Source organism: Streptomyces sp. NBC_01244 (assembly GCF_035987325.1).
Lineage (GTDB): Bacteria > Actinomycetota > Actinomycetes > Streptomycetales > Streptomycetaceae > Streptomyces.
This window is the reverse complement of the sequence record NZ_CP108488.1, coordinates 3028658-3141487: the sequence shown is the minus strand read 5'-3', so window position 1 is coordinate 3141487 and position 112830 is coordinate 3028658. Positions and strand designations below refer to the sequence as shown.

Below are 112830 nucleotides of genomic sequence, written 5' to 3'. Positions count from 1 at the left end.
GGCTTCCGCGCGCTGCAGGGACTCGGCGGCGGCGGACTGATGGTGCTGTCGATGGCGATCGTCGGAGACATCGTCCCGCCGCGCGAACGCGGCAAGTACCAGGGGCTCTTCGGCGCGGTCTTCGGAGCCACCAGCGTCCTGGGGCCGCTGCTGGGCGGACTGTTCGTGGACCACCTGTCGTGGCGCTGGGTCTTCTACATCAACCTCCCCATCGGTCTCGTCGCCCTGGTCGTGATCGCCGCGAGCCTGAAGATCCCGGTGCGCACCGAGAAGCACACCATCGACTACCTCGGCACCTTCCTCATCGCCTCCGTCGCGACTTGCCTGGTGCTCGTCGCCTCGCTCGGGGGCACCTGGGGCTGGAGCTCCCCGGAGATCATCGGGCTCGCGGTACTGGGCCTCGTCCTGCTGGTCGCCTTCGTGATCGTCGAGCGGCGGGCCGTGGAGCCGGTGCTCCCGCTGAAGCTGTTCCGGATCCGGACCTTCACCCTCTGCTCGCTGATCAGCTTCATCGTCGGCTTCGCGATGTTCGGCGCGATGGTCTACCTGCCGACCTTCCTGCAGGTGGTCCAGGGCGTCTCCCCGACCATGTCGGGCGTCCACATGCTGCCGATGGTGCTCGGGCTGCTGATCACCTCCACCGTGTCCGGCCAGATCGTCAGCCGCACCGGGCGCTGGAAGGTCTTCCCGATCGCGGGCACGGCCCTGACCGCCGTCGGGCTGCTGCTCCTGCACCAGCTGGAGCGCACCAGCTCCACCTGGGAGATGAGCGTCTACTTCTTCGTCTTCGGCGCCGGCCTCGGACTGGTCATGCAGGTGCTCGTCCTCGTGGTGCAGAACTCGGTCAGCTACGCCGACCTCGGCGTCGCCACCTCGGGCGCCACCTTCTTCCGATCCATCGGCGCCTCCTTCGGCGTCGCCATCTTCGGCACGATCTTCACCAACCGGCTCGACGACAAACTGGCCGGTGCGCTCAAGGGGGTCCCGCTGCCCCCGGGGCTGGACGCGAGCAGGCTGGAGGCCGACCCGCGGGCCATCGGCGCCCTCCCCGCCGTGCTGCGACCGCGGGTGCTCGACGCCTACTCCACCTCCATCACCGACGTCTTCCTCTACGCGGCGCCCGTGGTGCTGGTGGCCTTCGTCGTGGCCTGGTTCCTCAAGGAGGACAAGCTGCGCGGTTCGGTGACGGCGCCCGATGTCACCGAAACCCTCGCCTCCAACCCCGTCCAGCGCTCCTCCCGCGAGGAGGTCGCCCGCGCCCTGACGGTGCTCGGGACCCTCCAGGGCCGCAAGCACGTCTACGAGAAGATCACCGCGAAGGCCGGCTACGACCTGCTGCCCGCCGCCAGCTGGCTGCTGCTGCGGATCAACAGGTACGGCAGCGCCGACCCGGCCGTGCTGGCCGAGAAGACGATGGTGCCGCTGCGGGCCATCACGGACGCGGGCCGCCAGATCGAGGAGCGGGGGCTGGCCGTCCGCGACGGGCTGCCACTGATCCTGACGGAGAAGGGGCGCGCGAGCGCGCTGAAGCTGTCCGCAGCCCGGGAGGAGTCGCTCGCCGAACTGCTCGGCGACTGGTGGACCGCCGACCGCCCGACCGACCTGTCCGAGCTGGTCGCGGAGATCAACTCGGAGCTCTGCGGCTCTGTCGCCGAGGAGCCCTACGAGGCCTTGCCCCGCCGGGACCACTCCGCCAGGTGAACCACCCCGCGGGGTGACAGGTCAGACCAGGCGCTTCTCGAACCAGTGCTCCGCGTACGGACCCGAGCTGTACGCGGGTATCTCCGCGTACCCCTGGCGCGCATACAACGCGCGGGCCTCCACCAGGTCGGACCTGGTGTCCAGCCGGACCCGCTCGGCGCCCAGCGCGCGGCCGGCGTCCTCCAAGACCCGGAGCAGGGCCGCCCCGCCACCCGTGCCGCGGGCGCGCGGGTCCACGTACACCCGGGTGAGCTCGGCGGTGACGGGGTCCAGGAGGCGTATCCCCCCGCAGGCGAGGGGACGGCCGTCGAGTCTGCCGACCACGAACCGGCCCGTCGGCGCCGTGAGCTCGTCGTCCGGGAAGTCCAGGAGGCCCTGGTCGATCTCCGCCTCGGTGACGGACCGCCGCCAGTACCGGCCGGCGACCTCCGCGTAGTACGCGCGGCGCAGCAGCGTGGCGTCCGGGGCGGTGAACGGCTCGGCGACAACCTGCCAAGTCCCGGCCGGAGGCAAGGGCAAGGGCGAAGGCGAGGGCGAAGGCAAGGGCGAGGGCGGAGTAGTGGACCCGGTAGCGGCAGCGGTTGTGGGGGAGGACGTGGGCGTGTTCGTGGTGAGCGTCTCTCTGCTGGTCATGACGTCATTGTGGAGCGGGTCCCGGCCGCCCGCGTTGGAATATCCACAGGACCGGGCCGATGATAGGAAAAAGGGCAAACCGTTCGCACGAAGGGCGTGACCGTCATGTCGGAGCATCCTGACTGTGCCTTGATCCGCCGCGGCTACGAGGCCTTCGGCCAGGGCGACATGGAGAAGCTGAGCACGATGATGACGGCCGACGTCATCCAGCACGTCCCCGGCAGCAGCCCCATCTCCGGGCACCACAAGGGTCGCGAAGCCGTCCTCGACCTCTACCGCCGGATGGGAGAGGAGACGCACGGCACAATGCGGCTCCACCTGGACAAACTGCTCGCGGACGGCCGCGGCCACGTCATGAGTTTCCACACAACGCGCGCCGATCGCGGCGACCGCGGGATGGAGATCCACGAGGGCATCTTCTTCACGATCGTCGGCGGGAAGATCAGCGACCTCGACGTCTGCATCGAGGACATCGACGAGATGAACGCCTTCTGGAGCTGAGCCGGCCGGAAGCGAAGGAGCCGGAAGCGAAGGAGAGAGGTCCCGGAGCCACGGCTCCGGGACCCTCTCCGTACGTCAGCCCTGCTTCGGCGCCGCCTGCTGCACGACCTCGAACGACCACACCGACGAGCCCGTGGCAGCGGGCTTCGGCCGCTCCGCGCCGCCCTCGCCGCCTTCCGCGCCCGCCGGACCGCCGCCCGGGCGCCCCGCGCCGCCACCCTGGTGGGCCGCCTTCATGGGCCCGTCCATCCACGCCTGGAAGTCCGCCTCGGAACGCCACCGCGTGTACACGAGATACTGGTCCGTGCCCTCGACGGGCCGCAGCAGCTCGAACCATTCGAAGCCGTCCGAGCTCTCCACGGAGCCCGCACGGGAGGCGAACCGCTGCTCCAGAACCTCCCGCTGTTCCTCGGGGACGGTGAGGGCGTTGATCTTCACGATGCTCATGCCCGCCATCCTAGGTATCGCGCGGGGGATATCGTCGTCCGGGTAAATGAAGCACGCGGTATGAAACGCGGTACGAAACGCGGCAGCCAGGCGAAGTCAGGGTTGCGGTCAACAGGGCGGGAGGCCGGCGAGGCGTGGCTAACGCGGCGGAGCACAGTGGTGCGAACGGACATGCCGGGGTCATAGGCGGTAGCGGCGGCAGGCTCGGGGCGGCGCGCCTCATGCTGTGGGCGCTGGCCATGCTGCTCGCCGTCAGGCAGGCCGCGGTCGTGCTGCGCGTGCCACCGGGCGAGTGGCTCAGCGGCTTCCACCTCCCGGGCAGCCTGCCGGGCTCGCTCTACACGAGCGGCCAGTTCACCGGGACGCCCTTCGCGGGGCTGGTCCTCAAGCCGCTCCTCGGCCTCGCCGCGCCCTCCCTGGAGGTGGCCTGGACCTGCGTGACGCTGCTGCTCGTGGCCGCCATCGGGCTGGTGGCCGCGCGCGCCCTGCCCGACCCCGTGCCGCGGCGCACCGCGCTGCTCGCCGCGCCCGTGCTGGTCGCGCTGATGATGGTCTCGCTGCCCGTCCGCGAAGCCGCCCTGCCCGGGCAGACCGCCGTACTGCCGGTGCTGCTGGTGCTCCTCGGCGTGTTCCGGGTCCCGAGCGAGCGCCCCTCCGGCTTCCTGATCGGCCTGGCCGCAGCCCTCCAGCCCGCGCTGCTGCTCTTCGCGCCCCTGCTGTGGCTGTCCGGCCGCAGGGCCACCGCGCGCTCCGCCGCCGTGACCTTCGCCGGTGCCACCGCCCTGTCCTGGGCGGCCCTGCCCAGCGACTCGTGGACGTACTGGGTCCAGCACCTGGCCGGCACCGGCCTCGGTGGCGCACCCGGCAGCATCGCCAACCAGTCCGTGCACGGCGCCCTGCTGCGCCTGGGCCTCTCCGGCCCCGGCGAGATCCTGCTCTACGCCGCCCTCGCGGCCCCGATCGTCTGGATCGGCCTACGCCGCGCCGCCCGCTACGCCCGTGACGGCCAGCTGCTGCTCGCCGTCGCGATCACCGGCTGCGTGGCCGTCGCCGTGTCCCCGACCGGCTGGCGCCACCAGATGCTGTGGGTGCTGCTCGCGGTCGCCGGCAAGGTCGGCAAGCGCGCCGCCGACCGGCCGGTGTGGCCGGTGGCCGTGGTCCTCGCCATGACCCTGCCGAGCGACGTGCTGCTGCCCAACCTGGTCGCGCTGGCCCCCGTACGGGACAACGTGCTGCTGCTCGCGGCCCTCGCGGCGGCCTGCGCCGTGCCGTTCCTGCCGCGCTCCTCCCCGTACTGGCGCGAGCCGGTCCCCACCGCCTACGGGCGGCCCGCGCCCGCGCGGTGGGCGCGGGTGCCGCTGCTGCCGTTCTGGCGGCGCGTGCTGTCGCGGCCGAACCTGCTGCTGGAACTGCTCCTGATACGGGTCGGGTACTCGCTCTACTCGCACATCCGTGCCGCCGCGCCCACCAGCCGCACCCTCGCCGAGGGCAACGGCAGCCAGATCCACGGGATCGAGAAGGCGCTCGGCATCGACATCGAGCACGCGGTGAACCACGCCGTCGTGAACACGCCCTGGCTGGAGGCGTTCTTCAACTTCTACTACACCTCCTTCCACTTCGTGGTTCCGCTGGCGATCCTGGCCGTCCTGTACTGGCGCCGCCCCAAGGACTACCGCTGGGCCCGGGCCTCGCTGGGACTGGCGACCGTGCTGGCGCTCATAGGCTTCTGGCTGTATCCGTTGGCGCCGCCGCGGCTGATGCCGGGACTGGGTTTCGTCGACACCGTGCACGGGGTGCAGGACCTGGCGAACCCGAGCTACGGGGCCATGACCGCGATCTCCAACCAGTACGCGGCGATGCCCTCGCTGCACTTCGGCTGGTCGCTGTGGTGCGGGATCGTGATCGTCATGATCGCGCCCAAGGGGTGGCAGAAGCTGCTGGGGGCACTGCACCCGACGATCACGGTGTGCGCGATCGTCGCGACCGCCAACCACTGGGTGCTCGACGCGGTGGGCGGGGCGCTCGTCGTCGTGGCCGGATTCGGGCTCGTCTACGTGCTGTCGGGCCCTCGGGGCGATGCGGTGCCGGCCGGGGTGGCCTTGCCTCGGCCTCGGCGGCCCGAGCGGGTCGGAGCGGGGTCCGTGGAACGGACTCGGGCGTAGCCCGACTGCCGACGAAGGGGTGCCGGGGCGGTGTAGCAGCCCGCCCCGGCACCCCTTCGCGATGGATCGCCGCGTTCTGCCAGGATCCGCCTGCGGGGTGGCTTCCGCCACTCGGGGCGGGGTCGCGCGGGGTCGCGCGGGGCGGCGACGCGTGCGGGCCCTGCGGGGCTGTCCCCTACCCGCCCTTCGCCCGTTCCCCGGGGCTGCGCCCCGGACCGCCTTGGGGCTGCGCCCCTGGCCCCCTCGGGGCTGCGCCCCGGACCGCCTTGGGGCTGCGCCCCTGGCCCCCTCGGGGCTGCGCCCCGGACCGCCTTGGGGCTGCGCCCCGGACCCGTTCGGGCTGCGCCCCGGACCGCCTTGGGGCTGCGCCCCTGGCCCCCTCGGGGCTGCGCCCCGGACCGCCTTGGGGCTGCGCCCCGGACCCGTTCGGGCTGCGCCCCGGACCGCCTTGGGGCTGCGCCCCTGGCCCCCTCGGGGCTGCGCCCCGGACCGCCTTGGGGCTGCGCCCCGGACCCGTTCGGGCTGCGCCCCGGGCCCCCTGGGGGCTGCACCCCAACGCCTCGGGGCTGCGCTCCGGGCCTGCTCGGGCTGCGCCCTAACCCCCTCGGGGCTGCGCCCTAACCCCCGGGGCTGCGCCTAAGCCCCGGACCCGCCTTGGGGCTGTGCCGCCCGACCCGCCGAGTGGCTTCGGGGTGGGGGCTATTGCTGCGGGAGGTGGGCGACTACCAGGGCTATTGCTGCGCGGGCCGTGTCCGCTTCGCCGAGGACGGTGGTTTGGCGGGGGCCGCGGACGCGGAAGCGGCCGTCGGGGAGGGGTTCCACGGCCGGGGCGGTCACGGCGAAGGGGTGGCCGGCGGAGGCGCTGAACCACAGGGTGAAGTGGCTGGTGTACGGGTACAGCCGGCGCAGTTCCGGCTCCTCGCGGGCGGCCTCGATGAGGGCCAGGACCCCCTGGCTCATGGGCTCGGAACCGCCGCCGAGATCGACCATCCGCTGCCACGTCGTGGGCAGCCGCTGCCACCGTCTCGCGCTCGGGTCATCGAGGTTCATCCGGGCAGTCTGGGTCCGGTTCGGCGCCAAGGCAATGATCTCGCAGGCGGCGAGACGGTAACGACCGGCGACCGGCCGGTAACAACCGAGGGGCGGAGCCGAGGGACGGCAGGGGCCGTGCGTGGGAGGTGGGGCCCCTGCCGTCCTGGATCACGGGTCAGCCGTGGCTGACCCGCAGTTCCTTGATGCCGTTCAGCCAGGCCGCGCGCAGCCGGCGCGGGCCCTCCCCGGCGAGGCGCAGGTCGGGCAGGGCGTCGGCCAGGGCGTTGAACATCAGGTCGATCTCCATGATGGCCAGCGACTTGCCGAGGCAGAAGTGCGGGCCGCCGCCGCCGAAGCCCAGGTGCGGGTTCGGGTCGCGGGTGATGTCGAAGACGTCGGGGTTCTCGAAGACCTCGGGGTCGTGGTTGGCGGAGGAGTAGAACATGCCGACGCGGTCGCCGGCCTTGATCTTCTGGCCGCCCAGTTCGGTGTCCTGGGTGGCGGTGCGCTGGAAGGACACCACGGGGGTGGCCCAGCGGACGATCTCCTCGGCGGCGGTGGAGGGCCGGGTGCGCTTGTAGAGCTCCCACTGGTCGGGGTGGGTCAGGAAGGCGTGCATGCCGTGGCTGATGGCGTTGCGGGTGGTCTCGTTGCCCGCCACCGCAAGGAGGAGGACGAAGAAGCCGAACTCGTCGGAGCCCAGGTTGCCCTGGCCCTCGGCGGCCACGAGCTGCGTGACGATGTCCTTGGCCGGACACTCCTTGCGCTCCGCGGCCAGGTTCATCGAGTAGCCGATGATCTCCGCCGCGGCGTTGCCGCCGACCTCGGCGGTGATCGCGTACTCGGGGTCGTCGTAGGCGATCATCTTGTTCGACCAGTCGAAGATCCGGGACCGGTCCTCCTGCGGTACGCCGATCAGCTCGGCGATGGCCTGCAGCGGGAGCTCGCACGCCACTTGGGTGACGAAGTCGAAGCTGCCGTCGGCCGAGGCTTCGAGGGCCTCCGCGACGATCTTGCGGGCCCGGTCGCGCAGGGCGTCCTCCAGCCCGCGGATGGCCCGCGGGGTGAAGCCGCGCTGCACGATCTGGCGTACGCGGGTGTGTTCCGGCGGATCCATGTTCAACATGATCAATCGCTGGGCATCTATCGCATCGCGCTGGATGTGTTCGTTGAAGCGGATGATCGCCGTGTTCGTCGTGGAGGAGAACAACTCCGGGTGCGTGGAGATGTACTTGACGTCCGCGTGCCGGGTGACGGCCCAGTACCCCTCGTCGTCGAAGCCGGTGATGCCCCGCGGCTGCGGGCACCACCACACGGGTGCGGTCTGCCGCAGTTGCGCGAACTCGGGGTAGGGCACCCGGTCTTGGAGTACGTCAGGGTCGGTGGCATCGAAGCCTTCGGGCAGTGCGGGGCAGGTCATCGGGCGGCTCCAAAGTCTGACGGCCCATCAGAAGTTGGCTTGAAGGTAGTAACGAGTTCTAGAAGTGACAAGGGGCCCCGCGCCAACTGTTGCGTGTGGAATCCGTGTAAGCCGCGTGCAAGACCCTTGCGTACCGGGTGTTCTGGTCATAAGACTGCGGGGAGAACTAGAACGCGTACTAGTTCGGGTGGGGCGCCGGGACGGCCCACCCGTCAGCTGAGGCGCGCTAGCCGATGCGCGCTGCGCGCTGTGCGCTACGCAGGAGCAGGAGAGGACGAGCTCATGGCCGCGGAACCCGTCATCGTCGAAGCCGTACGCACCCCCATCGGCAAGCGCGGGGGCGCGCTCGCCAACCTTCACCCCGCCTACCTTCTCGGCGAGACCTACCGCGAGCTCCTCGCCCGCACCGGCATCCAGCCCGACTGCGTGGAGCAGATCGTCGGCGGCACCGTCACCCACGCCGGCGAGCAGTCGATGAACCCGGCCCGCAACGCCTGGCTGGCCATGGGCCTCCCGTACGAGACCGCCGCGACCACCGTGGACTGTCAGTGCGGCAGCTCCCAGCAGGCCAACCACATGGTCGCCAACATGATCTCGGGCGGGGTCATGGACATCGGCATCGCCTGCGGGGTCGAGGCCATGAGCCGCGTGCCGCTGGGGTCGGGATCGAAGCACGGACCCGGCAAGCCCTTCCCGGACGAGTGGAACGTCGATCTCCCCAACCAGTTCGAGGCCGCCGAGCGCATCGCCCGCCACCGGGGCCTGACCCGCGAGGACGTGGACAAGCTGGGGGTCCTGTCCCAGCAGCGGGCCGCCGCCGCGTGGGCCGAGGAGCGGTTCAAGCGCGAGACCTTCGCCGTCCAGGTGCCCACCACGGAGGCCGAGCAGGCCGCGGGGCAGGGCATGTGGCGGCTGGTCGACCGGGACGAGGGCCTGCGCGACACCTCCATGGAGGCGCTCGCCCGACTCAAGCCGGTCATGCCGACGGCCGTGCACACCGCCGGGAACTCCTCGCAGATATCCGACGGCGCCGCCGCCGTGATGTGGGCCTCGCGCAAGATGGCCCGCGCGCTCAAGCTGCGGCCGCGCGCCCGGATCGTCGCCCAGACCCTGGTCGGCTCCGACCCGCACTTCCACCTGGACGGGCCGATCGACGCGACGCGGGCGGTGCTCGGCAAGGCCGGCATGTCCCTCAAGGACATCGACCTCGTCGAGATCAACGAGGCCTTCGCCTCCGTCGTCCTCAGCTGGGCCCAGGTCTTCGACCAGGACCTGGAGAAGGTCAACGTCAACGGCGGCGGCATCGCGCTCGGCCACCCCGTGGGCGCGACCGGGGCCCGCCTGATCACCACCGCGCTCCACGAGCTGGAGCGCCGGGACAAGGAGTTCGCGCTGATCACCATGTGTGCGGGTGGCGCGCTGGCGACCGGCACCATCATCCAGCGGCTGTAGCACCTGCTGCGCCGCCTTTGGACCCTGTGGGATGGGATCGCGAAGGCCCCGGAGGCCGGACCTGGGGAGGTCGGCCGCCGGGGCCTTCGCATGTGCTGCGCGGGTGGCGTGCAGTACCGCTCGGGTGCTGCCGAGGTACCGCTTCGTCTGCTGCCGCTGGTGGCTTAGTACCAGTGGTGGTTCTGCCAGAACGTCCAGGCGCCTGCGGGGCTGCCGTAGCGGGAGTTCATGTAGTCCAGGCCCCACTTGATCTGGGTGGCCGGGTTGGTCTTCCAGTCCGAGCCCGCCGAGGCCATCTTCGAGGCCGGCAGGGCCTGGACCAGGCCGTAGGCGCCCGAGGAGGAGTTCGTGGCGGTGTGGTTCCAGCCGCTCTCCCTCGAGACGATGTTGTTGAACGCCGCGAACTGCGCCGGGTCCTTGATCATCTGCTGGGCGATCGCCTTGGCGCTCATCGGGGCGGCCTGCGCGGGAACGGCGGCCAGCATGGAGCCGGCGACACCCAGGGCGAGGACGGAACCCACGAGGGTCTTCTTCGAAGCGGCGATGCGGCGGATGACTGCGTTGGACACGGACGGACCTTTCGACGGGGGCAAGGACGGTCGCAGACGTGCATGGGCCACTCACGTGAAAGAGAGGGGTTCATCGGCGGGAGCGGGAGAACCGGGGTGAACCCGGGGGATCTCCGTCCGCCCTGCGACTCATCCAGTTCTACGGGGGTAGAGCGCGCCTGGCAACGACCCCTCTTACTAGTGGCCCTCGCAGCCGGGGCGCAACGGCCCCTCTCGGGGCGGGTGGGCATCACCGCTGGTGGGGGGCCGTGTGCGGGGGTGGGCGCGGGCCATTCAAGGACTACTATCCCGGTTCGTATGTGACCTAGGTCCTGTGGGGCGGGTCACCGGCGGACGGTCCGGATCTTACGCTCCGTGGCTGCCCGTATGCCTTTCAGGGGAAGGTTTGGGGGGATTCGTGACCCGCGGATCGAAGGCCACGGGCGCGTCGAACGCCGCTTTCCGGGTCGCCCGCCGCAACGCCTTCAGCAGGGTCGCGCCGAGCGTGAGGGTGAGTACGACGGTCAGCGCGGCCCGGCCCAGGTCCCAGCCCATCGAGGTAGCCAGGCAGTACAAGAGGAAGCGCGCGAGGTTCGCCGGGACCGGCTCCCCGGGGTGGAAGGAGATGCCCTGGTCCATGCTCTGAATGATCACCCAGCCCTGAAGGTTCATGATCGTGCCGTACGCGAACGAGCCGAGGAACCCGTACAGCGCGAGCATCGCCAGCTCGGCCCGCCCGCGGATCCGGTCCGGCCCAGGCAGTAGCCCGGCGCCCAGCGAGAACCAGCCCATGGCCAGCATCTGGAACGGCATCCACGGCCCGACTCCGCCCGTGAGTAGGGCCGACGCGAACATCGTGACCGCGCCCAGGACGAAGCCGAAGCCCGGGCCGAGGACGCGGCCGCTCAGCACCATCAGGAAGAACATGGGCTCCAGCCCGGCCGTACCGGCGCCGAGGGGGCGCAGTGCGGCCCCGACCGCGGCCAGTACGCCGAGCATGGCGACGGCCTTGGCGTCCATTCCGTCGTCGGTGATGGTCGCGACGACCACCCCGACGAGGAGCGGGAGCAGGGCCGCGAAGAGCCAGGGGGCGTCCTGGGCGTGCGCGAAGCCGGACTGGCGGTCGGCGAGGAGCGGCCAGCCGAAGGCGGCGAGACCGATCAGGGTGACGAGGACCAGGGCGGCGGCGGCGCGGGGGCCGATGCGGAGGGGGCGGGAACGGGGGTGGGAGGCCTGGGCGGCCGGGGCGGACGGGGTGGGAGCCGGGGTGGGGGTGGCCGGGGTGGGGGTGGCCGGGGTCGGGGTGGCCGGGGTCGGGGTGGTCATGAGTCCGCCCGGGCGGAGAGGGCCGCCGCGACCTGGGAGACCGTGAGCCAGTGGCCCGGGGCCAGGATCTTGGCCACCTGCGGGGCGAAGGCGGGGGAGGAGACGACGACCTCGGCGGTCGGGCCGTCCGCGACGATCTCGCCGCCGGCCAGGATCACCACGCGGTGGGCCAGTTCTGCGGCGAGCTCCACGTCGTGGGTGGCCAGGATGATGGCGTGGCCCTCGGCGGCGAGCCCGCGCAGGATCTCCACGAGGCGGGCCTTGGCGGCGTAGTCCAGCCCGCGCGTCGGCTCGTCGAGGAGCAGCAGGGCCGGTCGGCCGGTCAGGACCAGCGCCAGGGCGAGGGCCAGGCGCTGGCCCTCGGAGAGGTCGCGCGGGTGGGTGTCGTCGGGGACGTCGGGCAGCAGCGCGGCGACGAGGGCACGGCAGGTGCCGGGCGCCTGGCCGGCGTCGTGGTCGGCGGCGGTGCACTCGGCCGCGACGGTGTCGGCGTAGAGGAGGTCGCGGGGCTCCTGGGGGACCAGGCCGACGCGGGTCACCATCTCGGGGGGCGGCGTGCGGTGGGGGGTGCGGCCGCTCACCGTCACCTGGCCGGTGGTGGGCTCCAGCGTGCCGATGAGGGTGGCGAGGAGGGTGGACTTTCCTGCGCCGTTGCGGCCCATCAGGGCGATGGTCTCGCCGTGCGACACGGTGAGGGTGATGTCGCGGAGGACTTCGGCGCGGCCGCGGCGGAGGGAGACGGCCGTGACCGTGGCCGGGGTGGCCCCCGGCGCCCTGCTCGCCCCGGTCGGGGCCGGCTGAGGGGTGCGGAGGCCGCGGTGGCGCAGCCGGGCGAGCAGGCCGGGGCGGCGTGCGGGGCCGGTGTCGGAGCGGGGGCCCTGCGGGCGGCCGTCCCCTACCCACCCTTCGCCCGTTCCCCGGGGCTGCGCCCCGGACCCCTTGCGGGGCTGCGCCCCGGACCCGGCCGGAGGCTGCGCCCCGGTACCGGTGAGGGGGCCTGCTCCGGGCGCGTCCTCGGGCTGCGCTCCGGCCTCAGCCGAAGGCTGCGCCCCGGACCCGGCCTGGGGCTGTGCACCAGACCCGGTACGGGGGCCCGTGCCGGGGGCCGCGTGGGACTGCGCCCCGGCCTCGGCCGGCGGGTGCGCCCCGGTCCAGACCACGGGCTCCGCCTCGGCACCGGCATGGGGCTCCGCCCCGGACCCCGTTCCGGGCGCGGCCGGGGGCTGCGCTCCGGTCTCAGCCGGAGGCTGCGCCCCGGACCCGGCCTGGGGCTGTGCCCCGGCCCAGACCACGGGCTCCGCACCGGCACCGGCATGGGGCTCCGCCCCGGGCCCCGTTCCGGGCGCGGCCTGGGGCTGCGCCCCGGCCTCAGCCGGCGGCTGCGCTCCGGCCCAGACCACGGGCTCCGCACCGGCACCGGCATGGGGCTCCGCACCGGACCCGTTGCGGGGGGCCGTTCCGGGCGCGGCCAAGGGCTCCGCCCTCGTGCCCGCCCCCGGCCCGGGCCCCGCCCCGGGGGATGTCCGGGGTGGGGTGGTGGTGGACAGGCGGGTGAGGAGGGGGGTGGCTTGGCGGCGGGCGTCGCGGATGGAGAGGGGGAGGGGGGACCAGTGTGCGAGGCGGCCCAGGGCTACCACCGGGGGGTGGACCGGGGAGATGGCCATGATGTCGGAGGGGGTGCCCAGGACGGGGGGTGCGCCCGGGTTGGGGAGGAGCAGGACGCGGTCGGCGTACTGGACGACCCGTTCCAGGCGGTGTTCCGCCATCAGGACGGTCGTGCCCAGGTCGTGGACCAGGCGTTGCAGGACGGCCAGGACCTCTTCCGCCGCCGCCGGGTCGAGGGCCGATGTCGGCTCGTCCAGGACCAGGACGCGGGGGTGCGGGGTCAGGACCGAACCGATGGCCACCCGCTGCTGCTGGCCTCCCGACAGGGTGGCGATGGGGCGGTCGCGGAGGTCGTTCAGGCCGAGGAGGTCGAGGGTCTCCTCGACGCGGCGGCGCATGACGGAGGGCGGCAGACCCAGGGACTCCATGCCGTAGGCGAGCTCGTCCTCGACGACGTCCGTCACGAAGTGGGCCAGCGGGTCCTGGCCGACCGTTCCCACCACGTCCGCGAGCTCCCGCGGCTTGTGCGTGCGCGTGTCGCGGCCCGCGACCGTGACCCGGCCCTTCAGGGTGCCCCCGGTGAAGTGCGGGACCAGGCCCGAGACCGCGCCGAGCAGGGTGGACTTGCCGACGCCGGAGGGGCCGACCAGGAGGGTCAGCTCGCCTTCCGGGAGCGTGAAATCGGCGTGCGCGAGGGAGGGGGCGGCCGCGCCCTCGTACGTCACCGATACGTCTTCGAAGTGGATCACGGGGGCCTATGCCTCCTTCGGTAGTGGGGCCACCAGCGCCGGGAGGAGGCCGATCAGGATCGCCGCGGCCGGCCAGAGCGGGAGGGTCGGGACGACGAGGGGGACGACGCCGGGGCGCAGGGCCTCCGGGTCCAGGGACGCGGCCCGGATCAGCAGCGCCGCCACCGCCGCGCCCGACCCGGCGACCAGCCAGGCCCGTACGCCCCACCGGTCCGGCCGGTACCGGGTCCGGATCGACCGGCGGCCGCCGAGCCGCAGCCCGGCCAGGGCCAGGAGGAGGGAGAAGAGGAGGAGGGTGAGGCCGTATCCGGCGCCCTCCGCCGCCAGCAGCCCGTACGTGCCGGCGCAGATGCCGAGCAGCCCGCCGAGGGTGAGCACGTTGGTGGTGTGCCGGACGGCGGCGGGAACGTGTGCGGTGCGACCGTAGCCGCGGGCGTCCATCGAGGCGGCGATGGCCACCGAGCGTTCCAGCGCGCCCTCCAGCACCGGCAGGCCGATCTGGAGGATCGCCTTGATCCCGCCGGTGGGGCGGCCGCGCAGGCGACGGGCCGTACGCAGGCGCACCACGTCCGCGACCATGTTCGGCGCGAAGGTCATCGCGACGACCACGGCGACGCCGACCTCGTACAGGGCCGCGGGCAGGGACTTCAGCAGCCGCGCCGGATTCGCGAGAGCATTGGCGGCGCCGACGCAGATCAGGAGCGTGGCCAGCTTCGCACCGTCGTAGAAGGCGAAGACGAGCTGCTCGGCGGTGACCCGGCCACCGAGCCGGATGCCCCGCGTCCAGTCCGGGAGCGGGACCTCCGGGAGGGTGAAGAGGGTGTGCACGCCGGGGATGGGGGAGCCGAGCAGCATGGAGAAGACGAGGCGCAGGCCGATGACGAAGAGCCCGAGCTTGACGAACGCCCCGTAGGAACGCGCCCAGGGGGCATCGGTACGGCGGGCCGCGACCACGTACCCGGCGACGCCGACGATCAGGCCGAGGAGGAGCGGGTTGGTGGTGCGGGAGGCGGCGGTGGCGAGCCCGAGGGCCCAGAGCCACCAGGCACCCGCGTGCAGGGCGTTGCCACGCGTGGCCTCGGGGGCCTGCCATTTCTTCTTGTACGTCGGCACGTGCTGGGTGCCGGTTGCCCTGTCGGGGGCGTCCGGGTGGGTCGGGGTGAGGACGTCGCCCGCCGCTCCGTGGGGCGTGCGCCCGGCCTGCGGCCGGGCGGGGTTCCCACCCGCACCACCCGTGCGGGTCGACGGGCGGGTGCGGGTGGCCCTGGTGGGTGGCAGATCGCCGTCGGCGCCCGCCCCGCCGTTCTCCTTGGGGCCGCCCGTCATCGGGTGCGGCGGCGGCGGGACTGCCAGAAGGCGGCTGCGCCCAGGGCGGCCACCGCCGCGAGGCCCGCGAGGAGGCCCGCCGACGGGCCCCCGCTGTCGGAGTCGGCGGCGGGCTCGTCCGCTGCGGGAGCGGCCGCGGTGTCCGCGATGGGTTCGCCGCAGCCCTGCTTCGGGTAGCCCGAGATGGCGCACAGCAGCGCCGCGCTGTTGTAGCGCAGCGGCTTGGCCACCTCGGCCAGTGCTTCGGCCGTCGTGGCGTCCGGGCCGACCTGCGCGCACGCCGTACGCGGAGCCTCCTGCGGCGGGGTCTCGCCCGCCTGGGCTTCGGCGGGCGTGCCGAAGTCGATGACCAGGGCGATCCGCTTCTTGCCCGCCACCGGGGCGGTGGCCGAGCAGATGGCCGCGAAGTCGGCGTCCGCGCGCGGCGGGGCGGCCTGATCGGCGGCGTCCTTGCTCACCACGAAGTGGAAGCCCTGCACGGAGCCGTCCGCCGGGCGCAGCGAGGAGGGGCCCTGGGTGGCGTACGCCCACGTGCCGCCCGCGCCGTCCCAGAACGACCAGTAGCGGTAGGTCGAGGCCAGGGCGGGGGAGGCGGCCAGCACCGTCAGGATGACACCGAGGACGAAGACCGGCAGAGCCGGACGGCTGCGGCGGCGCATCAGAGCTGGTTCCGCTTCCGGCGGCCGCTCAGCACGATGCCGATGCCCATGCCGGCCGCGGCGCCCGCGAGGATCATCCACCAGACGTTGCTGCCGGAGTCCTTCTCCTTCTTCTCGTCCTTCTTCTCCGCCGGCTGGTCGGACGCCTTCGCGGAGGCGCTCTGCGGCGCCGGGCCCGTCGCGTTCAGCGCCGCGACCAGGTCGGTGCCGCCGAAGGCCTTCGGGTCGGTGCCCGTCGCGTGCGCGGCAAGGACCAGGGTGCCCAGGGCGGCCGGGCTGCCCTTGGACCATTCGGCGGAGTTGGTCTTCAGCCACTCCAGGGCGCCCGCCGCGGACTGCTTGTGTCCGGCCGCGGCCAGGGCGATCACCGCGTCGGCGGTGTTGCCGGTGTCCGGGGTCGGCTGGTCGGCGCCCGGGGTGAGGGCCGTGAGGTGGCCGTCCTTCTTCAGGGCCTCGGCCAGGTATCCGGCCGCGCCCTGGGCCGCCGCCGCCGGGTCACCGGCGGTCGCCGGGCAGGCGAGCGCGGCCGCGGGGGTGTCCGTAGGAGAGGAGGAGGGGGAGAGGAGCGCGCCCTTGCCGAGGCCCGCCAGTACGGCGGCGGCCGTCGCGTCGGCGTTGGCGGGGAGCTTGCCGTCGGCCGTCGGCTGGTAGGCGAAGGCACCCCGGTCGGCGGCCGGCTCGGCCGAGCAGCCGAGCTGGAAGGCGAGCAGCCCCTCGTACGCGGACTTGCCGGTCTTGGACTTGACCTCGGCCGGCTTCTCGCCCGCCGCCGCCAGCGCGCTGATCACCACGGAGGTGGAGCTGGCCTCGCTCGGGGAGCCGGGGACGTAGGCCCAGCCGCCGTCCGCGTTCTGGACGGACTTCAGCCAGTCCACGCCCTTCTTCACCGCCGCGTCCTGGCCGCCGAGCGCCTTCAGCGCCTGCACGGCCACGGCGGTGGCGTTCGTGTCGAGCATCGTCTTCGCGTCGCACGCGGCTGCCGTGTCCGCGCGGAAGGAGGCGTAGCCGCCGTCGGCGCACTGCTGGCCGACGAGCCAGTCCACGGCCGCCTGTGCGGGCTTCACGCCGACCGTGTGCTGGGCGAGCAGCGCGAAGGACTGCCGCCACACCCCGTCGTACGTCGGGTCGTTCTTGCCGTAGAGCCCGGAGGGGATGACGGGCGCCGGGGACGGCGTGGCGACATCGGCGAGGGCCGCGGGGGCCGTGCCCACGCAGAGCACGGCGGAGACGGCGAGCGTGGCGGCGCTGCGGCGGACGTTCATGGCGGGGCGGGTGCCTCTCGTGCTGGGGACCCGGAGGCAGGCAGCACAGCGGCGGGGGCTGGCACCGGGCTCCGGCTCCGTTTACCTCGACGGTGCCGGCCGCCGGAGGACCCGGCGGCACGAGCCGCGCACCTCCGGCACGGGGCAATCCGGCTCCCCGCCCCGGTGCTGCCGGGGAGGGTCACGGTTGCGGGTCAGCGCCGGATTCGCACCGGCTTCCCCCCGTACGGAAGTGTGGACGACGCCCATACTCTACCGGCCCGTAGCTCCGGTACCGGGTGGCGCCGCCCACCGGCGCCCCTTACACGGCGCGGTACGTCACGGGGTCGGTGCCCGGTACCGCCTCCGCGCGGCCCTGCTTCACCAGGCGCCGCAGGTGGGCCTCCGCTTCGGAGACGGCGATGTTGCGGGAGCCGTACGGGATCTGCTCCCAGGGCCGGTTCCACTCCATCCGCTCCGCCAGCGCCCACGGGGTCAGCGGCTCGGCGGCGAGCAGTTCGCGCAGCCCGGTCAGCCGCTCCTCGTGGTGGTCCAGGAGTTCCCGTACGCGGGCCGGGGCGTCGGTGAACGCGTGCTGGTGGGCCGGGAGCACCTCGGCGGGCCGGAGGCGGCCGATGCGTTCGAGGGAGTCGAGGTAGTCGCCGAGGGGGTCGGTGATCCGCTCGGAGGAGGGGTCCTCGTAGAGGCCGATGTGCGGGGAGATCCCGGGCAGTAGGTGGTCCCCGGAGAAGAGGCGGCCGTTGCCGGGCAGGTTCGCCGGATGCTTCTCCTCCAGGTGCAGGCAGACGTGGCCGGGGGTGTGCCCCGGGGTCCAGATCGCCCGCAGCCGGCGGCCGGCCAGCGGCAGCAGCTCGGCGGGCACGATCTCCCGGTCGGGGACGGCGGCCCGCAGCCCCGGGAGGGTGCTCATGCGGCCGCTCGCGCGGGCGGCGCGCAGCGGGGCGATGTGCTCCTCGGGGGCTCCGGAGGTGGCCAGCTTCTCGCTCATGTAGTCGAACCAGACGCCGGGTTCGGAGGCCCGGGTCCGCACCACGATCTCGCTGTCGGCGGCGTGCATGGCGATCCAGGCGCCGGAAGCCTCGCGGACCTGGCCGGACAGGCCGTGGTGGTCGGGGTGGTGGTGGGTGATGACCACGCCGTGCACGTCGGCGACGGCGATGGAGAGGGCGGCGAGGCCGGCGACGAGGGTGTCCCAGGACGCGGGGTCGTCCCAGCCGGTGTCGATGAGGACCGGGCCGCGGTCGGTGTCGAGGACGTGGACGAGGGTGTGGCCGAGCGGATTGTCGGGGATGGGGACCTTGATGCCCCACACGCCGCCGCCGTGATCGGTGACGTGAGGTGCCACGTCCGGGGTGTCCTCTGCCATGAGGGGCTCCGCTCTTACGGGCTCTAACAGGAACGTGTTGCAATAGTCGCCCAAGTCGACCATTTTTGCGGGCTCCTGACTAGTCGTTGGATCTTCGGGGTGTCGGGTGAACCGATGCGCGGGCGGTTCGGTCAGCGCCGTGGACTCCTAGAACTAGAACTGGTATCAGTTCTGGAACGCCAAGCCGCAGGAGGCATCAGCCATGACCGAGCTCGTGGAACACGGAAAACTGTTCATCGGCGGTGAGTGGACGGATCCGCTGGGCTCCGACACGATCAAGGTCGTTTCGCCCCACACCGGGCAGGTCATCGGCAGCGTCCCGCACGCCTCGAAGGCGGACGTCGACCGGGCCGTCGCCGTGGCCCGCAAGGCCTTCGACGAGGGCCCCTGGCCGCGCACCACGCTCGAAGAGCGGATCGCCGTCGTCACCCGGATCAAGGACGCCATAGCCGTCCGCCACGAGGAGATCGCCCGCTCGATCAGCTCCCAGAACGGGTCCCCGTACTCCTGGAGCATCCTCGCCCAGGCCCTCGGCCCGATGATGGTCTACGACGCCGCGATCACCGTGGCCCGCGCCTACCCCTACGAGGAGTTCCGCCAGGGCGTCCTCGGCCCGATCCTCGTCCGGCGCGAGGCCGTCGGCGTGGTCGCCGCCGTCATCCCGTGGAACGTCCCGCAGTTCGTGGCCGCCGCCAAGCTGGCGCCCGCGCTGCTCACCGGCTGCACGGTGATCCTCAAGCCGTCCCCGGAGGCGGTCCTCGACTCCTACATCCTCGCCGACATCGCCCGCGAGGCCGGACTGCCCGAGGGCGTGCTGTCGATCCTGCCCGCCGACCGAGAGGTCAGCGAGTACCTCGTCGGCCACCCGGACGTGGACAAGGTCGCCTTTACCGGCTCCGTGCCCGCCGGCCGGCGGGTCATGGAGGTCGCCTCGAAGAACCTCACCCGCGTGACCCTCGAACTCGGCGGCAAGTCCGCGGCCGTCATCCTCCCGGACGCCGACCTCGACACCGCCATCGCCGGCATCGTCCCCGCGGCCTGGATGAACAACGGCCAGGCCTGCGTGGCCCAGACCCGCGTCCTCGCCCCGCGCAGCCGCTACGAGGAGATCGCCGAGGCGCTCGCCGCCGCGGCCTCGGCGCTGGTGGTCGGCGACCCGCTGGACCCCGCGACGCAGCTCGGCCCGCTGGTGGCAAGGCGGCAGCAGCAGCGCTCGCTCGACTTCATCCGGATCGGTCAGGAGGAGGGCGCCAAGGTGCTGTCCGGCGGCGGACGTCCGGCGGGACAGGGCCTGGACCAGGGCTGGTACGTGGAGCCGACCCTCTTCGGCGACGTCGACAACTCGATGCGGATCGCCCGTGAGGAGATCTTCGGCCCGGTCGTCTGCCTGATCCCGTACGGGGACGAGGCGGAGGCCCTGAGGGTCGCCAACGACTCGGAGTTCGGGCTCAGCGGCAGCGTCTGGACCGGTGACGTCGAGCACGGCATCGACTTCGCGCGGCAGGTGCGGACGGGCACCTTCAACGTGAACACCTTCAGCCTGGACATGCTCGGGCCGTTCGGCGGCTACAAGAACAGCGGCGTCGGGCGGGAGTTCGGCCCGGAGGGGCTGAGCGAGTACCTGGAGCACAAGATGATCCACCTCCCGGCAGGGTACGTACCCCCCGCGGCCGGTGCGTGATGGGTGACCGGTGGCACGTCGAGGTGGACCGGGGGGTCTGCATCGGCTCGGGGATGTGCGTGAACCACGCCCCGGAGGGCTTCGCCCTCGACTCGGCGCGGCAGTCGCATCCGCGGGTCGCGGACACGGACGCGAGCGAGCCGGTGCTCGCGGCGGCGGAGGGGTGTCCGGTCGAGGCGATCGCGATCACCCTGCTGGGCAGCGGCGAGGCGGTGTTCCCTCCGGAGGACTGAGGGGGTCGCCGGGGGGCCGGGGCCCGTGGAGCGGCCCCGACCCCCGCTCCACATCCGGCAGCGTGTGGACACTCCTGCGACCGCCGTCGGGCCGAACCTCGCCCGGCGGCTTCGCAAGGGGCGGGATGAGCATGAGCGAGAACAACGGGACGCCTGTGTCCGAAGTGTCCGAAGTATCCGAACCGGCCGAACCGACCGAACCGGACACAGGAGGCGTGCAGTCCGCCGGCTCCGGCAAGAGCAGCACGGCCAAGCGGCTCAAGGTGCTGGCCGTGGTGGCCGCCGGGGTGGGGGTCCTGGTCGCCGGAGGCATGCTGGCCCCGGAGAAATCCCGGGCGACCCTGCGGGCCAACTGGGTCGAGGTGCCCAGGTCAAGATGCCCGTCGGCAGGGCCTACTTCAGCTTGCTCGCGTTGAAGGAGAGTCCGGAGTGCGAGGAGCGGTTCGCAGAGTCGGACGGATAGCCGGAGTGCGCGCACCCGCTACAGCGGGATCAGGACTTTTTCGGGGGCGCCGAGGGCGCCGCAGGCGCCGCCGCCGGGGGCTGCGGGGCCGTGAGGTCGATCAGGCGGCAGACCGTTTCGATGTCTATCTTCACCTGGGCGATCGAGGCCCGGCCCGACAGCCAGGTGATCAGGGCCGAGTGCCAGGTGTGCTCGATCACTCGGACCGCCGACAGCTGTTCCGCCGTCGGCGGGGCGTCCAGGCCCATCGCGTCCAGGATGATCGCCGTCGTCAGCCGGGAGACCGTGTCGACCTCCGGGCTCACGCTGCGGTCCGCGAAGGTCAGGGCCCGGACCATCGCGTCCGCCAGGTGCGGCTCGCGCTGGAGCGCGCGGAAGGCCCGCATCAGGGTTTCCGCGACCCGGGCCGCCGGCTCGTCCCCGGCCGGCGGGCGCTTGCGCAGCGTTCCGTGCATGTGCTGGAGCTGGTCCTGCATGGTCGCGACGAGCAGGTGCACCTTGGAGGGGAAGTACCGGTAGAGGGTGCCGAGGGCCACGCTGGAGGACTCCGCGACCTCGCGCATCTGCACCGCGTCGAAGCCGCCGCGGCTCGCGAGCTGGGCGCTGGCGTGCAGGATCCTCCTGCGGCGTGCCTCCTGGCGCTCCGTCAGGGGCGGAGACGCCGGTGTGGTGACGGCTGGGGTCACGGCCTTCGCTTCCGCTGTCATCTGTCCCGTTCCGGTTCCAAGGCGTTCCAGTTCCAAGGCGTTCATGCGTGTGCGGGGGTGTCGCCGGGTGCTCGCGCGCCCAGCATGGCAGGCGCCCGAGCCGTGGCGCGAATCACCCGCCACCCCTCTTACGGTGTGGTTTCCGGCCGGTAGATTCAATGCTCTTCAACGGATCAAGTCTGAAACTTGTTCTACATTATCCGAGCGGTTACGCTCCGGCGAAAGTGCAGGGAGAAGGGGGCCGAGAGTGACCGCAGAGGCCATGGTGACGAGCCCTCTCACGGGTCCGGCCGCCGACGGAAGCCGCCCGTTGCGGATCGCACTCCTCACCTATAAGGGGAACCCGTTCTGCGGTGGCCAGGGCGTCTACGTCCGCCACCTCGCGCGCGAGCTCGTGAAGCTGGGCCACCGTGTCGAGGTCATCGGCGCGCAGCCCTACCCGGTGCTCGACACCGACGCCCTCACCGGCGCCGGCGCCACCCTCACCGAGCTGCCCAGCCTGGACCTCTACCGCAGCCCCGACCCGTTCCGCACGCCGGGGCGCGACGAGTACCGCGACTGGATCGACGCCGTCGAGGTCGCGACCATGTGGACCGGCGGATTCCCCGAGCCGCTGACCTTCTCGCTGCGAGCACGCAGGCATCTGGCCGCGCGCGCCGGTGAGTTCGACGTCATCCACGACAACCAGACGCTCGGCTACGGGCTGTTGGCCGACCTCGGCGCCCCGCTGGTCACCACCATCCACCACCCCATCACCGTCGACCGCGAGCTGGACCTGGCCGCCGCCAAGGACCGCAGGAAGCGCGCTTCCGTGCGGCGCTGGTACGGGTTCACGCGCATGCAGGGCCGCGTGGCCCGCCGCCTGCCCTCCGTGCTCACCGTCTCCGGCTCCTCCAAGAAGGAGATCGCCGAGCACCTCGGCGTCCGGGACGAGCGCATCCACGTCGTCCACATCGGCGCCGACACCGACCTCTGGTCACCCGACGCATCCGTGGCCGAGGTGCCCGGACGGATCGTGACCACGTCGAGCGCCGACGTCCCGCTCAAGGGGCTCGTGCACCTCGTCGAGGCCCTCGCCAAGCTCCGTACCGAACAGCCCGACGCCCACCTCGTCGTCGTCGGCAAGCGCGCCGAACAGGGCCCCGTCGCCCGCGCGATCGAGACGTACGGACTCCAGGACGCCGTCCGCTTCGTCAAGGGCATCACCGACACCGAGCTCGTCGACCTCGTCCGCAGCGCCCAGGTCGCCTGCGTGCCCTCGCTGTACGAGGGCTTCTCGCTCCCGGCCGCCGAGGCCATGGCCACCGGCACCCCGCTGGTCGCCACCACCGGCGGCGCGATTCCCGAGGTCACCGGCCCCGACGGCGAGAGCTGCCTCGCCGTGCCGCCCGGCGACGCGGGCGCGCTCGCCGCCGCGCTGGGCCGGCTGCTGGGCGACGGCGAACTGCGCACCCGGCTCGGCGCCGCCGGCCGCGAGCGGGTGCTGTCCCGCTTCACCTGGGCCAGGGCCGCCGAGGGCACCGTCGTCCACTACCGCGCCGCCATCGAGCGGGCGGCGGCTCCGCAGTCCCGTACCGCCCGGTGACCTCCACCTTCCGTCCGATGCAGTTCCCCTCCCCACCCCGCGACCGCGAAGGCAGGACCACGTGCTGACCGTCGATTTCTCCCGGTTCCCGCTCGCCGCAGGCGACCGCGTACTCGATCTGGGCTGCGGCGCAGGCCGGCACGCCTTCGAGTGCTACCGGCGCGGCGCCCAGGTGGTCGCCCTCGACCGCAACGGCGAGGAGATCCGCGAGGTCGCCAAGTGGTTCGCCGCGATGAAGGAGGCCGGCGAGGCCCCGGCCGGCGCCACCGCCACCGCCATGGAGGGCGACGCCCTCGCGCTGCCCTTCCCCGACGAGTCCTTCGACGTCGTCATCATCTCCGAGGTGATGGAGCACATCCCCGACGACAAGGGCGTCCTCGCCGAGATGGTCCGCGTCCTGAAGCCCGGCGGACGCATCGCGATCACCGTGCCGCGCTACGGCCCCGAAAAGATCTGCTGGGCGCTCTCCGACGCCTACCACGAGGTCGAGGGCGGCCACATCCGCATCTACAAGGCGGAGGAACTGCTCGGCAAGATGGAGTCCGCGGGCCTCAAGCCGTACGGCACCCACCACGCGCACGGCCTGCACTCGCCGTACTGGTGGCTCAAGTGCGCCTTCGGCGTCGACAACGACAAGGCGCTGCCCGTCAAGGCGTACCACAAGCTCCTGGTCTGGGACATCATGAAGAAGCCCGCGCTCACCCGGCTCGCGGAGCAGGCACTGAACCCGGTCATCGGCAAGAGCTTCGTCGCCTACGCCACCAAGCCGCACCTCCCCGTGGACGCCGCCGGGGCTACGGCCGGGGCCGAGGCCGTGGGCGCCGCGCAGTGAGCTCTCCCGGGCGCACCGCACCCGAACACCTGGTCCTGGACGGCGTACTGACCGCCGAGCAGGCCGCCGCCACCGTCGCCGGGATCCTCGCCGCGCAGCGCGCCGACGGGGCCATCCCCTGGTTCCGCGGGCACCACCTCGACCCGTGGGACCACACCGAGGCCGCGATGGCCCTCGACGCGGCCGGCGAGCACGAGGCCGCCGAGCGGGCCTACGACTGGCTGGTCCGCCACCAGAACGAGGACGGCTCCTGGTACGCGGCCTACGCCGACCGCGAGGACGGGGTCGACACCCGCGAGCCGCAGGACGCGAGCCGGGAGACCAACTTCGTCGCGTACCTCGCCGTCGGCGTCTGGCACCACCACCTGTCCACCGGCGACGAGGCCTTCCTCGACCGGATGTGGCCCGCCGTGTACGCGGCCGTCGAGTTCGTCCTGCGGCTCCAGCAGCCGGGCGGCGAGATCGGCTGGAAGCGCGAACCGTCCGGCGAGGACGTCCGGGACGCGCTGCTCACCGGGTCCTCCTCCATCCACCAGGCACTGCGCTGCGCGCTGGCCATCGCCGAGTACCGGGGCGATCCGCAGCCCGACTGGGAACTGGCCGCGGGCGCCCTCGGGCACGCGATACGCCGGCACCCGGAGCGGTTCCTGGACAAGTCCCGCTACTCCATGGACTGGTACTACCCCGTCCTCGGCGGGGCGCTGACCGGCGCGGAGGCGAAGGCCCGGATCGAGGAGCGGTGGGAGGAGTTCGTGGTCCCCGGCCTCGGCGTACGGTGCGTGCTGCCGAACCCCTGGGTGACCGGCGGGGAGTCCTGCGAACTGGTGCTCGCGCTGTGGGCGACGGGGGAGTCGGACCGGGCCCTGGAGATCCTGCGCTCGATCGGCCACCTGCGGGCCGACAACGGCATGTACTGGACCGGGTACGTCTTCGACGACCGGGAGGTCTGGCCCGTGGAACAGACCACCTGGACGGCGGGCTCGCTGCTCCTCGCGGTGGCCGCCCTGGGCGGCGACGAGGCCACCGGCACGGTCTTCGGCGGGCTCTCGCTGCCGTCCGGACTGGAACCGGACTGCTGCGCCGGGACGCCCGCCTGAGTACGGCTCGTCCCCCGGCACGGGCCGGGGGACGGACACCGGCACGGGCCGGGGCCCGTCAGCGCCGGTAGAGCCGGCCCGCGATGGCGTGGCCGATGACCAGGTAGGCGACGGCCGCGATGCCGTAGCCGACCACCACCTGGATCCAGTCGCGGTCGAAGGTGAACAGGTCGTAGGACCAGCCGGCCAGCCAGCTCGCCGCGTCGTGGATGAAGTCCACCAGGGAGTTGCCCTGGTTGGCTTCCAGCAGGTACAGCAGGATCCACAGGCCGATGACGAAGGCCATGACGTCCGCCACGACCGCGACGGCGCGGCCTGCCTGGCTGCTTCCTCTGGTGTGCACTCGCGTGTGTGTGGGCATGCCGCGCTTCTGGCCGCTCCCCGGCCGGATAAACCCGAACGGGTCCCCCGGGTAGCGGAGTCGGGCGGCCGGGGCGAGGCTGCGGGGGACGCCTCAGTCCCCGGAGGAAACCCGTGTCCCTGCCCACCACAGCCGTCCGTTTCCGCCGTGCCCTCACGGCGGTCCTCCTGTCCTGCGCCCTGCTCGGCGGTGCCACCGCCTGCGGCTCGGGCGGTGGCGACAAGACCGCCGCCGGTCAGGCCGACGAGGTCTCGGTGGCCATGGCCGCGTTCGCCGAGGCCGACGCCGCGGCCTCCGCCGAGGACGCGGAAGCCGCCGCCGCCACGCCCTCGCCCAGCAGCCCGGAGGAGAAGCAGAAGTTCGCCAAGACCCGCTTCGTCGCCAACGCGGGCCTCGCGGCCGGTGCCACCTACCAGTGGATCATCAAGCCGTACAAGGCCGGCAAGTTCAAGAAGGGCACCAAGGGTCGCACCTTCGCCCTGGTCAAGGCGGGCCTCGCGGGCGCCTTCGCCTACAACCGGCTGAAGGCGGCCAGCGAGAACGCCAAGGGCGACCCGCTGCTGTCGAAGGCCGTGGGCCCGCTGACGGCGGGCATCGACTCCCTCAAGGGACTCGGCTCCAAGCTGCGCAAGGGCCAGGCGGGCGACGCCGACATCGGCGCCTTCGAGGACGTCATCAACGGCGTCAAGGAGGCCGGGAAGAGCGCGGGCGCCACGGTGACCGACAAGATCCCGAGCGCCGGGCAGCTGACCGGCTGAGCGCAGCCGCCGCCCTCCCGAAGTCGCCGCCCTGGAACAGGCCGGACCGGAGCATTCCGGTCCGGCCTGTTCCACCTGTTTGAATGGGGCGGTGATCGAGTACGTGGTCCTCGCCGGCGCCGCCGCCGGAACCGGCTGGCTGATGCGCCGCAAGCACCTGCGGCGCCGGGCCGTCGCGCCCGTGCCCGGTATCCCGTGCATGGCACGCCGGCCCGCGGGCACCGGCCGCTGGCGCAGCGGCCGGGTCTACGCGGACCGGGGCGCGGCCCGCTGGGTGCCCGGCCGGGGCGAGCCCGTGATCCTGACCGGCGGCCGGGCCACCGGCGTACGGGTTCCCTCCGTGAAGGAGGGCATCTCCATCAACCCGGGCTCGCGCATCGTGACCTGCGCGTTCGAGGACGGCGGGGCCGGAGCCGTCGGATCCGCCGGAGCCGCCGGGGACATGGAGATCGCCGTGATGCCACTGGACCTCCGGGAACTGCTGGCCGCGCTGGGGCAGGCCGTCCCGGAAGCAGCCCCGGAGGAGCCGGCCGCCCCGGAAACGGCCCCGGAGGAGCCGGCCTAGGCACGAGCCGGGGTAGGCACGAGCCGGCCCCAGGCCGATCCGGCCTAGCTGTTCAGCTCCGCCAGGACCCGCAGGGTGTGCGGGTCGGGGGCGGTCAGGAGCAGGTCGGTCACCGGGCCCTTGCGCCACAGCTCCAGGCGTTCGGCGATCCGCTCCCGCGGGCCGATCAGGGAGATCTCGTCCGCGAAGGCGTCCGGGACGGCCATGACGGCCTCTTCCTTGCGCCCGGCCAGGAACAGCTCCTGGATCCGCCGCGCCTCCTCCTCGTAGCCCATCCGGCCCATGAGGTCGGCGTGGAAGTTGCGCGCCGCGTGCCCCATCCCGCCGATGTAGAAGCCCAGCATCGCCTTGACCGGGAGCAGTCCCTCGGAGACGTCGTCGCAGACCTTGGCCCGCGCCATCGGGGCGATCATGAACCCCTCGGGGAGCTCGGACAGCGAGGCCTGGTAGACGTCCGTGCGGGTCGGCGACCAGTAGAGGGGGAGCCAGCCGTCCGCGATGCGGGTGGTCTGGGCGATGTTCTTCGGTCCCTCCGCGCCGAGCAGGACCGGCAGGTCCGCCCGCAGCGGGTGGGTGATGGGCTTGAGGGGCTTGCCGATGCCGGTGCCGTCCGCGCCCCGGTACGGGTGGCTGTGGAAGCGGCCGTCCAGTGCGACCGGGGCCTCGCGGCGCAGCACCTGGCGGATGACGTCCACGTACTCCCGGGTCGCCGTCAGGGGGCTGGAGGGGAAGGGGCGCCCGTACCAGCCCTCGACCACCTGCGGGCCGGACAGGCCGAGGCCCAGCATCATCCGGCCGCCGGACAGGTGGTCCAGGGTCAGGGCCTGCATGGCGGTGGCGGTCGGGGTGCGGGCGGCCATCTGCGCGATGGCCGTGCCCAGGCGGATCCGCGAGGTGTGCGCGGCGATCCAGGTGAGCGGGGTGAAGGCGTCCGAGCCCCAGGCCTCGGCGGTCCACACGGAGTCGTAGCCGAGGTTCTCGGCTTCGGCGGCGAGGTCGAGGTGGTCCGGATTGGGGCCGCGGCCCCAGTAGCCGAGTGCGAGTCCGAGGCGCATGTGACGGTCCCCTCCACGAATCTGACGATGCGTCAGGTGACTGTAGGGCAACGGCCCCCCGCCCGGAAGGGCGGGGGGCCGTCGTGGCGCCGTACGGGCTCGCGGGATCAGCCGCGCTGGATGCCCGAGGTGTCGTTCAGGACGCCGCGCCGGCCGTCCTGGGTCTGGGCGATCAGGGTGGCCGGACCGCGCTGTTCCACGGCCAGGTACCAGGTGCCGGGCGCGAGCTCCGCGATCGGGGCGGGGTTGCCGTCCTCGGCGAAGAGCGGACGGGCCACCGGAACGGCGAACCAGAACGGAGTGAAGTCCGCCGCCGGGGCCGGCTGCGGGGTCGCGTCCTGCGGGGGCTGGGGCTGCTCGTGGCCGCCGCCGTAGGGCGGGACCGGCTGCGGGGCGGCCCCGTACGGCTGCGGCTCCTGGCCGCCCGGGTATCCGTACCCGGCACCCGGCTGCGGCTGCTGCTGCCCGCCGTACGGCGGGACCGCGGCCGCGGCGGGCTTCGGGTCCGGGATCAACTGCCCGGCGAGTGCGGGCACCTTCGACCCGAAGAGGGTCGCGCCGGCCAGCACGGCCGTGGCGAGGAAGCCGAGGACGGCGCCCGCACCCAGGTCGGCCCCGGTCGGGCAGGTGATCAGCGCCCAGAGCGCGGACCATGCCGCCGCGACGGAGAGCACCGTGCCCCAGGCCTGGAAGGGCAGGCCCAGGAGCTGGCGTCCGGCGGGCTGCAGGCGGGCCGCGACGAGCAGGCCGACGGCGATGAACGCGAGCAGGAAGATGCTCGGCAGCGCCAGCCGGTACACGTCGGTGTCCCACGCGCTCGGTGCGTCGACGCCGGGCGCGGAATAGAAATCGAGGAACGAGGCGATGAACAGCAACGCCGCTGCTCCGATCACCACGCCGTCGCCTCGAGTGAGGGATCGGATGTTCACGTCTCAGGTGTCCTTCTCGGTCTCGTCGTCTCGTGGTGCCGTGGGTGCCCGCCGTGACGCAGGGGGCGGGCGGCACCATGGTACGGAGCTTTGCCGCGGCCGAGAGGATCGGGGCTGCGGGCCGTCCGGAGGGACGGTCCTGGTGGCCCTACCCGCCGAGGAAGCCGACGATGCCGTCCGCGATGCCCTGGGCCGCTTTCTGGCGCCACTCCGGACTCGACAGCTGCGCCGCGTCCTTGGCATCACGCATGTTGCCGCATTCGATGAACACCTTGGGCCGGGTCGAGAGGTTCAGTCCGCCCAGATCGTCGCGGACGACCAAGCCGGTGCCGCTGCCCAGGTAGTTGGCGGGCGCGGAACCGGTGGTCCGGGCGAAGTTCCCGGCGATGCGCTCGCCGAGCTGCCGGGAGGGTTCGATGATCTTCGCGGTGTCGGCGCCGCCGCCCTTGACCTTGGCGGGGAGGATGACGTGGAAGCCGCGGCTGCCGGCCGACACCCCGTCCGCGTGGACGGAGACCACCGCGTCGGCGGCGGCCTCGTTGCCGATCCGGGCGCGTTCGTCGATGCACGGGCCGAAGGGGCGTTCCTTGCCGGCCTCGTGGGTGAGGACCACCTTGAGGCCCTTGGCCTCCAGGACGGTGCGCAGGCGCCGGGACACGTCCATGCTGAACTCGGCTTCCATGTAGCCGGAGTTGGTGGTCGTGCCGGTGGTGTCGCACTCCTTGCGGTTGGTGCCGATGTCCACCTGGCGGTTGATCTCGGTGGTGTGCTTGAAGTTGCCCGTGTTGTGGCCGGGGTCGATGACGACCGTGCGGCCGGCGAGACCCTTGGCGGCGGCGGGGCCCGGGGTCCCGGCGGGGGCCGCGCTCGCGCCCGGTGCGGGGGTCGGCGCCGCCGGTGCGGAAGGCACCGCCGCCGACGCCGCGAGCGGCATCACGATCCGGGGCGGCCGCGAGTCGTCGCCCGCGCCCCCGCTCAGCACCTCGGTCAGTACCCACGCCGCCAGGGCGGCCGGGGCGATCGCGGCCGCCGCGACGACCAGGGTGGACCGGCGGGCGTACCAGGGCCGGTCCGGACTGACGGACGTCGAGGACTCGGGGAGCGGAGGGGAGCTTTCGTCGTAGCGCACCCGGCGATGCTAGACCGGAGGTCGGTCGGGTGTACGGACCCTGGGCCATCCGGGGGCGCGGTGAGGTTATATGCCGAGATGGGGGCGGGGGTGGGTGTGGGGGTGCGGCCCGGGGCCGAAAGGGCGGCGCCTGGATGATCAGATGGTCAGATTCCCTCGCCCGTGCGGCGCAGCACGCGCAGGGAGTCGGTCACCGAGACCTCCTCGAAGGCGCCCGAGGCCAGGGCGCGCACGTAGATGCGGTACGGGGCCTGGCCGCCGTCGGCCGGGTCGGGGAACACGTCGTGGATCACCAGCGTGCCGCCCTCGGCGACGTGCGGGGCCCAGCCCTCGTAGTCGCCCGTCGCGTGCTCGTCGGTGTGGCCGCCGTCGATGAAGACCAAGCCGAGCTTGCCGCCCCAGGCCGCGGCGACCTGCGGGGAGCGGCCGACGATCGCGATGACGTGGTCCTCCAGGCCGGCCTTGTGCAGGGTCCGGCGGAAGGTGGGCAGGGTGTCCATCAGCCCGATCTCCGGGTCCACGACGCTCGGATCGTGGTACTCCCAGCCGGGCTGCTGCTCCTCGCTGCCCCGGTGGTGGTCCACGGTGAGCGCGCTCACCCCCGCCTCGCGGGCGGCGTCGGCGAGCAGGATCGTGGAGCGCCCGCAGTAGGTGCCGACCTCCAGCAGCGGCAGCCCGAGCCGCGCCGCGGAGGCGGCGGCCTCGTACAGGGCGAGCCCTTCCCCTACGGGCATGAACCCCTTGGCGGCCTCGAAGGCGGCGAGGGTCTCCGGCTTGGGGCTGGCCATGGTGTTCCTCCTGCGGGGGTGGGTGGCATGCGGCCTGGATCGGCGCACATCGGCGGCCCATGCTGCCTTACCCGCTGGTAGGACGCCATGCCCGGGCCCGCCCGCGGCGCCGGGGTGGTCAGCGGGCACGCCCGGCGACACGAGCACCTGTCGATCCACTCGTCGACAGTTTTACTTGTCATCCACTCTCTCGGCAGGTAAACATGTCACATGGATGATTCGGCACCGATTCCGACCCCCGACAGGAACGACGAGGACTTCTGGGCCACCGTCATGGCCCTCGTGGAGCCCGCCTGGAGCGAGCCCGCCGAAGACGAGGCGTTCGACATGGACGACCAGGTGCTCGACGCGGTCCGCCCGCTGGCGCAGCGCATCTCGACGCGCGCGCAGGCCTACCGGGCCGCGGGAAAGCACTTCGACTCCGCCCTCATGGCCGCCCCCGACGTACAACTGGCCCTGCTGCGGGCGCTCTACGAAGCCAAGCGGTCCGTCGACCGGATGGCCGAGAGCGCCGCGACCGTCGCAGGCCGCAGCGGAGCCAGCTACACACAGCTCGGCGCTGCCTGGGGCGGCATCAAGCGCCAGTCCGCCCGACTCAAGTGGCCCCACGCCGTGGCGAAGCGGTCGGCCAGCGAGTCCATCCCGCTGCGCTACGCGGGCGGCACCGCCGTCATCCACCACGACCCGGACGCCGACGCCTGGTGGTACACCGCCGTCGCCGCGGACGGACAGGAGGAGGAGTCGCAGGCCGTGCACCCCACGTACGCGGAGGCCATCGCCCGGGCGACGGAGTTCCTCCTGGGCCGCGCCGAGTCCGCCGGACCGGCGGCTTCCTGACGGCGCGGGTGCCGCCCGCTCAGTAGCCCCTGACGAGGAGCCCCGCTCGGGTCTGGGGCCAGGTGGTGCGCAGGTAGTGGTCCTCGGCGGCGCGCCAGCGGAGGATCCACTCCTCGGAGTTCTCGCCGCGTGCGCGCACCCGCCGCAGGCAGACGTCCCGAGGGGTGTCGACGTAGGCGGTGAGGTCGTAGTACGGGGCCAGTTCCGGACGGGCGGAGTAGACCCCCTCGACGATCACCACGCTGCCGCGGGCGACCTCGCGCCAGGCCCCCAGCCGTCCGGTGCTCCAGTCGTAGAGCTGGTAGCGGACGGCCCGGCCGGCCCGCAGCGGGATCAGCACCTGGTCGCGCAGCCGCTCCCAGTCGAAGTAGCGGTGGTATCCCTGTTCGGCGTCGAGTTGCTCGCGCTCGTGCTCGGGCATGGGGCGGTAGAAGTCGTCCACGTGGACCACGACGGCGCCGCCGAGGAGCGTGGCCACCGCGGTGGCCAGCGTGGTCTTGCCTGATCCGCCGGCGCCGTCGACGGCGAGGAGTCTGGTGGCCCGTCGGGTCGGGGGCAGCCGCAGAAGGCCTTCGGCAACGTCCCCCGCCCGCTCCGCCAAGTCCACGGGCTGCCGGTCCTGCGGCGGCCCGGTCGTCCACGCGGCACTCGACAGCACGATCTCCTTCGCCTCCGCGAGGCCGGCCCCGAGCAGGTTCCGGGTGACGATGATCGAGTCCATCACCCCCGTTCCGAGCTCCCGCAGTAGCTGCTGGACCTGTTCCATTCCCTCGCCCCGCTCGAGCAACGGTGTGCACCGGTCGACCAAGCGGGCCATGAGGGCGGCGCGTTCGGGAGGAAGGCCGTAGCGGCTGTCGGGCACGGGAACTCCTTGCGGGCGGCGCGTACGGTGGGGACGAGCTAGCGAACACGGCCTCCGGCGCCGCCCGCGGGGCAGACCTCGGCCCCCAGACCGATTGCGGAGAGGATCGCCTCGACCGTCTCCTCGACCGATTGCGCGGCGTTGTCGATCCACGTTCCTTCCCGCCCGAGTTCGGAGCGCAGCGCCTCGTCCAGCGGGGACCAGTCCACGGCGAGGACCTTCTCGCGGGTCTGGTTCCGCTCCCACGCGACCGCCGGACCGGGAGCCAGCACGACGAGGTGCAGCGGCACGGCCGTCAGCTTCGCGCGGTAGAGGTCGAGGTGGGAACGGCGGACCACGACGTCATCGAGCACCGGGACGAAACCGGCCCGCGCGAAGCTGTCCGCCAGGAGGTGCCTGTCAGGAGGATCGCTCCCGCGGCCGGTTCGCGGTCGACGGACATCTGCTGCAAGGCCATACGAATTCTCCGGTCGATCACTGGGGGTTGGGGGCTGTCCAGTAGCCCCTGCGGTCATCCCCGCACTCTATGATCACGTCGATCTGATGGGCCGACAGGGGGAGCGGGCGATGGTCCTGCGCGGGCGTGCGTGGAGTGCGACGGGAGCCGTTGTCATGGTGGGGACGGTCATGGCCGGGTGCGCGGGTGGCGGCGGGGCCGCCGGATCCCCCGGCCGGTCTTCGGCCGGTACCGCAGGCGGCGCCGCGCCGCTGCTGACCGAGGCGCAGGCCAAGTTGGTCTTCGACAGGTAGGTGCTGGAGAAGGCCGCAGCCGTCGAAAAGGGCGACACCGGGGCGGTCGCCGCCGTGGAGGGCGGTCGGCTGCTGGAGGAGAGCCGGGCCGCGGCGCGGCTGGACCAGGCCAAGGGAACCAAGACGACGCCGGTCCGTTATGTGCAACCGGTGTTCCTGATTCCGGCGGTGGTGGAGGGTGCGCGGGCTCCCCGGGGATTCGCCGTACTGAGCAAGAGGGAGGGGGCGGAGAAGGACCGGAGCTCTGTCCTGCACTACTTCACTCGTGGCGGAGACGGCGGAGACGGCGGAGGCGGCGGAGGCGGCGGAGGCGCTGGGGACTGGAAGGCCGTGGTGGCCACTTGGGTCGTCACCGTGCCTCCTCCGGCGACCCCGAGCGCCTCGCCGACGGCGTCCCCCGAGGCGGGGGTCATCAAGGTCCGCCCGAAGGTGCTGCCGGAGCCGGCGCGGGGAGCGGCCGACAGCGCGGAGCTGTCGCCGACCGCGACGGCGGACACCGCTGTGTGCGGGCGCTACGCGGACTACTTGAGCTTCATCGCGCCGGCGGGGAAGCCGGACAGCCCGCACTTCGAACCGGGTGACTTCACCAGCAAGATGGTGGACCACTTCAACGGGTGGGACGCGGAGAAGTTGCAGCGCAGCTTCTCCTACCGGCCGGCGGGGGAGGAACTGCCGGTGTTCCGGCTGAAGAACGGCGGCTCCCTGGTCACCTGCACGCTCGAGGGAACGTACCGGAACCGGGGTGTCACCGTGGCGAACTGGGCGCTGCTGGATGCGGAGAGCGACTCCGAAGCCTTGCTGGGCGGGGGTCGCCGCAAGTGGGCCAGCATCGAGGAAGTGTGGAGTGTGACGGCGGTCGTGGAGGTCCCGCAGGGCGGTGGACCCGCGACGGTCCTCTCCACCGATGCCTACGACGCGACGAAGTTGTCGGTGAAGGGCGTGGAGTGGAAGTAGGGCGGCTGCGTGCCCCCCGCTGCGGCCCGGAGGACCGGTCCGGACGGGCCGGGCCTACCGCGCGACCGTGAGGAGGGCCGTCAGGCGGGCAGTGTGCGGGGTCGGGGACGTCGGGTGGAGGAGTTCCGTGCGGTGGACCAGGCGGGGGGTGCGGACCGGGACCGCCGTGGTGCCGGGGAAGGCGGCGGCCAGGGAGAGGGGGAGGGCGGTCAGGCCGTGGCCGGCCGCGGTCAGGGCCGCCAGGGCGTGCGGATCGGTGCCGTGGTGGCGGATTCGCGGCTGGAAGCCGGGGGTGTGGCTGACCTCGCGGAGCCGGGCGAGGGGGACCGCCGTGTCGGGCGCGTCGATCCACTGCGCCTGCGCGAGGTCGGGCAGCCGGACCGAACTCCGCCGCGCCAGGGGGTGGTCGTGCGGGAAGAGCACGGCCAGGGGCTCCTCGGTGACGGCGAGGGTGACGGTGGGGCCGAGGTCCGGCAGCGGGAGGGGGTCGCTGGGCGCGGCCACCCCGTCCACGAGGCCGAGGTCGGCGCGGGCGGTCAGGACCGCCTCGAGTACGGAGTCCCGGCCCAGGACGTGGAGGTCGACGTCGACCGGCCCCTCGGCGCGCAGCCGGGCCAGGGCCCGGGCGAGCGCCGGGCCGAAGGTCGCGGGGGAGCAGGCCAGCGTCAGCCGGGCGTCGGGGGCCCGGTGCAGACGGGCGATGTCGGCGCGGGCCGCGTCCAGGCGCAGGAGCAGCGCGGGGGCGTGTTCCATCAGCCGGGCCCCCGCCTCGGTGGGGGCGACGGGCCGCCGCTCGACCAGCCTGGCGCCCAAGTCGGCTTCGAGCGCCGCGATGTGCTGGGAGACGGCCGACTGCGTGTAGCCGAGGACCGAAGCGGCGGTGGAGAAGGAGCGGTGTTCGAGGACCGCGACGAAGGTGCGGAGGAGATGCGGATCCATGGGCATCAGTATCGCTTATGTGGGTAGTGCGGATCATCGTTGGACGTGATGGGCCGAGGGCTCGGAGGATGGTCGTCATGATGAACGTGAACCAGACCGCCGGCCCGGCAACCGCCCGCATCGCCCTCATCGCGGACCGCTCCGACGCCGTACGTTCCCACGCCCGCGTCCCCGGCCTGCTGGAGGCGTTGCGCCTGCGCGAGGGCCTGGACCTGGACGCCTACTGGATCCCCACCGAGGAGGCGGGCGAGGGCATGGACGGCTTCGACGCCGTCTGGGTCCTGCCCGGCAGCCCCTACCGCAGCGAGGACGGGGTGCTCGCGGCGATCCGGGACGCCCGCGAGAACGGCATCCCCTTCCTCGGCACCTGCGGCGGCTTCCAGCACGCCCTGCTGGAGTTCGCCCGTACGGTCTGCGGCCTCGACCGGGCCGCCCACTCCGAGAACGCCCCCGGAACCGCCGAGGCGGACGCCGTGGTCGTCCCGCTGGCCTGCTCGCTCGTGGGCCACGAGGGCACCGTACGGATCACCCCCGGATCCCGCGCCGCCCGGCTGCTCGGCGCGGACCGCACGCAGGCCCGCTACCACTGCACCTACGGCCCCAACCCGCTCCACCTGGACCTGCTCCGCGCCCACGGCATGACCTTCACCGGCGCCGACGAGTCGGGAGACATCCGCATCGCCGAACTGGCCGAGCACCCCTTCTTCCTGGCCACCCTCTTCCAGCCCGAACTGGACGGCGACGGCACCCGCGCCCACCCGATCGTCACGGGCCTGGCGGCGGCGGCCGTCGAGCACGCGCGGGTCCGCTGACCGCGGGGGCGGAAGGGGGGTGTTCCCTGCCGGGGGCGGGAAGGTTCAGGCGCGCGGCTGACCCGAACACCGGTCACCGGTCGAGGTCGCACTCGAACCACACCGTCTTTCCGGTGGAGTCCGCGTCCGTGCCCCAGCGGTCGGTGACCGCCTCGACCAGGAGCAGGCCCCGGCCGCCCTCGCTGAGCTCCCCGGAGTCGGGTGCGGGCCGCGGTGGCGCGGGGCAGCCGTCCGAGACCTCCACGCGCAGTCCGGCCGGCTGTCGGAGGATGAGGACCGCGCAGCCCCGCCCGGGGACGTGTCGTGCGACGTTGGCGACCAGCTCGGTGAGCGCGAGCTCCGCGGCGTCGGCCAGGGCGTCGAGCTCCCACTGGGCGAGGAACATCCGCAGGATGCGGCGCATGTGCCGGGCGGAATGGTCACCGACGGTGAAGCCCATGCGGTAGCTGTGGTCAATTCCTGCTGATGAGGGGCCAGTTGCGAGATTCATGACATCAGGGTGAGGTGGCGTCGTTACGCTCGGCTATGGACCGAAACGAACGCCGCACGGCGTGAACTTGGGGGTGACCGCTCCATGGTCAACATCCGCAGCCTCGATCCCAGCGCCTCGCCGCTGGACTACTACGGCTCGGAACTGCGCCGCCTGCGGGAGGCCGCCGGACTGAAACAGGGGCAGCTGGGCGACATCATCTTCTGCGCGGGCTCGCTGATCGGGCAGATCGAGACCGCGAGGAAGGTGCCGACCCGAGACTTCTCGGAACGGGTCGACGCCGCGCTGGACACGGGCGGGGTGTTCTCCCGCCTGGTGGGGCTGGTGCTGCGGAGCCAGCTGCCGACGTGGTTCCAGGCGTACGCGGAGATGGAGGCGAAGGCGACCTACATCTCCACCTTCCAGGCGCAGCTCGTCTACGGACTGCTGCAGACGGAGGCGTACGCGCGGGCCGTGCTCGGCGTGCGGCACGACAAGCGCCTCGACGCGCAGGTGGCCGCCCGCATGGAGCGGCAGCGGATCCTGGACCGCGAGCACCCGCCGCTGATGTGGGTGGTGCTGAGCGAGGCCACCCTGCACCAGGAGGTCGGCGGCCGGGAGGTGATGCGAAACCAACTCGCCCACCTGTTGGAGCTGCGGGACCGGGAGTGGGTGCGGGTGCAGATCCTGCCCTTCGAGGCGGGCGCGCACGCGGGGCAGATGGGTTCGTTCACCCTCCTGCGCTTCGACGACGACCCGGATCTCGTCTACACCGAGGACTTCGTGCAGGGGCACATGACGGCCAATCCGGAAGCTCTCAGGGAGGGTTCGCTCCGTTACGATCACCTGCAGGCCGCTGCGCTCTCCGTGGAGAAATCGGCGGAACTGATCGCCCGCGTAATGGAGGAACGCTATGGACACCATCCAGAACCTGACGGGCGCGCGGTGGCGTAAGTCCTCGTACAGCAGTGACACCGGCGGTGATTGCGTCGAGTGCGCCCCGCTCGGCGACGCCGCCTGGCACAAGTCCTCGTACAGCGGTGACACCGGCGGCGAGTGCGTGGAGATCGCCCCCCAGCCGTGCCGGATCGCCGTCCGGGACTCCAAGGTCCCCGACGGCCCCGCCTTCACCGTCGCCCCCGCCGCCTTCGCGGAGTTCGTCCGCAGCCTCTGACGGGACGGCGCGCCGCTGCTCCGGACGCCTGTGGGTGGCCCGAGCAGCGGCGGGGCCGGGGTCTACGAGGGGTCGGTCAGGTTGGTGATGATCTGCGAGGTGACCCCTACGGTGTACCACACCTCGTTCTGTGTGCCGTCTTCAAACTTCTGGGTCACGACGACCTTGGCGTTGCCGTCCGCCTGGCCCGTCTCCACCGCGTCCCAGCCGGTGGGATGGTCGTTCCGGCGGAAGGCCGGAGCCGGCGAGGAGCGCCGCCGTGCACGCGCCGATCACCGCACTGCGGAGGTGGGGGCGGTAGGGCATGGGACTCCTGGGTAAGGGTGCGAACGGGACATGCGCACTCAAGCAAGGTCCAGGTGGCGGGCATAGCGCCCATTAGGGATCCCCTCGCGCCTGCCCTCCCTTGAGGAAAAGGGTTTCGGGTGACACCTGTCCCGGGGCGGCCGGGAGGCGCAGGAATACCCGGTCGGCCGGTGGTACGGAAGCAGGACCGTGCGCTCGGCCACCCCTTGCCTTCATCACGCAAACAACTGGCTTTACCCTGAGGCGGGTTCGGACGACCACAGGGGATCACCGGGGGCGGGCAGCATGGGCAGCGCGATCAGTGACGGGCGGGATGGCCGGGACGGCCGGGACGACGATTACGTCGACGGGGGCATAAAGCCGCTCGCGGCCGGTGATCCGAGCCGGATCGGGCCGTACCTGCTCCTCGGGCGCCTCGGTGCCGGCGGCATGGGCCGGGTGTTCCTGGCGCGCTCCGAGGGCGGGCGTACGGTCGCGGTGAAGGTGGTGCACGAGGAGCACGTGGCCGACGCGCAGTTCCGGGCCCGCTTCCGGCGCGAGATCGACGCCGCCCGGAAGGTGGGCGAGCGGTACACCGCACCCGTCCTGGACGCGGACCCCGACGCCGAACGGCCCTGGGTGGCCACCGGATACGTACCCGGGCTCTCGCTCGAGCAGATCGTGCGCCGGTACGGCCCCCTGCCCGTGGACTCCGTACACGCCCTCGCGGACGGGCTGCTGCACGCCCTGAAGGACATCCACACCGCCGGGATCGTGCACCGCGACCTCAAGCCGTCGAACGTGATGCTCACCGTCGAGGGCAGCCGGGTCATCGACTTCGGGATCTCGCGCGCCCTGGAGACCTCCGTCGAATCGCTGCTCACCAGCACCGGCATGGTCGTCGGCTCGCCCGGGTTCATGTCGCCCGAGCAGGTGCGCGGGCAGCGGGCCGGGGCGAAGAGCGACGTGTTCACGCTCGGCTGTGTCCTGATGTACGCGGCCACGGGCGAGCTGCCCTTCGGGCACGGCGCCAGCAACCAGCACGCGGTGATGTTCCAGATCGTGGAGGGCGAGCCGGCCCTGGAGCGGGTGGCGGACCCCGCCCTGAGCGCGCTCATCGGCCGCTGCCTGGTCAAGGGCGTCGAGGAACGGCCGGGCGTGGACGAGCTGCTGGAGGATCCGGAGCGGGTCCGCCCGGCGGTGCGCGGCGGGGCGTGGCTGCCGCCAGAGGTGGTCGAGCGGCTGGCCCGGCAGGCGGCGCGGCTGCTCGACGCGGAGGCGGCACCGGTCGAGGAGCCGGTGCCCGCGCCCGTGCCCCCGTCCGTGCCGGTGGGGGACGCGCAGACCCCCGACCGGGGGACGCTCGGGCTGCGGCCGGAGGCGGAAGGGTCCGGCGGGTCGGGAGGGTCCGGCGGGTCCGGCGGGTCCGGCGAGCAGGTCGTCGTGGTCGTCGATCCGGCGGGCGGGGCGGTGCCCGCAGCGGCGACCGGTCCGTCTGCCGGACCGGCCACCGGCGGCGGTACCGCGCCGCGCGAACGGCGCGGGGCGCGGCGGCGGTTCACCGTCGCCGTGCCGGTGGTCCTGGTGTTCACCGTCGGCGGGGGGACGGTGGCCCTGCTCGAGCCGTTCGGCGGTGGTGGTGGCGGGGCGCAGGCCTCGCCCCCGGAGAGCAGTGCGCCCGTGACCCCCGGCGCTTCCTCGGGCTCCCCTTCGGCGGCGAGCGGTTCGCCGGCCCCGGGTGCGCCCAACCCCGGCAACCCCGGCGGCACCGAGAGCCCCCAGGCCTCCCAGAGCCCACCCGTACCGGCGCCGGACGGTCAGGCCGCCGCGGCGGGCGCGGGGAACCCCGGCGGCGGCTCCGGCACCCCGGGCGGCAGCAGCGCGAGCCAGGGCGGCGGCGGGGGCCCGGCCGGCGGAGGCGCCGGTACGGGCACCGGCCCGAGCGCCACCCCAGGAGGCTCGGGCTCGCCGAGCGGCGGTGGCTCGCCGAGCGGCGGTGGCTCCCCGAGTGGTGGCGGCTCGCCCAGCGGTGGCGGCTCCGGCGGCGGCGACGCGGTGCCCGCGTACTTCGCCGGGACCTGGACCTACAAGGGCGACTTCAACATCGGCCAGCCGGGCACGGTGATCATCACCCGGTCCGGGGCGGTCCGCCTGATCAACGAGTCCCAAATGGGGCACTGCGAGAACATCGCCAAGGTGACCTCGCTGGCCTCCGGCGGGACCCGGATCAACATCGGCTCGGCGGCGGTGGACAAGTCCAAGTCCACCAGCCAGTTCTGCGGGGTCCTGGACCCCTCCTTCTTCACCAAGAGCCTGCCGGCCGGCCTCCAGCACAACGTGGGCCCGTCGCACGGCGAGGGCTACTACTACGAGAAGTCCTGACCCTCGCTGCCGGCCCGCCTCAGTAGGCGCCTCAGCGGGCGGCGGGCTGGGCGAGGGCGAGCGTGCCCCAGCAGAGGAGGGCGGTGAGGGTCCCGAAGAACGCCGGCAGGATCGTCAGCCGGAAGACCTGACCAGGGCTCCCGAACACCACCGCGCGCGCCGGGTACTTGGGGTGGTAGGCGACCTGGAACGAGGTGCCGTGTGCGGCGCCGTGGACGGGCGCGGGACGGATCCTGCCGTCGGTGGCGGTGTAGCCGTAGGTGACCTTGCCGTGGATGAGGAGGGGCCGCGCTTCGGTCGTGATGCCGTGACGGGGCAGGTACCACTCGTTCCACACCATCGCCACCATGGTCGCCGACAGCCTGCCGACAGCCAGAACGGGGACACCGAGCAGCAGCACCGCGAGCGCGCGGCTCACGTGGTCCCCGGCGATCACCACGCGCGCCGCGAGGGCGACGAGTCCGAGGACGGCCGCGGCCATCGCGCAGCGGCCGAAGAACTCGGCCGGCTGGAGCGGCTCCGCGCCCTCCTCACCGCCCTCCTCGCCGCTCGCCTCCCGGCCGGCGGCGGCCGCGTCCTCGCGGGGCGTGACCGTCACGAGTGCCGATCCGTCCGCCGGGACCCGGCCGGCGGGGCGCTCGGGCAGCGAGCCGTTCATCGCCGCAGCGAAGGCGGCGGCCGAGGCACGGCTCACGCCCCCGATCCGGTACGGGACCGGCTTGGTCCCGGAGGGGACCGCCAGTTCCACGGCCACCACCCGCCCCCTCGCGTGCACGCGGGCGACGGCGGCAAGGGGGATGCGGACCTCCTCGTGGAGGCGCTGAAGGACCATTCCGCCGCTGTCCGCGCGGAGTTCGGTACCTCGGTCACCCAAGAGGGCGGGTATGGAGGACATGGGCGCGATCGTAGGGGGCGGGGGTTTCCCGGAGGTGTCCCGAAGACGTACGGTCGCCGCTGTGGACACGGTCTCCCAGGTGCTCGGCTGGTCCGTCGCGGTGGGCGGCGTCGTCCTCCTCCTCGCCCTCTTGTCGATCATCGGCGAGCGGGACGCGCTCAACGAGATGAGAGAACTCGGGGAGACGGGTGTCGAGGTCCCGGCGGTCCTGGTCGCGCTGGAGTCGCTGCGGGCTTCGCGGTGTGCGCCGTGGCCGTGACGGGCCTCGCCCTCATCCCCTGACCCCGCCGCCCCGTCGCCCCGTCGCCTCGCCGCCCCGCCGCCCCGCCGCCTCGCCGTCCCGCTTCCCCGTCGAGCGCAGGGCTTCCGAGCCGCGCCCGCGCCGGGTCCCGAGCCCGGCGCGTGCCCTCGACGCGCCCTTCGCAAAGTGAGAACACGTTTCAGTTCTGACCTTCCGTCAGAATGAAACGTGTTCTACTCTGCCGCGCATGGGCATCGGAATCACACAGGAACAGCGGGAGTTGGCCGAGGCCGCACGCGGCTGGGTCGCGCGGGCCGTGCCGCCCGAGGAGGTGCGCAAGCTCCTCGACACCCCGCCGCAGACGGGCTCGCGGCCCGCCTACTGGGACGGGCTGCTCGCCTCCGGGCTGCTGGAACCCCACCTGGAGGGCGGCACCCTGCTCGACCTCGCCGTCGTGGTGGAGGAGGCCGCCCGGGCGGCGCTGCCCGGGGCGTACCTGCCGAGCGTGCTGGCCTCCGTACTCCTGGACCGGGCCGGGGCCGAGCCCCTCGACGGTCGGGTCGCGGCCGTGGCGCTCGGGCCCGGGGGCCTGACCGCCGTCGCCGTGGAAGGCGGGTACCTCCTCGACGGGACCGCGCCGCCGGTGCTGGGCGCGGGCGAGGCCGACCTCGTGCTGCTCGCCGCCGAGACCGCGCACGGGACCCGCTGGTTCGCCGTCGGCGCCGCCGCGCTGGACATCCGTACCCAGGACAGTGCCGACCCCACCCGGCCCACCGCCGAGGTCCGCGCCCGCGGGGTCACCGCCGGGCCGGGCGCCCTGCTGGAACTGGACGCCGCCCTCGTGCGGGACCTCGCCTGCGTGCTGTTCGCCGCCGACGCCTGCGGCACCGCCGCCTGGGCCCTGCACACCGCCGCCGAGTACGCGAAGGTCCGCGAGCAGTTCGGGCGGCCCATCGGACAGTTCCAGGGGATCAAGCACCTGTGCGCCGACATGCTCGTGCGCGTGGAGCAGGCCCGGGCGCTCGCCTGGGACGCCGCGCAGGCCACCGAAGAACCGGCCGAGGTGCGCTCGCTGGTGGCCGCGCTGGCCGCGGGCACCGCGCTCGACGCCGCGTACTCCTGCGCCAAGGACTGCGTCCAGGTGCTCGGCGGCATCGGCTTCACCTGGGAGCACGACGCCCACATCTACCTCCGCCGGGCCCTCGTCGCCCGCCAGCTCCTCGGCTCCGGCGACGGCCACCGGGTCCGCGCCGTACGGCTCGCCGCCGCCGGCGCGCGGCGCGAGCTCCGCCTGGAACTGCCCGCGCGGGCCGAGACCCACCGCGCGAAGGCCCGTACCGCCATCGCGGACGCGGCCGGCCTCGACCCCGCCACCGCCCGCCGGGTGCTGGCACCCACCGGATACGCGGCCCCCTACCTGCCGGCCCCGTACGGGCTCGGCGCCGGACCCGTCGAACAGCTCGTCGTCCAGCAGGAACTGGCGGCCGCCGGGGTCAAGGTCGCCGACCTCGGGATCGCCACCTGGGTCGTGCCCTCACTGCTCGCCTACGGGACCGCCGAACAGCAGGAGCGCTACCTGCTCCCCACGCTGCGCGGGGACGTCACCTGGTGCCAGCTCTTCTCCGAGCCGGGCGCCGGCTCCGACCTCGCCTCGCTGCGGACGAAGGCGGAGCGGGTGCCGGACGGGGAAGGCTGGCTGATCAACGGGCAGAAGGTGTGGACGAGTTCCGCGCACAGCGCCGACTACGGGATCCTGCTGGCCCGCACCGACCCGGACGCCCCCAAGCACAAGGGGCTCGGCTATTTCATCGTCGACATGAAGACCCCCGGGATCGACATCCGGCCGCTCAAGGAGATCACCGGCGAGGCCCTCTTCAACGAGGTCTACTTCGACGACGTGCCACTGCCGCCGGACGCCCTGGTCGGCGCCGAGGACGGGGGCTGGAAGGTCGCCCGCAACACCCTCGGCAACGAACGCGTCCACATGGCCGACCAGATGACCTTCGACACCGGCCTGGAAGCACTGCTCGCCCGCTCCGCCGAACTCGAAGGCGGGTACCGGGTGCGGATCGGGGCCCTGGCCGCCGAAGCGCACGCCCTGGCCTGCATCGGGCTGCGCACCACGCTCCAGCAGGTCTCCGGACTGGAGCCGGGCGCGGGCGCGTCCGTACGCAAACTCGTCCAGACCCCGCACCAGCAGCGGACCGCCGAGCTCACGCTCGAACTGCTGGGCCCGGCGGGCGCGGTGAGCGAGGGGGCGGGGAAGCGGGCCGTGCACGGCATGCTCATGTCCCGCTGCCTGACCATCGCCGGCGGCACCACGCAGGTCCAGCTCAACGTCGTCGCCGAGCGGATTCTCGGCCTTCCCAGGGACTGACCGAAGGACTGACCGAAGGACTGAAGGGCAGTGGGGACACATATGAAGTCGTACATCGTGGGCGTCGGCATGACGAAGTTCGAGAAGCCGGAGTCGAGGGACTGGCAGTACTGGGACATGGTCAAGGAGGCCGGCGACGCGGCGCTCGCGGACGCGGGCATCGACTACGGGCTGGTCGAGCAGGTACCGGTGGGCTACTGCTTCCAGGCCTCCACGGCCGGCCAGCGGGCCGCGTACGAGCTGGGGCTGAGCGGGGTACCCGTCTACAACGTCAACAACAACTGCGCGACGGGCTCGACGGCGCTGATGCTGGCGCGACAGTTCGTCGAGGGCGGGACCAACGACTGTGTGCTCGCGCTGGGCTTCGAGAAGATGAAGCGCGGCGCGCTGGGCGGGGGCGCGGACGGCGGGGACTTCAAGACCTCGCCGGTGGCCCGGCACTACGGGATCATGGCCGCCGGGCACGGCTTCGAGATGTCCCCGCCGACCGCGCAGATCTTCGGAAACGCGGCGCGGGAACACATGAAGCTCTACGGGACCACGGCCGCGCAGCTGGCGGCCGTCGGGGCCAAGAACCACCGGCACTCGGCGAACAATCCGAACGCGCAGTTCCAGGACGTCTACACGGTCGAGGAGATCCTCGCCGCGAAGACGATCCACGAGCCGCTGACCAAGCTCCAGTGCTCGCCGACCTCGGACGGGGCGGCGGCGGCGCTCGTCGTATCGGAGCGCTTCGTGGAGCGGCACGGGCTGGGGGAGCGGGCGGTGGAGATCGTCGCGCAGTCGATGACGACGGACACCGAGGCGTCCTTCGCCTCCGGATCCTGCATCGACGTGGTCGGCAAACCGATGACGGCGGCGGCGGGGCGGGCGGTCTTCGCGGCGTCCGGGCTCGGGATCGGTGACGTCGACGTCATCGAGCTGCACGACTGCTTCTCGATCAACGAGCTGCTGACGTACGAGGCGCTGGGCATGTGCGAGGACGGCGGGTCGGGGGTGTTGGTGGAGTCGGGTGCGACGACGTACGGCGGCCGGTGGGTGGTCAACCCCTCGGGCGGGCTCATCTCCAAGGGGCACCCCCTGGGCGCGACCGGCCTTGCGCAGGCGGCGGAACTCGTCTGGCAGCTCCGGGGCGAGGCGGGGCCCCGGCAGGTCTCCGGGGCGAGGGTCGGGCTGGCGCACAACATAGGGCTGGGGGGTGCGGCGGTGGTCACCCTCCTGCGGAAGTAGCTCCGCGGGCCGGGTGCGGCGCCGTCGCCTGCGCCTCAAACGCCGGCGGGGCTGGGGTGTGGCCGGCGTCGGTCTGGCTGCGGGTGGGGGTCGGTGCCGGGGGCGGGGTGGGATGTGGGCCTGGACTGCATGATTTAGGCGCCCTCGGCTCTACTTCGACAGCCGTGGGGTGTACCTGCGCCACACATCACGCTTTACGTCCCGGCCGACACCCCACCCCGCCCCCGTCCCCGCCCCGGGCATGTCAGCCGTCCGGCGTTTGAGGACCGGGGTCTGGGGCGGGGCCCCAGGGGGTCCGGGCGCAGCCCGGTACCCCGCTTTCAGCCCGTCCGGCGTTTGAGGACCGGGTCAGGGCCGGGCCCTGGGAACGGTGGAAGGGTGGGTAGGGGACTTCGCCCCGCGCAGCGGGCCAGGGCGAGGGGCGGCGCCGCTCAGACGCGCGCAGCGCTCAGCGGAGCCAAGCTCGGCATCAAGCGCACCGCGTTGTCCCGGTTGATCCCCCGCTGGTGCGCCGGCGTCAGCGCGGGGTCACCCGCCAGCGCCGGGAGAGCGATGTCCGTGACCATCTCCGCAGGGCAAGCGGGCCAGTCGCTGCCGAAGAGGATGCGGTCGGGGCTCGCCATCGCCAGCAGGGTGCCCGCAGGGGACATGGGCCCGGCGGTGTCGTAGTAGAAGCGGAGCAGGTGGTCCCGGACCATCGCCGGGTCGACGGGCGGCGTGAGCGCGCCCGCGAAGGCCTGTACGCGGGTGGCGATGTGCGGGAGGAAGCCGCCCGCGTGCGGCAGGATCACCGACAGGTTCGGGAACCGGTCCAGGGTGCCCTTGTGGATCATGTTCAGTGCGGCCCGCGTGGTGTCCAGCAGGAAGTCGCACAGGAAGTTCGGGATCCCCGGCACGGCCACCGCCCCGGGGCCCCCGGCCGGCGCCCCGCCGGGGAGCGGCAGGTTGTGCGGGTGCGTGTCCACGACGGCGGAGCGTTCGTCGAGTTCGGCGAAGAGCGGGTCGTAGGAGGGGTCGCCCAGGTAGACGCCCCCGTAGTTCGCGGTGACGTTCACCCCTACCGCGCCCAGCTCGTCGAGCCCGTACCGCAGGGCCCAGCGCGCGACCTCCGGGTCGTCGAGGAAGAGCGGGGCGTGGAACGCGAAGCGGCCCGGATGGGCGGCCGTCACCTCCGCCGCCGCCCGCAGGGTGACGGCGGTGGCCTCGCGCAGTTGCGCGGACGTCGTGTAGCGCGCGGGGAGCATCGGCTTGAGGACGGCGGTGGCGATCCCCGCCCGGTCCATCAGATCCAGGGCCGCCGCGGCATCCCAGCGCGCCCACGGCGGCAGGGCCTTCCGGTTCACCAGGCCCCGGCCCTCGGCCCACTCCAGCCACTCCGGGGCGCAGAAGTGGTGGTGGACGTCGATCCTGTCGCGGCTGCCGTCGTCCGGCGGGGTGAGGTCCGCAAGGTCTGCGAGGTTTGCGAGGTCTGCAAGGTCTGAGGTGTCCGGCATGGGGGGACCTTATGGCGGGGCCGCGCCGGTGTGCGCGGGACGGGTCGGGGACCCGGGCGATCCGCTCAGGCGGGCGTAGTTTCGGGCCCGAACGGGGTAATGGAGGTTAGTCGGGCCGCGGGCCGCGGGAGTGAGGTGGCTGGACAGTCGAGCCCCACGAGAGGTCTGAGCCCGTGACGACCGAACCCGCAGTGGCAGTGAGTGACGGCCTCCCCGTCGGCGAGGCCCTGGCGGCCGTGTCCATGGGCACGCCGGAGTACCGTACGTGCCCCTACCCGGTCTACCGGTCGCTCCGGGAGCAGGCCCCCGTCTGCAAGCTGACCACGCGCCACGGGGTGGACACGTATCTCATCACCCGGTACGAGGACGCCCGGCTCGCGCTGTCCGATCCGCGCATCGGCAAGGACATGCACGAGGGCATCGACATCTACCACGCGGTCTTCGGGGACACCTGCGACGCCCTCGACGACAACCTGATCTTCGCCGACCCCCCTCGGCACACCCGGTTGCGGCACATCGCCCACGAGGCCTTCACCCCGCGCCACGTCAAGCTCCTGCGCCCGCGCATCGAGCAGCTCGCCGGCGAACTGCTGGCCAAGTGCCCGACGGACACCCCCGTCGACCTGATGGCCTCCTTCGCGCTGCCGCTTCCCGTCATGGTCATCTGTGAACTGCTCGGCATCGTCGGGGACGAGCGCACGGACGTCCTGAAGTGGTTCGGGCAGGTGACCCGCTCCCGGTTCAGCAAGGACATGGCCGCCGACCTGGCCGAGGCCGAGGACTGGCTGCGGAACCACTTCCTCGGCCTGGTCGCCCGCAAGCGCGCGGAACCGGCGGATGACTTCCTCACCGTGCTGATCCAGACGCAGCACGAGGACGGGGCCCTGACCGACGACGAACTCGTCTCGATGATGTGGGTCCTGCTCTTCGCCGGCCACAAGACCACCACCTACCAGATCGGCAACGCGGTCTTCTCCCTGCTCTCCCACCCCGACCAACTGGCGCTGGTCCGGGAGGACCGCGCGCTCCTGCCCCAGGCGATCGAGGAGCTGGTCCGGTTCGAGTGTTCCGTGGAGACCTCCACGTTCCGCTACGCCCTGGAGGACCTGGAGATCGGGGGAGTCGCCATCCCCCGGGGCTCCCTCGTCCAGATCGCGATCTCCTCCGCGAACCGCGACCCGGAGAAGTTCGCGGATCCGGACACGCTGGACGTGACGCGCAAGGGGCTGCAGAGCACCCACCTCGGCTTCGGTCACGGACCGCACTACTGCCTCGGCGCCCCGCTCGCCCGCATGGAGCTGGAGACCGCGCTGACGGCCCTGCTCGACCGGTTCCCCGACATGGTCCTGGCCACCCCGGAGGTGGGCCACGAGGACTGGCTCAAGGGGCCCTTCCCGGCCTTCCGCGGGCTGGAGAAGCTGCCGGTCGCCCTGGACCCCTCGCGGACGGTCGACGACTGGACGGCGCCCGCCCCCGGCTGAACCGTCCGGTCGTCGGACGTCTCGGACGTCTCGGACGTCTCGGGCGCCTCGTACGTCCTTCGTGCGCGCATCCGCCCCGCCGGTCCTCCGTGAGGATCCGCGGGGCGGACGCATGTCCGGCAGGGCCTACGAGGCCTCCGGGGAGGGCGGGCCTACGAGGCCTGCGGGGCTTCCAGCGCCGGGTCGACCACCGACTCCCCGCGGGAGGCGCGGCGGATGCGGTCCGCGAGGTCCTCGACCGGGCCGTCCCGCAGGACCAGGCCCGCCGCGCCGGCGGCGAGTGCGGCCTCCGGCAGGCCCGGGTGGGCGGAGCCCGTCATCACCAGGATCCGGCATTCCGGATCCTCCGCCAGGAGCACCGGGACGCGCTCCACCGACTCCGTCAGCGCCACCGCCGGGCGGGCCAGCGGCGAAGCCACCACCTCGATGTCGGGCTGGAGGCCGAGGAGGACCGCCAGGGCCCGGTTCGGCGGGTCCAGGAGTACCCGCAGGGACCGGGCGGGGCGCAGGGGAACGGGCATCTCATCCACCCGGCCAGGGTAGGGGCGAAGTGTCCCGTACCGGCGTAACGCCCCGCGGGGGAAGTGGGTCTGACAGAGAGTCAGGAGTCTTCCCAACTGCTGGGGCGTGCGTTATACATTCCTTCACCGGGCAACCTAGAACGCGTTCTAGAGTGCCGGGTCCCGCATACGACCTCGGTGCGGCCGACGGTGCGGACGGCCGCGCCGAGGTCTTCCAAGGCGCCGCGCTTCCCCAGGCGGTGCTTCACAGCAGGTGCCTCAAAGACGGTGTTTCCAACACAGGGAGCAGCACGCCCATGCCGATCGATGCCGCCAAGGCCCTCGCCGCCGAACCCCGCAAGGGGAACATCGCCTGGGACCACAAGGACATCCAGCTCTACCACCTCGGACTCGGCGCGGGGACCTCCCCGAACAACCCCGGGGCCGCCACCGACCCCGACGAACTGCGCTACACCCTGGAGTCCAAGCTCCACGTGCTCCCCAGCTTCGCGACCGTCGCCGGCGCCGGCATGGCCATGATGGGCGGCCTCGCCGCCCCCGGCATCGAGGTCAACCTCGCCAACGTGCTGCACGGCAGCCAGTCCATCGAGCTGCACCGGCCCATCCCGGTCAAGGGGGAGGCCGCCTCCACCGCCACGGTCGCCGCGGTCTACGACAAGGTCAAGGCGGCCGTGATCGTCCTGCGCACCGAGGTCGCGGACGCCGACGGGCCGCTGTGGACCTCCGACGCGTCGATCTTCGTACGCGGCGAGGGCGGCTTCGGCGGCGACCGCGGCCCCTCCGTCAAGGCCGAGCAGCCCGAGCGGGCGCCGGACCGGATCGAGGAGCGCAAGATCCGCGAGGAGCAGGCCCTGCTGTACCGCCTCTCCGGAGACTGGAACCCGCTCCACGCGGACCCCGAGTTCGCCAAGATGGCCGGCTTCGACCAGCCGATCCTGCACGGCCTGTGCTCGTACGGAATGACCCTGAAGGCCGTGGTCGACACCGTTCTGGACGGCGACGTGTCCCGCGTCCGCGCCTACCGCACCCGCTTCGCCGGGATCGTCTTCCCCGGCGAGACCCTGCGGATCCGGATGTGGCAGGAGCCCGGCCGGGTCCTCGTCACGGTGAGCGCCGCCGACCGGGACGACGCCCCGGTCCTCGCCGACGCCGTCGTCGAACACGGCTGAGCGGATCCGGCAGCCGAAGCACGCGAAACCCCGCAGCCGCAGACACCCAGAAGGAGCCGCACCGTGCGCGCAGCACTGCAGAGCGAGATAGGCCAGGACAAGCTCGAAGTCGTCGAGGACATGCAGGCCGTGGGCTTCGGCCCCGGCAAGGTCAAGATCCGCATCAAGGCCACCGGCCTGTGCCACTCCGACCTCTCCGCGATGAGCGGCGTCCTCCCGCAGCCCGCCCCCTTCATCCCGGGCCACGAGGGCTCCGGCGTGATCACCGACGTCGGTGACGGGGTCACCAGCCACAAGATCGGCGACCGGGTCCTGGTCTGCTGGCTCCCGCCCTGCGGGCACTGTCCCTCCTGCAAGCGCGGCCAGGGCCACCTGTGCCTGGAGGCCTTCGGGAACGTGGCCACCCCCAACTTCCAGCGCGGCGACAGCAGCATCTTCGGCTTCGCCGGCACCGGCACCTTCGCCGAGGAGATGGTGGTCCCGGCGGGCTGCGCCGTACCGATCCCCGACGACGTGCCCTTCGACATCGCCGCCCTGATCGGCTGCGGGGTCACCACCGGACTCGGCGCGGCCATCAACACCGCCAAGGTGGAGGCCGGTTCCTCGGTCGCCGTCATCGGCTGCGGCGGCGTCGGCATCTCCGTCATCCAGGGCGCCAAGGTGCAGGGCGCGGCCCAGATCATCGCCGTCGACCCGGTCGCCTCCCGGCGCGAGGCCGCGCTGCGCTTCGGCGCCACCGAGGCCGTCTCCCCGGAGGAGTTCGCCGACGCCAAGAACCGGATCACCGCGGGCGAGGGCTTCGACTACGTCTTCGAGGTCGTCGGCAAGTCCGCGACCACGAAGACCGCCTACGACATGACCCGCCGCGGCGGCTCCGTCGTCGTGGTCGGCGCCGGCGCGCTCGACGACAACTACTCGATCAACATGTTCTCCCTCTTCTTCGACGAGAAGAAGATCCTGCCGTCGATGTACGGCGGCGGCGACGTGCTCCGCTCCTACGAGCGCACCATCGCGCTGTGGCGGGCCGGCCGGGTGGACCTGGCGGGCCTGATCACGCACCGCGTGCAGCTCGCCGAGATCAACGACGCGCTCGACCAGATGCGTACGGGCGTCGCCCTGCGCACCTGCATCGAACTCTGACCCGTTTCGAGAGGAACCGTACGGATGTCACTGCCACTTGAGGGACTCGTCGCCATCGTCACCGGGGCGGGCCGCGGCCTGGGCCGGTCCGAGGCGATCGAACTCGCCCGGCTCGGCGCGAGCGTGGTCGTCAACGACTTCGGGCAGCCCGGCCGCGACGGCTCCGGCGAGGCCTCGGCCGCTCCGGCGGAGGAGGTCGCGGCGGAGATCCGGTCCGCGGGCGGACAGGCGGTGGCGCACCTGGGTGACGTGGCCGACTTCGAGCAGGCGCGCGAGCTGGTCGAGCTGGCGGTGAACAGCTTCGGCAAGCTCGACATCCTGGTCAACAACGCGGGCATCCTGCGCGACCGGATGGTCTTCTCGATGTCGGAGCCGGAGTGGGACTCGGTCATCCGGGTCCACCTCAAGGGCCACTTCAACACGACCCACTTCGCCTCCGTCCACTGGCGCGAACGCTCCAAGGCGGCCGGCGGACCGGTCTACGGCCGGATCATCAACACCTCCTCCGAGGCCTTCCTCGGAGGCTCGGCCGGCCAGCCCAACTACGCGGCGGCCAAGGGCGGCATCGTGGGCCTGACCACCTCCACCGCCCTGGCCCTCGCCAAGTACGGGGTGACGGCCAACGCCATCTGCCCGCGCGCCCGTACCCGTATGACGGAGGACGTCTTCGCGGGCTTCCAGGTCCCGGAGGAGGGCAAGCTCGACGCCCTCGCCCCCGAGCACGTCTCCCCGCTGGTCGGCTACCTGGCCTCCCCGGCCTCGGCGAAGGCCAACGGGCAGCTGTTCGTGGTCCACGGCGGCATCGTGGTCGTCATGGAACGCCCCAAGGTCGCGGCGAAGTTCGACACCACCAAGGAGTCCTTCTCCTACGAGGAGCTCGACGGGCTCCTCACCCCGCACTACGACTCCCGCCCGGCGAACGAGACCTTCGCGGCAGCGGAAGTCCTCGGCCTCAAGCACGACGGCTGACGGGGGCGGCAGCCCCCAGCGGCAGCCGGGAGTACGGATTCACACGCCGGGCCCGGGGTTCCTCACCCCGGGCCCGGCGTCCGTTCCGGCGTCGGCCGGACACCTCCGCCGCAGCGGCGAGGACGGATGGTCGCGCGGCCGCCGGCCCGGCCGGCCTCAGCCCAGCGGTGCCTGCTGCAAGGGGACCGGGCGGGCCGGCGCCGGCGGGAGGGGGATGGGGTCCAGGCGGACGGGTGGGGGCGGGGAGACCGGGAGGGTCATGCCCAGGAGTCCGCACGGGACTTCGGGGGTGGCGTACGGGAGGTGCAGGCGGCCCTCCGGGGTCCAGCGGCCCGTTCCGCCGAGCCAGCCGGCCGGGGCGCCCAGCCGGAACACGTGCCGGTCGGTGGGGCGCCACAGGGCCAGCCCGGCCACGGAGCCGCCGTAGCCGTCGCCGGCCTCGTCCACCCGCAGGGCGACCCCGCAGCTCTCCGGCATCAGCACCTGACCCGGCTGCACCGCGAAGGGCGTCGCCGAGGCCCCGACGGCCCGCAGGCACTCCGGGAAGCGCACCGGGCGGGCGCTGCCCAGGACCCCCCAGCCGAGCCGGGGTTCGCCCGGCGCGTCCGAGCGGATCAGCAGCAGCCCGCTGTCGGGATCGGCCAGCAGCAGGCGGTCGTCGCTGGCCTCCGCGATCTGGAGCAGCGGCGAGATCTCCCCGCCCCGCCGCAGGTCCACGGCCACCGCCTTGGTCACCGGCCCGCCCGGGCCGTCCAGTTCGCGGTCCAGCGCCAGCAGCCGGCCGGTCCGGTCCAGCCAGACCCCGCCCGAACACCGCCCCGGGATCCGGGCGACCCGCTCCGGCCCGAAGGGGACCCCGGCCACCTGCCACACCGTGGTCGAGGCGGCCCCCACGGCCAGGGCGAAGGCCCCGTGCCCGTCGGGGGACGGGGGCAGCAGGGTGACCCGTACGCCGTCGGCCGCCGGGATCGAGCCGAGCTGCAGCTCCCCGGTCCGGGGCCCGGCGCCCGCCTCGCCGCCGCCCGTCGGGTACAGCAGCGCGAAGCCGTGCCGCTCCGCCACCCGCCGGTGGATCAGCACCCGCCCGTCGGCCAGCGGCAGCACCTCGCTGTCGGCCTCCTCGGGCTGCGCGAGCGGCAGGGGCACCGCGTACGGCTCGGGACCGGTCAGCGTCCAGCGCTCCGGATAGCGTGCTTCGCCGTCCCCGGCGAGCCGTGCGGCGTAGGACCCGTCCGCGGCGATGGTGAACGGGGTCGTCGCCGTGGTCTCGATGGAACAGACAGCAGTCATCGTGATCTTCTTTCGTGGCCGCTCTCTGCTTCGAGTCGGGTGGAGTAGGCGTAGCCGTCGGCTCGTTGGATGAGGCGGAAGTATTGGTGTCCGATGCCCTGGACGAGGCCGAGTGGCGTTTTGATGTTGAAACGGCCAGTGGTGCGGACGGCGATCCGGCCGGTGTGCGTGCCGGCCTTCTTGCCGGTGGGGACGACGGCGCGGGCGAGGTCACCGGTCTGGTAGCCGAAGAACCGCTTCTGTCTGGGCAGGCGCAGACGGGGGAAGCCGTACTTGTCGGTGCGGGTACGGGCGTAGGTGCCACGCCCGGTTGCGGTGACCGCCAGGACGCGGGCCGGAGCGCGGGTGATGGCATTGAGTTCGCCGACGCACAGGGCATCGAGGGTGTGCGTCTTGGGAGTATTGGTCTGCTTTCGGTTCCATTTCGTGCGGCCACCCGATGCGGTGTGCACCGAAGGGAAGGCGGCATCGAGGGCGCGCCACAGGGCCCAGTGGGTGGCATTGACGGCTGCTGCGTCGCGGAGTGGTGCCTTGGCTTGGGCGAGGATGCGGGTCAGCCGGTGCGGCGACTGCTTGAGGAATTCTTCGACGGGCTGGTTCGACTTCTTCTCGTTGCAGGGCACGCACGCGGTGGTCAGGTTGGAGACGCGGTCACTGCCGCCGCGTGAGCGGGGATGAATGTGGTCGATGTTGAGTGGGACTCCAGTGGTGCCGCAGTAGGCGCAGGACCGGCCCCATTTGGCCAGCAGGTATTCGCGGGCTTCGGTGCCGTGCAAGGTTCCGTGCTGGTACTCGGCGCCCTCCAGCGGCCCGCCGTTGGACAGGGCGTGGGTGTCGAACGCGACCCGTTCCACATGCACCGCGTGGATGGGAGCCCAGCGTGCGAGCCGGGCGGTCCACGACATGGTGGTGTCCACTCGGTGGCGCAGCGATGGGGCGAGCCAGCCCTTGGGGCGGGTGCGGTTGGAGAAGCGGGGTGCGCGGTGGCGCAGGTTCCGGGTGCGCCTACCGCGCCGGTAGGCGGCGCGAGCGGTGAGGTTGTCGCGGATGACGCCGCCCCGGTGAGTGAGTTCGACCGCGTACAGGCCGCGACGTTCACCGTCCTTTGCGGTGAAGACGGCGATGCCGGTGTGCCTGGAGCCGGGGTCGATCCCGAGTTCCACACCGTCCACTTGGGAGGTGGAGACCGTGCGGTCTTTGAGCCGGATCACGAATGGGGTGTGCCGGGCCACGGCGGCTCTGCCCTGGCTGAGGAGTTTGCGGGCCCTTGCAGGGCTGGTGGGTTGGAGTGGTGTGCCGTGCTTGTCCAGGACGAACACGACGGGGTGGCCCTCACGGGCCTTCTCCCCAACCTGGTGGTTGGGGGTGACGCCGCCGATGCCAGGTGAAGCATCGGCGGTCTCCCCTCGCACATGTACCGCGCCGGGTGCCTCGCGGCGTTCGAGTCCCGTTTCGTCCCCGATCCGGGGGGTGTCTACTGACTCGAATTCCAGAGCCACCTGCTGAGGAAGCACAGGGGGGTGGGTCTTCTGTCCTGCGTGGTACGTAGCCAACTTCGTTCACCTCCAACACGCATAGTCGGCCGGTGCTGGTAACGGCGGCCGTCAGCCGCAGTGGCTGAAGGCTCCCTCCTCGAGGAGGGGGATCACGTGACCTGCGGACACCTCCGCCGAGGAAGGTAGTGATCGCGCTTCCCCTCGGACAACGCGACAATCCCCGCTTCACACATACGGGTGGCGGGGTGGCGATTCGTCTGTGGAAGGGGAGGCGACTGTGCTGCGCGATATCGGGGTGTTTGGGGTGAGCAGCCGGGTTAGGTACACCTAACCCGGTTTTCCAGTCTTTGCCCGCTCCCCGATCTCGGGAGACGGCACGACCCCGGCCGCCTCGGCCGGGGGAGCCGCGCGTCAGGCCCGGGCGGTCCGTGCGCCGAGGTCCGGGAGGTCCGGGAGGTCCGCCGGTCGTGGCTGCCCGGGTTCGGGCGGGAGACCCAGCCGCTGCCGCACCTCGCGGGCCAGCGCGTGCCGGCCGCCCAGCGCCCGGGTCACCTCGGGCAGCAGCTCCCGCCACCGGGGCCGCCGTGCAACGCCGCCAGCCCCGCCACCTGTGCGTACCGCCCCGCAGGGTGAACGGGTCGTCGGCCCCGAACAGCTCGGTCCGCCGCGCCGGCACCGCGTCCAGCAGCCGCAGCGCATCCGCCGACCGGTCCCGCGCGGACAGCGCCGGCGCGCGGCGGAACCAGGCCTCCACCGTCAGCCGGTCCCCGCTCCCGAGCAGCGCCTCCAGATCCGGTGCCGGCTCCTCCCACTGCGCGAGGTCCGCCCCCGGATCGACGGCCCGCGCGGTCAGCGCCGGCAGGTAGCGGGCCCGTAGCACCAGCTCCCCGGCCGACCCCCGGTGCGCGTACAGCGCCGGCATCAGCTCCACGAGCAGCGCCCGCACCTCCGACGGGCGGTCCGCCACGGGCGCAGGCGCAGGCCAGGTCGAAGCCGAACTCCACCGTCAGCGGGTCCCCCGCACCGGCGGACCCGGCCCCCGCGGCCGGCTCAGGGTGCGCAGCCGGTCCACCACCTCCGCGGCGTCCGCCGGCCGGTCCGCCGGGGTGCGCGAGGCGTCCCGCCGTCGTCGCCTCCCGGCCGAGCCGGGACACCAGCTCGGGGACCAGCGCCGGATCTGCTTCCTCGCGGATCAGCTTGATCGCGACCTTGCGGCGGATGCGCCGGTCGATGCCCTCCCGGACTTCGCCCGTGCCGCCCACGTCCAGGCGCCGGACCAGCTCATATCGGGCGTCGAGCACTTCTCCGGCACGCGTGGATCCCCCCGTTTCCCCTGCCGCCCCAGACGGTTTCCGCATCGGCCCGCAGATGGGACGGGAAGACCGGGGCCGGTCGCCACGGACGGTAGCCTTGGCCTGTGCCCCGTCTCTCTGAAGTCATCGCCGCGCTGGACGCTCTGTGGCCCCCCTCGCGGGCCGAGGAGTGGGACGCCGTCGGCACCGTCTGCGGCGACCCCGACGCCGAGGTCTCCCGGGTGCTGTTCGCCGTCGACCCCGTCCAGGAGATCGTCGACGAAGCGGTGAAGCTGGGTGCCGACCTGCTCGTCACCCACCACCCCCTCTACCTGCGGGGCACCACCACCGTCGAGGCCGGCACCTTCAAGGGCCGCGTCGTGCACACGCTGATCAAGAACGACATCGCGCTGCACGTCGCCCACACCAACGCCGACACCGCCGACCCGGGCGTCTCCGACGCCCTCGCCGGCGCCCTCGACCTGCGCGTCACCGGCCCGCTGGTCCCCGATCCGAGCGACCCCCACGGCCGCCGGGGCCTGGGCAGGCTCTGCGAGCTGGACCGCCCCGAGACGCTGCGCGAGTTCACGGCGCGCGTCGCCGCCTGGCTCCAGCCGACCGCGCAGGGCATCCGCGTGGCCGGTGACCCCGACGCGATGATCCGCACGGTGGCCGTCAGCGGCGGCTCCGGCGACAGCCTCTTCGCGCAGGTCCGGGCCGCCGGTGTCGACGCGTACGTCACCGCCGACCTGCGCCACCACCCGGTGTCCGAGGCCCGCGAGCAGAGCCCGCTCGCCCTCGTCGACGCCGCCCACTGGGCCACCGAATGGCCCTGGTGCGAGCAGGCCGCGGCCCAGCTCGACGCCATCTCCGAGCGCAACGGCTGGGGTCTGCGGACCCACGTCTCGCGCACGGCCACCGACCCGTGGACGGCGCACGCGCCGTCCGTGACATCCCCTTCTCACCCTGGAGCCCCCAACTGAACGCCGAGCCCGCCGACCAGATCCGACTTCTCGACGTCCAGGCCCTGGACGTCCGGCTGTCTCAGCTCACCCACAAGCGCAAGATGCTCCCCGAGCACGCCGAGGTCGACTCGCTGACCAGCGACCTCGCCCAGCAGCGCGACTTCCTCGTCGCCGCCCAGACGCAGGCCACCGACGCCGCGCGCGAGCAGACCAAGGCCGAGCAGGACGTGGACCAGGTGCGCCAGCGCGCCGCCCGCGACCAGTCCCGCCTGGACACCGGCGTCGGCATCTCCGCCCGCGACCTGGCCAACCTGCAGAGCGAGGTCGTCTCCCTGGCCAAGCGCCAGGGTGACCTGGAGGACGTGGTCCTGGAGGTCATGGAGCGTCTGGAGGGTGCGCAGGAGCGCGTCACCGAGCTCACCGAGCGGGTCGCCTCCCTGGAGACCAAGCTCGTCGACGCCACCGCGCGCCGTGACGCCGCCACCGGCGAGATCGACGCCGAGGTCGCGGGCATCGCCAAGGACCGCGAGGTCATCGTCACCACGATGCCGGCCGCGCTGATCGCCCTGTACGAGAAGATCCGCGTGAAGCAGGGCGGCGTCGGCGCCGCCCGCCTGTCGCAGCGCCGCTGCGAGGGCTGCCGCCTGGAGCTCGACCTCGCCGAGGTCAACGAGATCAAGGCCGCCGCCCGCGACCAGATCGTCCGGCACGAGAGCTGCGGCCGCATCCTGGTCCGCATGGCCGACTCGGGCATCTGATGCCGCGGTTCGTTGTGGAAGCCGACGGCGGCTCCCGGGGCAACCCGGGGCCCGCCGGTTACGGCTCCGTCGTCCTCGACCCGGTGACGGGCGAGACGCTGGCCGAGCGCGCGGAGTACATCGGCGTCGCGACGAACAACGTGGCCGAGTACAAGGGCCTCATCGCCGGGCTGAAGGCCGCTCGCGAACTGGACCCGGACGCGCTGGTCCTCGTACGCATGGACTCCAAGCTCGTCGTCGAGCAGATGTCGGGCCGCTGGAAGATCAAGCACCCGGACATGAAGCCGCTCGCGGCCCAGGCGGCGAAGATCATGCCGCGCGCCCAGGTGACGTACGAGTGGATCCCGCGCGAGAAGAACAAGCACGCGGACCGGCTCGCGAACGAGGCGATGGACGCGGGCAAGCGCGGCAAGCAGTGGGAGCCCTCGCACTCCTCGGCCGCCCTGGACGCCTCGGCGGCGCGCACCCTGGCGACCCCGCAGGGCCCTCCGGGTGACGCGGCGAAGGGTGCCGCGGCCGTCAGGGCTGCCCTCGCCTCCTCCTCGTCCCGTACGTCGGCCACCGCGCCGGTGTTCGCGGACGCCGGGGCCGACACCCTGTTCGCGGAGCCCGGCTCCAGCGCGGCCGGGACCGTCCCGCACCCGGTGCCGCAGCCCGGCCAGGTCTCCCCGCAGCCCACGGCGGCGCCCACCGTCGGCTGGGGCCCCGACATGGGGACGCCCGCCACCTTCGTGCTGCTGCGCCACGGAGAGACCGCGCTGACCCCGCAGAAGCGGTTCTCCGGCAGCGGCGGCAGCGACCCGGAGCTCTCCGCGGCCGGCCGCCGCCAGGCCGCCGCCGTCGCGGAGTCGCTGGCCGCGCGCGGCACCATCGAGACGGTGATCAGCTCCCCGCTGCGCCGCTGCCGGGAGACCGCGCAGGCCGTCGCCGACCGGCTCGGGCTCACGGTCACCGTCGAAGAGGGCCTGCGCGAGGTCGACTTCGGGGCATGGGAGGGGCTGACCTTCGCCGAGGCGCGCGAGCGCCACCCCGAGGACCTCCAGGCGTGGCTGGACTCCCCGAAGGCCGCCCCCACGGGCGGCGGCGAAAGCTTCGCTTCGGCCACCCGCCGCATCTCGGCGACCAGGGACCGGCTGCTCGCCGAGCACGCGGGCCGCACGGTCCTGCTGGTCTCGCACGTGACGCCGGTCAAGATCCTGGTCCGCCTCGCGCTGGGCGCCCCGCCGGAGGCCCTGTTCCGCATGGAGCTGTCGGCGGCCTCCCTGTCGGCGGTCGCCTACTACGCCGACGGCAACGCCTCGGTCCGCCTCCTGAACGACACGTCCCACCTGCGCTGAGCCACCACGCCCGGCCGCACGAGGAGGCCCCCCGCCCGGACCGGGCGGGGGGCCTCCTCGTAATCCCCGAGCCGTGGGGCGCCGCCGGTTGGTAGAAAGGGCGACGTCAGGTGAGGTCCGGAGCAGGGGGCCACTCGTGGAGAAGGGAGCCACCCGTGCCGCCGTACCCGTCCGGCTTCCGGTAGCACCCCCAGGACGGCCCTGGGGTGCGGCTGGAGGCTCTCCTTGTCCCGCACCGCCCACCACATTCCCGCCCCGCGCACCCCGTTCGCGCAGCGCGAGGCGCTCGCCCCGCCGCACACCGGGTTCACCGGTCCCTGGCGCCGGGTCGACCTGCGCAGCCTGCGCTACTCTGCCGCCGAGCTCCGCACCGCGGCCAAGGAGGGCCGGCGCCCGCAGCCGCGGGAGGTCCGCCGCGCCTTCGACAGCTGGCGGTACTGCTGTGCCTTCGGCGGATCCCTCTCCGAGGCCGCCAACCTCGCGGAGCGAGCCGCCCGCGCACGCGCCCGTACCGCCTGCCGCGCCGCGCTCCACGACCCCGAGACGGCCATCGAGCCCTACCGGCCCCGCTACGGGGCCCACTGGGAGGCCTGACCACGGGTACCGGTACGACGAAGCCCCCGCACCCGAACGAACGGGAAAGCGGGGGCTGTTCGCCGGGAGACGAGCCGGCCTGTACGCCGGTTTCTCCCGGCCCGGCTTTGTGACCTGCACCTTCGGGCAGCCCGCATCCACCAGCAGCCACAGCACCCGCACCGATGGAGAGGGCGGTGCGGATTCCGTCGCCGGAGGGTGGAGTGGGGTGGGGTCTTGGACTGGGGGGACCTTCGGGTGTGTTAGACGAGGTCGCCGACGAAGGCGGCGATGGGCTGTCCCTCGGTGACGGCGTAGCGGCCGTGCGCCGATTCGGTGCCGACGACGATCTGATAGATGCCGGCGCCCGCCGGGACCTGGATGGGGAGGATGGGGAAGGTGCAGGTGTCGGCCGTGTCGGCGAGCGTCGAGGCCGCCTTGAATTCGCGGACGCCTGCGCCGAGGTGGGTGAGTCCTGCGACGGCGCCGGTCTTGTCGTAGACGGTGACCTGGGTGTTCTGGTGGAGATCGGAGTTCCCGCCGAGGCCGACGCAGCCGTTGGCGGGGGTGTTCTGGATGTGGGGGGAGATATAGACGCCCTTGTCCTGGATGGTGAGGGCGCCCTGGATGACGGTGGTCGCGGGGGCGGTGTTGCTCGGCGACGCCGTGGCGGTGGCTGCCGGGTTGTTGTCCTTCCCGTCATCGGCGACCAGGACGACTGCGACGGTGGCTGTGGCCAGGATGACCAGCCCGGCCGCGCCCGCGGCGGCGATGCCGATCTTCTTGCCGGTGCTCATCGGCTTCTTCGGTTCGGGCATCGCGGCCCAGGGGCCCAGGGGCGGGTAGCCGTAGCCGGTGGGCGGCTGGAGGGGCTGCGCGGGTATGTGGGGCGGCTGCTCGGGGGCGGTCATGCAGGGTCCTCGTCTGGGTGCGGCGCTCAGGCGGCCTTCGTCGGCAGAAGGGATCTTTCGGCTGGCGCCCGCGCAGACTAGACCTTGACGTTCCGTCAATCCAGACGCGTCCGGAACGTGAAACAGCCACCGCCGGCCCGGGAAATACCGGGAGAGCGGGGGCTGCTGCTGTTCGTCGGGGTGTTGTCCTCGGCGCGGGCGGTATCGAGGAGACGTGGGAGACCTACGCGGGAACGGGAGCGGGGCCGAGGTGGTCGAGACCACCGCGTTCCCGGATGCCTTCACGCACGCGGGCGAAGGGGCCGCGAGCGCGGCCGGATGACGTGCGACTGTCCATGGGGGCAGCGGATCACCGCGTGGCCATGCCACGATGCACAGCGTTGTTCCTGGTACGTCGCAGGGAAGCTGACGGCGTCGGCGATGGTAAAAGCCGCACGTCAGCCGGAACTGATTCGCACCGGATTCGCACCCGAGGGTGCGGTGACAGAGCGAGCGAGGGTCGGCACTCACGACCTGATATGCGCAGATGGGAAGCCCTTCCACCTCATCCGAGGTGGGTACGGCAGACGAGCCGGCCTGTACGCCGGGTTCTGTCGCCCGGTGACCTCGCGGTCGCCGGGGAGACGGCCATCCATCTAGGACCGGCGTTGCCGCCGGTCTCGTGCGGTCTACCCGCGAACTCGGGCGGGCAGCCCTCGAACGTTCGCGCAGGGCCGTTCGGAAACGGCCCCTCTTGACCTTGCTCCGGGTGGGGTTTACCTAGCCGCCTGAGTCGCCTCAGGCGCTGGTGGTCTCTTACACCACCGTTTCACCCTTACCGGGGGCCGAAGCCCCAGGCGGTCTGTTTTCTGTGGCACTGTCCCGCGGGTCACCCCGGGTGGCCGTTAGCCACCACCCTGCCCTGTGGAGCCCGGACGTTCCTCGGCGGGATCCGGGGATCCCGACGCGGCCGCCCGGCCGACTCGTCTGTCGTGCCGCCCATCGTACCGGCTGCGTCATCACGGCTTGACCTTGACGCAGCGGCAGGGTTTCTACTGGAACCCATGCGGATCGGAGAGATCGCCGCGCTCGTCGGGGTCACCACCCGGGCGATCCGGCACTACCACCACGTCGGCCTGCTCCCCGAGCCGGACCGGCGCCCCAACGGCTACCGCGCCTACAGCGTGCGCGACGCCGTCCGGCTGGCCCGGGTACGCCGGCTGACCGAGCTCGGGCTGAGCCTCGACGAGGTGCGGGACGTGCTCGCGGACGACGCGGGGCGCGAGCTGGCCGAGGTACTGGCCGAGCTCGACGCCGACCTCGCCCGCCAGCAGGCCGAACTGGCCGAGCGCAGACGGCGCCTCGCCGTCCTGCTCGCCGCCCCGCCCGGGGAGGCGGAGCCGGTCTCGCCCGCCCTCGCCGAGCTGCTCGCCAAGGCGCCCGCGACGGCCTCGCCGTCCGCCGCGCTCGACCGAGAGCACCTGAGCCTGCTGGACGCCTCGGGCGCGGTGGGGGAGGAGCTCTACGCCGTGCTCGGGACGGTCGCCGCCGACCCGGCCGTGCTCGCGCTGTACGAGCGGCTCGACGAGCTCGCCGACGCGGCCGGGGACGATCCCCGGATCGGGCCGCTCGCCGCGGAACTGGTGGCCGCGGTGCCCGCCGAGGCGTTCGCGGCGATGGCGACGGCGGCGACGACGGAGGGGGCCGGCGGGCCGCAGGAGCTGCCGGGCTTCCTGGAGGCCCTGCTCGCCGAGTACGCCCCGGCGCAGGCGGAGGTCGTCCGCCGGGTGATGGACGCCTTCACGGACACGTGGGCCACGCAGACGAAGAGGGGCCGGGAATGAGCGCGATACGCGCGGCACGGATCGGGGTGGCCGCCGTGCTCCCCATGGAGCTGGGGCTGGTGGTGTGCGTGGCCGCCGGAATGAGACCGCCCGGCTGGGCCCTCGCCGTCGCCGAGGCGCTGGTGCTGGGGGTCCTCCTCCTGGAGGCCGGCGTCCTGTACTCCCTGTACGCGGCCGCCCGCGCCCGCGGCGCCGGTCCGGGCGCGGCCCGCCGCGAGGCCGTGCGGGCCGTGGTCCCCGTGACCGTACGCCGCCTGGTGCTCCACGAGCTGCGCGCGTCCGCCGCGCTGGCCCGCTGGGCGCTGCGGCGGCCGCCGCACGGGGTGCGGCCCGGAGACCACGCGGCCCCGTACACCGGACCGCAGACGGCCATGATGTACGGGCTGGTCTTCGTGTCGCTGATCGAGACGGTGGCGCTGGCCTTCCTGATCCCCTGGCCGGCCGTCCACCGCGTGGTGCTCGTCCTCGACGCGTACGGGGTGCTGCTGATGCTCGGGCTGCACGCCGCCTGCGTCACCCGGCCGCACGTCGTGAGCCCCGACGGGACCCTGCGGATCCGCTACGGAGCCCTCTTCGACCTCACCGTCCCGCCGGAGGCGGTGGCCTCGGTCCGGGTCGACCGGCGCTACCCCGCGGGACGGCTCGTCACCCTCTCCGAGGACGGGGTGCTCGACCTGATCGTCGGCAGCCAGACCACGGTCACCGTGGAACTTCTCCGCCCGCTCTCCTTCCGCCGCCCGCTCGGCGCCCGCGCCGAAGCCCGCGTCGTCCGCTTCCACGCGGACGAGCCGCGCGCACTGGTCGACGCACTGCGGCAGCCCACACCCCCGTGACGGGCTGCCGCAGTGCCGACGGTGTGCGCCGAGCCTGACAAGCCCGTGCGCGCCTGTCTTGTCGAAAACGGCACGGCCCGGAAACGGCACGGCCCGGAAACGGCACGGCCCGGAAACGGGCCGGCCCGCCCTGGTCGTCTAGCGGACCAGCGCGAAGGTGGTGGCCGCGACGGCCGCGCCCACCGCGGTGCCCGCGAGGACCTGGGCGAGCGTGTGATCCTTCAGTTCGACCCGGGACCAGCCGACGAGGGCGACCAGCGGGTAGGCGAGCAGCAGCCAGGGCCCGTAGGTCAGGGCGAGCATGGCGACGCTCCCGGAGGAGACGGCCGCGTGCACGCTGATCTTCCAGACGGGGGTCACGGCGAGCAGGGCCGCGAGGGTGACCAGCATGGCCGCGATCAGCGCGATCATCGTGCGGGGCGAGCCGAGGAGCGCCATCAGCAGGATGCCGGTGGCGACCGAGCCGATGATGAACACCATCACGACGATGCGCTGTCGGCGCTGGCCGACGTGCCGGTCGGCCCAGCGGCCGCGCCGGATGCCGTACTTGATGAAGGCCAGCGGGATGACGGCGGCGAACAGGCAGCCCAGGAGCCCCCAGCCGATCCCGGAGAGTCCGGCGGTGTGCCAGCCGATCAGGAGGGTGTCGGCGATGATCCAGGTCTTGGGATCGAGCCCGTCGGTGATCAGGCGGGCGGATCGGGACTCGGTGGGCTGGGTGAGCGTGGCGGTCACGCCGTGGCCTCCTGGCTGGTCGCGGTGAGGAATTCGTCGGCCACGGAGGAGTGGTAGATCCGGGCGAGCTGGATGAGCCGCAGCACTTCCGCGGCGAAGTCGAGTTCGTCAATGCCGACGCAGGCCGCCGGCTCCTGGGTGCCGTGGAGCGGCAGGACCCCACGGGCCTTGCCCTCGCGGGCCGCCCGCATCCACAGGGCTTCGGCCGCCGGGCTCGTCGCCGGGTCGAACCCCGCCTCCAGGGCGGCGCGGTGCGCGCGCTCGCGGACCTCGTGGGCGGTGTAGGCGTCCAGGGTCAGGGCGGCGTCGCGGATCTCGATCACCCGCCGGTACAGCCGCAGGCGCGGGCTGCGCAGGAGGCCGGTCTTCAGGACGATGTCGGGGGTGACCGCGGTCAGGTCCTGCCAGAGCGGCTGGAGCTGCCGGTGGTGGCGGCCGTCCTGGACGGTGCGCCAGGCCACGCCGAAGGCCGGGATGCTGCTCCCGATGAGGATGAAGCCGATCGCCAGGTACTTCAGGGTGTCGGTGACGTTGTCGACGGCGATGTCGCTGGTGTCGTCCGTGAGGCCCGCGAGGCGGCTCGTGATGTACCCGGCCCGCAGCAGGGTGTAGAGCACGCCGACGGCGGTTCCGATGCCCATGAGGCGGACGCCGGTCCGCAGCCACAGGGCGCTGGCGTGCCGGGCGCTGCCCCAGAAGAGCCAGGTGGCGGTGGCCATGGCGATGCCGAGGTAGACGACGAAGAGGAGGTAGTAGACCGTGGCCCAGCCGTTGCCGGCGGTCTCCTCGAAGAAGTCGGTCATCTCGTGGGGCCGCGGGACGAAGAACGCGAAGAGCACCGCCATGGCCGTCATCGCGGTCAGGGCGGCGTAGTGGCGGGCCCGCAGCCGGCGGCCGGTCTCCGGGCGGGCGATGGCGACGACGAAGTCGACCACCGCGCCGGCGGCGATCATGCCCAGCCAGTGCTTGACGAGGGTGGAGAGGTTGTTGACCCCCGCCCAGTCGTCCAGGGTGCGCATCACGCCGGGGAGGCGGAGGGTCATGGAGACGGTCAGGGCGGCGAACGCCGTCCACAGGGCGCGCTGTTTGACCGACCGGACGGCTGAGGGGGCGCGCCAGAGCGTCACCGTCCAGAGCATGGCCAGGATGGCGATTTCGAGGTGTTTCACTTCACGACCACGTGTTTCGAACGGGGTGCCCGAGGGCGTCATGGAGGCGTACGAGACGGTCCTCGGCCTCACTGTCACTGGAGGTCGACTGCGTCGTGTTGTAGCGGCCGGCCCGCTCGTGGATGAGCGTGGCCAGGGTCTCGGCCTGCCGCTCCTGCGGGCTGGCGAATTTGCTCCGCCCCATGAGGTGCGCCAAGCGGTCGATGTCGAGGCCGAGTTCCTCGTCGATCGATTCGGTCCTGCGCGCCACGTTCCTGATCCGGGCCGCCTCGGTGCGGATGATCGAGGCCACGGGCAGCTCGGGGCGGTCGAGTCCGGAGACGGCCGTGTGCGTACGCGTCAGCAGGCGCTGGAAGTGCTCGGAGGCCCGGGCGATCTCCCGGTCCGAGGGCTGTTCGGGGATGTCGAGTTCGGGAGCGACGTGGCCGAGCAGCATGTGCGAGATCTCGTGGAGGACGATCTGCACCTTGAGGATCTCGGCCGCGACCGCGTCGTAGAAGACGAGGTCGGCGACGTCCAGTCCGAGCCAGATCCCGCAGGGCAGGGCCGGGTCGGGGGGTCCGTCGAGGGGCAGCAGGATCAGCGGCCGGCCGCGCTGCGCGGCTATGCCCTCGCAGAAGGCTTCCAGGTCGAAGGGCCGGGGGATGACGAGCCGGTCCGCGACGGCCGCGCACTCCGCGTCGGCGCGCTTCCACCAGCGCATGGTCGCCCTCCCCGCCCGTCACAGCCCAGCCCGCACACCCGATCGGGTTTGAGAGTAACCGGAAGCACACCAGGGGCTCACTGGGGGAGGAGCGGTGGCCGGAATATGGCCGATCGGGTCAGTCGCGTGGCTGATTCGAGCCTCAGGAGTCCTTGCCGCGGCGGCGCCGGGGCTTCACGTCCGGCAGTCCTTCGGCCTTCCGGAGCTGCTTGATCAGGCCGGTGACGGACCGCATGGACCCGGCGGACAGCCCGCTGAGGCGGAAGGCCGCGGCCTTGACCTGCTCGTCCTCGAGGACCTGGGCGAACTCGTCCGCCGCGGCGGCCTTGCCCATCTCCTCGCGCAGCCGCGCGATCCGTTCCTCGATCCGCTGCTCGATCGCCTGGGCGTTCTCGCCGTCGGCCAGGTACCCGACGGTGACGCCGAAGAAGTTGGCGATCGCGCGGATCGAGTCGATGCCCGGGTTCGGGTTGTTGTTCAGGCGGATGGTCTGGACCGTGCCGTGCGAGACGGAGGGTCCGGACAGCTTCTTGGTGCCCTCGGCGATCTCCTGGTACGTGTACGGCCCGCGGCCCGCCGGATGGATCGTCTCGATCAAGAAGCCGAGGCGGTCACCCATGGTGTCCCGCCGGTCGGTGGGGGTCTCCTCACCCATCACCGTCACTGCTCCCGTCTACGGCTGGATCTCATGGTCCAGTACTAAATCATCACCGGCATTATCTACCTGCCTAGATGGCTTTCGCCACACAGTGCAACGAACTCCGTCTACCCAGCTAGCGGACCTCGTGGAATGTGACCCATGCCATATTGCCCCCGGGGCGCCCCGCGGGACCTTGACAGGGCCTGTGTGCCGCGGCGTATCTTCGTCCAGCCGTCTAGCCCACTAGATGGTTCGGCGCTTCCTCGCTGGACGCAAAGCGTCTAGCCGACTGAGTGCCGGAGCCGGTGGGCGGGGACGGAAGGGGGAGGAGCCGCGATGCCGCCACGGCGGCAGGCTCCAGGTGCAGGACCAGGGGGGTCGGCGCGCTCGCCCGCGGGCTGAGGTACGGGGGTCCTCAGCCCGGGGCGGGCGACCGCTCGCCGACGGGTGCCGACGCCCGTCGGCCGGGTCCGGCGGAATCCAAACGGGGGAGCCGCCGCCGGACGGCACGGGCCGGCCGCGGCCCGGGACGCGATCCGAGGCGCGCCCCGGGCCGCGATCCGGCCTGGGCCCACGGCGGCAATGGGCCCACGGCGGCAATGGGCCCACGGCGGCAATGGGCCCACGGCGGCCTGGGCCCGACGGCCCGTTCCGACGGCCCGTTCCCGACGGCCCGGGCCGTCTAGCCGGACAGCATCACGCTGCTGACCCGGCCCGCCATCCGGTCCAGCGCCGAACCCGGCGCGAGGCCGCCCCGCAGCAGGACGAACCGGGACGGGGGCAGCCCCGTCATCGCCTTCACCTCGCGGCTCAGGTGCGCCTGGTCGTGGTAGCCGCACACAGCCGCCACCTGCGCCGCCGCCGTTCCCGCCGCCAGCAGCCGCAGGGCGTGCTGCAGCCGGAACACCCGGGCCATGGCCTTGGGCGACAGGCCCACCTGCTCGCGGAACCGGGCCCGTACGGTACGGGCGCTCCACCCCGTCGCGGCGCTCACCCGGGTCAGGGAGCGGGTGTTCGCCCACAGTCCGGAGAGGGCGCCGTCGACCTCGGGCGCGGGGAGCGGGCCGCGGTCCAGGCGGGCGCAGAACAGCTCGTCGAGCAGGGCGAAGCGCTCGGGCCACGAGGGGAGTGCCTGGAGCCGTTCGGTGAGGTGGCGGCCCGGCGCTCCGAGCACGTCCACCAGATCCACGTGGGCGTCCTCGAAGTGCCACATCGGAATGCCGAACAGCCGGTAGCAGCCCTGCGGGGTCATGTTCACCTCCAGCCCGTGCACCACCCCCGCGTGCACCCCGATCGCCGGCACCGTGCGCGGGCCGCTGATCATGGCCCGGTCCGCGGGCCGCAGCCGGGTCGCGGCGAGGTCCTCCGTACGGGAGACCCACAGGCCCTCGGAGAAGCTGAAGACCAGCGTCACGCAGCCGGTGGGCAGCTCCAGACGGCGCCTCGGGGCCGTGAACTCGGTGTGGAACCCCGTGTAGTTGATGATCAGCGATCGCAGCGCGGCGGCCGGCGGGCGGCGGCGGGCCGATCTGGCGCCCGCGGTGGCGGCCGGCATCGCGCGTACGTCGAAGGCGTCGACCGCTCCCATGTCCGGTCCCTCCCGCCGTCGTTGCGCGGCCGGTGATACCGCGCGGTCGGCCGATGATGGCAGGTCAGGGGGCACGATGTCAGGATGCGTGCATGCCGGAGATCATCAAGGGGGAAGTCAGCGGGTGCGGAGACCGCCGGTGTACACGTCCGTACGGTTCTGTGGTGCCTCGGAGTCGGTTTCGGTGAGCACCGCCCGCACTCCCGCCGGGCGGGTCGTTGCCGAGGCGGTCCCAGACCTGACACCAGTGCCCCATTCAAGGCAATCCGCACAGAGCGTCCCGTCCGTCGTCACCCCTTCTGAACGCAAGCAGGGCGGCGGAACGCCCGCGGTCAATGACGCGGACAACTTCCGCAAGGGCGGTACGTACGACGGGGAGCAAGTCGACTAACCCCCCCCACACACAAGGCGCCCCGCGGCCACGCGCCGCGGGGCGCTCCCGCGAGGGCGGCGAGCACGATCCGAATGAGACGGCCTAAGCCGGTGCGAAGAGCACCTTCGCCCGCCCCGGGTCCGCTTCCGTCAGTCGGACCCTGATCCGGTCGCCCAGCGGCAGCTCCGCCGACGTGGACTCCACGCGGCCGATCACCGCCGGCTCCTCCAGGTGGACCGTGCCGACCAGCGGCTCGTGGTCCTTGACGTCGATGACCGTCGCCTCGAAGGTCTCCCCGACGCGGTCCTTGAGGAGCGCCGCCTCCACCAGGTCCACGCACTCCCGCTCCGCCGAGTTCGCCAGCCGGGTCCCGTCCGCCATCTCCTTCGGCAGGGCGTCGAGCGCGTCCACCGCCCACCCGGGAGGCTGCTCCCCGGCGACGGCCGCCACGCACAGCTCGCCCGTGTACCGGTCGACGAGCCGGCGCAGCGGCGCGGTGCAGTGGGCGTACGGGGCCGCGACCGCGGCGTGCAGCGCGGGGTCCGGGGTCCGGCCGCCGGTGAAGACCGTGTAGCCGGCGCCGCGCAGCAGGGCCGTGCACTCCTGGAGGAAGGCGGCGTGGGCGGGCCGGTGCGGATCGAGCCCGCGCACGAGCTCCGCGTACGGGACGTGGTGCGGCCAGTCGATCCGCAGGGCCTTCGCCGCCCGGCGCAGCCGCCCGACCGCTCCGTCGGGGGCGGTCGGCAGGGTCCGCAGGATCCCGGTCCCGGCGGCGAGCATCAGCTCGGCGGCGGCCATGCCGGTCATGAGGGAGATCTGCGCGTTCCAGCCGTCGGCCGGGAGCGGAGCCCGGTAGGCCAGGCTGTACGAGCCCTCGTGCTCGACGATCTCCTGCTCGGGCACGTTCAGCGAGATCCCCCCGCGCTCCGCCTCCAGGGCCTCGCGCAGCCGTCCGATGTCCTTCAGCAGGGCCAGCGGCTCCTCGGCGGTGCCCGCGTCGATGGCCTTCTGGACGCCGTCGTAGTCGAGTTTGGCCCGGCTGCGCACGCGTGCACGGCGGACGTCGGTGCTCTCCACCCGCCCCTCGGCGTCCAGGTCGAGCCGCCACAGCAGGGCCGGGCAGGTCTGGTCGGGGAGCAGGCTGGCGGCGCCCTCCGAGAGCACGGCCGGGTGCAGGGGAACCTTCTCGTCGGGGAAGTAGAGGGTGGTGACCCGCCGGTGGGCCTCGGCGTCGAGGGCGCCGCCCGGGGTGACGTAGGCGGCGACGTCGGCGATGGCGTAGTGGACCCGGTAACCGCCGGAGGGGCGCTTCGCCAGGTGCATGGCCTGGTCCAGATCGCGGGAGGTCGGCGGATCGATCGTGAAGAAGGGGATGTCGGTGGCGTCGAAGTCCGGCAGGAGGGGGTTTCGTACCACCCGCTCGGCCTCGGCGAGTACGGGCGCCGGGAACTCCTCCGGCACCTCCAGCTTCGTCCGCAGTTCACGCAGCGCGGCCCGCAGAGCAGCCCCGTCTGCGCCGGTCATGATCATATGACGGCGTGGCATGAGCTGAGCCTAGGGGGTGTCTTGCCGATCGGGCCGGATCAGGGAGCGGTGTCTGGTGTCGTGCATCGCAAGGCGGAGGAGGGAGACGACGCGGAGCGTCGGCGACCGACGACAACGCGGCGAGGTGCGGTGCCAGACGCCGCGAGCCCGGCCTGATCGGCAAGACACCCCCTAAGGCCGGTGGGCCCGGGCGGCGCGGCGAGCCGTCTACCCTGGTCGGGGGCCGCACCCCCGCCGCTGTGCCGTGCCCGTCGAAGGAGAACCACCGTGCTCGTGCTGCTGCCGCCGTCCGAAGGAAAGGCCGCCGGCGGCTCCGGCGCACCGCTGAAGCCGGAGACGCTCTCGCTGCCGGGGCTGGCCGCGGCCCGCGCCGCCGTGCTGGAGGAACTGGTCGAGCTCTGCGTGGGCGACGAACTGAAGGCCCGCGAGGTGCTCGGCCTGAGCGAGGGCCTGCGCGGTGAGGTCGCCAAGAACACGGAGCTGCCGACGGCGGTCGCCCGCCCGGCCGGCGAGATCTACACGGGCGTCCTCTACGACGCGCTGGGCCTGTCGACCCTCACGCCGGCGGCGGCGTCCCTGGCCGCGGAATCCCTGCTGGTCTTCTCGGGCCTGTGGGGAGCGGTCGGGGTCGAGGACCGCATCCCCTCCTACCGCTGCTCGATGGGCGTGAAGCTGCCGGGGCTGGGGGCGCTGGGCGCGTTCTGGCGCGAACCGATGGCTTCGGTGATGCCGGAGGCGGCGGGGGAGGGCCTGGTCCTGGACCTGCGGTCCTCGGCGTACGCCTCGGCGTGGAAGCCGAAGGGGGAGGTGGCGGGGCGCACGGCCACGGTCCGCGTGCTGCACTCCCAGATGGTGGCCGGGGTGGAGAAGCGCTCGGTGGTGAGTCACTTCAACAAGGCCACCAAGGGCCGCCTGGTCCGCGACCTCCTGTCGGCGGGTGCGGTCCCCGCGTCGCCGGCGGAGCTGGTGACGGCCCTGCGGGACCTGGGCTTCACGGTGGAGGCCGAAGCCCCCGCGAAGCCGGGCAAGGCCTGGTCCCTCGACGTGGTCGTCACCCAGATCCACTGACCCGGGGGCTGCGGGTGGGCCGGTGCCGGGGGCGGGGTGGGGTGTCGGCCTGGACTGCATGATTTAGGCGCCCTGGGCGCAGCTTCGACAGGGTGCGGGGTGCTTCTGCGCCACACATCACGCTCTACGTCCCGGCCGACACCCCACCCCGCCCCCGTCCCCGGCCGGGCATGTCAGCCGTCCGGCGTTTGAGGGCCGGGGTCCGGGGCGGAGCCCCAGGGGTCCGGGCAGAGCCCGGGGAACGGTGGAAGGGCGGGGCGGGGACCTCGCCCCGCAGGGCCACCCACCCGCACCCGGGACCGGCGCCGCCAGGGAATTCAGGGCCTACGGCCCGGCCGCCCGGGGCTCCGGCGGCAGCCGGTCAGCGGCCCAGGGGCCAGGCGACCGTGGCGGGGGTCTGGTCGGAGGCGCCGGCATACGTGGCGCACGCGTCCGTGAGGGTTTCCAGCAGGGTCAGCGGATCGACGAGCGGGTGCTCCATGCCGCGGAGCCAGGACACCGAGAGGTCCCCCGGCAGGGCCGCGGGCGGCACCAGTACGTAGCTGCCGCGGCAGTGCCAGCGCAGTCCGGGGTGCTCGTCCATCGTCTCGGGGTGGCAGTCCAGTTCACAGGGCCACCACTCGTCCTCGTCCTCGGGCGTGCCCCGGGTCGCGGTGAAGAAGAGCATCCGGGCCTGGTCGCCCGTACCGCCCGATTCCGCGACCGGACCGACCTCGATGCCGGCGGCCAGCAGGCGTTCCAGCGCGCTGTGCCCGGCTTCCAGAGGGACGTCCAGTACGTCGTGGACCATGCCCGTCGCGGTGATGAAGTTGGCCGCGGGCTGGTTGCGCGCCCAGCGCTCGACCTGCGCGCGGTCCGTCGTGGACTGCGTCTGCCAGGCGAAGGAGACGGGGTGGCGCGCGGGAGTCGGACAGCCGATCCGGTCGCACGAACACCGGTAGCCGGCGGGATGCGCGGCGGGCGAGATCGGCAGACCCGCCGCGGCCACGGCCAGCAGCAGGGCTTCGCGTTCTCGTGCGGGGTCCGCGGCGTCGGGTTTGGGCTTGCGGCGCAGCCACTGGGAAATCCTGCTCTGCTCGCCGCGTTTGACGCGGCCCGACTCAGACCCCATCTATCCCCTCACCTACACCGTTGCCCCGGTAGACCCTCACATGTTCCCACCATCCTGGGCGCCGGGTGACCGCACCCCCGGACCGGGACTCCCACATAACCATAGAAATCGGCCATATGTTCTCGGCCATCGAAGGTCCATGACGTATCCCACCCCGGCCCCACCCGGCCCCGCCCGGCTCCCGTTCCGGGCCCGCCGGTCCCGCCCCTGGTCAGGGTCTCGCGCCGGCTCCGCCCAGCACCGAGTCCACCAGCGCGTCCGCATACGCGTGCGTGAGCGGCGCCGTGCGCAGCAGCCAGCGGTAGGTCAGGGGTCCGAGCAGCATCTCCACGGTCAGCCGCAGATCGGTGTCCGGCGGGAGCTGCCCGGCCTCGCGGGCCGACCGCAACCGCTCCTCGTACAGCGCGAGCTGGGGCTCGAGGAGCTGCTCGGTGAAGCGCGCCCCGAGCTCGGGGTCGGTGGCGCCGGCCGCCGTCAGGGCGCGCGCGGGGGCCGCGTACCGCTCGTCGGCGAACTCGTCCACCGTGGCCCGCAGTACGTACTTCAGGTCGGCGGCCAGGTCACCGGTGTCGGGGAAGCCGGTCCACGCCCCCTCGGACTGCGCGTCCCCGGCGAGCGCCACCGAGGCGTCCAGCAGGACCGCGGCCTTCGACGGCCACCAGCGGTAGATGGTCTGCTTGCCGACTCCGGCGCGGGCGGCGATGGCCTCGATGGTCAGCTTGTTGTAGCCGACCTCTCCCACCAGCTCGAGCGCCGCGTCCAGGATGGCCCGCCGCGAGCGGTCGCTGCGGCGGGTGGCGTCCGGGGTCCGGGGGGCGGCGGCGGTGCCGGTGCCGGTGCCGGGATCAGGGAGGGGACTGGAGCTCATTTCGGCAACTTATCAACCGCGTACCGCTCGTCTTTCAGCCGTTCGGGAAACCACCCAATCAGTTCACTGCGCCGTTCCCGTCGAGGAGAGACGATTCTCTTCTCATCACCGTGAGGAGCCCTCGTTGCACAGAGACGCCACACCCCGGCGCTACCTGATGTGCCCACCCGCGCACTTCAAGGTCACGTACTCCATCAACCCGTGGATGGACCCCACGAAACCGGTGGACCTGCCCCTGGCCATGGCCCAGTGGGAGGACCTCCGCGACCGCTACGTGGCCCTCGGCCACACCGTCGAGACCCTGGTCCCGGACCGCGGTCTGCCCGACATGGTCTTCGCGGCGAACGGCGCCCTCGTCGTCGACGGACGGGTGCTGGGCGCGCGGTTCGCCTACCCCGAGCGGGCCGCCGAGGCGGAGATCCACCTCGACTGGTTCCGCGGCCACGGCTTCCAGGACGTGCACGAGCCGTCCCACGTCAACGAGGGCGAGGGCGATTTCGCCGTCACCGCCACCTACATCCTGGCCGGCCGGGGCTTCCGCTCCAGCCCGCTCTCGCACGACGAGGCCCAGGAGTTCTTCGGCCGCCCGGTCATCGGTCTCGACCTGGTCGACCCGCGCTACTACCACCTGGACACGGCCCTGTCCGTGCTCGACGGCGACGAGGTCATGTACTACCCGGACGCCTTCTCCGAGGGCAGCCGGGCGGTCCTGCGCCGGCTCTTCCCCGACGCGCTGATCGCGGATGCCCAGGACGCGGCGGCCCTCGGGCTCAACGCGGTCTCGGACGGCCGGCACGTGCTGCTCCCGCAGGAGGCGACCGGGCTCTTCGCGCCGTTGCGGGCGCGGGGGTTCGAGCCGGTCCCGATGGACCTGGGGGAGCTGCTCAAGGGCGGCGGCAGCGTCAAGTGCTGCACGCAGGAGCTGAGGCCCTAGCCGGCGGCGGGTTGCGCCGCCCCGCCGGGGGCCGGTGCCCCCTGCGGGCTCGGGCCCCCGGCCGGTGCCGGGCTCAGACCTCCTGCGGAGGCGGCCACTCCTGGCCCCAGTCGGCGTCGCGCGCCGCCTTGTACAGGTCTCCGTGGCGCTTGGTCACGTTGACCCGGGTCTGCCCCTCGGACTCGGGTCCGCACAGCTCCAGCAGGACCAGCCCCTTCCGGATCTGCGGCCTGCGGGTGATCCGGGAGGCGGCCGGCTCCACCGGGAAGCGGGTGGCGGCCACGTAGCTGAACTTCTCGTCCTCGTAGGGGAGGGAGCCGCCCTTGATCTGGCGGTGCAGGGAGGAGCGGCTGACCCGGGCCGAGAAGTGGCACCAGTCCTTGCCGACCTCGATCGGGCAGGTCCCGTCGTGCGGGCACGGGGCCGCGACCCGCAGCCCGGCCTCGATCAGCTGGTCGCGGGCCTCGCGGATGCGCAGGTACCCCTCCGGCGTGCCGGGCTCGACCACCGCCACCGCCTGACCGGCCCGCGCCGCCTCGGCGACCACCTCGCGGCGGGCCTCAGGGGTCAGCTCGCCCAGGACGTACGAGACCGTCACCAGGTCCGCCTCCGGGAGCGTCAGCCCGGCCCCGATGACGGTCCGCCGCCACTCGGCGGCCCGCAGCACCGGCGAGGAGGAGGCCGCGGCCAGCTCCTTGCCCAGGTCCAGGGCCGGGTCCGCCCAGTCCAGTACCGCAGTCTCGCGGGGCCCGCCCCAGATGGCGTCCGCCGCCCAGGCCGCCGCGCCGGTGCCGCCGCCCACGTCCACGTGCGAGGCCGGGGACCAGCCCGGGGCCGCCTCGGCGAGCCCGTCCAGGGCGGACCGTACGGCCTCGAAGGTGGCGGGCATCCGGTACGCCGCGTACGCGGCCACGTCGGAGCGGTTGCGCAGGACGGGGGTGTGGGTCGGGATCTGGCCGCGGTAGTTGGCGATCAGCCGCTCCACGGCGGCCGTGGCCTGCTTCTGCGGGAGGCCTTCGAGCAGCCCGGCGAGGGCGCTGCGCAGGGTTTCGGCGGTGGTGGTGGCGGAGTCGTTCACTCGTGAAGTTTACGGGGCCGGGCCGGGGCCGGAGCCCGGGCCCGGCCCCGGACGCTCAGGCCGTGGTCTCCGTCGGCGTTGTCGTCTCCGTCGGCGTGGCCGGCGTGGTCGGCGGGCCGGCGCGCCAGGGGCGGCACAGGACGACGAAGCAGAGGACCGCCATGAGGGAGCAGGTCACCTGGACCACGGCCATCGGTACCGCGGTGTCCTCGCCGGCGATGCCGACCAGGGGGGAGGCCACGGCTCCGACCAGGAAGGAGGAGGTGCCCAGCAGGGCGGAGGCCGAGCCGGCCGCGTGCGGGGTGCGCATCAGGGCCTGCGCGTTGGTGTTCGGCAGCACCAGGCCCATCGCGGACATCAGGACGAACAGCCCGGCGCAGATCGGGAAGAGCCCGACCTCGCCGAAGACCCCCGCGGTCATGAGGAGCAGGGCGGCCGAGGCCGTCATGACGACCGCGAGACCGTACCCCAGCACCTTGTCCAGGCTGACCCGGCCGACCAGCAGCTTGCCGTTGATCTGGCCCACCGTGATCAGGCCGAGGGAGTTGACGCCGAACAGCAGGCTGAAGGTCTGGGGCGAAGCGCCGTAGATCTCCTGCACGACGAACGGCGAGGCGGAGATGTACGCGAACAGCACCGCGAAGGCGAACCCGCCGGCCAGCGTGTAGCCGGTGAAGACCCGGTCGGCGAGCAGCCCGCGCATGGTCCGCAGTGCGGCGCCGACGCCGCCGGTCTGACGCCGCTCGGGCGGCAGCGTCTCGCCGAGCTTGCGCCAGACCAGGAGGGTCAGGAGGGCCCCCACGACGGTGAGGACGCCGAAGACCCCGCGCCAGTCGGCGAAGCGCATCACCTGGCCGCCGATGAGCGGGGCGATGATCGGCGCCACGCCGGATATGAGCATCAGGGTGGAGAAGAACCGGGCCATCTCGACCCCGTCGTACAGATCGCGCACGACGGCCCGCGCGATGACGATCGCGGCCGCGCCGGCCAGTCCCTGGAGCAGCCGGAAGGCGATCAGTAGTTCGACGGTCGGGGCGAAGGCGCAGATGGCGGTGGCGAGGACGTAGATCGTCAAGCCGGCGAGCAGGGGGCGCCGACGGCCCCACTTGTCGCTCATCGGGCCGATCACCAGCTGGCCCAGGGCCATGCCGGCGAGGCAGGCGGTGAGGGTGAGCTGGATGGTCGAGGCCGGGCTGTTGAGGTCCGTGGTCACCGCCGGCAGCGCCGGGAGGTACATGTCCATGGACAGCGGGGTGAGCGCGCTGAGCCCGCCGAGGATGAAGGTGACGAGCAGTCCCGTCCGGCGGGCGGCCGTCAGGGGAGGGGCGGTGAGAGGGGAGGGAGTCGTGGGTGACGAGTCCTTCGAGGGCGCTGTCGCGTGGCCTCGTTCCGGCATACGGAACTCCAGTCTTCTTATCGTGTCTTCACACCCCCTGATGGTTCATGTTCTCAGCAATCGGAACGTCCCGGGGCCGATCTCCCGTGTGACGTAGCCTGCGGCCCCATGAACGCACGTGTGAAGAAGACCGCCGTAGTGACCGGAGCCGGTTCGGGAATCGGCCGTTCCGTGGCCCTGACCCTGGCCGCCGCCGGATGGTCGGTGGCGGTCGCGGGCCGCAGGACCGAGCCGCTGGAGGAGACCGCGGGGGCCGCGCGGGCGGCCGACGCCGAAGCCGACGTGCTCTGCGTCCGGGCCGACGTGAGCGATCCGGACGACGTGGCCGCGCTGTTCGAGACCGTACGGGAGCGCTACGGGCGGGTCGACCTGCTCTTCAACAACGCGGGCACCTTCGGCCCGGCCGGAGTCCCGCTGGAGGACATCTCCTACGAGGCCTGGCGCTCGGTGGTCGACGTCAACCTCACCGGCTCCTTCCTCTGCGCGCAGGCGGCCTTCCGGGTGATGAAGGCCCAGGATCCGCAAGGCGGCCGCATCATCAACAACGGCTCCATCTCCGCGCACGTGCCCCGGCCGAACTCGATCGCCTACACCGCGACCAAGCACGCCATGACCGGCCTGACGAAGTCCCTGTCGCTGGACGGACGCCCGTACTCGATCGCCTGCGGGCAGATCGACATCGGCAACGCGGCCACCGAGATGACCGAGCGGATGCAGACCGGGATCTTGCAGGCCAACGGACAGCTCGCGGTGGAACCCGTCATGGACGCGGCCGACGTGGCGCGCACGGTGCTGCACATGGCGGAGCTCCCGCTGGGGGCCAACGTGCAGTTCGCGACGGTGATGGCGACCGCGATGCCGTACATCGGGCGCGGCTGACCCGGGAATGTCCGCCCCGAGGCCGGGGTTGTGGCGATCATGACTATTGAAGTGCTGTGCTACACCGCCTTCTCCGCCGATCCGGAGGGCGGAAACCCGGCCGGGGTCGTGCTCGACGCGAGCGGTCTGGACGAGGCGGCCATGCTGGAGATCGCCGCCGAGGCGGGCTACAGCGAGACCGCCTTCCTCACCGCCCCGCCCGAGGGCCTCGGCGGGCAGCCCGGCAGGGCCTTCTCCGTGCGCTACTTCAGCCCGAAGGTGGAGGTCCCGTTCTGCGGGCACGCCACCGTGGCCACCGCCGTCGCGCTCGGCGAGCGGGTCGGCCCCGGCGAGCTGCTGTTCGCGACCCGGGCGGGCACCGTGCCGGTGTCGGTGACCCGGGAGGACGGCGGGCTGCGCGCCACCCTGACCAGCGTCGAACCGCACACCGAGGAGCTGGACCCGGCCGACCTCACCGAGGCCCTGGCCGCGCTGGACTGGCCGGCCGCCGACCTGGATCCGCGGTTCCCGCCGCGGATCGCCTACGCCGGTGCCCGCCACCTGGTGCTCGGCGCCGCCACCCGGGCCCGGCTCGCGGACCTGAGCTACGACTTCGCCCGGCTGGAGGCGCTGATGCGGCGCCTCGACCTGGTCACCGCGCAGCTCGTGTACCGGGCGGGCCCGGCGGAGTTCCACGTACGCAACCCCTTCCCGGTCGGCGGCGTCGTGGAGGACCCGGCGACCGGCGCGGCCGCGGCCGCCTTCGGGGCGTACGCCCGCGAGGTCGGCCTGGTCCCGGCCGACGCCGTCCTGACCCTCCACCAGGGCGAGGACATGGGCCGCCCCGGCGTCCTGACGGTGGAGCTCCGATCCGGTGACCCCCGGGTCCGGGTGGGCGGCGCGGGGGCGCTGATCCCGTAGTGCGGATCGAGGGGGCCATCGAGGAGTACGACGTCCTGCCCGCCGGGCTCGCCGAGCAGGTGGCGGCCCTGGAGGCGCAGGCGTGGCCCGGGTCGTCCCCCGGGCACGACCCGGCCCTCTCCCCGCGCGCGGTACTGCTCCTGGACGCCGACGGGCGGGTCGCCGCCTGCCTGGCACTCCTCCACAAGCCGGTCCGGCTCGCGGACGGGCGTACGTACAACGCGGCCGGGCTGAGCGGCGTGGTCACCCGGGCCGACGTGCGGGGCCGCGGGTACGGGGGCCGGCTGGTGGCGGCGGCCCGCGCGGGGCTCGCCGCCGATCCGGGGGTGGACCTGGCGCTCTTCAGCTGCGACCGGGAACTGGTCCCGTTCTACGAGGCGGCCGGCTTCGAGGTGCTGCCCGGCACGGTCCTGGTCGGCGGCACCCCCGCGGAACCGCTCGCCACGGACGCCCCGGGCCTCGGCAAGACGGTGCTCGGGGCGTTCCCCGCCGGCGCCGCACACGGTGAAGGCCGCGCGGACGAGGTCCGCGCGGCCTTCACCGGCATCCGTGTCCCCCTCTACCCGGGGACGATCGACCGGCTCTGGTGAGACCGGTCAGGAGCCGCTCGGTTCCGACTCCGACTCCGACTCCTGCTTCGGCTTCGGCGCCGGCTCCGGCTTGGTGCGCTTGATCAGCGACGGGGCCAGGAACAGGGCGAGCACCGGGACCAGGTACAGGGCCCACACGACGACCTGGAGCACGGTCGGGTCCGGCTGGAAGTTGAGGGTGCCCTTCAGCAGGGTCCCGTACCAGCTGTCCGGCGGGATCGTCTCGCTGATGTCGAAGGCCTTGTCGTTCAGCCCCGGAACGAAGTCGGCCTCCTGGAGGTCGTGGACCCCGTACGCGAGCACGCCCGCGGCGACCACGACCAGCATGCCGCCGGTCCACGTGAAGAACTTCGACAGGTTGATCTTCAGCGCGCCCCGGTAGAACAGCCAGCCCAGGACGATCGAGGACCCGATGCCGAGCAGGACGCCGGTCAGCGGACCCGCGCCGTCACCGGCCGCGTGCACCGAACGCCACACGAACAGCGAGGTTTCCAGGCCCTCCCGGCCGACGGCCAGGAACGCGGTGGCCACCAGGGCGCCGGTGCCCATCGCGAGCGCCGCGTCGAGCTTGCCCTGGAGCTCGGCCTTCAGGTGCCGCGCGGTGCGCTTCATCCAGAAGACCATCCAGGTGACCAGGCCGACCGCGACGATCGACAGGGTGCCGCCGATGGCCTCCTGCGCCTTGAAGGTCAGTTCCTGCGTGCCGAATTCGAGGCCCGCGCCGAAGGCCAGGGACAGGGCGGCGGCCAGGCCGACGCCCAGCCACAGCGGACCCAGCTTGTCCTTGTTCTCGGTCTTCACCAGGTACGCGATGAGGATGCAGACGACGAGGCTGGCTTCCAGCCCCTCGCGCAGTCCGATCAGATAGTTGCTGAACACTTCGGTTCTCCCCGTCCCCTACGCGAACAGCGTCCGGCCCCACCAGTCGTCCTTGTCGCGGACGCCCGGCGGGACGGCGAAGACGGCCGAACCCACGTGCTGGATGTATTCGTTGAGTACGTCGGACTTCGCCAGCTTGCGCTGGATCGGGACGAAGCCGGTGCGGACGTCGCGCTGGTAGGCGAGGAAGAACAGGCCCGCGTCGAGGCGGCCCAGTCCGTCCGTGCCGTCGGTGAAGGAGTACCCGCGGCGCAGGATCGTCGCACCGTCGTTGGTGTCCGGGTGCGCGAGGCGGACGTGCGCCTCGGGCTTCATCGCCTTCAGGAACGGCTCGTCGCGCTCCTTGGACTTGCCGACGGGGGCGCCCTCGCCCTTGTCGCGGCCGAAGATGTCCTCCTGCTCGCCCAGGGACGTGCGGTCCCACGTCTCGATGTTCATCCGGATCCGGCGCGCCACGAGGTACGAGCCACCGGTCAGCCAGTCGCTGCCGTCGCCGGCGCCGACCCACACGTGCTTGTCCAGGGCCGCCTTGTCGGTGCCCGAGATGTTCCGGGTGCCGTCCTTGAAGCCCATCATGTTGCGCGGGGTCTGCTCGTCGGGCGTGGTCGAGGAGGTCTTGCCGAAGCCGAGCTGCGACCAGCGCACCGCCGTCTTGCCGAAGCCGATGCGGGCGAGCTGACGGATGGCGTGGACGGCGACCTGCGGGTCGTCGGCGCAGGCCTGCACGCACAGGTCGCCGCCCGAGCGGGCCGGGTCGAGGTTGTCGCCGGGGAAGAGCTCCAGGTCGATCAGGGCCCCGGGGCGCTTGCCCTCCAGCCCGAAGCGGCCCTTGGCGAACAGGCCCGGCCCGAAACCGATGGTCAGGGTGAGGCGGGAGGCCTTCAGGCCCAGCGCCTCGCCCGTGTCGTCCGGCGGGGCCTCCGGAAGGCCGCCGAAGCCGCCCTCGCCGACCGGCTGACCTGCCGTCATCAGCCGGGCCGCCTCGGTCCAGTCCTTGAGGAGCTGGACCAGCTCGCCGCGGTCCTTCGTCTTCACGTCGAAGGCGGCGAAGTGCAGGCGGTCCTGGACGGCACTGGCGATACCGGCCTGGTGCTCGCCGTGGAACGGCACGGCCGCGCCGGCCGCGGCCGCCGAGACCATGTCGGGGCCCGAGTTCAGGGCGATGGCCGTACCGCCGGCCGCCGCCGCGCCGAGCGCGAGGCCCGCGCCGCCCCAGCCGAGGACGGCCCGGCGCGAGGGCGCGCCCGAACCCGAGCCCGCCTGCTCCGAGGCGCCTTCGGGCGCGCCGTCCTGTGTGGACTCCGGTCCGGACACCGACTCGCTCATGTGAGGTTCTCCCGCCTGCTCTGCTGTTCCGGAGTTACTTCGCGACCGCGGCGGCCAGCTTCGAGAGCGGCTCGGCCAGCGCGTTGACGCCGTCGGAGAGCTCCTTGCGCTCGGCCTCGCCGACCTTGTCGTACGAGGTGAACTCGTACGCGGCCTTGTTCGGGCGGTACTTCTCCAGCAGGTTGTTCAGGGCCGCGAACTGCTTGTCCAGCTCGGCGGTGAGCGCGGGGTCGGTCTTCGAGGTGACCGGCTTGAGCAGCTCGTACGCCTTCTCCGCGCCCTCGACGTTGGCCTTGAAGTCGACCAGGTCGGTGTGGCTGTAGCGCTCTTCCTCACCCGTCACCTTGCCGGTGGCGACCTCGTCGAGGAGCTCCTTGGCGCCGTTCGCCATCGAGGTGGGGGTGATCTCCGCCTGGCCGACCTTCTTCTGCCACACGGCCAGGTCGGCCATCAGGGTGTCGGCGAGCTTCTTGTCCGCGTCGTCGATCTTGTTGCCCTCGAAGAGGGACTTCTCCAGCTTGTGCCAGCCGGTCCACTCCTGGTTCGGCTCCAGGCCGTCCTCGCGGACGTCGACCTTCGGGTCGATGTCGCCGAAGGACTCGGCGACCGGCTCGGTGCGCTCCCAGCCGATGCGCGAGAGGGCGTACGCCTTCTTCGCGGCCTCGACGTCGCCGGCCTTGACCGCGTCCGCGAAGACCTGCGCCTTGGGGATGGTCTCGTCGGCCTGGAGCTGCACGTACTTGCGGTACGCGGCGACCGCGGCGTCGGCCTCGGGGCTGCGCTTCTCGACGGTGCCCCCGCCGGTGGCCTTGACCTGCTGGCGGATGCCGTCGCCCTTCATGCCGGGCTTGCAGGCGACCTCGTAGTCGCCCGCCTTGAGCTCGGCGGTGATGGTGGCCTTGGTGCCGGGGCCTATGTTCTCGCGCTCGGTGACGATGCGGTCGTCGGGGAACAGCACGTAGAGCTCGGTGACCTTGGAGCCCTTGTTCTCGACCTCGATGGTGACCTTGCCCGCAGGGAACTCCTTCGCGCTGACCTCGCAGGCCGAGTCGGAGGCCGCCACCTTGATGACGCCGTCGCCGGACGCGTCGCTCTTCTCGGAGCAGCCGGTGACCGCGGTGAGGGCGGCCACGACGGCTGCCGCGGTGACGACGGAGAGGCGGACGGGGCGCATAGGGGGCTCCTGGCAGTCTGGCATTCGGCAGACGGCCGCCCCGATCGGGTGGGGGCGGCCGGTGAGGCGGACCTAACTTAACCGAGGCTTACCTGACCCATACTCGTACGTCCAGTGATTCAGCCCACACATCCCAGGGCCGGACACGGGGCCGTCACGGGTGCCCCACGCCGCCCCCATGGCCGGGTCAAGCCGAGGTCAAGCCCAGCCGGCCGTCCCGTACGGCGGAACGCTCTCCCCGGGCTTCCCCGGCGCCCCGTCACGGACGGGGACCACCAGCGGCGCCCCGGTGCGCGGGTGCGGGAGGACCTCCACCGACTGGCGGTAGACCCGGCTCAGCAGCCCGTCCTCGAACACCTCCGCGGGCGGGCCGTCCACCGCGATCCGGCCGTCGTGCAGGACGGCGACCCGGTCCGCGTACGCCGCCGCCAGGCCCAGGTCGTGCAGGACCACCACGACCCCGTCCCCGGCCGCCGCCCGCTCCCGGCAGATCCGCAGCACCAGCTCCTGGTGGCGCAGGTCCAGTGCCGCGGTCGGCTCGTCGAGCAGCAGCAGCGGGGCCCGCTGGGCCAGTACGCGGGCCAGCGCGACCCGGGCCCGCTCGCCGCCCGAGAGCGCCGAGAACGGGCGGGCGGCGAAGCCCGTCACCTCGGTGGCGGCCATGGCGGCGGCCACCGCCTCCTCGTCGGAGTCGGCCGCCTCGGTGCCCGCCCATGGGGCGCGGCCCATCCGTACGACGTCCTCCACCGGAAAAGGGAAGGCCAGTGCGGCCGACTGGGGGAGCACCGCCCGGCGCAGGGCCAGCTCGGGGGCCGGCCAGCCGCCCACCGGGCGCCCGTCGATCCGCACCTCCCCGGAGTCCGCCGGCAGGTCCGCGGACAGGGCCGCCAGCAGGGTGGACTTGCCCGCGCCGTTCGGCCCGACCAGGGCCAGCACCTCCCCGGCGCGCACGGTCAGGTCGATCCCGGCGAGCACCTCGCGCCCGCCGAGCCGTACGCGCAGGTCCCTGACCTCGGCGAGCGGCGCGCCGGGGGCCGGCCGGGCGGGGACGGTGCGCTTGGTCCTGCGGAACGCGGCGAACAGGACGCTCATGCCCAGCCTCCTTGCTTGCGGCGGGTGCGGCGCAGCAGCCAGAAGAAGAACGGGCTGCCGAGCAGGGCGGTCAGGACGCCGAGCGGCAGCTCGGCGGGCTGGGCGAGGGTCCGTGCGGCCAGATCCCCGGCGACCAGCACCACGGCTCCGGCGAGCGCGCTGCCGGGCACCAGGAACCGGTGGCCCGGACCGTTGGCCATGCGCAGCAGGTGCGGCACGAGGAGCCCGACGAAGCTGATGATCCCGGCCACGGCGACGGCCGCCGCGGTGAGCAGCGCGACGAGCAGGATCAGCGTGAGCCGCAGCCGCTCCACGTCGACGCCGAGATGGCGGGCGGGGCGCTCGCCGAGGGACAGCAGGTCCAGCTTGCGGGAGTAGAAGGGGGCGATGGCCAGGCCGGCCAGCGCGCAGGGCAGGACGGCGAGCACCTTGGGCCAGGTGGCCTGGGCGAGGGAGCCGAGCTGCCAGAAGGTGATCTGGTTCACCTGGCCGCTGTCCGCGAAGAAGATGAACAGGCCGATCAGGGCGCCCGCGAAGGCGTTGACGGCGATGCCGGTCAGGATGAGGGTGACGACCTCCGTCTTCCCGCCGTTGCGGGAGAGCAGGTACACGGCGCCGACGGTGATCAGCCCCGCGACGAAGGCGCAGGCGGTGATGGTCCAGTTGCCGAAGAAGGTCAGGCCCAGCCCGATCGCGGCGACCGCGCCGACGGCGGCGCCCGCCGAGATCCCGATGACCCCGGGCTCGGCGAGCGGATTGCCGAACACCCCCTGCATCAGCGCCCCGGCGCAGCCGAGGCTCGACCCGACGAGCAGGGCGAGCACCACGCGCGGCAGCCGTACGTTCCACAGCACGCTCTCCCCGACCCGGTCGAGGGCGGCGCCCCCGAGCCCGAGGCGGTGCTGCACCGACCCGATCACCTCCCCGAGCGGGATCTCGTAGGCCCCCACCCCGGCGGAGACCAGCGCGAGCAGCACGAGGACGGCGGCCAGGACGCCGGTGAGCCAGGCGGAACCCCACCGCCGCCGGGGCGGTGCGCCGGCGGCGGTGGGGACGGCCCGGGACGCCACCCGCTCGGGAGCGGGAAGGGGGCCCGCTCCGGGCGGCGTCCCGGGGGCTTCGCAGGAGAGGGGCACGTCAGGAGGCCTTGCCGTAGAGCTGGGTGATGAGGGAGGTCAGGACCTGGTCGGTGCGCGGACCGTAGTTGAGCAGGACCCCGTCGTCGACGGCGATCACCCGCCGGTCCATGCCGGCCGGGGTCTGGGCCACGCCCGGGATCTTGACCAGCCCGTCCACGCCGCCCACGGACTCCAGGCCCTTGGACATGACGAGGATCGCGTCGGGCGCGGCCGCGGCCAGGGCCTCGCTGGTGATCGGGGTGAAGTCCTTGCCGAGCCCCGACTCCGGACCCGTGTCCAGCGCGCCGGCCGCCTCCAGCAGCGAACCGGCGCCGGAGTCGGAGCCGCCCATCAGGTACACGGAGGCCGTGCCGCGCAGGTAGAGGAAGGCCACGCGCGGCTTCTTGCCCGTGGCGGGCAGGGCCTTGCGGGCGGCGGCGATGCGGTCGGCGGTGCGCTGGTTCAGCTGCGCGCCGGCCTCCTTGACGCCCAGTGCGGCGGCCACCGCGTCGGTGCGCTTGGCCACGTCCTCCAGGGACTTGGCCGGGGCCACCACCAGGAGGGGGACGCCCGCGTCACGGATCTGCCGGAGCGCCTCGGCGGGGCCGGAGGTGGTCTCGGCCAGCACCAGGGTCGGACGCAGCGACAGCACGCTCTCGGCGGAGACCTCGTGGCCCCGCGTCACCACCGGGAGCTCCGCCGCCTGTTCGAAAGTGGCGGTGATGTCCTTGGCGACGACCTTGGGGCCGAGCCCGAGGGTGTACACGATCTCGTTGAGGCCGCCGGTCAGCGGGATCACCCGGTCCGCCGAGGTGACGGTGACCCGGACGCCGTCCGCGGAGGCCACGGTTGCCGGCAGCGCGGGCACGGGCGCCTGGGCGAGGGGTTCCACCCGGTCCGGGAGGGCCGGGGCGCCGGCTCCGGTGGCGGGGGAGGGGGCGGCCGTACCTCCGCAGGCGCTCACGCCGAGTGCCAGGACCACGGAGGTCAGGGCTACGGCGAAGCGGGACATGCGGGTTGACGCGGCGGGCGTAGGCACGAAGGCACCGTCCTGATCGTCCGACTGGGGTGGGGGACCCGGTTCGCTGGTGGTGGGGACCCGGTTCGAGGTTCCGGGTGCCAGGGGGTTTCACACCCGGCCGAACGTAGCTTAGGTTAGCCTAACCTCGCTCGCTAGACCCTGGAGGGGACATTCATGTCCGCTAGACCCACCCGTGCGTCCGCCGTCGCCCTGTTGGCGACCCTGGCGGCTCTGGGAGCCGCCCTGCTCCCGGCGACCGCCGCCCAGGCGGCGGGCCGCACCGTGGAGGGCGGCCGACTCGACTGGGGCATCAAATCCTCCTTCCAGAGCTACGTCACCGGCCCGGTGGCAAAAGGTGGGTTCAAGCTGAAGAACGGAGCCGCCACCGCCGGCGGCAGCCTGTTCCGCTTCCACTCCGCGAACGGCTCCTACGACCCGGACAGCGGCTCCCTGGAGGCCTCCTTCAGCGGCGGCGTCACCTTCCAGGGCCACCAGAAGCCGGACGGCGCGTACGAACTGGACATGAGCGTCAGCCGGCCCACCGTCAAGATCAACGGCGGCAGCGGCACGCTCTACGTGGACGTCTCCAGCAAGGCCAAGGAGGGCGGAGCGGTCACCACCGCCTCTCAAGTGCCCTTCGCCAAGCTGGGCCTGGGCGGGGTGAACATGAAGGGCGGCGGCAGTCCGGTCGCCCTCGCCAACATCCCGGCCACCCTCACCGACCAGGGCGCCAAGGCCTTCGCCGGCTACTACCCGGCGGGCGCGCAGCTCGACCCGGTCTCGCTCTCCGTGGACGTCAAGGCCGCCGCGGCCGAGCAGCCCGCCTCGCCGGCCCCGAGCACCCCGGCTGAGGAGACCCCGCAGACCTCCCAGACCCCGCAGGCCGCCGGGGCGTTCACCGACGCCGCCGTGGACTGGGGGGTACGGCGAACCTTCCGCGAGTACGTCTCCGGCTCCATCGGCCAGGGCAAGTGGGAGCTGGCCGACGGAGCCCAGGACGGCGGCGCGCTGTTCCGTTTCCCGCAGGGCGAGGGCGCCTACGACGGCGCGAAGGGCACCCTCGACGCCGCCTTCGCCGGGTCCGTGCACTTCACCGGGGCCCACCTCGACCTGAAGCTCGCGAAGCTCACGGCCAAGGTGGAGAACGGCAAGGGCGTGCTGTCCGCCGACGTCACCACCGGCACGGACACCAAGACCGCCGTCCCGCTCGTGGAGTTCGACGCCAAGGGCCTCAAGACCGAGGGCGGCCTCGCCACCCTCACCGAAGCCCCGGCCACCCTCACCGAGGGCGGAGCCCAGGCCTTCAAATCCATGGCCGCTGTTTCCATGTATGCGGCGGGCACCGAGATGGACCCCGTCTCCCTCGCGGTCGCCCTCGACGGAGCCGCGAAGCTCCCGGCCCTCCCGAACCTCGGCTCGACGGCCGCCCCGCCGGCACCGGCCGCGACCCCGGCCGCCGCCGCGAAGGCGGACGAGTCCTCGAACACCGGCCTGTACGCGGCCCTCGCGGTCGCCGTCCTGGTCCTCGCGGGCGGAGCGGTCTTCCTGGTCCTGCGCAACCGGACGAAGGGGCGGGTCACCGAGACCCTGGCTTCGGCTCCGGCTCCGGCCCCGGCCCCCGACTCCCCGGGTTCCTCCGAGGCCGACGGGGCCGCTCCCCGCCGCTGACCCGCGGCCCGAAGCCGTACCGCCCGCGCGGCCCGTCCGCCGGGCCCCCGCACCACCCCGCTGTGCGGGTCGGGCTCACCCGAAGCGCCCGGCCCGCAAGCCCCGTACCGCACTCACCCGCAAGCCCCGCAGGGACCCGTAGGCCCCGTACCGCCAGGGCTCGGCTTCGCCGTGCCTTCGCACGCCCCGCACCGTCCCGCACCGTCCCGCATCGCACCCCTTCGCCTCCTTCACCCCCGTTTCAGGAGATCCCGCCATGTCATCGATCCGCCGTCCCGTCGCCCTCGCAGCCGCCGTGGCCACCGCCGCCGCGGTGGCCGCCACCGTGTTCGTCCTGCCCGCCACCGCGGCCGGCACCGCTCCGGCCGCCTCCGCGGCGCAGGGCGCCCCCGCGGCGATCCCGGTCGTCGGCGGCACCCTCGACTGGGGCGTCCTGGAGAGCTACCGCACCTACGTGACGACCATCGCCCAGGGCGAGATCACCGTCGCGAACGGCGCGAAGAAGACCGCCAAGGGCTTCACCTTCGGCTCGGCCACCGGCCAGTACGACCCGGCCACCCACCTCGTGACCGCCGCCTTCAAGGGCAGCGTCACCTTCAAGTCGGCCGCGCACCGCTTCGAGGTGAAGCTCGCGAACCTGCGCATCGACACCGGCAAGAAGCTGCTGATCATCGACGTCACCCGGGACGGCGTGCTCACGAAGAACGTCCCCTTCGCGAAGGTCGCCTTCGGCGGGCAGTCGATGGCCGACCTGGGCACCACGCTGACCGCCGACGCCGCGAAGCTCCTCGGCTCGGACAGCTACAAGGGCAAGGCGGGCGACCCGCTGACGGCCGTACTGAAGTTCCCGCCGCCGCCCACCCAGAGCCCGTCCCCGTCCGCCTCCGCGAGCCCGACCAAGTCCCCGACCAAGTCCCCGACTTCCTCCCCGTCGAAGCCCGCACCGTCGAAGCCGGCCTCCCCCTCGCCCTCCGCCTCGACCGGCACCCCGGCGCCCGGCGGCCCGCAGAAGATCCTCGGCGGCAAGCTGGCCTGGGGTGTCAAGGAGTCCTTCCGCACGTACGTCCAGAGCGCGGGCGGCACCGTCACCCCGGCGGCCGGCGCGGTCGCGAACGGCGACAGCTTCGCCTTCGGTGGCGGCAAGGGCACCCTCGACACCAAGGCGCGGAAGCTGAACGCCACCTTCGCGGGCAACCTCCGCTTCCAGTACCCGGCCCACGGCATCGACATGACCTTCGGCAACGTCCGCATCAACGCAGAGGGCGGCAAGGGAACCCTGGTCCTGGACGTGAAGACGGCCGCCGGGGTCAAGGCGAACATCCCCTTCGCCACGCTCGACCTCTCGAAGGCCGACTACAAGACCAAGAACGGCGTCCTCACCCTGAACGCCGTGCGCACCGCGCTCACGGCCGAGGGCTCCGCTGCCTTCGCCAACGACACCACCGGCTCCATGTACCCGGTCGGGACCCGCGCGGACGACGTCAACCTGACCGTCTCCGTGGACAAGGACGCCGTCCTGCCCCCGGCCGGCACCGGCACCACGGGCGGCACCGGTACCGCCGGAGCCGGCGGCACCGTCGGGGGCGTCGGCCTCGCCGCCACCGGCGCCGAGATCCCGGCCGGCGCACTGCTCGGTTCCTCCGCCGCCGTCATCGCGGCGGGCGCGGGCGCGGTGTTCGTCGCGCGCAGGCGCCGCACGGCCCAGAACTGACCCGTGCATCAATGCCCGCTTGAATCCTCCCCGTCTTGAGGCCGGGGATTTCTGGCTCACGCAGCCTGACGGCCCGGCGGGCCGGCAGGTCTTCCGCGATCGGCACCAGCCGGGTTGAGACCAGCCCGGACCAGCATGACGTGTGCGGAGTTCTTGTCCCTGGGGGACACGGCTCCGCACGCGGTGCAGGTGTAGGTACGTTCAGAAGGAGGGAGTGCGTGCTTGGTTCTCGCTCCGCACCGGGCGCAGTCCATGGTGGTGTGCGCGGGATGGACCAGGTGCACGATGCGTCCGTGCTTACGGGCCATCGTGATCAGGGCTGTCTTGGTGGCGGCGATCGCCGCGTCGGCGGCCTTGCGGGCCATGGTTGATTTGGCGAGGAACTTCGGGCGGAAGTCCTCCACTGCGAGGGCGTCGTAGTCACGGACCACAGACTTCGCCCACTTGAGGCCAGTGTCCCGGCGCTGGCGGGCAGTCTTCTTGTGGAGCTTCGCCGTCAGCCTTTTCGCCGTCCGGTAGCCCCTCGACCCGGGCTTGCCCTTCGCCGGTTTCCGGCGGGCCATCATCCGCTGATAGTGAGCGAGCCTGACGGCGGCCTTCTTGCCGTGCTCGGCGTGGGGGAGGTCGTGGGCGTCGCTGGTGGTGGTCGCGGTCTCCCGTACGCCCCAGTCGATGCCGATCACCGCACCCGTGTCCGGGAACGGCTGGGCTTCGGTGGCGACGACGAAGGACGCGTACCAGTGCCCGAGGCTATCGCGGTAGATCCGCACAGACGACGGGCCCGCCCGCTGCCGCATCGGCAGCCGCGCCTGGATGTCCTTCAAGGCTTTGGTACGGGACTTCCCGAAGTCCCGTACCAGCTGCTGCTGCGGGACGCTGCTGCCGTCACCCAACCAGGTGTTGCGGTTGCGGGCCTCGGTCAGCATTCTGTCCAGCCGGGCAGGACCGCACTTCTCGTCCTCGGCACGGGCCTTCTTCGAGCGAGCGGTGCATTCGTTCCAGATCCACCGGCAACGGTCCCACTCACCCAGCAACTTGGTCTGAGCGGTAGACGACACGCGAAGCCGGTAGGTGAACCGGGCATGCCCGGTCCTTTCCGTCTCCTGTGATGCTTCCGCCATACGGTCAACCTAGACTGCGCCTCTGACAACGCCTAGAAAGTGCAGGCCACGACAGATGCCAAGAGAACTCCCGAGCTTCACGCCGGCGACGGCAAGAGCCGTTCCTCCCCGGGCTGAGGTCCCGAGGACCCCTGGGAAGATGCGGTGAACGATCTCGACGTCCTGAGGGTCTTCTGCGCGGGTGACGGCAGCCACGGCAACGTGCTGGGCGTCGTACGCGACGGCCGGTCCTGCCCCGACGACGCGTCGCGGCAGGCGTTGGCCGCCGAACTCGGCTACAGCGAGACGGTGTTCGTCGACGATCCCGAGCGCGGGATCGTCGACATCCGTACCCCCGGCACCCGGATGTCCTTCGCCGGGCACCCGCTGGTCGGTGTCGCGTGGCTGCTGGACATCGAGGAGCTCCAGCCCCCGGCGGGCGCCGTATGGGCGCGCGACGACGGGGAGTTCACCTGGATCACCGCCCGCCCCGAGTGGGTCGAGGGCAAGCGCACCGAGCAGTACGCCGACGCCGCCGCGGTCGAGGCGCTGCCCGGTCCGCCGCCGGGCGAGGGCTGGCTGTACGCCTGGGCGTGGGAGGACGAGGCCGCGGGCCGGATCCGGGCCCGTGGTTTTCCGCGGCGCCCCGACGGCGCGATCGTGGAGGACGAGGCCACCGGCTCGGCGGCGATCGTCCTGACGGCCGAGCTGAACCGGGCCCTGAACATCACCCAGGGCCGGGGCTCGCAGATCCTCACGGCCCCGGCCCCGGACGGCACCGTAGAAATCGGCGGCCGCGTCCGCTTCGCCGATTCCAGCCTCGTCCGGGGGCACCTCCCGGCGGCGGTCGGGGGAGTTTGAGGCGCGGGGTCCGGGGCGGGGCCCCGGGAGCCCGGCCCCGGCCGGCAGCGGTCCGCGCCACAGCCGGGTGCCGGGCCCCGGGAGCGAAGCCCGGAAGGGGGTGGGCCCGTCGGGCCCACCCCCTTCCCCGTTCAGCCCGCCGCAGGCGCTACGCGCTGAGCGGGAACTGCTCGCCCAGCTCGCGGAAGACCGCGCCGTTGAAGTCGAAGGCGCGCTTGCACTCGTCGATGATGCGCTGCTTCTCCAGGTCGTCCGCGGCGATCGCGTCCAGCAGCTCGCGGTAGGTCCGCTTGAAGGCGGCCGGGTTGGAGATGTCCGCGAAGACGTAGAAGCGGACGCCGTCGCCCTTGCGCTCGAAGCCCCAGGTCCGCTCCGCCTTGTCGCGGATGATCTGGCCGCCGGAGAGGTCGCCCAGGTAGCGGGTGTAGTGGTGGGCCACGTACCCGCCCGGCCAGGAGGCGGCGCACTCGGCCACGCGGGCCGCGTAGGCCTCGGTGGCGGGCAGCGCGACCAGGGTCTCGCGCCAGTCGGGACCCCGCAGGTGGGCCAGGTCCCGCTCGATCTCGGCGAGGCGCATCAGCTCGGGCTGTATGAACGGCCCGGCGACGGCGTCGTCCCGGAGGGCCTCGGCGGCGTCCTCGAGGGCCCTGTACACGAACCACAGCTGCTCGGTGTAGCGGGTGTAGGCGTCCACGCCGAGACGTCCGCCCAGCAGGTCGCTCATGAAGGTCGAGGTCTCCGCCTCGGTGTGCTGCTCGTGCGAGGCGACACGGATGACGGTCGAGAAGGCGTCCAAGACGGACCTCCGAGGAATCGGAAGAAAAGGGAGAGCAGGCGTGGCGGCCGTGCCGCCACACCCGATCCTCCTTCTTAGGCTTACCTAAGTCAATGTGTTCCCGACGCCTTGTCGGTAAAAACCTCCACGAGGTACTTCTCCCCGGATCAGGGCAGCGTCAGGATCTCCGCTCCGGTGTCCGTGACCACCAGCGTGTGCTCGAACTGCGCGGTCCGCTTGCGGTCCTTCGTGACCACCGTCCAGCCGTCCTCCCACATGTCGTACTCGTGGGTGCCCAGCGTCAGCATCGGCTCGATGGTGAAGGTCATCCCGGGCTCGATGACGGTGGTGGCGTGCGGGCTGTCGTAGTGCGGGACGATCAGGCCGGAGTGGAAGGACGAGTTGATCCCGTGGCCCGTGAAGTCCCGGACGACGCCGTAGCCGAAGCGCTTCGCGTACGACTCGATGACCCGGCCGATGATGTTGATCTGCCGGCCCGGCCGGACGGCCTTGATGGCCCGGTTCAGGGCCTCGCGGGTGCGCTCCACGAGCAGCCGCGACTCCTCGTCCACGTCCCCGCACAGGTACGTGGCGTTGTTGTCGCCGTGCACCCCGCCGATGTACGCGGTCACGTCGAGGTTGACGATGTCGCCGTCCCGCAGGACGGTCGAGTCGGGGATCCCGTGGCAGATCACCTCGTTGAGCGAGGAACACAGTGACTTCGGGAAACCGCGGTAGCCCAGCGTCGAGGGGTAGGCACCGTGATCGCACATGAAATCGTGGGCGACGCGGTCCAACTCGTCGGTGGTCACCCCCGGCGCGATCAGCTTGGCGGCCTCTTCCATCGCCTGGGCGGCGATCCGGCCGGCGATGCGCATGGCCTCGATGGTCTCGGGCGTCTGCACCTCCGGTCCGGTGTACGGAGTGGGCGCGGGCTTGCCCACGTACTCGGGCCGGCGGATGTTTCCGGGAACGGAACGGACGGGAGTGAGCTCGCCTGGTACGAGCAGCGACTGGCCAGACATACGAGCGAGTGTATCGAGCGGGTATGGGGCAGCATGGCGACAGAGAGAGGAGCCTGACGATGGCCCTGTTCAAGAAGCGCCAGGTGGGCAAGCCCGGCGAGTGGTACTACTGCCTGGTCCACAAGAAGGTCGAGGAAGGCCCCGAGTGCCCGGCGAAGGACCGTTTCGGCCCCTACGCGACACCCGAAGAGGCGAACCACGCCATGGAGACGGCGCAGGAGCGCAATCTCGAATGGCAGAACGACCCCAAATGGAACGACAAGACCCGCGATCCCGAGACGGGCACAGAGGGCACGGGCACGGCCACCCCGTAGCCACGGCTACGGCTACGGCTACAGCTACGGCCGGGGCTGCGGCTACCAGCGGCTGGGCGGCGGCGCGGCCAACTGGTCGGCCAGCCGCGCCAGCCGGTCCCGGAACCGCCTCGGCCCGCGCTGCACCGGCAGGCTGTTCTCCCCGGCCGCCGCGCTGACCAGGTGCTGCACGGTGTCCAGGTCCAGTTCGGCGGCCCCGTCCGGTACGGACAGCACCTCGTGCGCGAGCGTCCCGAGATCCGCGTCCCCGCCGTCCACGGACAGTACGGTCGCCCCCGCGCGCCGGGCGTCGTGCACCCGCTCCAGCAGCCCGTCCCCGGGCCGCTCCGGAGCCACCACCAGCAGCGTGTGACCGCGCCGGGCCGCCTCCAGCCGGCTCAGCCCGACCGACAGGTGCGGGGCGTCACCGGGCAGCACCCGGTGGCGTACGAGCGTGGGCGCCAGCTCCGGCAGCCCCGACCAGGCGGCCTCGTCGACCAGGTGCGCCGCCAGGTGCCAGGGCTCGTACTGCTCGGTCCCGACCAGCAGCAGGTTCCCGCCGGCCGGCACGACCGACCGCCGCAGCGTCCCGGCGAACCGGCGCGCGGCGCCGGGCCACTCCGTACCGGCGAGCACTTCGCGCAGCAGCGCGACTCTCACGGCGTCCATACCGGCATCCTGCCGCATGGAAGGGACAAAGGGGAGCTGTTCCCCCATCTCCGCCCCACCCCCACCTCCCGAGGCGTCTCCCACCTTCCCCCAGCCGTCCCCCTCCCACCCCGGGCATCTCACACGGTCCGTGCGTTCGACTCTGACGATCTCGCGGCTACCCTCGCCCCCATGACCTCCACAGACAGCACGCAGCAGCCCGCGAAGACCCCCGCGAAGGCCCCCGCCAAGGACCCTTGGGACCTTCCCGACGTCTCCGGCCTCGTCGTAGGCGTCCTCGGCGGCACCGGTGACCAGGGCCGGGGCCTCGCCTACCGGCTCGCCCGCGCCGGCCAGAAGGTGATCATCGGCTCCCGGGCCGCCGACCGCGCGCAGACCGCAGCCGACGAGCTCGGCCTCGGGGTGGAGGGCGCGGACAACGCCGAGTGCGCGCGCCGCAGCGACATCGTGATCATCGCGGTGCCGTGGGAGGGCCACGCCAAAACCCTGGAATCCCTGCGCGAGGACCTCGCCGGCAAGCTCGTGGTCGACTGCGTCAACCCGCTCGGCTTCGACAAGCAGGGCGCGTACGCCCTCCGGGTCGAAGAGGGCAGCGCGGCCCAGCAGGCCGCAGCCCTCCTCCCGGACTCCCGCGTCACGGCCGCCTTCCACCACCTCTCGGCGGTGCTCCTCCAGGACGAGTCCATCGAGGAGATCGACACCGACGTGATGGTCCTCGGCGAGGTCCGCGCCGACACCGACATCGTCCAGGCCCTCGCCGGCCGCATCCCGGGCATGCGGGGCGTCTTCGCGGGCCGCCTGCGCAACGCCCACCAGGTCGAATCCCTGGTGGCCAACCTCATCTCCACCAACCGCCGCTACAAGGCCCACGCAGGCCTCCGCATCACGGACGTCTGACCCAACCGGCCCACCGGGGCCGCCCGGCCCGCCCGCCCCTTCCGGGGGGCGACGGGCCGGGCGTCCCCGGGTCCCGTCCCCTCAGCCGCGCCGCCCGCCGCGCCCCTCGACCGGGCCCAGGTGCGCCACCACGCCGTGGTAGAAGCGCTCCACGGCTTCGTCCACGCTGCGGATGAACCCGGACTCCGCGTTCCCCCGCGTGTTCCCCACCCCCTTGAGCAGCGACAACCGGAAACCGACGACGGCCGAACCGTCCACGGGCAGCAGATCGCCCGGCTCGGGCCGCAGCCGCTCCAGCGTGCCGCGCGGCCCGCTGCCCGGCCCCGCCCCGGCGCCCGGCCCCGCGCCCGGTTCCGCACCGAGGAGACTCTCCACGTGCAGGTCCGCCGGAGCCTCGGCGAGCAGCTTCAGCAGCCGCTTCACCATGACCAGCGGGTACGCGCCCTCCGGGGCCGGCACGTCGACGGTCGTCCGCACCTTGGAGGTCCTGAGGTCGGCGCTCACCGCGATGACACTGCTGGTCCCGTCGACGCGCAGCTCCGCGGAGAGCTTCCCGTCCACGCACAGCCGGTCCGCCGCGGAGACCCGTCGGGCCTGCGGATCACTGCCCCGCCGGGCCCGCTGCACCGGCAGCGCCTTCTGCCCGAGCTCCCCGCCGAGCCGCAGGCAGACCTGCCGGATCAGCCGCTCCCAGCTCTCCACGACCTCCACGGTCCGGGCGTCCCCGAGGCCGAGGGTCTCGTCCTCGATGCCCTTGCGTACCGGCACCCAGGCGGCGCCCATGTTTTGGAACCCGTGGCAGCCGGACTGCTCGTGCCGCAGGTACTCCAGGAGCTCCTGGAGGAGCCAGGCGTGCGCGGCGTTGCCCACGCCCTCGTGGCGGATCAGCATCTGCGCCTGGTGTGCGACCTCGGCCCAGGACAGGTGCCAGAGGCTGACCTTGTGCTTGCGCCGGCCGTCGACCTTCACCTCCACCATGGGGCGGCCCTCGAGGGCCACGTCGTTGGAGAGGGTGATGACGGCCTCGTAGCCGCGGCGCGCGGCGATGTCCATGTACGCCTGCACCTGCTCCGCCTTGAGCGGGTTGCCGTTCGTCTTCGTCTCCACGAGCGCCGTCCACAGCTTGCCCGCGCGCTCCACCCGGATCACCCCGTCCGGGCGCCGCGGTGTGTCCCCGTGGGGGAGGGAGACCTCCGTGAAGGTCTGCATCCGGCCGGCGGGCGCGCCGAACCCGGCGGTGAGGCGGCGGCCGAACTCCGGCACCTGCGCCATGACCGACAGCAGCACCGAGGTGGCGCGCACCTCCCGCTCCCTGTCGCTCTTGAGGGAAGGGGCGGGGAACAGGCGGGCCTGGCTCCAGGACTCGTTCTCGGCGAGGGACTTCTTGGCCACCCTGGGCAGGGTGACCTTCTTCCTGGTCGTACGGGGACCCCGGCCGCGGGTCTGTGCCGGTACGGCGACAGGGGCGGCCGCCTCGGCGGGCGCAGGCGCGGGCTCGGGCTGGGACGTGGGCTGCGACGTGGGCTCGGCGGCCGGTTCGCCGGCGGGTTCGGCGGCCGGGGATTCCGCCGGGGCAGCGGCTTCCACGGGCTCCTCCTCACCCGCGAGGCCCGTCTCCTTCGCTTCCTCGGAGTCTTCGGAGTCCTCCAGTACAGGGATGCCGAAGTCCGTGGCCAGTCCCGCGAGGCCCGTCTCGTACCCCTGGCCGACCGCGCGGAACTTCCACTCCTCGCCCCGCCGGTACAGCTCGCCGAAGATGAAGGCGGTCTCCACGCCCGCATCGTCGATGGAGTAGCCGACCAGGGGTTCCCCGGAGCGGTCCGCGACCGTCATCCGCAGGTCGTCGAGGTCTCCGAAGCGTGCGCCGGCGTACCGGCTGGCCGCCACGACGATCCGCGCGACACCTTCCGGGACCGCCGTCAGGTCCACGCTGATGCGGTCCTCGTCGCCGTTGTCGGTCGGCACCTTGCCCAGCAACTGCACGCTTCCGTCGGCCGCCGCCGGGTTGTTGTAGAAGTAGAAGTCGTTCTCGTCGCGGACCTTGCCGTTCTCGTCCAGCAGCAGCACCGAGACGTCGGCGTCGCCCGCCCCCGAAGCGCTGCTCCAGCCCAAGCTCACGACGACCGCCCCGGCGTCCTCACTGAGGGCTGTCAGGCTGACGTTCGCGCCCTTCGGGATCTCCTGCATGTCTTCCCCCCGGTCCTTCCGCACCCCCCGTGCGTGGTGCGTCTCGGGCGAACCGTAGCGGCGGGAGGAGGAAAAGATCACGGGATGTCGGAAATCGGTCGGACGGGAGCACGCCGGGGCATGGGGGACACTGGAGGGGCTTGAACCGCTTCAGTGTCTTCGAGGAGCCTCCACCATGCCCCGCCTTGCCGTGTTCGCCGTCGTTCTCTGCGTCCTCGCCACTGCCGCCGCCGTGGTCTCCTTCGTCGAGGGCAGCCTGCTCGGGATCGCGTGGGTGCTGATGGCGGGCATCACCTCGAACATGGCGTGGTTCTACGTGCGCAAGGCGAAGATCGAGAAGGCCGCCGCAGCGGCCCGCGCCGCGGGCTGAGCCGGGGCCGGCCTCGGGTCGGCGACGCCCCCTAGGGTGCCTGGCAGAAGCCGCTGGTGTCCTGCCAGAACTGGTAGAGGTCGCGGCCGCAGTACGCCTCCAGCTCGCTCACGCCCAGCGCCGACAGGACCGCGTACACCGCGTCGAAGAAGTACGCGTTGACCTCCGGGATCCACAGCAGCGCGAAGACGGCCAGCAGGCCGAACGGCGCCAGTGGCGCCACCTCGCGGCGGATCCGGTGGGACAGCCAGGGCTCGATGATGCCGTAGCCGTCCAGGCCCGGGACCGGCAGGAAGTTCAGGATCGCCGCCGAGACCTGGAGCAGGGCCAGGAAACCGAGCGCGAAGCGGAACACCATCGGGACCCCGTCCAGGGCGTTCAGCCAGAACGGAGCCGTGCAGACCGCCGCGAAGGCCACGTTCGTCAGCGGGCCGGCCGCCGAGATGAGGCTGTGCCGCCAGCGGCCCTCGATGCGGTCGCGCTCGATGTACACCGCGCCGCCGGGGAGACCCAGGCCACCCATGATCACGAAGAGGACGGGGAGGATGATGCTGAGCAGCGCGTGCGTGTACTTGAGGGGGTTCAGCGTCAGGTAGCCCTTCGCGCCGACGCTGAGGTCACCGCTGTGCAGGGCGGTGCGGGCGTGCGCGTACTCGTGCAGGCACAGGGACACGATCCAGGCCGCCGTGACGAAGAGGAACACGGCCAGCCCGGCGCTGGTCGAGTACCCCGTCCACACGGCCCACCCCGTCACCGCCATGACGGCGAAGATGCCGAGGAACACGGGACTGATCTTCCGGTCGCCGCGGTCGTGAGTGTGGTGATGACTGCGGTTCTGACTGCCCTGGGGACCCATACGGCGAACCTATCCCGGAGGCGGCGCCCGAGGGGGCCCGGGGCCGGAGACAATGGGCCGGTGCGTTACGCGATGCTCGGCACCACCCAGGCCATCCGCGACGACGGGAGCACCGTACCCGTCGGCGGAGCGCGGCTGCGCGCGCTCCTGACGGCGCTCGCGCTGCGGCCGGGGCGGGCGGTGCCGGTGGCCTCGCTCATCGAAGAGGTGTGGGACGGCGACCCGCCCGCGGACGGCCCCGCGGCGCTCCAGGCGCTGGTGGGACGGCTGCGGAGGGCCCTGGGGCGCGAGGCGGTGGGGTCCGGGGAAGGCGGCTACTGGCTCGTCGCCGCCCGGGACGACATCGACCTGTACCGCTTCGAGCGGCTCGCGCGGGCGGCGGCGCAGGCCTCCCCGGCGGAGGCGGCCGCCCTGTACGACGAGGCCCTCGCCCTGTGGCGGGGCGAGCCGCTGGGCTCCCTGCCGGGTTCCGGGCCGGAGGCCGCCCGCTGGGAGGCGCTACGGCTGGACGCGCGCCGGGGCCGCCTGCACGCGGCGCTGGCGCTGGGGGAGGCCGAGCGGGTCCTGCCGGAGCTGACCGCGCTGTGCGCGGGGCTGCCGCTGGACGAGTCCCTGCAGGCCCTGCGCATCCGCGCGCTGCGCGACGCGGGCCGACCGGCGGAGGCGCTGGCCGCTTACGAGGAGGTCCGCCGCGACCTGGCCACCCGCCTGGGCACCACTCCGGGCCCCGCCCTCCGCGCCCTCCACAGGGCCCTGCTGACCGACCCGACGGCGGCACCCGGGCGTTCCGTCCCGCCGGCCGGACCCGGGCCGCTTCCCCCGGAGCCGACTGCCGGGACCGACCGGACCGATCGGCCCACCCGGACGGAGCAGGGCGGATCCGCTCCCGACCTGGGGGCCGGCCACTCCGCCGAGGCCTCGCGAGGCCGGGCGCACCAGGCCCGGTCCGGGTCCGGCGTGCCCGCCGGGACCACACAGGGCTCCTCCGCCGCCCCGGCCGGACCCGGCGGGCCCGGGCCGGGCCCCGGCCGTGACGGCCGGCCCGGCACCCCGGCCGAGCCGCACCGGTCCTCCTCGGCGCCGTCCGCGACCACCGCCACCTCAGTGCCGTCCGGGACCACCGCCGCGGTCCCGTCCGGGCCCGACCGGGCGGACTCCGGCTCCACGGCCGGACCTGACGTACCGGGCTCCGGCCACGCGACCGGACCCGGCGGAGCGGGCTCCGGCCCCGCCGACGGGCCGGGTCCGTCCGGTCCGGGTGGGCCGGGCAGCGGGGACCCTTACGGAGCCGGAGCCGGAGCCGTACTCGCCGCCGGGCCCGGTCACGTACCGCCCGGGCAGGGCGCGGGCAACCTGCGGATGCGGCTGACCACCTTCGTCGGGCGGGAGGAGGACATCCGGGTCATCGGGGACGACCTCGCCCGGTCGCGGCTGGTCACCCTGCTCGGACCCGGCGGCGCCGGCAAGACCCGGCTGTCGCAGGAGGCCGCCGAAGCGCACGCCCGCGCCGGCCGCGGCACACCGGACGCACGCCCCGCCACCCCGGAGCACCCATCGGCCGACCGCGCCGCCACCGGCGGCGCGCCCGGCCCCGGCCCCGCCCCCGCCTGGGCCGACGGCGTGTGGTTCGTGGAGTTGGCTCCCGTGGACGATCCGGAGGACGTCGCCGAGGCCGTGCTCGTCGCGCTGGGGGCCCGGGAGACCAAGCTGCGAGGCCCCGCCGCCGAGGAGATGCGGGTGCGGACCGAGCGCGGGGACCGGCCCCTCGACCGCCTCGCGGAGCATTGCGCGCGGCGCCGGATGCTGGTCATCCTCGACAACTGCGAGCACGTCGTCGACGCCGCCGCCCGCCTCGCCGAGGAAGTGCTCGCGCGCTGCCCCGGCGTGCAGATCCTGGCCACCAGCCGCGAACCCCTCGGCGTGCCGGGGGAGACCCTGCGCCCGGTGGACCCGCTGCCCGACCCCGTCGCGCTGCGGCTGCTCGACGACCGCGGGGCCGCCGCCCGGGCGGGGTTCAGCGTCGACGACGACCCGGCCGCCGCCGTCGAGATCTGCCGCCGCCTCGACGGGATGCCGCTCGCCATCGAGCTGGCCGCCGCCCGGCTGCGGCTGCTCACCCCCCGCCAGATCGCCGACCGGCTGGACGACCGTTTCAGGCTGCTGACCGGCGGCTCGCGCACCCACCTGCCCCGCCAGCAGACCCTGCGCGCGGTGGTCGACTGGTCCTGGGACCTGCTCGACGAGCCCGAACGGGCCGTGCTGCGCCGGCTGTCCGTCTTCGCCGGCGGCTGCGACCTCGACGCCGCCGAAGCCGTCTGCGCGGACGGGGGATACCTCGATGGCTCCGACGTCGCCGACCTGCTCGGATCCCTTGTGGACAAGTCCCTCGTCGTCGCCGCCCCCGACGGCCCCGCCGGGATGCGCTACCGCCTCCTGGAGACCGTCGCCGAGTACGCGGCCGACCGCCTCGCCGAGGCCGGCGAGGACCGGGCGCAGACCGAGGGCCGCCACCTCACCCACTACCGGGAACTCGCCCGCGCCACCGAGCCGCTGCTGCGCGGCCACGGCCAGCGCGCAGCCGCCGACCGGCTGGCCACCGAGTACGAGAACCTGCGCACCGCCCTGCGCCGCGCCGTCGCCGCCAAGGACGTGGGCGAGGTGCTCTGCCTCGTGCACTCCCTCGGCTGGTACTGGCACATGCACGATCTGCGCGCCGAGACCCGCCACTGGGCGGGTGCCGCCGCAGCCCTCGGCCCGGACCCCTTCGCCGCGCCCGTCGTCCCCGCCCCACCCGTCTACGAGCAGATCGTCGACACGCCCCCGCCCTACGAGGGCGAACTGCTCACCGAGGCCTGGCGCGGCATCCAGCTGATGTGTCTGGTCGCCCGCGACCAGATCAGCTCCACCTGGTCCACCCCCGAGGTCCGCGCCCAGGCCGAGGGCGTGGTCGCCGCCTACCGCCCGGGGCTGCCACAGACCTGCCGGGCCCCTTCCTTCCTGTGGATCTACGCCGTCATGATCTCCGGGGACGCCGAACTGCTCCACCGCGCCACCGAGGAGACCGTCGAGACGGCCCGCGCGCTCGGCTACCGCTGGGAGCTGGCCTCCGCCCTCCAGCTCCGGGCCAACGTCCTCGCCAACCGCGCCGACGGGGCCGGCAGCGCGTCGCGCGACGCCGAGGAGAGCCTCGCCCTCTACGCGTCCCTCGGCGACGACTGGGGCTGCGCCGAAGCCCTCTCCGCCCGCGCCGAGGCCCGGGAGAAGCGCGGGGAGTACGCCCTGGCCGCCCAGGACTACCGCGCCGCGATCGAGTACGCCCGGCGGCTCGGTGCCAAGGCCCAGGTCACGGTGTTGCAGGTGCGGATGGCCGGGACCCTCGCCGAGGACGGCCACCTGGAGGAGGCCGAGGAGATCCTCACCGGCCTGCTCGCCGGCGCCATCCACCAGTTCGGCAACGAGGCCGTGCCCGCCGCCCAGATGTTCCTCGCCTGCATCTACGGCCGCACCGGCCGCCTCGCCGAGGCCCGCGACCGGCTCCAGGCCCTGCGCGAGGAGTTCGCCGTCGGCGCGTTCGCCATGTTCGACGGCTTCCTGCTCGGCCTGCTGGCCTGGATCGACAACGAGGAGGGCCGGTACGAGGACGCCATCGCCCGGCTCCGCCAGGCGATCGAAGCCGTCCGGGACCCGCTCTCCATGATGCTCGCCCCCCACCTCCCGGCCGCGTACCTGATCACCGGCGCCCGCTCCCTCGCCCAACTCGGCGGCCGGGCCCGGGAGTACGACGCCGCGCGGCTCATCGGCGCCTACCACGCGCTGCTGCCGCCCGCCCACTTCCCGGTCACCACCGAGCGCGCGGACCTGGAGCAGGCGGAGCGCCTGGCCCGGGCGGTGCTCGGCGACGCCGCGTACGAGGCGGCGTACGCCGAAGGCGGCGGCCTCACCCTGGAGGAGGCCACCGCCCTCGTCTGACCTGACCCGTGCGGGGTCCGACCGGGACGCGATCCGGACCGGACCGGTCCGCCGATCAGGTCTTCTGGCGGAACTTCCGCACGGCGAGCGGCATGGTCACCAGCGTGATGCCGACCGACCAGGCGAGCGTGATCCACACGGAGTTGCCGAGCGGGGTTCCGTTGATCAGGGAGCGGGCCGCGTCGGCCAGGTTGGACAGCGGGTTGACGTCGGTGAAGCTCTGCAGCCAGCCGGGCATCGTCGTCGGCGGGGCGAAGATCGAGCTGCCGAACTGCAGCGGCATCAGGACCAGCATCGCCACGCCCTGGACGGCCTGGGGGGTCTTCATGGTGAGACCCAGCAGGATGAAGATCCACATCAGCGAGGCGCCGAAGACCGCCGACAGCCCGATGGCGAGGAACAGGTCGAGCACCGAGGACTTGATCGACAGGCCGAGCAGGAAGCCCATGCCGAGCAGGATCGCGATGGCCACCATCATCCGGCCGAGCTCGACCACGATCTTGGCGATGAGCACGGAGGAACGGGCGATCGGCATGGACCGGAAGCGGTCCATCACGCCCTTCTTGAAGTCGTCGTTGACCCCGGTGCCCACACCCATGGCGATGTTCATGCCCATCATCGCCATCAGGCCCGGGACCACGTAGTTGACGTACTCGCCCTGGTTGCCCTTGCCGGAGATCGCGCCGCCGAAGACGAAGACGAACAGCAGCGTGAAGATGATCGGCATGAACAGGACGTCGAACATCGACTCGGGGTCCTGCTTGATCTGCAGGACGTTGCGCCGGGCCAGGGCGCCGATGTGACGCAGGTTGCCCCGCAGACCGATCCGGCCCTCGTCCGCCGGGACGGGCCCGCCGGCCGGGGCGGCCGCGGTGGGGCTGGGCTTCGTCGTGGTTACGGTGCTCATGCCGCGACCTCCTCGGTCTGCTGGTTGGGGATGGAGTCCGAGACGGTGGGCTTCTGCCCGGTGATGGACAGGAACACCTCGTCCAGGCTGGGCAGGTAGGTGCTGATGTCGGATATGCCGTACCCGCGGGCCGCCAGCAGGCCCACGACGGCGGTCAGCTGCTCATCGGCCAGGATCGGCACCAGCAGCGCGCCCTCGTCCGGGACGGCCTGGGAACCGGCCACCCCGTCCAGACCGGCCTCCGCCAGGGAGCGGGCCATGCCCGGCAGGTCGGCCGGGTCGGTGGGGCGGATCCGCAGGGTCCGGCCGCCGACGCGTGCCTTCAGCTCGTCGACCTTGCCGTTGGCGATGACCTTGCCCTTGTCGATGACCGTCAGCTCGTTGGCGAGCTGCTCGGCCTCCTCCATGTACTGGGTGGTGAGCAGGACCGTGGCCCCCTCGGCGACCATCCGCTGCACCTCGTCCCAGACCTCGTTGCGGGTACGGGGGTCCAGGCCGGTGGTCGGCTCGTCCAGGTACAGCACGGCCGGGCTGCCGATCATCGAGGCGGCCAGGTCGAGCCGGCGCCGCATGCCGCCGGAGTAGGTCATCACGGCCTTCTTGGCGGCGTCCGTGAGGGAGAACCGCTCCAGCAGCTCGTCGGCGCGGCTCCGGGAGTTCTTGCGGGACAGGTCCAGCAGCCGGCCGATCATGTAGAGGTTCTCCCAGCCGGAGAGCTTCTCGTCGACCGAGGCGTACTGGCCGGTCAGGCCTATGGTCCGGCGCAGCTGCCGCGGCTGGCGGACCACGTCGAAGCCGGCGACCCGGGCGGTGCCGGCGTCGGGGGTGATCAGGGTGGAGAGGATGCGGACCAGGGTGGTCTTGCCCGCTCCGTTGGGGCCGAGGACCCCGAGGACGGTTCCCTCGCGGACATCGAGGTCCACACCATCGAGGGCTTTGGTCTCGCCGTAGTGCTTGACCAGCCCCCGGACCTCTACGGCGTGCGAGCCGTTCAGGGGATTCTTGTCGTTTCGCGTCATGTCCACCATGGGACCAGACGGCACTGACAAACCACCGACAGGCCACCGACAAGCACCGACGGCCACCGACAAGCACCGACGGCCCGTCCGCAGAGCACCGACGGCCCGTCCGTAGAGCACCGACGGAACATCGGTGGGATCCGCGGGCGGGCCGTCGGCCGGCTATCCGGCTAGTGGAAGGCGTGCTCCGGCTGCGGGAACGTTCCGCCGACCACGTCCTCGGCGAAGGCCTTCGCCGCGTCGCCCATGGTCGCGCGGAGGTTCGCGTACTGCTTGACGAACTTCGGCATCTTCCCGCCGGTCAGCCCCATCATGTCCGTCCACACCAGCACCTGCGCGTCGCACTCCGCGCCCGCGCCGATGCCGACCGTCGGAATGTGCAGGGACCGGGTGACCTCCGCGGCCAGCTCGGCCGGGACCAGCTCCAGGACCACGCCGAAGGCGCCCGCGTCCTGCGCCGCCTTCGCGTCGCGCAGCAGCTGGTGCGCGGCCTCGTCGCCGCGGCCCTGTACCCGGTAGCCCATCGCGTTCACGGACTGCGGGGTCAGGCCCAGGTGGGACATGACCGGGATGCCCGACTGCACGATCAGCTCGGTCTGGCGCAGCGAACGCTCGCCGCCCTCCAGCTTCACCGCTCCGACCCCGGCCTCCTTGACGAGCCGGGTGGCGCTGCGCAGCGCCTGTACGGGGCCCTCCTGGTAGGAACCGAAGGGCAGGTCGCCGATGATCAGGGCCCGGCTGGTGCCGCGTACGACGGCCGCCGACAGCATGGTCATCTCGTCCATCGTCACCGGGACGGTGGTCTCGTAGCCGAGGTGACAGTTGCCCATCGAGTCCCCGACGAGCATGACCGGGATGCCGGCCTCGTCGAACACGGACGCCGTCATGGAGTCGTAGGCGGTGAGCATGGGCCACTTCTCGCCGCGTTCCTTGGCGAGGGTGAGGTCGCGGACGGTGATGCGCCGGGTGCCCGAGCCTCCGTACAGGGTGGGGGAGGAGGCTTCGCGGGCAGGCGAAACGGCATGCGTCATTGCAACTGCTCCTTGGTCTTCATCTCGAGGCGCCCTTACGGCGTCCCCGGACTCACCACCATGGTGGCACTCTCCGGGCCGCGGCGGGAAGTGGCACGAGGTCCGGTTCGTCACGCCGGCCGCGCCACGGGTCAATGTGCGCGTTTGGTGACAAGCGGAACCCCGACCGCTGGGACGTTCGTCCTCCCGGACGTACGGCCGAGACAATCGGCGCGGAACGCTCCGTGCATCGCCTAGGGTCAAGAGGCGGGGACGGAGCGCGAGCACGGCAGTGAGGGCAGTGGCATGGCACAGGCGTACATGACGGAGACGGGGAGCAACGGCTCGGAGCCCGAGCCCTCCCGAACGGGTCTCCGGCGCCGGCTGGCCGAACTTCGGCGGGATCCGGGCATCTGGCGCCGCGGGATCGTACTCGCCGCGCTGGCCGTGCTGATCTCGCTCGTCATGATCTTCCACGCCGAGCTGCCCAACGACATCGGCAACCTCGGCAGCCTCACCGAGACCTTCCTGCCCTGGCTGGGCCTGGCCGTCCCGCTGCTGTTCGCCGCCGCGCTCTTCCGCAAGTCCGCGACCGCGCTGATCGCGATACTGCTGACCGCCGCGGTCTGGGTGAACCTCTTCGGCGGCCTGGTCACCGACAAGGCGCACGACGGCGGCAACCTCACGGTCGCCACCCACAACGTCGACGCCGACAACGCGGACCCCGCCGGCACCGCCGACTCGGTCGCCAAGGCCGGGGCCGACGTGCTGGCCCTGACCGAGCTCAAGGGCAGCGTCGTCCCCGTCTACGAGAAGGCCCTCGCGGGTACGTACAAGTACCACTCCGTCGAAGGCACCGTCGGGCTCTGGAGCAAGTACCCGCTGGTCTCCAGCAAGCCCGTCGACATCAAGATGGGCTGGACCCGGGCCATGCGCGCCACCGTCAAGACCCCCTACGGCGAGGTGGCCGCCTTCGTGGCGCACCTCCCTTCGGTCCGCGTCAAGCTCAACGCCGGCTTCACCGCCAACCAGCGCGACAACAGCGCCGACGCCCTCGGCGCCGCGCTCGCCGCCGAACCGCTGCACCGGGTCATCCTGCTCGGCGACCTCAACGGAACCGTCAACGACCGGGCCCTGTCCGAGGTCACTTCGCAGCTGCGTTCCACCCAGGGCGCGTCCGGCGACGGCTTCGGTTTCAGCTGGCCCGCGCCGTTCCCGATGGCCCGCATCGACCAGATCCTGGTCCGCGGGGTCACCCCCGAGGCCTCCTGGACCCTGCCCCGCACGGGCAGCGACCACCTGCCGATCGCCGCCCGCGTCACCGTGAAGCCGTAGCGGGCCGGAGCCCGCTCCGCCTGCCCGGCTCGGAGCCCGCTCCGCCTGCTCGTGGCAGAGCCCGCTACGCCTGCTCGCGTCGGAGCCCGCTACGCCTGCTCGTGTCGGAGCCCGCTACGCCTGCTCGCGCCAGCCGTTCGTGATGGGCAGCCGGCGGTCCTTGCCGAAGCCCTTCGCGGAGATCTTGGTGCCCGGCGGGTACTGCCGGCGCTTGTACTCGGCGGTGTCCACCATCCGCAGGGTCTTCGCGACCAGCTCGGGGTCGTAGCCCGCCGCGACGATCGCCTCCAGGCCCTGGTCGCGGTCCACGTACAGCGCGAGGATCCCGTCCAGGACGGGGTAGTCCGGCAGCGAGTCCGTGTCCACCTGCCCCGGGCGCAGCTCGGCGCTCGGCGGCTTGACGATGGAGTTCTCCGGGATCGGCGGGGTCTCGCCGCGCTCGGCCGCCGCACGGTTGCGGTACTCGGCGAGGCGGAAGACGTCCGTCTTGTAGACGTCCTTGATCGGGCCGTAGGCGCCCACGGAGTCCCCGTACAGGGTGGAGTAACCGACGGCCAGCTCCGACTTGTTGCCCGGGGCCAGCACGATGTGGCCCTCCTGGTTGGAGAGCGCCATCAGCAGGGTGCCGCGCAGCCGGGACTGGAGGTTCTCCTCGGCGAGCCCGGTCAGGCCCAGCGCACCCATGTACGCGTCGAACATCGGCTCGATCGACACGGTCCGGAAGTTCAGGCCGGTCCGTGTCGCCAGCTCGGCCGCGTCGCCCCGGGAGTGCTCCGAGGAGTACTTGGAGGGCATCGAGACGCCGTACACGTTCTGCGCGCCGATCGCGTCGCAGGCCACGGCGGCGACGAGCGCGGAGTCGATGCCGCCGGAGAGGCCGATCAGGACCGACCGGAAGCCGTTCTTCCGGACGTACGCGCGCAGGCCCACGACCAGCGCGTCGTAGATCTCCTCGTCGTCCTCCAGCCGGTCGGCGTAGCCGCCCGTCACGACCGGCTCGTACGGTTCCACGGGCTCCTCGGTGAGGATCACGCGGTCGATGCGCAGACCGTCGTCGACGGTGCCCTCGACGGGGGTGGCCGAGGCGGCCGGCAGGTCCAGGTCGACCAGGACGCAGCCCTCGGAGAACTGCGGGGCGCGGGCGATGACCTCGCCCGCGGAGTCGACGACGATCGAGTCCCCGTCGAAGACGAGCTCGTCCTGACCGCCGATCATCGCCAGGTAGGCGAGGGTGCAGCCGGCCTCCTGGGCGCGCTTCTGCACCAGCTCCAGGCGGAGGTCGTCCTTGTTGCGCTCGTACGGGGAGGCGTTGATCGAGATCAGCAGCCCGGCCCCGGCGGAGCGGGTGGCGGGGACGCGCCCGCCCTCCTGCCAGAGGTCCTCGCAGATGGCCAGGGCCACGTCCACGCCCCGCACCCGGATCACCGGCTGGGTGTCGCCCGGCACGAAGTACCGGAACTCGTCGAAGACTCCGTAGTTGGGGAGGTGGTGCTTGCCGAAGCGCAGGACGACCTGCCCGCCGTACAGCACGGCGGCCGCGTTCTCCGGGGAGCCCGCCGGGCGGCCGAGCCGGGGCGCGGCCTTCTCCGTACGGTCGAGGTAGCCGACGACGACCGGGAGCTCCCCGAAGCCCTCGTCCGCCAGGCGCCGCGCGAGGTCCTGCAGCGCCCGGCGGGACGCTTCGACGAAGGAGCCGCGCAGGGCGAGGTCCTCGACGGGGTACCCGGTCAGCACCATTTCCGGAAACGCCACCAGGTGGGCGCCCTGTTCGGCGGAGTGCCGGGTCCAGTGGACGACCGAGTCGGCGTTGGCGGCGATGTTGCCGACCTGCGAGTCGATCTGATTCAGAGCGAGGCGTAGTTGAGGCACGCGGCCCAGTCTAATCGTCTTTCTGACGCGATGTCCTGGGAGTTGCCGCAGTCGCCGTGTCCGGAGGGGCGGTGGCGGCCGCCGGAGCCGCCGGCTCAGCCGATCGGGCCGCTCCAGATCGCGTCGTCGTACTCGGTGCCCGGCGAGATCTCGAAGTGCAGGCTCTTGGTGCCTTCGGGTACGACGAAGGCGAAGGTGCCGGTCATCGATTCGCCGGCCATGACCGAGCCCTTGAACATCTTCGGCACGGAGCCGTCGAAGGCCATCTCGGCCTCGGTGCCCTGGTCGTCGCGGGCGTGCGGCAGGGCCAGGCTGACGTCGAGCGCGGCCCCCGAGTTGTTGACGATCTTCACCGTCACCTTGACCGCGTTGCCGTTGCGGGCCTCGGGCGGGTAGGCCGTCGAGGACGGCTTGTACGCGACCGCGCGCTTCACGGTGACCTGGACGCCGTCCTCGTAGGCGTAGGGCGCGCCCCAGGCCAGGGCCGAGGTCTTGCCCGGGATGTCGGAGGGCGAGGGCTTGGGAGCCGGACTCGCCGGGGCGCCGGGGGTGGCGGAGCCGTCGGAGTCGTAGTCGTCGTCGTAGTCGTCGTAGTCGTAGTCGTAGTCGTCACGCGAGCGGTTGTCGGCGACCTCCTTGTCGATCCTCTCGATGACGCTCACGGTGATGAACCAGCCACCCACGGAAGCACCCAGGCCGAGGATGCCGAGGGCGGTGCCGACCGCGGCCAGCGTGGCGCGGGGGGCGCCGCGGCGGGCCTTCAGGACGGCCGCGATGCCGATGCCGGTGCCGGTGAGGGCGAGGAGGGCGCCGGCCCAGAAGAAGAAGGGGACGAGGCCGACGAAGATGCCGAACAGGCCGAGGAGCAGGGCGGCGAGGGCCAGGCCGTTCGAGGCGGCCGGAGGCGGCGGGAAGCCGGGCCCCTGCGGTCCGCCGGGGTAACCGCCGGCATAGCCGCCGGGGGGCGTGGCCCAGGGGTTGCCGGGCGCGGGGGCGCCGGGGGCGCCGGGGGCGCCGTACGGGGCTCCCCAGGCGGGCGCCGCAGGAGCGGCGGCGGCCACCGGGGCGGGGGTGACAGGAGCGAAGGCACCGGGGGCGGCGGGGGTCGGGGCGCCGGGCTGCGGCCCGGGGGCGGCCTCCGGGACCGCAGCGGGGGCATCTGCTCCGACGCCGGCCGGTACCGCGTCTGCGGGCTGCGCCGGGGCTGCGTCGGCGGGCTCGGTGGGGACGGTGTCCGCGGGCTCCGCCGGGGCCGCGTCCATGGGCTCGGCCTGGGTGGCTGCTGGTGCCGGTGCCGGTGCCGGCACCGCGTCCGTGGGCTGCGCGGGGATCGCTGCGGGTGCGCCTGCTCCCGGGCCGGCCGGTGTCTCGTCCGCGGGCTGCGCCGGGGTCTCGGTCAGGGCCGGGGCCGGGGGCAGGGGCCGGGAGGGTGCGGGGGCCGGGGGCTTCTCGAGGGACAGGGGCTGCGCGGGCGCCGGTATGGGAGCCGCCTCGGGTATGGGGGTGCCCGCGGGCTCCGTCGGCGGGCCGGACGGGGTGCTGGGCGGGTTCGGCGGGGTGCTCATACCGGCGGGAAGTCCTTCGAGTCGCAGTCGGCGCGTGACGATCACAGCCTGTCATGGAATTCGGCCTCCCCGCCGGGCAATTCGGGCCCCCCGGGCCCGCGCGGCCGCCCGCGGCCGGGCCGGCGGCGCGCGGGGGAAGGCGCGTCGCCGGCCCCGTCGGGGGCGGGAGCCGGCTAGCGCAGGTAGCCGAGCACGGTCATCATCCCGGCCTCCGCGTGGAAGACGTTGTGGCAATGCACCATCCACAGACCGGGATTGTCGGCGTCGAAGTCCACCGTCAGCTTGCCGTTCGGAAGGACCACCGCCGTGTCCTTGCGGGCCCCGCCCGGCCCGGCGCCGAGGGCGAAGGTGTGCCCGTGCAGGTGGAGCGGGTGCCACATCGTCGTGGAGTTCTCGAACTCCAGCCGGACCCGTTCCCCGGCCTTCACCGGGTGCCGCCGGTCCGGGGCGTACGGCTTGCCGTCGAAGGCCCAGTCGTACTTCGCCATCCCGCCGGTCAGCTTGATCCGCACCGTGCGGTCGGGTTCGCGCGCGGCCAGCGCCACCGGCTCCGCCGCCTTCAGCGTGTCCGCCGTCAGCGGCCGCCCGGTCAGCTCGGCGGGCCGGGTCGAGGTGGTGGGCGCCGCCCCTGCCCCGGTGCGCAGCACCGCGAGCGCGGACGCCGAGTCCCCCTTGCCCTCGGCGAGCGCGGTCAGCGGGAACACCCCGTCGCCCGCCGTCACCAGGACGTCGTAGCGCTCGCCCATGCCCAGCAGCAGCGAGCGGGCGGTGGCGTGCCGGACGGGGAAGCCGTCGGTGTGGGTGACCGTGAACTCGTGGCCGCCCAGGGCGATCCGGAAGGCGGTGTCCCCGCCCGCGTTGATGATCCGGAGCCGGATCCGGTCCCCGGGGCGGGCGGTGAAGACCGAAGGGTCCTCGGGGGTGCGGCCGTTGACCAGGTAGTGCGGGTACGCGACATCGCCCGGGTCCTTGCCGAGGACCTCGCTGACTCCGCCCATGAGGACCCGGGACGGGCCGCCGCTCGCTGCGGGCGCGGGAGTGCCCATGGCGTCGGAGCCGGAGCCGGAGCCGGAGCCGTGGCCCGCATGGCCGCCGCCGCTCGAGCTCATGTCCATGCCCTTGCGGAGTTCGGCGAGCACGGCGTCGGGGGTGGAGCCGTCCACCCCGTCGAGCCAGTCGTCGAGTACGACCACCCACTCCTTGTCGTAGGAGAGGGGCTCCTTCGGGTCCTCGACGATCAGCGGCGCGTACAGGCCGCGGTCCTGCTGGACCCCGGAGTGCGGGTGGAACCAGTACGTCCCGGGGTGCGGGACGGCGAACTTGTACGTGAACGAGCCGCCCGGGGCGATGTCCCGCTGGGTCAGCCCCGGTACCCCGTCCATGTCGTTGCGCAGCGCCAGGCCGTGCCAGTGCAGGGAGGTGGCCTCGGGGAGGTTGTTGGCCAGGGTCAGGGCGAGGGTGCCGCCCGCGGTGACCCGTACCTCCTTGCCCGGGAGCTCGTCCCCGTACGCCCACGAGCGGACGGAGCGGCCGGCGCCGAGGTCGAGCGGGGTGGCGGTGGCCGTCAGCCGGACCTCGGTGAGCGGGCCGGTGGCCTTGCGGGCGGCCTCGGCGGCCTGCACCTCGGCGCCGGCCGGGTCCACGTAGCCGTCGGGGGCGGGGGAGGCGGCCCCCTTGCCCGTGGAGCCGGCGCCGTGGTCCATGCCGGCCATGCCGGAGCCCGAGCAGGCGGCGAGCAGCCCGGACCCGGCGAGGGCGGCGCCGGCACCGAGGACGGCGCGGCGGGACGGCGAGGAGGGCGAGGGCGGTGAGACGGGGGAAGCGGAGGCGGGGGAAGCGGGAGAGGGAGAAACGGGAGAGGGAGAAACGGAAGAGCGCATGGTGGAACACCTCGTGATGGTGTGAGGCAGGCAGGTGGGCACCGTCTGCCGCCGCCCCGCAGGCATGCGGGGGCGACGACGGAGCCCGGCCTATACGCGCAGCACCGTCAGCAGGGTGAGGAGTTCGCGGGGTGGTGGCGGGTCCGGACCGCCGGACCGGCCCGGCGCGCGTGCCGCGCCCCCGAGCGGCGCGGCACGGCGCGGGCCGGCCAGTCCGGCTCCGATGATCAGCAGGGTGAGGGCGCCGAGCACGGCGAGGCACACGGACATGGGGTCCATGCCGGTGTGCTGCGGGCCCGGGGCTTCGACGATGGCGGCCGCGGCCGCGGCCGTGGTGACCGCGGTCGTGGTGCCCGTAGCGGTGGTGGTGGCGGTCGTGGTGGCGGCAGCGGCCGCCGGGTTCGACGGGGCCGCCAGGTCCGACCGGGGTGCCGTGTCCGGCGCGTCGACCGGTCGGCCGCCGTGTGCCGCCCCGGACGGCGTATGGCCGCCCCGGGGAACGAAACGGACCGACGGCACGTCCTCCATGGCGTGGGCCGGAGTCGGATGGCCCAGCGTGTGCATGCCCACGATGCCCAGCAGCAGCGCGGCGAACAGCAGCAGCCGGGGCCACCGGACTGCTGGTCGTTGCGTGCGCGAGGCTGGGCGGGTCATGGGCGGAACCCTACCCGGGGTGGGTATCCGATCGGAGGACCGGGCCCGGCCACGTTTAGGATTAGTCGCATTATGTCCACAAAAGACCCGCCGCGTTCGTCGCTCCCGCCGCACCCGCCGCTGGGTGCCGGGAACCCGCGGGACCCCCTCAAGCACGTGAAGCCCGTCGAGTCCCGGAGATCCTGGAAGTCCGTGAACAGCCCCTCCACCGCGACGGGTCCCGCCGCCACGGCCGGGGTCCGCTCCGTGGCCCTCCTCGTCGGGCTCGGCGCCGCCGCCTACACCGCGTGGGTCCTCGAGGTCGTGCTCTCCACGGGCCTCAACCCCGTCGAGACGTACGTCAGCGAGCTCGCGGCCCAGGACCAGCCCCTCGGCGGCCTGTTCCGGGCGACCGACTTCACCGCCGGCCTCCTCGTCTTCTTCGGCGGACTCCTGGCCTTGGTCCGCCTCGTCAGACGCATCGAACCCCGCCGCCTGTGGTCCGTCGCCGGCTGGTCCGGGATCACCCTCTTCGGCGCCTCCACCGCCGCGGACGCCTGGCTGCCGCTGAGCTGCACGCCGACCGTGGACCCCGAATGCGCGGCGCGGGAGACCGCCGGGCTGGTTCCCGCCACCCATCAGGCGCACGCCGTCAGCAGCAGTCTGGCCATGACGGGAGCGCTCGTCGGGATCGTGGCCCTCACGCTCGCGGCCCGCCGCTACGGCCGCCTCGCCCCGCTCGCGCGGTTCGGGCCCGTGCTCGTCCTCCTCGAACTGCTCGCCACCGGCTGGACCCTGGTCTCCATCGCCCTGTTCACCGCCGGGCACGGCACCTGGGCGCTCGGCGCCGGGCAGCGGCTCCAGGTGCTGTTCGTGGCGGTCTGGCTGGGCCTGCTCGCGTACTCCGTCCACCGGGAACGCCGTACGTGAGCGTGAGCGGGCCCGGGGCCGGGGCGGCCCCCGGGAGGTTCGTACGCCCCTCCGCAGGCCCCGCAGGCCCCGCCGGCCGTGTCGCTGACGGGGTGCCGCTGCACGTCCTCGTGGAGGGCTCCGGCCCTCCGGTCGTCCTCAGCGCCGGGCTCGCCATGGCCTGGTTCGACTGGGACCCCGTGGCGGAGCTGCTCGTCGCCGCCGGCCGTACCGTCGTCCGCTTCGACCGTCCCGGCCACGGGCTGAGCGCCCCCGCCGTACGCCCGCCGTGCGCGGCCGGGGAGGCACACCGGATCGCCGGGCTGCTCGACGCGCTGGGTCTGGGCGCCGAGCGCGTCACCGTGGCCGGGCACTCCATCGCCGGGTTCCACGCCGAGGCCTTCGCCCGGCTGTACCCCGAGCGCACCGCCGCTCTGGTGCTGGTCGACGGCAGCGTGGAGGAGCGGCCCCGTACGGTCCTGCCCGCCGGGCTGCGCACCGGCGC

103 protein-coding genes, 1 other RNA gene and 1 pseudogene (2 of these 105 only partly in view) are annotated in these 112830 nt (G+C 72.9%); 47 read left to right on the top strand and 58 right to left on the bottom strand.

Annotated elements, in window-relative coordinates; all coding sequences use genetic code 11:
- Nucleotides 1-1701, top strand: the 3' portion of a protein-coding gene (locus tag OG247_RS13900; protein ID WP_327252545.1) for an MFS transporter. The gene continues 360 nt to the left of window position 1, outside the view; 1701 of the gene's 2061 nt are visible here — the last part of the coding sequence; its start codon lies beyond the left edge, outside the window; the stop codon is at nucleotides 1699-1701.
- A gap of 21 nt (nucleotides 1702-1722) precedes the next feature.
- Here OG247_RS13900 and OG247_RS13895 read toward each other — a convergent pair whose 3' ends face one another.
- Complete coding sequence (locus OG247_RS13895) at nucleotides 1723-2220, bottom strand: GNAT family N-acetyltransferase (protein WP_327252544.1); 498 nt, start codon at nucleotides 2218-2220, stop codon at nucleotides 1723-1725.
- A 219-nt stretch (nucleotides 2221-2439) separates the two neighbouring features.
- Between OG247_RS13895 and OG247_RS13890 the strand changes: the two genes are divergently transcribed.
- Nucleotides 2440-2835 (top strand): nuclear transport factor 2 family protein, encoded by a 396-nt coding sequence (locus OG247_RS13890; protein WP_327252543.1) that lies wholly within the window; start codon nucleotides 2440-2442, stop codon nucleotides 2833-2835.
- Nucleotides 2836-2910: 75 nt separating this feature from the next.
- Here OG247_RS13890 and OG247_RS13885 read toward each other — a convergent pair whose 3' ends face one another.
- Entirely contained in the window at nucleotides 2911-3282 is a 372-nt protein-coding gene (locus tag OG247_RS13885) for an antibiotic biosynthesis monooxygenase family protein (protein ID WP_327252542.1), read from the bottom strand.
- A 134-nt stretch (nucleotides 3283-3416) separates the two neighbouring features.
- Between OG247_RS13885 and OG247_RS13880 the strand changes: the two genes are divergently transcribed.
- Nucleotides 3417-5444 (top strand): bifunctional glycosyltransferase 87/phosphatase PAP2 family protein, encoded by a 2028-nt coding sequence (locus OG247_RS13880; RefSeq protein ID WP_442813278.1) that lies wholly within the window; start codon nucleotides 3417-3419, stop codon nucleotides 5442-5444.
- Between the two features lie 699 nt (nucleotides 5445-6143).
- Here the strand turns inward: OG247_RS13880 and OG247_RS13875 are convergent.
- Nucleotides 6144-6494 (bottom strand): DUF6193 family natural product biosynthesis protein, encoded by a 351-nt coding sequence (locus tag OG247_RS13875; RefSeq protein WP_327252541.1) that lies wholly within the window; start codon nucleotides 6492-6494, stop codon nucleotides 6144-6146.
- A 157-nt stretch (nucleotides 6495-6651) separates the two neighbouring features.
- A complete protein-coding gene (locus tag OG247_RS13870; RefSeq protein ID WP_327252540.1) occupies nucleotides 6652-7896 on the bottom strand; it encodes a cytochrome P450 in 1245 nt (414 codons plus the stop codon).
- Between the two features lie 282 nt (nucleotides 7897-8178).
- Between OG247_RS13870 and OG247_RS13865 the strand changes: the two genes are divergently transcribed.
- On the top strand, nucleotides 8179-9348 hold the full coding sequence (locus tag OG247_RS13865; RefSeq protein WP_266877343.1) for a steroid 3-ketoacyl-CoA thiolase: 1170 nt from the start codon (nucleotides 8179-8181) through the stop codon (nucleotides 9346-9348).
- Between the two features lie 164 nt (nucleotides 9349-9512).
- Here OG247_RS13865 and OG247_RS13860 read toward each other — a convergent pair whose 3' ends face one another.
- The 7 genes from OG247_RS13860 to OG247_RS13830 form a co-directional block, all read right to left on the bottom strand.
- Nucleotides 9513-9917, bottom strand: a complete 405-nt coding sequence (locus OG247_RS13860; protein WP_327250571.1) for a transglycosylase SLT domain-containing protein — start codon at nucleotides 9915-9917, stop codon at nucleotides 9513-9515.
- Between the two features lie 345 nt (nucleotides 9918-10262).
- Entirely contained in the window at nucleotides 10263-11222 is a 960-nt protein-coding gene (locus OG247_RS13855; protein WP_327252539.1) for an ECF transporter S component, read from the bottom strand.
- Nucleotides 11219-13576, bottom strand: a complete 2358-nt coding sequence (locus tag OG247_RS13850; RefSeq protein WP_327252538.1) for an ATP-binding cassette domain-containing protein — start codon at nucleotides 13574-13576, stop codon at nucleotides 11219-11221. Before OG247_RS13850 ends, OG247_RS13855 begins: the two co-directional genes overlap by 4 nt.
- Before the next feature lie 6 nt (nucleotides 13577-13582).
- Nucleotides 13583-14902 carry an energy-coupling factor transporter transmembrane component T gene (locus tag OG247_RS13845; protein ID WP_327252537.1) on the bottom strand — a complete coding sequence of 440 codons (1320 nt, stop codon included), beginning with the start codon at nucleotides 14900-14902 and terminating at the stop codon, nucleotides 13583-13585.
- Nucleotides 14899-15561 carry an SCO2322 family protein gene (locus tag OG247_RS13840; RefSeq protein WP_327252536.1) on the bottom strand — a complete coding sequence of 221 codons (663 nt, stop codon included), beginning with the start codon at nucleotides 15559-15561 and terminating at the stop codon, nucleotides 14899-14901. Before OG247_RS13840 ends, OG247_RS13845 begins: the two co-directional genes overlap by 4 nt.
- Nucleotides 15561-16823 (bottom strand): prenyltransferase/squalene oxidase repeat-containing protein, encoded by a 1263-nt coding sequence (locus OG247_RS13835; RefSeq protein ID WP_327252535.1) that lies wholly within the window; start codon nucleotides 16821-16823, stop codon nucleotides 15561-15563. Before OG247_RS13835 ends, OG247_RS13840 begins: the two co-directional genes overlap by 1 nt.
- A 301-nt stretch (nucleotides 16824-17124) precedes the next feature.
- Nucleotides 17125-18189: an MBL fold metallo-hydrolase gene (locus tag OG247_RS13830; RefSeq protein ID WP_327252534.1), complete on the bottom strand. Its 1065-nt coding sequence runs from the start codon at nucleotides 18187-18189 to the stop codon at nucleotides 17125-17127.
- A gap of 202 nt (nucleotides 18190-18391) precedes the next feature.
- Between OG247_RS13830 and OG247_RS13825 the strand changes: the two genes are divergently transcribed.
- The 3 genes from OG247_RS13825 to OG247_RS13815 all read left to right on the top strand — a co-directional run bounded on the left by OG247_RS13825 (nucleotide 18392) and on the right by OG247_RS13815 (nucleotide 20519).
- Nucleotides 18392-19870, top strand: coding sequence for an aldehyde dehydrogenase (locus OG247_RS13825; RefSeq protein WP_327252533.1), 1479 nt, complete (start codon nucleotides 18392-18394; stop codon nucleotides 19868-19870).
- Nucleotides 19870-20103 (top strand): ferredoxin, encoded by a 234-nt coding sequence (locus OG247_RS13820; protein WP_327252532.1) that lies wholly within the window; start codon nucleotides 19870-19872, stop codon nucleotides 20101-20103. Before OG247_RS13825 ends, OG247_RS13820 begins: the two co-directional genes overlap by 1 nt.
- A 131-nt stretch (nucleotides 20104-20234) precedes the next feature.
- Nucleotides 20235-20519: a hypothetical protein gene (locus OG247_RS13815; protein ID WP_327252531.1), complete on the top strand. Its 285-nt coding sequence runs from the start codon at nucleotides 20235-20237 to the stop codon at nucleotides 20517-20519.
- 76 nt (nucleotides 20520-20595) lie between these two features.
- Here the strand turns inward: OG247_RS13815 and OG247_RS13810 are convergent, their stop codons facing one another.
- Nucleotides 20596-21273 carry a TetR family transcriptional regulator gene (locus OG247_RS13810; protein WP_327252530.1) on the bottom strand — a complete coding sequence of 226 codons (678 nt, stop codon included), beginning with the start codon at nucleotides 21271-21273 and terminating at the stop codon, nucleotides 20596-20598.
- 247 nt (nucleotides 21274-21520) lie between these two features.
- Here OG247_RS13810 and OG247_RS13805 point away from each other — a divergent pair, with 247 nt between their 5' ends.
- The 3 genes from OG247_RS13805 (at nucleotide 21521) to OG247_RS13795 (ending at nucleotide 24787) form a co-directional block, all read left to right on the top strand.
- Nucleotides 21521-22858, top strand: coding sequence for a glycosyltransferase family 4 protein (locus OG247_RS13805; protein WP_327252529.1), 1338 nt, complete (start codon nucleotides 21521-21523; stop codon nucleotides 22856-22858).
- Between the two features lie 61 nt (nucleotides 22859-22919).
- On the top strand, nucleotides 22920-23690 hold the full coding sequence (locus OG247_RS13800; RefSeq protein ID WP_327252528.1) for a class I SAM-dependent methyltransferase: 771 nt from the start codon (nucleotides 22920-22922) through the stop codon (nucleotides 23688-23690).
- A complete protein-coding gene (locus OG247_RS13795) occupies nucleotides 23687-24787 on the top strand; it encodes a prenyltransferase/squalene oxidase repeat-containing protein (RefSeq protein WP_327252527.1) in 1101 nt (366 codons plus the stop codon). The genes OG247_RS13800 and OG247_RS13795 overlap by 4 nt, the downstream gene beginning before the upstream one ends.
- A gap of 58 nt (nucleotides 24788-24845) precedes the next feature.
- Here the strand turns inward: OG247_RS13795 and OG247_RS13790 are convergent, their stop codons facing one another.
- Nucleotides 24846-25148: a hypothetical protein gene (locus OG247_RS13790; protein ID WP_327252526.1), complete on the bottom strand. Its 303-nt coding sequence runs from the start codon at nucleotides 25146-25148 to the stop codon at nucleotides 24846-24848.
- Between the two features lie 113 nt (nucleotides 25149-25261).
- Here OG247_RS13790 and OG247_RS13785 point away from each other — a divergent pair, with 113 nt between their 5' ends.
- Entirely contained in the window at nucleotides 25262-25906 is a 645-nt protein-coding gene (locus tag OG247_RS13785; RefSeq protein ID WP_442813277.1) for a hypothetical protein, read from the top strand.
- A gap of 91 nt (nucleotides 25907-25997) precedes the next feature.
- Nucleotides 25998-26471: a hypothetical protein gene (locus OG247_RS13780; protein ID WP_327252525.1), complete on the top strand. Its 474-nt coding sequence runs from the start codon at nucleotides 25998-26000 to the stop codon at nucleotides 26469-26471.
- Nucleotides 26472-26515: 44 nt separating this feature from the next.
- Here OG247_RS13780 and OG247_RS13775 read toward each other — a convergent pair whose 3' ends face one another.
- The 4 genes from OG247_RS13775 to OG247_RS13760 all read right to left on the bottom strand — a co-directional run bounded on the left by OG247_RS13775 (nucleotide 26516) and on the right by OG247_RS13760 (nucleotide 30372).
- Nucleotides 26516-27526, bottom strand: a complete 1011-nt coding sequence (locus tag OG247_RS13775) for an LLM class F420-dependent oxidoreductase (protein WP_327252524.1) — start codon at nucleotides 27524-27526, stop codon at nucleotides 26516-26518.
- A gap of 107 nt (nucleotides 27527-27633) precedes the next feature.
- Nucleotides 27634-28455, bottom strand: a complete 822-nt coding sequence (locus OG247_RS13770) for a hypothetical protein (protein ID WP_327252523.1) — start codon at nucleotides 28453-28455, stop codon at nucleotides 27634-27636.
- Nucleotides 28456-28603: 148 nt separating this feature from the next.
- A complete protein-coding gene (locus tag OG247_RS13765) occupies nucleotides 28604-29584 on the bottom strand; it encodes an N-acetylmuramoyl-L-alanine amidase (RefSeq protein ID WP_327252522.1) in 981 nt (326 codons plus the stop codon).
- Between the two features lie 146 nt (nucleotides 29585-29730).
- The gene (locus OG247_RS13760; RefSeq protein WP_327252521.1) at nucleotides 29731-30372 is read right to left on the bottom strand and encodes a class I SAM-dependent methyltransferase; all 642 of its coding nucleotides are present in this window, start codon (nucleotides 30370-30372) and stop codon (nucleotides 29731-29733) included.
- A 210-nt stretch (nucleotides 30373-30582) separates the two neighbouring features.
- Here OG247_RS13760 and OG247_RS13755 point away from each other — a divergent pair, with 210 nt between their 5' ends.
- Complete coding sequence (locus tag OG247_RS13755; RefSeq protein WP_327252520.1) at nucleotides 30583-31209, top strand: hypothetical protein; 627 nt, start codon at nucleotides 30583-30585, stop codon at nucleotides 31207-31209.
- A 19-nt stretch (nucleotides 31210-31228) separates the two neighbouring features.
- On the opposite strand, the gene OG247_RS13750 is transcribed toward OG247_RS13755, so the two are convergent.
- A complete protein-coding gene (locus OG247_RS13750) occupies nucleotides 31229-32071 on the bottom strand; it encodes a uridine kinase family protein (protein ID WP_327252519.1) in 843 nt (280 codons plus the stop codon).
- A gap of 38 nt (nucleotides 32072-32109) precedes the next feature.
- Nucleotides 32110-32409, bottom strand: a complete 300-nt coding sequence (locus tag OG247_RS13745; RefSeq protein ID WP_442813276.1) for a hypothetical protein — start codon at nucleotides 32407-32409, stop codon at nucleotides 32110-32112.
- A gap of 274 nt (nucleotides 32410-32683) precedes the next feature.
- Here OG247_RS13745 and OG247_RS13740 point away from each other — a divergent pair, with 274 nt between their 5' ends.
- Nucleotides 32684-32821: a hypothetical protein gene (locus OG247_RS13740; protein WP_327252518.1), complete on the top strand. Its 138-nt coding sequence runs from the start codon at nucleotides 32684-32686 to the stop codon at nucleotides 32819-32821.
- Nucleotides 32822-33775, top strand: coding sequence for a hypothetical protein (locus OG247_RS13735; protein ID WP_327252517.1), 954 nt, complete (start codon nucleotides 32822-32824; stop codon nucleotides 33773-33775).
- Between the two features lie 54 nt (nucleotides 33776-33829).
- On the opposite strand, the gene OG247_RS13730 is transcribed toward OG247_RS13735, so the two are convergent.
- Nucleotides 33830-34714, bottom strand: coding sequence for a LysR family transcriptional regulator (locus tag OG247_RS13730; RefSeq protein ID WP_327252516.1), 885 nt, complete (start codon nucleotides 34712-34714; stop codon nucleotides 33830-33832).
- 80 nt (nucleotides 34715-34794) lie between these two features.
- Here OG247_RS13730 and OG247_RS13725 point away from each other — a divergent pair, with 80 nt between their 5' ends.
- Nucleotides 34795-35526 (top strand): CTP synthase C-terminal region-related (seleno)protein, encoded by a 732-nt coding sequence (locus OG247_RS13725; protein WP_327257463.1) that lies wholly within the window; start codon nucleotides 34795-34797, stop codon nucleotides 35524-35526.
- Nucleotides 35527-35599: 73 nt separating this feature from the next.
- Here OG247_RS13725 and OG247_RS13720 read toward each other — a convergent pair whose 3' ends face one another.
- On the bottom strand, nucleotides 35600-36016 hold the full coding sequence (locus OG247_RS13720) for an ATP-binding protein (RefSeq protein WP_327252515.1): 417 nt from the start codon (nucleotides 36014-36016) through the stop codon (nucleotides 35600-35602).
- Nucleotides 36017-36100: 84 nt separating this feature from the next.
- On the opposite strand from OG247_RS13720, the gene OG247_RS13715 reads away from it, so the two are divergent.
- Together OG247_RS13715 and OG247_RS13710 are read left to right on the top strand one after the other, a co-directional pair.
- The gene (locus OG247_RS13715) at nucleotides 36101-36949 is read left to right on the top strand and encodes a helix-turn-helix domain-containing protein (RefSeq protein WP_327252514.1); all 849 of its coding nucleotides are present in this window, start codon (nucleotides 36101-36103) and stop codon (nucleotides 36947-36949) included.
- Nucleotides 36909-37169: a DUF397 domain-containing protein gene (locus OG247_RS13710; protein ID WP_327252513.1), complete on the top strand. Its 261-nt coding sequence runs from the start codon at nucleotides 36909-36911 to the stop codon at nucleotides 37167-37169. Before OG247_RS13715 ends, OG247_RS13710 begins: the two co-directional genes overlap by 41 nt.
- Before the next feature lie 62 nt (nucleotides 37170-37231).
- Here OG247_RS13710 and OG247_RS13705 read toward each other — a convergent pair whose 3' ends face one another.
- A complete protein-coding gene (locus OG247_RS13705) occupies nucleotides 37232-37366 on the bottom strand; it encodes a hypothetical protein (protein ID WP_327252512.1) in 135 nt (44 codons plus the stop codon).
- A 394-nt stretch (nucleotides 37367-37760) separates the two neighbouring features.
- On the opposite strand from OG247_RS13705, the gene OG247_RS13700 reads away from it, so the two are divergent.
- The gene (locus OG247_RS13700; protein ID WP_327252511.1) at nucleotides 37761-39836 is read left to right on the top strand and encodes a serine/threonine-protein kinase; all 2076 of its coding nucleotides are present in this window, start codon (nucleotides 37761-37763) and stop codon (nucleotides 39834-39836) included.
- A gap of 31 nt (nucleotides 39837-39867) precedes the next feature.
- On the opposite strand, the gene OG247_RS13695 is transcribed toward OG247_RS13700, so the two are convergent.
- Nucleotides 39868-40731: a hypothetical protein gene (locus tag OG247_RS13695; protein WP_327252510.1), complete on the bottom strand. Its 864-nt coding sequence runs from the start codon at nucleotides 40729-40731 to the stop codon at nucleotides 39868-39870.
- A 61-nt stretch (nucleotides 40732-40792) separates the two neighbouring features.
- Between OG247_RS13695 and OG247_RS13690 the strand changes: the two genes are divergently transcribed.
- From OG247_RS13690 to OG247_RS13680, 3 genes are all read left to right on the top strand, one after another.
- Nucleotides 40793-40990: a hypothetical protein gene (locus OG247_RS13690; protein WP_327252509.1), complete on the top strand. Its 198-nt coding sequence runs from the start codon at nucleotides 40793-40795 to the stop codon at nucleotides 40988-40990.
- Nucleotides 40991-41219: 229 nt separating this feature from the next.
- Nucleotides 41220-43349, top strand: coding sequence for an acyl-CoA dehydrogenase (locus OG247_RS13685; protein ID WP_327252508.1), 2130 nt, complete (start codon nucleotides 41220-41222; stop codon nucleotides 43347-43349).
- A 42-nt stretch (nucleotides 43350-43391) separates the two neighbouring features.
- A complete protein-coding gene (locus tag OG247_RS13680) occupies nucleotides 43392-44579 on the top strand; it encodes a thiolase C-terminal domain-containing protein (RefSeq protein ID WP_327252507.1) in 1188 nt (395 codons plus the stop codon).
- A 431-nt stretch (nucleotides 44580-45010) separates the two neighbouring features.
- On the opposite strand, the gene OG247_RS13675 is transcribed toward OG247_RS13680, so the two are convergent.
- On the bottom strand, nucleotides 45011-46072 hold the full coding sequence (locus OG247_RS13675) for an amidohydrolase family protein (protein WP_327252506.1): 1062 nt from the start codon (nucleotides 46070-46072) through the stop codon (nucleotides 45011-45013).
- Between the two features lie 173 nt (nucleotides 46073-46245).
- On the opposite strand from OG247_RS13675, the gene OG247_RS13670 reads away from it, so the two are divergent.
- A complete protein-coding gene (locus OG247_RS13670; protein ID WP_442813275.1) occupies nucleotides 46246-47553 on the top strand; it encodes a cytochrome P450 family protein in 1308 nt (435 codons plus the stop codon).
- A gap of 152 nt (nucleotides 47554-47705) precedes the next feature.
- Here OG247_RS13670 and OG247_RS13665 read toward each other — a convergent pair whose 3' ends face one another.
- Nucleotides 47706-48074: a DNA-binding response regulator gene (locus OG247_RS13665; RefSeq protein WP_327257461.1), complete on the bottom strand. Its 369-nt coding sequence runs from the start codon at nucleotides 48072-48074 to the stop codon at nucleotides 47706-47708.
- Between the two features lie 296 nt (nucleotides 48075-48370).
- Here OG247_RS13665 and OG247_RS13660 point away from each other — a divergent pair, with 296 nt between their 5' ends.
- The 3 genes from OG247_RS13660 to OG247_RS13650 all read left to right on the top strand — a co-directional run bounded on the left by OG247_RS13660 (nucleotide 48371) and on the right by OG247_RS13650 (nucleotide 51352).
- Nucleotides 48371-49243: a MaoC family dehydratase gene (locus OG247_RS13660; RefSeq protein ID WP_327252505.1), complete on the top strand. Its 873-nt coding sequence runs from the start codon at nucleotides 48371-48373 to the stop codon at nucleotides 49241-49243.
- 63 nt (nucleotides 49244-49306) lie between these two features.
- Complete coding sequence (locus OG247_RS13655; protein ID WP_266958368.1) at nucleotides 49307-50383, top strand: Zn-dependent alcohol dehydrogenase; 1077 nt, start codon at nucleotides 49307-49309, stop codon at nucleotides 50381-50383.
- A gap of 24 nt (nucleotides 50384-50407) precedes the next feature.
- Nucleotides 50408-51352 carry a 3-oxoacyl-ACP reductase gene (locus OG247_RS13650; RefSeq protein WP_327252504.1) on the top strand — a complete coding sequence of 315 codons (945 nt, stop codon included), beginning with the start codon at nucleotides 50408-50410 and terminating at the stop codon, nucleotides 51350-51352.
- A gap of 156 nt (nucleotides 51353-51508) precedes the next feature.
- Here OG247_RS13650 and OG247_RS13645 read toward each other — a convergent pair whose 3' ends face one another.
- Complete coding sequence (locus OG247_RS13645; RefSeq protein ID WP_327252503.1) at nucleotides 51509-52642, bottom strand: hypothetical protein; 1134 nt, start codon at nucleotides 52640-52642, stop codon at nucleotides 51509-51511.
- Nucleotides 52639-54141, bottom strand: a complete 1503-nt coding sequence (iscB, locus tag OG247_RS13640; RefSeq protein ID WP_327252502.1) for an RNA-guided endonuclease IscB — start codon at nucleotides 54139-54141, stop codon at nucleotides 52639-52641. The genes OG247_RS13645 and iscB overlap by 4 nt, the downstream gene beginning before the upstream one ends.
- Before the next feature lie 1414 nt (nucleotides 54142-55555).
- Here iscB and OG247_RS13635 point away from each other — a divergent pair.
- The 4 genes from OG247_RS13635 to OG247_RS13620 all read left to right on the top strand — a co-directional run bounded on the left by OG247_RS13635 (nucleotide 55556) and on the right by OG247_RS13620 (nucleotide 59084).
- A complete protein-coding gene (locus OG247_RS13635) occupies nucleotides 55556-56413 on the top strand; it encodes a Nif3-like dinuclear metal center hexameric protein (protein ID WP_327252501.1) in 858 nt (285 codons plus the stop codon).
- Nucleotides 56410-57153, top strand: coding sequence for a zinc ribbon domain-containing protein (locus tag OG247_RS13630; protein WP_327257460.1), 744 nt, complete (start codon nucleotides 56410-56412; stop codon nucleotides 57151-57153). Before OG247_RS13635 ends, OG247_RS13630 begins: the two co-directional genes overlap by 4 nt.
- A complete protein-coding gene (locus OG247_RS13625; protein WP_327252500.1) occupies nucleotides 57153-58490 on the top strand; it encodes a bifunctional RNase H/acid phosphatase in 1338 nt (445 codons plus the stop codon). The genes OG247_RS13630 and OG247_RS13625 overlap by 1 nt, the downstream gene beginning before the upstream one ends.
- Nucleotides 58491-58715: 225 nt before the next feature.
- On the top strand, nucleotides 58716-59084 hold the full coding sequence (locus OG247_RS13620) for a hypothetical protein (protein WP_327252499.1): 369 nt from the start codon (nucleotides 58716-58718) through the stop codon (nucleotides 59082-59084).
- Between the two features lie 242 nt (nucleotides 59085-59326).
- Here OG247_RS13620 and OG247_RS13615 read toward each other — a convergent pair whose 3' ends face one another.
- Together OG247_RS13615 and rnpB are read right to left on the bottom strand one after the other, a co-directional pair.
- Complete coding sequence (locus OG247_RS13615) at nucleotides 59327-59974, bottom strand: hypothetical protein (RefSeq protein ID WP_327252498.1); 648 nt, start codon at nucleotides 59972-59974, stop codon at nucleotides 59327-59329.
- Between the two features lie 563 nt (nucleotides 59975-60537).
- An RNA gene (rnpB, locus tag OG247_RS13610) (RNase P RNA component class A) lies at nucleotides 60538-60939 on the bottom strand.
- A 78-nt stretch (nucleotides 60940-61017) separates the two neighbouring features.
- Between rnpB and OG247_RS13605 the strand changes: the two genes are divergently transcribed.
- Nucleotides 61018-61797: a MerR family transcriptional regulator gene (locus OG247_RS13605; protein WP_327252497.1), complete on the top strand. Its 780-nt coding sequence runs from the start codon at nucleotides 61018-61020 to the stop codon at nucleotides 61795-61797.
- Entirely contained in the window at nucleotides 61794-62630 is an 837-nt protein-coding gene (locus OG247_RS13600; RefSeq protein ID WP_327252496.1) for a hypothetical protein, read from the top strand. The genes OG247_RS13605 and OG247_RS13600 overlap by 4 nt, the downstream gene beginning before the upstream one ends.
- Before the next feature lie 138 nt (nucleotides 62631-62768).
- Here OG247_RS13600 and OG247_RS13595 read toward each other — a convergent pair whose 3' ends face one another.
- The 6 genes from OG247_RS13595 to OG247_RS13570 form a co-directional block, all read right to left on the bottom strand.
- Complete coding sequence (locus tag OG247_RS13595) at nucleotides 62769-63365, bottom strand: hypothetical protein (protein WP_327252495.1); 597 nt, start codon at nucleotides 63363-63365, stop codon at nucleotides 62769-62771.
- Complete coding sequence (locus tag OG247_RS13590) at nucleotides 63362-64534, bottom strand: MAB_1171c family putative transporter (RefSeq protein ID WP_327252494.1); 1173 nt, start codon at nucleotides 64532-64534, stop codon at nucleotides 63362-63364. The genes OG247_RS13595 and OG247_RS13590 overlap by 4 nt, the downstream gene beginning before the upstream one ends.
- Before the next feature lies 1 nt (nucleotide 64535).
- Nucleotides 64536-65237, bottom strand: a complete 702-nt coding sequence (locus OG247_RS13585) for a hypothetical protein (protein ID WP_327252493.1) — start codon at nucleotides 65235-65237, stop codon at nucleotides 64536-64538.
- Between the two features lie 142 nt (nucleotides 65238-65379).
- Nucleotides 65380-65892, bottom strand: coding sequence for an XRE family transcriptional regulator (locus tag OG247_RS13580; RefSeq protein ID WP_327252492.1), 513 nt, complete (start codon nucleotides 65890-65892; stop codon nucleotides 65380-65382).
- Between the two features lie 667 nt (nucleotides 65893-66559).
- Nucleotides 66560-67465: a helix-turn-helix domain-containing protein gene (locus tag OG247_RS13575; protein WP_327252491.1), complete on the bottom strand. Its 906-nt coding sequence runs from the start codon at nucleotides 67463-67465 to the stop codon at nucleotides 66560-66562.
- Between the two features lie 475 nt (nucleotides 67466-67940).
- Nucleotides 67941-69383, bottom strand: coding sequence for an RNB domain-containing ribonuclease (locus OG247_RS13570; RefSeq protein WP_327252490.1), 1443 nt, complete (start codon nucleotides 69381-69383; stop codon nucleotides 67941-67943).
- Between the two features lie 267 nt (nucleotides 69384-69650).
- Between OG247_RS13570 and yaaA the strand changes: the two genes are divergently transcribed.
- Nucleotides 69651-70451 (top strand): peroxide stress protein YaaA, encoded by an 801-nt coding sequence (gene yaaA, locus OG247_RS13565; RefSeq protein WP_327252489.1) that lies wholly within the window; start codon nucleotides 69651-69653, stop codon nucleotides 70449-70451.
- A gap of 361 nt (nucleotides 70452-70812) precedes the next feature.
- Here yaaA and OG247_RS13560 read toward each other — a convergent pair whose 3' ends face one another.
- Both OG247_RS13560 and OG247_RS13555 read right to left on the bottom strand, forming a co-directional pair.
- Nucleotides 70813-71562: a bifunctional DNA primase/polymerase gene (locus OG247_RS13560; protein WP_327252488.1), complete on the bottom strand. Its 750-nt coding sequence runs from the start codon at nucleotides 71560-71562 to the stop codon at nucleotides 70813-70815.
- Nucleotides 71563-71773: 211 nt separating this feature from the next.
- Nucleotides 71774-72430 (bottom strand): TetR/AcrR family transcriptional regulator, encoded by a 657-nt coding sequence (locus tag OG247_RS13555; RefSeq protein WP_327252487.1) that lies wholly within the window; start codon nucleotides 72428-72430, stop codon nucleotides 71774-71776.
- Between the two features lie 97 nt (nucleotides 72431-72527).
- Here OG247_RS13555 and ddaH point away from each other — a divergent pair.
- Nucleotides 72528-73364, top strand: a pseudogene (gene ddaH, locus OG247_RS13550) (dimethylargininase); the annotation flags it as partial.
- A 73-nt stretch (nucleotides 73365-73437) separates the two neighbouring features.
- Here the strand turns inward: ddaH and OG247_RS13545 are convergent.
- Entirely contained in the window at nucleotides 73438-74442 is a 1005-nt protein-coding gene (locus OG247_RS13545; protein WP_327252485.1) for a small ribosomal subunit Rsm22 family protein, read from the bottom strand.
- A gap of 55 nt (nucleotides 74443-74497) precedes the next feature.
- Complete coding sequence (locus OG247_RS13540) at nucleotides 74498-75838, bottom strand: Bcr/CflA family multidrug efflux MFS transporter (RefSeq protein WP_327252484.1); 1341 nt, start codon at nucleotides 75836-75838, stop codon at nucleotides 74498-74500.
- Between the two features lie 108 nt (nucleotides 75839-75946).
- Between OG247_RS13540 and OG247_RS13535 the strand changes: the two genes are divergently transcribed.
- Genes OG247_RS13535 through OG247_RS13525 form a run of 3 tightly spaced genes read left to right on the top strand, consistent with a single transcriptional unit; the run spans nucleotide 75947 to nucleotide 78207 of the window.
- Nucleotides 75947-76717 carry an SDR family oxidoreductase gene (locus tag OG247_RS13535; RefSeq protein ID WP_327252483.1) on the top strand — a complete coding sequence of 257 codons (771 nt, stop codon included), beginning with the start codon at nucleotides 75947-75949 and terminating at the stop codon, nucleotides 76715-76717.
- Between the two features lie 39 nt (nucleotides 76718-76756).
- A complete protein-coding gene (locus tag OG247_RS13530; RefSeq protein ID WP_327252482.1) occupies nucleotides 76757-77617 on the top strand; it encodes a PhzF family phenazine biosynthesis protein in 861 nt (286 codons plus the stop codon).
- Nucleotides 77617-78207 (top strand): GNAT family N-acetyltransferase, encoded by a 591-nt coding sequence (locus tag OG247_RS13525; protein ID WP_327252481.1) that lies wholly within the window; start codon nucleotides 77617-77619, stop codon nucleotides 78205-78207. The genes OG247_RS13530 and OG247_RS13525 overlap by 1 nt, the downstream gene beginning before the upstream one ends.
- 6 nt (nucleotides 78208-78213) lie before the next feature.
- Here the strand turns inward: OG247_RS13525 and efeU are convergent, their stop codons facing one another.
- From efeU to OG247_RS13495, 6 genes are all read right to left on the bottom strand, one after another.
- Nucleotides 78214-79086: an iron uptake transporter permease EfeU gene (gene efeU, locus OG247_RS13520; RefSeq protein WP_327252480.1), complete on the bottom strand. Its 873-nt coding sequence runs from the start codon at nucleotides 79084-79086 to the stop codon at nucleotides 78214-78216.
- Between the two features lie 18 nt (nucleotides 79087-79104).
- Nucleotides 79105-80412, bottom strand: a complete 1308-nt coding sequence (gene efeB, locus OG247_RS13515; RefSeq protein WP_327252479.1) for an iron uptake transporter deferrochelatase/peroxidase subunit — start codon at nucleotides 80410-80412, stop codon at nucleotides 79105-79107.
- Between the two features lie 34 nt (nucleotides 80413-80446).
- Nucleotides 80447-81586, bottom strand: a complete 1140-nt coding sequence (gene efeO, locus OG247_RS13510) for an iron uptake system protein EfeO (protein ID WP_327252478.1) — start codon at nucleotides 81584-81586, stop codon at nucleotides 80447-80449.
- A 198-nt stretch (nucleotides 81587-81784) separates the two neighbouring features.
- Entirely contained in the window at nucleotides 81785-82678 is an 894-nt protein-coding gene (locus OG247_RS13505) for a heme ABC transporter ATP-binding protein (RefSeq protein WP_327252477.1), read from the bottom strand.
- A complete protein-coding gene (locus tag OG247_RS13500; RefSeq protein ID WP_327257459.1) occupies nucleotides 82675-83748 on the bottom strand; it encodes a FecCD family ABC transporter permease in 1074 nt (357 codons plus the stop codon). Before OG247_RS13500 ends, OG247_RS13505 begins: the two co-directional genes overlap by 4 nt.
- 67 nt (nucleotides 83749-83815) lie before the next feature.
- Nucleotides 83816-84835, bottom strand: a complete 1020-nt coding sequence (locus OG247_RS13495) for a heme/hemin ABC transporter substrate-binding protein (protein WP_442813274.1) — start codon at nucleotides 84833-84835, stop codon at nucleotides 83816-83818.
- 156 nt (nucleotides 84836-84991) lie between these two features.
- On the opposite strand from OG247_RS13495, the gene OG247_RS13490 reads away from it, so the two are divergent.
- Together OG247_RS13490 and OG247_RS13485 are read left to right on the top strand one after the other, a co-directional pair.
- Complete coding sequence (locus OG247_RS13490; RefSeq protein WP_327252476.1) at nucleotides 84992-86485, top strand: HtaA domain-containing protein; 1494 nt, start codon at nucleotides 84992-84994, stop codon at nucleotides 86483-86485.
- 256 nt (nucleotides 86486-86741) lie between these two features.
- Nucleotides 86742-88196, top strand: coding sequence for an HtaA domain-containing protein (locus OG247_RS13485; RefSeq protein WP_327252475.1), 1455 nt, complete (start codon nucleotides 86742-86744; stop codon nucleotides 88194-88196).
- A gap of 56 nt (nucleotides 88197-88252) precedes the next feature.
- On the opposite strand, the gene OG247_RS13480 is transcribed toward OG247_RS13485, so the two are convergent.
- Nucleotides 88253-89317 carry an RNA-guided endonuclease InsQ/TnpB family protein gene (locus tag OG247_RS13480; protein ID WP_327252474.1) on the bottom strand — a complete coding sequence of 355 codons (1065 nt, stop codon included), beginning with the start codon at nucleotides 89315-89317 and terminating at the stop codon, nucleotides 88253-88255.
- Nucleotides 89318-89461: 144 nt separating this feature from the next.
- Between OG247_RS13480 and OG247_RS13475 the strand changes: the two genes are divergently transcribed.
- A complete protein-coding gene (locus tag OG247_RS13475; protein ID WP_327252473.1) occupies nucleotides 89462-90157 on the top strand; it encodes a PhzF family phenazine biosynthesis protein in 696 nt (231 codons plus the stop codon).
- A gap of 148 nt (nucleotides 90158-90305) precedes the next feature.
- Here OG247_RS13475 and OG247_RS13470 read toward each other — a convergent pair whose 3' ends face one another.
- Entirely contained in the window at nucleotides 90306-90953 is a 648-nt protein-coding gene (locus OG247_RS13470; RefSeq protein ID WP_327252472.1) for a biliverdin-producing heme oxygenase, read from the bottom strand.
- 146 nt (nucleotides 90954-91099) lie between these two features.
- Nucleotides 91100-91957, bottom strand: a complete 858-nt coding sequence (map, locus tag OG247_RS13465; RefSeq protein ID WP_327252471.1) for a type I methionyl aminopeptidase — start codon at nucleotides 91955-91957, stop codon at nucleotides 91100-91102.
- 59 nt (nucleotides 91958-92016) lie between these two features.
- On the opposite strand from map, the gene OG247_RS13460 reads away from it, so the two are divergent.
- Nucleotides 92017-92271 (top strand): hypothetical protein, encoded by a 255-nt coding sequence (locus tag OG247_RS13460; RefSeq protein ID WP_327252470.1) that lies wholly within the window; start codon nucleotides 92017-92019, stop codon nucleotides 92269-92271.
- Between the two features lie 42 nt (nucleotides 92272-92313).
- On the opposite strand, the gene OG247_RS13455 is transcribed toward OG247_RS13460, so the two are convergent.
- Nucleotides 92314-92919 carry a hypothetical protein gene (locus OG247_RS13455; RefSeq protein ID WP_327252469.1) on the bottom strand — a complete coding sequence of 202 codons (606 nt, stop codon included), beginning with the start codon at nucleotides 92917-92919 and terminating at the stop codon, nucleotides 92314-92316.
- 171 nt (nucleotides 92920-93090) lie between these two features.
- On the opposite strand from OG247_RS13455, the gene npdG reads away from it, so the two are divergent.
- Nucleotides 93091-93816 (top strand): NADPH-dependent F420 reductase, encoded by a 726-nt coding sequence (gene npdG, locus OG247_RS13450; RefSeq protein WP_327252468.1) that lies wholly within the window; start codon nucleotides 93091-93093, stop codon nucleotides 93814-93816.
- Nucleotides 93817-93897: 81 nt separating this feature from the next.
- On the opposite strand, the gene OG247_RS13445 is transcribed toward npdG, so the two are convergent.
- Entirely contained in the window at nucleotides 93898-96003 is a 2106-nt protein-coding gene (locus OG247_RS13445) for a TerD family protein (protein WP_327252467.1), read from the bottom strand.
- A 175-nt stretch (nucleotides 96004-96178) separates the two neighbouring features.
- Here OG247_RS13445 and OG247_RS13440 point away from each other — a divergent pair, with 175 nt between their 5' ends.
- Nucleotides 96179-96373 carry a hypothetical protein gene (locus OG247_RS13440; protein WP_327252466.1) on the top strand — a complete coding sequence of 65 codons (195 nt, stop codon included), beginning with the start codon at nucleotides 96179-96181 and terminating at the stop codon, nucleotides 96371-96373.
- A gap of 31 nt (nucleotides 96374-96404) precedes the next feature.
- Here OG247_RS13440 and OG247_RS13435 read toward each other — a convergent pair whose 3' ends face one another.
- Nucleotides 96405-97229, bottom strand: a complete 825-nt coding sequence (locus OG247_RS13435; RefSeq protein WP_327252465.1) for a site-2 protease family protein — start codon at nucleotides 97227-97229, stop codon at nucleotides 96405-96407.
- A 72-nt stretch (nucleotides 97230-97301) separates the two neighbouring features.
- Between OG247_RS13435 and OG247_RS13430 the strand changes: the two genes are divergently transcribed.
- A complete protein-coding gene (locus tag OG247_RS13430; RefSeq protein WP_327257457.1) occupies nucleotides 97302-101198 on the top strand; it encodes an AfsR/SARP family transcriptional regulator in 3897 nt (1298 codons plus the stop codon).
- Between the two features lie 55 nt (nucleotides 101199-101253).
- Here the strand turns inward: OG247_RS13430 and OG247_RS13425 are convergent, their stop codons facing one another.
- The 3 genes from OG247_RS13425 to panB form a co-directional block, all read right to left on the bottom strand.
- Nucleotides 101254-102105: an ABC transporter permease gene (locus OG247_RS13425; RefSeq protein ID WP_327252464.1), complete on the bottom strand. Its 852-nt coding sequence runs from the start codon at nucleotides 102103-102105 to the stop codon at nucleotides 101254-101256.
- Nucleotides 102102-103133 carry an ATP-binding cassette domain-containing protein gene (locus OG247_RS13420; RefSeq protein WP_327252463.1) on the bottom strand — a complete coding sequence of 344 codons (1032 nt, stop codon included), beginning with the start codon at nucleotides 103131-103133 and terminating at the stop codon, nucleotides 102102-102104. Before OG247_RS13420 ends, OG247_RS13425 begins: the two co-directional genes overlap by 4 nt.
- A gap of 161 nt (nucleotides 103134-103294) precedes the next feature.
- Nucleotides 103295-104155 (bottom strand): 3-methyl-2-oxobutanoate hydroxymethyltransferase, encoded by an 861-nt coding sequence (panB, locus tag OG247_RS13415; protein WP_327252462.1) that lies wholly within the window; start codon nucleotides 104153-104155, stop codon nucleotides 103295-103297.
- Between the two features lie 285 nt (nucleotides 104156-104440).
- On the opposite strand from panB, the gene OG247_RS13410 reads away from it, so the two are divergent.
- Nucleotides 104441-105469, top strand: a complete 1029-nt coding sequence (locus OG247_RS13410; RefSeq protein ID WP_327252461.1) for an endonuclease/exonuclease/phosphatase family protein — start codon at nucleotides 104441-104443, stop codon at nucleotides 105467-105469.
- A gap of 114 nt (nucleotides 105470-105583) precedes the next feature.
- Here OG247_RS13410 and OG247_RS13405 read toward each other — a convergent pair whose 3' ends face one another.
- The 4 genes from OG247_RS13405 to OG247_RS13390 form a co-directional block, all read right to left on the bottom strand.
- Entirely contained in the window at nucleotides 105584-107338 is a 1755-nt protein-coding gene (locus tag OG247_RS13405; protein ID WP_327252460.1) for an NAD+ synthase, read from the bottom strand.
- 95 nt (nucleotides 107339-107433) lie between these two features.
- Nucleotides 107434-108903, bottom strand: coding sequence for a DUF4352 domain-containing protein (locus OG247_RS13400; RefSeq protein ID WP_327252459.1), 1470 nt, complete (start codon nucleotides 108901-108903; stop codon nucleotides 107434-107436).
- A gap of 173 nt (nucleotides 108904-109076) precedes the next feature.
- On the bottom strand, nucleotides 109077-110783 hold the full coding sequence (locus OG247_RS13395) for a multicopper oxidase family protein (RefSeq protein ID WP_327252458.1): 1707 nt from the start codon (nucleotides 110781-110783) through the stop codon (nucleotides 109077-109079).
- A 90-nt stretch (nucleotides 110784-110873) separates the two neighbouring features.
- Nucleotides 110874-111437: a hypothetical protein gene (locus OG247_RS13390; protein ID WP_327252457.1), complete on the bottom strand. Its 564-nt coding sequence runs from the start codon at nucleotides 111435-111437 to the stop codon at nucleotides 110874-110876.
- A gap of 192 nt (nucleotides 111438-111629) precedes the next feature.
- Here OG247_RS13390 and OG247_RS13385 point away from each other — a divergent pair, with 192 nt between their 5' ends.
- Both OG247_RS13385 and OG247_RS13380 read left to right on the top strand, forming a co-directional pair.
- Entirely contained in the window at nucleotides 111630-112346 is a 717-nt protein-coding gene (locus OG247_RS13385; RefSeq protein WP_327252456.1) for a DUF998 domain-containing protein, read from the top strand.
- 92 nt (nucleotides 112347-112438) lie between these two features.
- Nucleotides 112439-112830, top strand: partial view of an alpha/beta fold hydrolase gene (locus tag OG247_RS13380; protein WP_327252455.1) — the 5' end (the start) only. Its footprint extends 493 nt past the window's final position; only the first 392 of its 885 coding nucleotides appear in the window; its start codon is at nucleotides 112439-112441; the stop codon falls past the right edge of the window.

Bases quoted from the DNA above. Each gene is read 5' to 3' on its own strand.
- OG247_RS13720 (WP_327252515.1), bottom strand. From the start codon at position 36,016: ATGAATCTCGCAACTGGCCCCTCATCAGCAGGAATTGACCACAGCTAC.
- map (WP_327252471.1), bottom strand. From the start codon at position 91,957: ATGTCTGGCCAGTCGCTGCTCGTACCAGGCGAGCTCACTCCCGTCCGT.
- OG247_RS13555 (WP_327252487.1), bottom strand. From the start codon at position 72,430: ATGAGCTCCAGTCCCCTCCCTGATCCCGGCACCGGCACCGGCACCGCC.
- OG247_RS13455 (WP_327252469.1), bottom strand. From the start codon at position 92,919: ATGGACGCCGTGAGAGTCGCGCTGCTGCGCGAAGTGCTCGCCGGTACG.
- OG247_RS13890 (WP_327252543.1), top strand. From the start codon at position 2,440: ATGTCGGAGCATCCTGACTGTGCCTTGATCCGCCGCGGCTACGAGGCC.
- OG247_RS13535 (WP_327252483.1), top strand. From the start codon at position 75,947: ATGAACGCACGTGTGAAGAAGACCGCCGTAGTGACCGGAGCCGGTTCG.
- OG247_RS13755 (WP_327252520.1), top strand. From the start codon at position 30,583: ATGGATGATTCGGCACCGATTCCGACCCCCGACAGGAACGACGAGGAC.
- OG247_RS13885 (WP_327252542.1), bottom strand. From the start codon at position 3,282: ATGAGCATCGTGAAGATCAACGCCCTCACCGTCCCCGAGGAACAGCGG.
- OG247_RS13560 (WP_327252488.1), bottom strand. From the start codon at position 71,562: ATGGGGTCTGAGTCGGGCCGCGTCAAACGCGGCGAGCAGAGCAGGATT.
- OG247_RS13760 (WP_327252521.1), bottom strand. From the start codon at position 30,372: ATGGCCAGCCCCAAGCCGGAGACCCTCGCCGCCTTCGAGGCCGCCAAG.
- OG247_RS13575 (WP_327252491.1), bottom strand. From the start codon at position 67,465: ATGGGAGCGGTCGACGCCTTCGACGTACGCGCGATGCCGGCCGCCACC.
- OG247_RS13600 (WP_327252496.1), top strand. From the start codon at position 61,794: ATGAGCGCGATACGCGCGGCACGGATCGGGGTGGCCGCCGTGCTCCCC.
- OG247_RS13855 (WP_327252539.1), bottom strand. From the start codon at position 11,222: ATGACCACCCCGACCCCGGCCACCCCGACCCCGGCCACCCCCACCCCG.
- OG247_RS13410 (WP_327252461.1), top strand. From the start codon at position 104,441: ATGGCACAGGCGTACATGACGGAGACGGGGAGCAACGGCTCGGAGCCC.
- OG247_RS13400 (WP_327252459.1), bottom strand. From the start codon at position 108,903: ATGAGCACCCCGCCGAACCCGCCCAGCACCCCGTCCGGCCCGCCGACG.
- OG247_RS13530 (WP_327252482.1), top strand. From the start codon at position 76,757: ATGACTATTGAAGTGCTGTGCTACACCGCCTTCTCCGCCGATCCGGAG.
- OG247_RS13870 (WP_327252540.1), bottom strand. From the start codon at position 7,896: ATGACCTGCCCCGCACTGCCCGAAGGCTTCGATGCCACCGACCCTGAC.
- OG247_RS13480 (WP_327252474.1), bottom strand. From the start codon at position 89,317: ATGGCGGAAGCATCACAGGAGACGGAAAGGACCGGGCATGCCCGGTTC.
- OG247_RS13810 (WP_327252530.1), bottom strand. From the start codon at position 21,273: ATGACAGCGGAAGCGAAGGCCGTGACCCCAGCCGTCACCACACCGGCG.
- OG247_RS13840 (WP_327252536.1), bottom strand. From the start codon at position 15,561: ATGCGCCGCCGCAGCCGTCCGGCTCTGCCGGTCTTCGTCCTCGGTGTC.
- OG247_RS13775 (WP_327252524.1), bottom strand. From the start codon at position 27,526: ATGCGCCTCGGACTCGCACTCGGCTACTGGGGCCGCGGCCCCAATCCG.
- OG247_RS13580 (WP_327252492.1), bottom strand. From the start codon at position 65,892: ATGGGTGAGGAGACCCCCACCGACCGGCGGGACACCATGGGTGACCGC.
- OG247_RS13845 (WP_327252537.1), bottom strand. From the start codon at position 14,902: ATGACGGGCGGCCCCAAGGAGAACGGCGGGGCGGGCGCCGACGGCGAT.
- OG247_RS13740 (WP_327252518.1), top strand. From the start codon at position 32,684: ATGGTGGGGACGGTCATGGCCGGGTGCGCGGGTGGCGGCGGGGCCGCC.
- OG247_RS13815 (WP_327252531.1), top strand. From the start codon at position 20,235: ATGAGCGAGAACAACGGGACGCCTGTGTCCGAAGTGTCCGAAGTATCC.
- OG247_RS13710 (WP_327252513.1), top strand. From the start codon at position 36,909: ATGGACACCATCCAGAACCTGACGGGCGCGCGGTGGCGTAAGTCCTCG.
- OG247_RS13390 (WP_327252457.1), bottom strand. From the start codon at position 111,437: ATGACCCGCCCAGCCTCGCGCACGCAACGACCAGCAGTCCGGTGGCCC.
- OG247_RS13665 (WP_327257461.1), bottom strand. From the start codon at position 48,074: ATGCCCGTTCCCCTGCGCCCCGCCCGGTCCCTGCGGGTACTCCTGGAC.
- OG247_RS13445 (WP_327252467.1), bottom strand. From the start codon at position 96,003: ATGCAGGAGATCCCGAAGGGCGCGAACGTCAGCCTGACAGCCCTCAGT.
- OG247_RS13865 (WP_266877343.1), top strand. From the start codon at position 8,179: ATGGCCGCGGAACCCGTCATCGTCGAAGCCGTACGCACCCCCATCGGC.
- OG247_RS13625 (WP_327252500.1), top strand. From the start codon at position 57,153: ATGCCGCGGTTCGTTGTGGAAGCCGACGGCGGCTCCCGGGGCAACCCG.
- OG247_RS13570 (WP_327252490.1), bottom strand. From the start codon at position 69,383: ATGCCACGCCGTCATATGATCATGACCGGCGCAGACGGGGCTGCTCTG.
- OG247_RS13730 (WP_327252516.1), bottom strand. From the start codon at position 34,714: ATGGATCCGCATCTCCTCCGCACCTTCGTCGCGGTCCTCGAACACCGC.
- OG247_RS13490 (WP_327252476.1), top strand. From the start codon at position 84,992: ATGTCCGCTAGACCCACCCGTGCGTCCGCCGTCGCCCTGTTGGCGACC.
- OG247_RS13505 (WP_327252477.1), bottom strand. From the start codon at position 82,678: ATGAGCGTCCTGTTCGCCGCGTTCCGCAGGACCAAGCGCACCGTCCCC.
- OG247_RS13605 (WP_327252497.1), top strand. From the start codon at position 61,018: ATGCGGATCGGAGAGATCGCCGCGCTCGTCGGGGTCACCACCCGGGCG.
- efeB (WP_327252479.1), bottom strand. From the start codon at position 80,412: ATGAGCGAGTCGGTGTCCGGACCGGAGTCCACACAGGACGGCGCGCCC.
- OG247_RS13675 (WP_327252506.1), bottom strand. From the start codon at position 46,072: ATGCCGGACACCTCAGACCTTGCAGACCTCGCAAACCTCGCAGACCTT.
- OG247_RS13425 (WP_327252464.1), bottom strand. From the start codon at position 102,105: ATGAGCACCGTAACCACGACGAAGCCCAGCCCCACCGCGGCCGCCCCG.
- OG247_RS13540 (WP_327252484.1), bottom strand. From the start codon at position 75,838: ATGCCGGAACGAGGCCACGCGACAGCGCCCTCGAAGGACTCGTCACCC.
- OG247_RS13695 (WP_327252510.1), bottom strand. From the start codon at position 40,731: ATGTCCTCCATACCCGCCCTCTTGGGTGACCGAGGTACCGAACTCCGC.
- OG247_RS13725 (WP_327257463.1), top strand. From the start codon at position 34,795: ATGAACGTGAACCAGACCGCCGGCCCGGCAACCGCCCGCATCGCCCTC.
- OG247_RS13645 (WP_327252503.1), bottom strand. From the start codon at position 52,642: ATGACTGCTGTCTGTTCCATCGAGACCACGGCGACGACCCCGTTCACC.
- OG247_RS13680 (WP_327252507.1), top strand. From the start codon at position 43,392: ATGAAGTCGTACATCGTGGGCGTCGGCATGACGAAGTTCGAGAAGCCG.
- OG247_RS13430 (WP_327257457.1), top strand. From the start codon at position 97,302: ATGCTCGGCACCACCCAGGCCATCCGCGACGACGGGAGCACCGTACCC.
- OG247_RS13615 (WP_327252498.1), bottom strand. From the start codon at position 59,974: ATGACCGCCCCCGAGCAGCCGCCCCACATACCCGCGCAGCCCCTCCAG.
- OG247_RS13650 (WP_327252504.1), top strand. From the start codon at position 50,408: ATGTCACTGCCACTTGAGGGACTCGTCGCCATCGTCACCGGGGCGGGC.
- OG247_RS13485 (WP_327252475.1), top strand. From the start codon at position 86,742: ATGTCATCGATCCGCCGTCCCGTCGCCCTCGCAGCCGCCGTGGCCACC.
- OG247_RS13660 (WP_327252505.1), top strand. From the start codon at position 48,371: ATGCCGATCGATGCCGCCAAGGCCCTCGCCGCCGAACCCCGCAAGGGG.
- OG247_RS13435 (WP_327252465.1), bottom strand. From the start codon at position 97,229: ATGGGTCCCCAGGGCAGTCAGAACCGCAGTCATCACCACACTCACGAC.
- OG247_RS13440 (WP_327252466.1), top strand. From the start codon at position 96,179: ATGCCCCGCCTTGCCGTGTTCGCCGTCGTTCTCTGCGTCCTCGCCACT.
- OG247_RS13875 (WP_327252541.1), bottom strand. From the start codon at position 6,494: ATGAACCTCGATGACCCGAGCGCGAGACGGTGGCAGCGGCTGCCCACG.
- panB (WP_327252462.1), bottom strand. From the start codon at position 104,155: ATGACGCATGCCGTTTCGCCTGCCCGCGAAGCCTCCTCCCCCACCCTG.
- OG247_RS13790 (WP_327252526.1), bottom strand. From the start codon at position 25,148: ATGCCCACACACACGCGAGTGCACACCAGAGGAAGCAGCCAGGCAGGC.
- OG247_RS13825 (WP_327252533.1), top strand. From the start codon at position 18,392: ATGACCGAGCTCGTGGAACACGGAAAACTGTTCATCGGCGGTGAGTGG.
- OG247_RS13685 (WP_327252508.1), top strand. From the start codon at position 41,220: ATGGGCATCGGAATCACACAGGAACAGCGGGAGTTGGCCGAGGCCGCA.
- OG247_RS13420 (WP_327252463.1), bottom strand. From the start codon at position 103,133: ATGGTGGACATGACGCGAAACGACAAGAATCCCCTGAACGGCTCGCAC.
- OG247_RS13585 (WP_327252493.1), bottom strand. From the start codon at position 65,237: ATGCGCTGGTGGAAGCGCGCCGACGCGGAGTGCGCGGCCGTCGCGGAC.
- OG247_RS13835 (WP_327252535.1), bottom strand. From the start codon at position 16,823: ATGAACGTCCGCCGCAGCGCCGCCACGCTCGCCGTCTCCGCCGTGCTC.
- OG247_RS13715 (WP_327252514.1), top strand. From the start codon at position 36,101: ATGGTCAACATCCGCAGCCTCGATCCCAGCGCCTCGCCGCTGGACTAC.
- npdG (WP_327252468.1), top strand. From the start codon at position 93,091: ATGACCTCCACAGACAGCACGCAGCAGCCCGCGAAGACCCCCGCGAAG.
- OG247_RS13820 (WP_327252532.1), top strand. From the start codon at position 19,870: ATGGGTGACCGGTGGCACGTCGAGGTGGACCGGGGGGTCTGCATCGGC.
- efeO (WP_327252478.1), bottom strand. From the start codon at position 81,586: ATGCGCCCCGTCCGCCTCTCCGTCGTCACCGCGGCAGCCGTCGTGGCC.
- OG247_RS13460 (WP_327252470.1), top strand. From the start codon at position 92,017: ATGGCCCTGTTCAAGAAGCGCCAGGTGGGCAAGCCCGGCGAGTGGTAC.
- OG247_RS13830 (WP_327252534.1), bottom strand. From the start codon at position 18,189: ATGGCAGAGGACACCCCGGACGTGGCACCTCACGTCACCGATCACGGC.
- OG247_RS13395 (WP_327252458.1), bottom strand. From the start codon at position 110,783: ATGCGCTCTTCCGTTTCTCCCTCTCCCGTTTCTCCCTCTCCCGCTTCC.
- OG247_RS13700 (WP_327252511.1), top strand. From the start codon at position 37,761: ATGGGCAGCGCGATCAGTGACGGGCGGGATGGCCGGGACGGCCGGGAC.